This window comes from Ruegeria sp. SAZD011 (genome assembly GCF_059612545.1).
Genome location: NZ_JBXWQU010000026.1, coordinates 110137 through 219919, shown reverse-complemented (window position 1 = coordinate 219919; position 109783 = coordinate 110137). Strand labels below are relative to the sequence as shown.

Below are 109783 nucleotides of genomic sequence, written 5' to 3'. Positions count from 1 at the left end.
ATGCCTTGAAAGGGGCGATTGCCTGTTCCAAGGCCGGCTCCAACGCGAGTTCTTCGGCCATCATCGGCGCGATCCCCGAAGCCCATGCCTCGGTAAAGACCGGCTCCATCACGAAATAGGTCAGGAACAGTGCGAGGCTGACGATAAGCATGTTGGGGGGAGATTGCTGCAATCCGATCCCCTGACGGAGGATCGCAAGGACCGTGACCAGAAACGGGAAACAGGTGATCATGATGGCCAGCCCGGGTGCCAGGCTGAGCACGGTGATCAGAAGGATCAGCTGGATAGTACGGGCGGAGACCGACCCGCCCTCACCCAGAGAAAGGGAGATATCCTGCGCCGCTGCCGGCTGAGAGAGCAACAGACCCGCCAGCAGGATACAGAATGCAAGGCCAGGAGCTGTACGCCTCATCCCAGGTCGCTTGCCAAATCTGAGATTTCGGTCAGTCGGACTGCCAACTGCCCCGCTTGTTCCCCGGTCAGTTCTTCGAGTTGACCCCGCGCGACCAGCCGGTCCCCGACATAGAGATCGACCGGGTCCTCGACGCGTTTGTCGAGGGTCAACACGGCATTTTCTCCAAGTCCGACCAGGTCGCGGATCAGCGGTCTTGCGCGCCCAACCGAAACGGTGATTTCGATCGGTACCGAGTTGAAGGGGTTCTTTGCCTCGATCGGTCTTTGCGGGTCGCTCATGTCACGATACCTCTTTGGCCTGGTGCAGGAAGGAGTCCATCGCTTCGCCGATGGAGTTCAGCAGGGCCGAACAATCGATGTCCCGCTCGGCGGTGCCGATGCGCAGACAGGCTTGACCAGCCGGAAGCGATGATTCCTCGACCAGTTGGACGGGGAAGGAGAATTCTTCGGAAAGGATGGGTTTGAGGGCAGAGCTGACACCGGCGGGAACGATCAGCAGGGCCGGCTGCGAAACCTGCTCGCGTGCCATGGATTTGAGTTGTTCGACGATGTGATGCGTATAGCTCCGCTCCAACGTTTCGGGCAGAACCGTGCCGATCAGGCTCTCGAACATCGGCTCGAGGGATTGGGTCATCTGGCTTAGCGCCTCATGATAGGTAAAGGAGAGATCTTCCAGGTTGCGGGCGAGGGTGGCGTTCAATTGACCTTGTTCTTCGGAACGGGCCGAAACCGCATCGTCCCAACCGGCGGAATAGCCCTGTTCGAAAGCGGCGAGACGGACCTCTTCCAGTGTGTCCTCGTCCATCAGGCGGACACGGCTGGGGTCCATGAGGTTGATCTCGAAATCCTCTAGCAGGTGCGCGATGGTCATCAGGCTTTCTCCTCGTTTTCTTCCAACCAGCTGCGCAGGATCTCGACGGTTTCTTCCTGCTTGTCACCGATCATGGCACGCAAACGATCAACCGGTGTTGCGCCGCCATTGGCGAGTGCGGGAACCGCGCCCCGTTTCGGCGAAGCGGTACCCGGAAGTTGGGCGGTGCCGGGCGATCCGTCCTCGATCTCGCCGGTCAGTGCCGGGATGCTGGCCTGCGGGTTGCCCCCACCCGCAGGCGGTGCCACCGCCAGCAGGTTCGGGGCAGCAGCGGGCTTGGTCAGGATCGGCCGTACGACGAAAAGTCCCAGAACAAGCGTGACCAAAGCCAGGGTCGCCATCTGAATCAGCGACATCATGTCAAGAGCCAGCCCTCTCAACATCGAACCGCTGGCCAGTGTTCCCTGAGGCTCAAGGTTCGGCAGTTCCATGGACTTCAAGGTGATAACATCACCACGGGCCTGATCGAACCCAACCGCCGATTCGACCAGTTCTCGCAGCGCGTTCAGCTCTTCTTCGGGGCGCGGGGTGAACTGGCTGCTTCCGTCCTCTTCGGTTGTGGACAGGCCGTTGACCAGGACCGCGACGCTCAGCCGTTTGATGGCGCCGGGAGTGCGCAGGATTTCGGTCTCGGTTTCCGAGACCTCATAGTTCACCCGTTCGCGCGTCGCGCTTGTGCTTGAGTTCGATTCGTCTCCGACCGCGCCGTCGCCGTCTGGCAGGTTCGAGGCCACGGTGACATCAGAGGTTTGATTCTTCGAGGCGTCAGACCTTTCCTCGACATCGGTGCTGATCGCGACACGACCATTGGGATCGAACCGGCGCTCTCGGATCGATTCCGTCTCGGTCACCGTATCGAGACTGACCTCGACAATCGCGTTGCCGCGGCCAACCCGCGCCTCGACCAGGCGCAAGATCCGTTCGCGCATCAGTTGCGCCCGGTCTTCGGAGGTGCTTGATGTCGGGGCCTCGGGCGTGCCGATCACATTTCCATTGGAATCGATCACTGTGACGCCCTCGGCAGCCATGCCCGAAACCGCCGAGGCAACTAGGTAGCGAATCGCATTGGCCTGGGCAGGCGAGATCTCGGAGCCCGAGGAAACGATCGAAACCGAGGCGGTCGGTTCGATGCTGCGCTGAAACGGGTTGGACGAGCTGTTGGCGATATGCACGCGGGCTTGCGCCACATGAGGGCTGGCGACGATGGTCCGGGCCAGTTCTCCCTCTTTGGCCCGCCAGTACGCGGCATCGAACATCTGGGATGTAGTGCCGAATCCGCTCAGCGAATCGAGCAGTTCGTAACCACGTCCGCCGTTTGCAGGCAGCCCCTCGGACGCCAGCGTCAGGCGCAATTCATCACGCCGCGCAGCCGGTACATAGATTGCCCCGCCTCGCACCTCGTAAGGGACGCCCTGCTGTTCCAGCGAGCGCACCACCTCGCCCGCCGAACCGCTCTCCAACCCCGCATAGAGCAATTGCATGTTCGGTGACCCGGCCATTCTGGTCAGGCTCAGCACCCCCAGAAACACCGCGATGACAGCGCCAATGACGATGAACTGTCTCTTCTTGTCCAAACTTGCCCAGACATTTCTTATCTGCTGCACGTCTACCTCCGTCTTGCCGACCTTCTGCGCGGCGTACCTTCTGTTTCTCCGATTGGCCTTAACAATCGGTTAGTTCCTGCCGGGCTATTACGGTGGCTGAACCAAACACGAGGACGGCATGACGGACGCAACCGCCGAGGAGGTCGAACCGGAAAAGAAATCGGGCAAGAAAGGCCTGATCGTTGGGCTCGTTCTGGCTCTTGTCGGGGCAGGTGGAGGCTATTTCGCGACGGTCTCCGGCCTGATTCCCCTGGGCACAAAGCCAGCTGGTGACCATGCCGCGGCGAGTGTGGATCATGGGGTCGCCGCGCCGGATGCCCTGCCGGATGTCGCGTATGTCGACTTGCAGCCGATCATGGTTTCGTTGCTGGGAGAAGGTGAGCAGCGACACTTGAGATTTCATGCCCAACTCGAGGTGCCCGAGCAGTACCTCGCCGATGTCGAGAAAATAAGGCCGCGAATTGTCGACGTGCTGAATGGATACCTGCGCGCCATCGAGATCGGTGATCTCAATGATCCGCTTGCTCTGACTCGCCTCCGCGGACACATGCAGCGCCGCATCAATATCGTCGCGGGCGAAGGTCGGGTCAAAGACGTCCTCGTGATGGAATTCGTGCTGAACTAGGAGAGAGCCTTGGAACTGATTGCGGATATTCTTCTGGTCGCTGGCGCCTTGGGCGCCGGGCTTTACTGCTTTGTGCTTGGTCGCCGGTTGAAACGCTTCAACGATCTGGAAAAGGGCGTTGGCGGTGCGGTTGCGGTGCTGTCGTCTCAGGTTGACGAACTGAACAGAACACTGGCAGCGGCTCGCGACGCCTCGGACAGTTCGGGGGCCGCGCTGGGCGAACTGACCGGACGTGCCGAAGCGGTTGCGCAGCGGTTGGAGTTGATGATGGCGTCGATGCATGATGTCGCGCCCCCTCCCGCCGCAGCACCTCCCGAAGTTGTCAGGCACGAACCCAAGCAGCCCCGCACCGAGGAGACGAAACCAGCGCCTGCCGGTGTCATGTTCATGCGCCATGACCGGGGCAACAACGGGGCGGCGTCATGAAGGTAAAGAAATCCCGAACCACGACACGGGGTGGCGCCTTGCTGCTGATTTCGGTCCTGATGATCGGTTCCGCACTTATCCGGATCGGGCTTGAGGCCGGACCAGCGCTGGCGCGGGAGGGAGGTACAGAGTCGATGCAAGAAGCAGCGGACACGCAATCGCACGACTCTCCTGCCGAGGCGGATCTACATGCCCTTCTTGCCACGCTGCGACAACGAGAGGCGGACTTAAACCAGCGCGAATCGACCGCAATGGAACGGATGCGCGCGCTGGAAATCGCCGAGGTTGCGATCGACCGCAAGTTGGCGGACCTGACACAGGCAGAAGAGGCGCTGCGCGAAACCATGGCTGCGGCAAGTGTTGCCGCCGAGAGCGATCTAAGTCGCCTGACCGAAGTCTATGAAAAGATGAAGCCCAAGGAGTCGGCAGCATTGTTCGAAGAAATGGATGCCACATTTGCAGCCGGGTTTCTTGCTCGTATGCGGCCCGAAGCAGCGGCGGATATCATGGCCGGCCTCAGCCCAAAGGTGGCTTACACGATCAGCGTCGTTCTGGCGGGGCGAAATGCAAATGTGCCGACCGAATGACAACCGGAAATTAGGAAACTCCTGCTTGAATCATGCCTCAACCGGACAGAGCGGAGCGTGGAAATGATCGGCATTCTTGGTATCGTTGTGATCTTTGCGATGGTCTTTGGAGGCTATCTTGCTGCCGGCGGCAAAATGACGATCATTCTCAAATCGCTCCCCTTCGAGATGATGATGATCGGTGGCGCGGCGACGGGCGCCTTTCTCATTTCCAACGATATGGGCGGTGTGAAACACACGCTCAAGGACGTCGGAAAGGTATTCAAGGGACCAAAGTGGAAGCCCGAAGATTATCGTGATCTGCTCTGTCTGCTGTTTTCGCTTATCCGTATCGCGCGGCAGAATCCGGTCGAAGTCGAACAGCATGTCGAGGACCCGGCGAACTCGCCATTGTTCTCGAAATACCCGCGCATCCAGGCCGACCACGAGGCCGTTGACCTGATCTGCGACACGATGAGATCGGCGTCGATGAACTATGACGATCCGCATCAGGTTGAGGAAGTTCTGGAAAAACGGATGGAGGCCAACCTTCATCACGCGATGCATTCCAGTCACGCACTTCAGACCGTCGCGGACGGGCTGCCGGCTTTGGGCATCGTCGCGGCCGTGCTGGGTGTGATCAAGACCATGGGTTCGATCGACCAGCCCCCCGAGGTCCTGGGGCGGCTGATCGGTGGCGCGCTGGTCGGGACGTTTCTCGGGGTGTTTCTCGCCTATGGCCTCGTTGGCCCCTTCGCCGCCAAGGTCAAGGCGGTCGTTGAGGAGGACAATCACTTTTATCTGCTGATCAAGGAGGTACTTGTCGCCAACCTGCACAATCACAACGCGGCCATGTGTATCGAGGTCGGACGGCAGAACACGCCATCTCATATACGCCCGGGGTTCTCCGATCTGGAACAGGCATTGAAAGAACTCAAGCAGGACGTGGCCTGATGGCAAGGGTGTTGGCGGCTCTGCTGTTTCTTGTTGCGGTCATGCCGGTTCATGCAGCCGAGATCGATGTGCGTTCAGGAGAGCATGGAGATTTCACGCGGTTGGTTCTACGCATTCCAGAAAAGACCGGATGGAAGCTGGAAAACGATGACAGATTGGCGAAATTGACCATCGAATTGCCTGAGTTGAAATTCTCTTTCGACACAGTTTTCGATCGTGTGCCACGCGAACGTCTGAATGAACTGCGCCAATCGCAAATCGGTGCCCCGCTTGAGCTCTCGTTTGCATGTGATTGCGAAGCACGGGCTTTTGTTCAATCGGGCACATTGCTTGTCGTCGACATTCGGGATCGGCCAGTCAGTAAACAGAAGGTCGCGCTGCCATTGCGAATGGGCCGCGAGCCAAGTCAGTCGGCGAAAGAGGAAGAGCAACTCGTTAAGGATCAACCGATCGAAGATAGAAGGGAAGACGCCGCTCAGTTGCCCAAATCAAGCGGTGTTCTTCGAAGTTCGGTCGCGCAACAGCTAGCGCCGTCATTCATTCCATCGGGGTTGGGGGGGCGGACCGTTGAAAACAGGCTCTATTCCCGGATCATGCGCGGCGTCGATCAAGAGGTGCTGACGCTTAATCCGCTAGAGGTAAAGGGGGTGGACGAAGCGAGCGCGAAAGCACAGGCCGAGTTGGCGGAAACCTTGGCATCGGGCCTGGGCTTGCCGAACTTGCGTGTCACCACAGTCGTGGATCGCGATTTGCGGGTCTCGCAAGAAGTCGCCACCATGCAACCCGCAGTTCAGCGGTGCATCGCAGAGAGTCGTCTGGTGGCCGAAGATTGGGCGGATGAAACTCCTTTCGCGACACAATATGCCAGCTTGAGAGAGAGGCTCTTTGGTGAGTTCGACAAGGTCGATGCTCAAGTCGCCTTGTCGCTTGTCCGGCTCTACATTCATTTCGGATTCGGAGACGAGGCCAGGGCCGGTCTGGGCTTGCTGCCCGCCTCTTCTTCGGACCATATGCTTCTTGCGGCACTTGCCGCCGCGATTGATGGACGGGCCGCCCCGCAACCGAACCCGCTCGCCGGCCTTCAAGGATGTGACACCGCTGCGTCGCTCTGGTCGGTCTTGAGCGAACGGCGTGCGCCAGAAAACACCGATACCAATGCGGTTTTACGCAGTTATGGACGTCTTCCTGAGCATCTTAGGGCGTATCTGGGGCCTGTTCTGGGCGAATACCTTGCCGAGGCAGGTTTCGTGGACGCCGCCCAGCACCTGATACGCGCGGTCGAGCGAGGTGACGAGGCGGACAAACCCTCGGTCGCGGTTGTCGAAGCAAAGCTTGCGGGGTTGCAGAACAATCCGGCGATCGAGGAACAGAAACTGACCGAGGTGATCGAGGATGCTTCGGCCTCTACCCACGCACCACGAGCGCTGATTGCATTGATCGAGAAACGATGGTCCGAGGGAGGGTCCGTCACCCAGAAGGAGTTGCTGCTGGCGGACTCCTTTCGGCGGGAATACCGAACCTCCGAGATCGGCCCGCAATTGCAGACCGCATATGTGATCGCGCTCGGGCTTTCGGCGCAATTCGATGCGGCGATGGCGGTTTTGCTGACGCCCGGACAGGAGCGTGAGGGAGCGGTATGGCAGGACACGATGGATCGTATCCTGCAACGGATTACGACACATGCCGACGACATCACCTTCTTGCGTCACGTCGCCATGCTGGACGGCGACCCTTTTCTTGCTTTGCGAACGGGAACCGCAAATGCCGCTGCCCTGCGCCTGAACGAACTGGGCTTCTTCGAAGATGCCTTGCGTTTTGCCGATCGGCCGCAGGACAGAAAGAGTCGCAAGGCCCGAGCGGAGATCATCGCGCGAGCCACATTGGGAGCCGGGCGCCCACATCGCGCGTTGTTGGAACTCGAATCCGTCAGCGGTGTCGAAGCCGAGCGTTTGCGTGCCGAGGCGATGCGCGAGTCAGGCGCTTTGGAGCAGGCGGCAGAAGCTCTGGTGCGGGCGGGCGATCTCGATACTGCAAGCCGATACGTCTGGCTTGCGGGGGTAGAGGCACCCTTGTCTGGGGCTGAACAGACCCGTTTTGGTGAGATTCACCTGCTGGGTCAGGCCTTGCTCAGCGATCCTGACCCAGCAGAAGAAACACCGCTCGCAGCCGCGCGCAGTCTTGTCGAAGGTAGCGCCCAGATCAGGGACCAGATCGAGGCCTTGCTGGACAGCTTGCAGTGACGTGGCGAAACCACTGGGCGGATATCGAGAGACACCAGTGCGATGGGCGACGTGATCGCTGTTCTGACAGGGGGCAATGGGTTGAAAACGTAAACCGGCTTGTCGGAGACTCCGGAAAGGGTGAGGTAGAAGATTGACATAGGTAAATGTCAGGGTTGATCGTCCCGGCATCGGTTGCCCGGTGTTCCGCCAAATCTGGAAGGGCTGGATGCGGTTTCGTTGAACGATGCTGTGTTGCCCAAAGACGCTGCCCGTTGCCAAGAGCATTATCGCCAATGGGCCTACCTATTCTGGATTGTTCGGAGCAGCGGGCCGACAAGAGCCTTACTGTCGGCCCACCGGACACGATCCGCCTCCGGTTGCAGGTATCAGCCGACCGGGGCGAGCAGATGTGTCAGAACATCGGCAAACCGGCTGTCTGGTTCGATCAGCCCGAGCGTGGCATCGCGTACCGCCGCCGCGCGATCGACGCCAAGGCCGGGCGTGGCGTATTCCATGAATTTGTCGATCAACTCTGCGCGGGACAGCGGCATTTCGGGCCCACCTCGAGCGTTGATGTCACCCGATTCCAGAATACGCCCATCCGAGGTTGTGATCGTGACATCGGCCCATCGACCAGCCGGAAAGCGGCTGCTGTGGCGCGGGTCCTCGGATACGGTGATCCTTTGCATGATATCGCGTACCAGTGGGTCGGCCAGACCAGACCCCGAGACATGTTCAACGCCGATGCGCCCGTAAGCGATCTGGATGGCAACCGGGAAGGGCAGAGCATATTGCGCAATGGCAGTGGTCGGAGGGAGCCCCTGATAGAGGCAGGCCGCCTGATGAAAACTGTTCACATGGACCCTTGCGATATCGGAGTGTGACAGCCCGTGGTCCAGCATCAGCTTGCGCACCCCGTCGATGGCCGCATGCGCCCAGCGACAGATGGGGTAGGGTTTCACATATTGTTCTCGCATCTGCCAGAATTGCCCCAGATCCGTCCAATGTTGAGCGGCATCGTCGGCTTCGACAGTGATGGCCGGCGCGCCAGTGAACCCCCGCTCGGCAAGGATTGCGGCGGACAGTCCGACCATCGCACCCCAGCCGGAACCGTCATGCAGCATCGTCGGCGTTGCGATCTCGCGCATCATCTGACTGCGCGGGCCGTGGTATTCGGCGATCCCCAGGGCCTGGCGCAGCGTCTCGCGGTCTTGCCCGCGTAGCCGGGCTGCCATGGCGGCGACGCCTAAGCAGTTCCAGGCGCCCGAGGTATGATAATCGCTGACGGTGGCATGCAGCGTGATACCGGCGCGTCCCGCCACTTCGTAGCCGATCGTCACGGCGGCCAGCGCTTCTTGGCCCGAGAGGTTGGGCAGATGCTGCGCCAATGCCACCAATGTCGGGATCACCACGACACCGATATGGCCCTTGGTCGGGTTATAGCCGTCATGTGCATCGAGGTTGTCGGTCTGGGTGGCGGCGGCATAGGCCGCCCCCGCCAGACTGACCGGACGTCCGTCGAACATCATCCGGGCCCGGTGATCCGGATCGGTGGTGCCATAAAGCAGGGTTGCGGCGTCCCGCGCGATCACGCCTGCGTCCAGCGGGCTGGCAGCAGCTATGACGCCGAGTGTGTCGAGCATCATGAGTGCGGCGGCTTCGCGCACCGGGATGGGAAAATCTTCGGCCCGGCTGTCGAGCGTGAATGCGGCAATGCGCTCGAGTGTATTGGACTGGCTGCCTTGATGCTCGGTCAGGTGCGTGTTCATGGGACCTCCTCCGCCCTTACGGGCCTACGCGGGACAAGGCTAACCCGCGCCCCAGGCTGCTACTCGCGAAAAGATCGACGGCTTGCCCCCAGATTTTGACGTGCGCTGTCTGATTGCGACCCGCGACGCGTCAGGTCCCGCTTGCTCGCGGCCCCCTCTCTGGCGTTAGATCGGCGCCATGAGACACTTGCCGCATCTGACCTATCTGCGCTCGTTCGAGGCCGCCGCGCGATATCTGAGTTTTACCGCCGCCTCGGAAGAGCTGAATTGCACCCAGTCGGCGGTCAGCAATCATGTCCGCTCGCTTGAGGAATTCCTTGGCCGACCACTCTTTGTACGTTTGCCCCGGACGCTTGCGCTGACCGAGTTGGGAGAGGCCTATCTGCCCTCGGTGCGTCGCGCCCTGCAAGAGATCGACATCGCCACCGAGGCGCTGCTGTCACAGCGGCACCGGCGCGAGGTTGTGGTATCCTGCCCCACCAGCCTTGCAAGCCTTTGGCTTGCCGGAGTGTTAGGTGCGTTTCAGACGCAGTATCCCGAGGTTCAGGTCACCGTTCATGGCACCGTCTGGGCGGATGTCGAGGCCGAGGTTTCGGATATCTCGATCACCATTCATCATGTGGACGATATCCCCGACGGCGCGGTACAGCTTTGGTCCGAGGCGCTGGCGCTGGTATGCGCGCCGGGCTTCACGGTCGATTCCGTGCCGTTGCAGGACCCTGCACAGTTGGTCAACGCTCGGCGGATCGAAGTGATGGGGCGCCCGGCCTATTGGGACCTTGTCGCGCAGTACTTCGGGTTACAGGGCTTTGACACGGCAGGCGGGTCAAAAACGGATGTCTCGACCCTGGCTGCGGAACTGGCTGCACAGGGGGCCGGTTGCGCGGTGCTGCCACGCGTTCTGGTTCGCCCCTATCTGGAGCGGGGCGTGCTGGTTGAACCCTTCGCGACCGAAATCGCCAACCCTTGGGTCTATTGCGCCCGGTTCAAGGCGCGCACACCCGCGCCGTCGGTACGGCTGTTCCGATCCTGGTTGCTGGATGCGGCGGCCAAGGTCGGTGAGAGGGGCTAACCCCTCAGCCTCGCGCCCGCCGGATCGAATGGCGGTTCGGCCAGCAACACCGCCTTGTGCGGCTTGCCCAACAGGAACACTTCCAGCACGTCGCCCGGTTTCGCCACCGCCGGGTTGGCATAGCCGATGGCCAGAGACTTGCCCACCGAGTAGCCATAGGCGCCCGAGGTCACCCGCCCCACCGGCCTTCCGTCTGGGGTAAAGATCGGCTCGCCACCGCTGGCGTCCGCCCCATGCGCGGCCTCGATCTCGAAGACCGACAGCACCTCGCGAACCGGGTTGTCCTTGGTCTTCAGCCAGGCCGCCTTGTTCAGGAAGTCCTTGTCCGCCTTGATCAGCCGCTCCAGTCCCACTTCCTGCGGCCAGTATTCCGGGCTGTATTCCCGGCCCCAGGACCCATAGCCCTTCTCGATGCGCAAGGACCCGAGCGCCCGGCTGCCCACCGGCCCGCCGCCGATCTCGCGGGCCGCAGCAATCAGCGCGGTGTAGAGCCGCACCTGATCCCCCTCGGCGCAATGCAGCTCCCAGCCCAGATCGCCGGTGAAGCTGACCCGGATCGCCAGACAGGTCACGCCCGCCACCTCGATCGTGGCCGAGCGCATGAAGGGGAAAGCCTCGTTCGACAGATCGGCGTTGGTCAGGCGCTGCAACATGTCGCGCGCCTTGGGTCCGGCCACGTTATAGCCCGCGATGCGGTTGGTCGCGACCTCGCATGTGGTGCCCTCGGGCAAATCCACCATGTTGAAGAACCGCTGGTGATAGCGTTCGGCCATCCCCGAGCCCACCATCATATAGGCATCCTCGCCGGTCATGGTGATGGTGAAATCGCCCGCGATCCCGCCCCGCACGCCGATCAGCGGTGTCAGACAGGATCTGCCCACGACAGTGGGCACCCGGTTCGCCACCAGCCGGTCCAGCCAGTCGCGCGCACCCGGCCCCTTGATCTCGTAATTGGCAAAGTTCGAGATGTCGATCACGCCCACCTGTTCGCGCAGCATGCGCACCTCGTGGCCCACCGGTTCCCACCAGTTCTGCCGGGTGAAACCAATGGTCTCGGTTACACCGGGGCGGTCGGCGAACCACAGCGGATGCTCCCAGCCACAGTTCATGCCGAACACCGCGCCCATCTCCTTTTGCATCTCGTATGCCGGACGCACCCGCGCCGGGCGCCCGGCGCTGCGTTCTTCGTTGGGGAAATGGATGGCAAAGCGATGGGTATACTGGTCCTGCACCCGCGCCTTGGTGAATTTCTTGTCGGCCCAGTCGCCGAACCGCGCCAGATCCCAGGCGAACATGTCGTATTGCGGCTCGCCCTCGATCATCCATTGCGCCGCCAACAGGCCCAGACCCCCCGATTGCGAAAAGCCCGGAATGATGCCGCCGCAGACGAAATAGTTGCGCAGTTCCGGCACCGGTCCCCACAGGGCGCTCGAATCCGGCGACCAGATCATCGGCCCGTTGATCACCCGTTTGACCCCCGCCGTTGCCGCCACCGGAACCCGCTCGGTCGCGCGGATGACGTTTTCCATGATCCGGTCCAGATCGTCGGGGAACAGGTCATGGGCAAAATCCAGCGGCGTGCCGTTTTCGGCCCAGAACTTCATGTCCTTCTCATAGGCGCCGATCAGCAGCCCGTTGCCTTCTTGCCGGAAGTAGTATTCGCCGTCCCGGTCCGCGATCGAGGGCAAGCGACGGCCCAGCGCCGCCACTTCGGGGATCGCCTCGGTCACGAAATACTGATGCTCGGTCGGTTGCAGCGGCAGGGTGATCCCCGCCAGCGCCGCCACCTCGCGCCCCCACAGGCCCGCCGCATTGACCACCCATTGGGTGTGAATATCGCCCTTTTCGGTGCGCACGATCCAGCTGCCATCGGGCTGTGGCTCGGTGCCGATCACCGGACAGAATCGCTCTATGGTGGCGCCCATGGCGCGGGCTCCGGCGGCATAGGCATAGGTCACGCCCGACGGGTCCACGTTGCCGCCATCGGGCTCGTACATGATGCAGCGGATATCGTCGAACTGCGCCAGCGGGTGCAGTTCATTCGCGCGGTCCTTGTCGATCTCGTAGAAGTTCAGCCCGTAATACCGCGCCTTGGCCTCTTGCAGCCGAAGCTGATGTTCCCGCGCCTCAGTCTGCGCCAGATAGAGCGAGCCCGCCTGGAACACGCCGCAGCCCTGCCCGGTCTCCTTCTCCAGCTCCTTGTACAGGTTCATCGTGTAATGCTGGATACGGGTAATGTTGTTGTTGTCATGCAGCCCGTGGATATTCGCCGCCGCATGCCAGGTCGATCCGCTGGTCAGCTCGTCCCGCTCCAGCAAGACGACATCGCGCCATCCCAGCTTGGCCAGGTGATAAAGGATCGAGCAACCGACAAGGCCGCCGCCGATCACGACAGCCTGGGCATGGGTTTTCATGGGGCGGGTCTCCGTTCTGCCAGTGCAGAAACCCTAGCCGGAGGCGATGCGCACCACCCGCCAAATTTTTGATGTGCAGGGGCCGGTTTTCGTTTTGCTTGCTCAGACAGCGGTCGCTCAAAGCACCGGGCGCAGCTATGGTGCAGGGCGATAGGTCCTTTGCAGAACGTTGAACCAAAACGATTTTATCAGGGAAGATATGGTGCCCAGGAGAGGACTCGAACCTCCACGACCTTGCGGTCACTGGCACCTGAAGCCAGCGCGTCTACCAATTCCGCCACCTGGGCAGGTGTCGTGAGGGGGCGTTTAAGCCTAGCCGCGAGGAGCGTCAACCGGATTTTTTCGGTTTTGCAAAAGTTTTTTGAACCGCCCCCTGCAGCCCCATGCCGAAACCGGGGTGGACTCGGGTTACGCGGCACTATTGCGCCTTGTTTGGCGCGCGTTGGGACGGTAGATCGGAGCAACAGCCAAGTCAGCAGGAGCCACTCTGATGTCCAAACTGGTCACGATTTACGGCGGATCGGGATTCGTGGGCCGCTATATCGCGCGGCGCATGGCAAAGGAGGGCTGGCGCGTGCGCGTGGCGGTGCGGCGCCCGAACGAGGCGATGCATGTCAAACCCTATGGCGCAGTGGGCCAGGTGGAACCGGTCCTGTGCAACCTGCGCGACGACAATTCGGTTGCGCAGGCGATGCGCGGGGCCGATGCGGTGGTTAACTGCGTCGGCGTCCTGAACGAGCTGGGCCGGAACGGGTTTGACGCGATTCAGGCCGAGGGCCCCGAGCGCATCGCGCGGATCGCCGCCGAACAGGGCATCACCCGCATGGTGCACGTTTCGGCCATTGGCGCGGATGCGGACAGCGACAGCGACTATTCCCGTACCAAGGCGTTGGGCGAGGCGGGCGTGCTGCGCCATATGCCTGACGCGATGATCTTGCGGCCTTCGGTGATCTTCGGGGTCGAGGACCAGTTCTTCAACCGCTTTGCCGGCATGACCCGGTTCGGGCCCTTCCTGCCCGTGGTCGGTGCCGATACCCGGTTCCAGCCGGTCTATGTTGACGATGTGGCGCGTGCCGCGGTCAAGGGCGTTCTGGGCCAGGCTCCCGGCGGTGTCTACGAACTGGGCGGGCCGGATGTCGAAACCTTCCGCGCGTTGATGCAGCGGATGCTGGGTGTCATCCATCGCAAGCGGATCATTCTGGGCCTGCCCTTCTTTGCCGCACGGATCATGGCCGGGATGCTGGATGTGGCCAAGTTCGTCAGCTTCCAGCTGTTCCCGAACGGTATCCTGACCCGCGACCAGCTGAAGAACCTGCGACGCGACAATGTGGTCAGCGCGGATGCCAAAGGCTTTGCCGACCTGGGTATCATGCCCGAGCCGATGGATACGATCCTGCCGACCTATCTGTGGAAATTCCGCCCCAATGGCCAGTATGACGAGATTCAGGCTTCGGCCCGGAACCTGCGTGCCTGATCAGGTATAGGCGATCGCCAGCAACACGATCCCCAGCGCCACACGATAGATCACGTAGGGTGTAAAGCTGACGGTGCGCAGCAGGCGCATCATCAGGCTGAGCGCCAAAAGGGCTGAGACAAACGCGAACACGGCGGCGATGGCGCCGTCGCGCGCCGTCTGGGCATCGGCGGTGACCGCCACTTCGGCCCCCAAGAGCACACCCGAGGCGATGATCGTCGGGATCGACATCAGCATCGAGATTCGGGCGGCGTCGCCGCGCGCATAGCCCAGTCGCCGGGCGCCGGTGATGGTAATGCCCGAGCGTGAAGTGCCGGGGATTAGCGCCAGAACCTGCCACAGACCCATGACCAGCGCGTCGCGGATACCCCAGTCGGCCGTGTGTTTCTGTTGCGGGCCGGTGCGATCCGCCCACCACAGCACGAGTCCGAAGCCCAGCATCGTCCAGCCGATCACGGCGACCGAGCGCAAGGCATCGCTGAGCCCGGTGAAGTGCAGCAGCGCGCCCGCGATCACGGTGGGAATCGTCGCCACGATCAGCCCCATGGCCAGCCGGGCGCCCGGTGTGTCGGTCTTGCCCGTCAGGGCGCGGGGCAGGCCCGAGAGGCCGTCGCGCACATCGGCCCAGAAATAAAGGACCACGGCACAGAGCGTGCCGACGTGAACCGCGACGTCGATGGTCTGTCCCTGGTCCTGCATCCCCGAGAGTTGCGGCAGCAGAATCAGGTGACCCGAGGAGGAGACCGGCAGGAACTCGGTTATGCCCTGGATGAGAGCGACCAGAATCAAGTGAAACAGGGACATGGGTGTTCGGTGATTTCCGTGAGATCCGGTTGGCCAGAATGGGTATAACTGTGGTCTTGGAAAAGGAAAGTTTCTATTTAGGTCCGGGTCGATACCTAAAAATCCTCTTTTCTGACCGCAGCAGCGCCATCGAAAGCAAAAAAAATAAAAATAGGTCAGCAAAAGTGACTTTTATTTCGATCCACGCTAGGATACGAAAACGCCGAATAGCGAAAACGTGGAGTCCGACCCGTGGCCAAGCAACCGATGCTCAAATTTGTGCAGATCGAACGTGACATGCCGGAAAAGCGTGCAGCCACTGTACGCAAGGAGGATTTTCACGAGATCTATGCCGAGTATGCCGCCGCCAAGGCCGCCGAACAGGCCAGCCGGTGCAGCCAGTGCGGCGTGCCCTATTGCCAATCGCATTGCCCGTTGCACAACAACATCCCCGACTGGTTGCGTCTGACGGCGATGGGGCGTCTGGAAGAGGCGTACCAGACCAGCCAGGCCACCAATACCTTTCCCGAGATCTGTGGCCGCATCTGCCCGCAAGACCGCCTGTGCGAAGGCAATTGCGTGATCGAGCAGTCGGGCCACGGCACCGTGACCATCGGTGCGGTCGAGAAATACATCACCGACACCGCCTGGGACATGGGTTGGGTCAAGCCCGCCTCGCCGGTGGCCGAGCGCAGCGAAAGCGTGGGCATCATCGGGGCGGGCCCCGGTGGTCTGGCCGCCGCTGACATGCTGCGTCAGGCCGGTGTGCAGGTGACGGTTTATGACCGGTACGACCGGGCCGGGGGCCTGCTGATGTACGGCATCCCGGGCTTCAAACTGGAAAAGGACATCGTCGAGCGCCGCAACCGGTTGCTGGCCGATGGCGGGGTTCGGTTCGAGCTGAACTGCGATGTGGACGCGGCCAAGTTCACCGAGATCCGCGCCGCCCATGATGCAGTGATCATCGCAACCGGCGTCTACAAGTCGCGTGACCTGTCGCTGCCGGGCAGCGGTCTGGGCGGCATCGAAAAGGCGATCGACTATCTGGCGGCCTCGAACCGCAAGAGCTTTGGCGACGCGGTGGCCGATTTCGACAATGGCCGGTTGAATGCCGATGGCAAGCGGGTGGTGGTGATCGGCGGTGGCGATACCGCGATGGACTGTGTCCGCACCGCGATCCGTCAGGGTGCTGTCAGCGTCAAATGCCTCTATCGCCGGGACCGGGCCAACATGCCGGGCAGCCAGCGCGAGACCCAGAACGCCGAAGAGGAAGGCGTGGTCTTTGAATGGCTGTCGGCGCCCAAGGGGTTCACCGGTGATGACAAGGTCACCGGCGTCATGGTGCAGAAGATGCGTCTGGGTCAGCCCGATGCCAGCGGCCGCCAATCGCCCGAGGTGATCGAGGGTGCCGATTACGTCGAAGAGGCCGATCTGGTGATCAAGGCGCTGGGCTTCGAGCCTGAAGACCTGCCCAGCCTGTTCGGTCAGCCCGACCTGCCGGTCACCCGCTGGGGCACCGTCAAGGCCGCGTTCCGCACCGGCGCCACCGAGATGGAGGGCGTCTATGCGGTGGGCGACATCGTGCGCGGTGCCAGCCTGGTGGTCTGGGCGATCCGCGACGGGCGCGACTGTGCTGCGGCGATCCTGGAGGGCTTTGGCGCCAAGACCGCCATGGCGGCTGAGTAAGCCGCCGCGGCAGCAAACGAAGCGACCCATTCACGACACCTGGCGAGGCCCGCGATGACGGAACTTCACGGAGAATGCATGTGCGGCGCGGTGACCATCACCGCCACCCCCGCGCGCGACGCGCTGGGCGCTTGTCACTGTGACATGTGCCGCCGTTGGACCAGCAGCGCCTATGTCAGCTTTCCGGTCGAACCGGGTTATGCGGCGCTGGGTCCGGTCAAGGTCTACGGCTCGTCCGACTGGGCCGAGCGCGCGTTCTGCGGCAGATGCGGATCGGCGCTGTGGTACCGGATCACGCTGGCCGGAGAGATGCACGGCCAGACGCAGATGGCGGCCGGCCTTTTCGACAATGCGGGCGGCAACGCCCTGAAACTGGAACTTTACATCGACAAGAAGCCCGAGGGCTATGCGTTCGCGGGCGAGCGCCGGCAGATGACCCAAGCCGAGGTCGAAGCCATGTATGCCCTTCCTGATCAAGGAGACAGCCAATGACCAAATATGACGCAGATTGGGTGCGGGCCGAAGAAGCCAAGCGCAAGTGGATGGCCGAGAACGGTCTCTATTCCGAAGAAGAGGAGCATTCCTCCTGCGGGGTGGGTCTGGTCGTTTCGGTGAATGGCAAGCGCAGCCGCAAGGTGGTCGAGGCCGGGATCGACGCGCTCAAGGCGGTCTGGCACCGTGGCGCGGTTGACGCCGATGGCAAGACCGGCGACGGCGCCGGCATTCATGTGCAGATCCCGGTTCCGTTCTTTTACGACCAGATCCGGCGCACTGGCCACGAGCCGCGCATGAACGAGCTGGTGGCCGTGGGCCAGGTGTTTCTGCCGCGTACCGATTTCGGCGCGCAGGAACGCTGCCGGACCATCGTCGAGACCGAAATCCTGCGGATGGGCTATTTCATCTATGGCTGGCGCCATGTGCCCGTAGATGTGACCTGCCTGGGCGAAAAGGCCAACGCAACCCGGCCCGAGATCGAGCAGATCCTGATCTCGAACTCCAAGGGCGTGGACGAAGAGACCTTTGAACGCGAGCTTTACGTCATCCGTCGCCGCATCGAGAAGGCGGCGCAGGCTGCGGGTATTGCCGGGCTCTATCTGGCGTCGCTCAGCTGCCGGTCGATCATCTACAAGGGCATGATGCTGGCCGAGCAGGTGGCGGTGTTCTATCCCGACCTGATGGACGAGCGGTTCGAATCCGCCTTTGCCATCTATCACCAGCGCTACTCCACCAACACCTTCCCGCAGTGGTGGCTGGCACAGCCGTTCCGCATGCTGGCCCATAACGGCGAGATCAACACGCTCAAGGGCAACCTGAACTGGATGAAGAGCCACGAGATCCGCATGGCCTCGTCCTATTTCGGGGAAAAGGCCGAGGATATCAAACCCATCGTTCCGGGCGGGTCGTCGGATTCGGCGGCGCTGGACGCGGTGTTCGAGGTGCTGGTGCGCGCCGGGCGCAACGCGCCCATGGCCAAGACCATGCTGGTGCCCGAGAGTTGGTCCAAGCAGGCGGTCGAACTGCCGCAGGCCTGGGTCGACATGTATTCCTATTGCAACTCGGTAATCGAACCCTGGGACGGCCCTGCCGCGCTGGCGATGACCGATGGGCGTTGGGTCTGTGGCGGTCTCGACCGCAACGGGCTGCGCCCGATGCGCTATGTTGTGACCGGTGATGGCCTGCTGATCGCAGGGTCCGAGGCGGGCATGGTGCCCACCGACGAGGCAACCGTGGTCGAAAAGGGCGCGCTGGGTCCGGGCCAGATGATCGCCGTCGACATGGCCAAGGGCAAGCTCTACCACGACCGCGAACTCAAGGACAAACTGGCGGGCTCGCGCCCGTTTGGTGATTGGGTCGGCAAGATCAACAATCTCGAAGACCAGCTTGGCGATGTCGAGGAAACCCCGCTGTTCACCGGCGCCGAACTGCGCAAGCGGCAGATCGCGGCCGGCTACACCATCGAGGAACTGGAGCAGATCCTTGCGCCGATGGCCGAGGATGGCAAGGAGGCGCTCGCCTCGATGGGCGATGACACGCCCGCCGCGGTGCTGTCGAAACAGTATCGTCCGCTCAGCCATTTCTTCCGGCAGAACTTCAGCCAGGTGACCAACCCGCCCATCGACAGCCTGCGCGAATACCGGGTGATGAGCCTGAAGACGCGGTTTGGCAACCTCAAGAACGTGCTGGACGAGGATAGCAGCCAGACCGAGATCATCGTGGCCGAGAGCCCCTTTGTCGGCAACGCCCAGTGGGAGACGCTGAAAAAGAACTTCAACGCGCCGCTGGTCGAGATCGACTGTAGCTTTGCCCAAGGCTCGGGCGGGCTGGGCGATGCGCTGGCGCGCATCCGCTCCGAGGCCGAAGAGGCCGTCAGTTCCGGCGCCGGGCACCTGCTGCTGACCGACCAGTATTCCGGACCGGGCAAGGTGGCGATGCCGATGATCCTGGCCACCAGCGCGGTGCACAGCCACCTGACGCGCAAGGGTCTCAGGACCTTCTGCTCGCTCAACGTGCGTTCGGCGGAATGTATCGACCCGCATTATTTTGCGGTGCTGATCGGTTGCGGTGCGACCGTGGTCAACGCCTATCTGGCCGAGGATTCGATTGCCGACCGCATCAATCGCGGTTTGCTGGATGGCAGTCTGACCGAAAACATGGCCCGCTATCGCGAGGCCATCGACCAGGGTCTGCTCAAGATCATGGCCAAGATGGGGATCTCGGTCGTGTCGTCCTATCGCGGTGGTCTGAACTTCGAGGCCGTCGGCCTGAGCCGAGCCATGGTGGCCGAGTATTTCCCCGGCATGACCAGCCGTATCTCGGGCATCGGTATCAAGGGCATCCAGACCAAGGCCGAAGAAATCCATGCCCGAGGCTGGGACAGCGGCTTGGACGTGTTGCCCATCGGCGGGTTCTACAAGGCGCGCAAATCGGGCGAGACCCATGCCTGGGAAGCAACCTCGATGCACATGATGCAGATGGCCTGCAACCGCGCCTCTTACGAGCTGTGGAAACAGTATTCGGCCAAGATGCAGAGCAATCCGCCGATCCACCTGCGTGACCTGTTGGACATCAAGCCGCTGGGCAAGCCGGTGCCGATCGAAGAGGTCGAAAGCATCACCTCGATCCGCAAGCGGTTCGTGACGCCGGGCATGTCGCTGGGCGCGCTCAGCCCTGAGGCGCACAAGACGCTGAACGTGGCGATGAACCGGATCGGTGCCAAATCGGACAGCGGCGAGGGTGGCGAGGACCCGGCGCATTTCGTGCCCGAGTCCAACGGTGACAACCCGTCCGCCAAGATCAAGCAGGTGGCCTCGGGCCGCTTTGGCGTGACCGCCGAGTATCTCAACCATTGCGAAGAGTTGGAGATCAAGGTCGCCCAGGGCGCCAAGCCCGGCGAGGGTGGTCAGCTGCCTGGCATGAAGGTCACCGACCTGATCGCGCGACTGCGCCACTCGACCAAGGGCGTGACGCTGATTTCGCCGCCACCGCATCACGATATCTATTCCATCGAGGATCTGGCGCAGCTGATCTATGACCTGAAACAGATCAACCCGCGCGCCAAGGTGACGGTCAAGCTGGTGGCCTCGTCCGGGGTTGGCACCATCGCCGCGGGCGTGGCCAAGGCCAAGGCCGACATCATCCTGATCTCGGGCGGCAATGGCGGCACCGGCGCATCGCCGGCCACCTCGATCAAGTTCGCGGGCCTGCCATGGGAGATGGGCCTGACCGAGGCGCATCAGGTTCTGTCGATGAACAACCTGCGCGACCGGATCACGTTGCGTACCGATGGCGGTCTGCGCACCGGGCGCGATATTGTCATGGCCGCGATGATGGGGGCCGAGGAATACGGTATCGGCACTGCTGCGCTGATCGCGATGGGCTGTATCATGGTGCGTCAGTGCCAGTCGAACACCTGCCCGGTGGGCGTCTGCACCCAGGACGAATCCTTGCGTGCCAAGTTCACCGGCAATGCCGACAAGGTGGTGAACCTGATCACCTTCTATGCCCAGGAAGTGCGCGAAATCCTCGCTTCGATCGGGGCGCGGAGCCTTGACGAGGTGATCGGGCGGGCCGACCTGCTGGCGCAGGTCTCGCGCGGTTCGGCACATCTGGACGATCTGGACCTGAATCCGCTGCTGATCACCGTCGATGGCGCACAGAACATCGTCTATGACCGGGCAAAGCCGCGCAATGTGGTGCCCGACACGCTGGATGCCGAGATCGTGCGCGATGCCGCGCGGTTCCTGGAGGATGGCGAGAAGATGCAGCTGAGCTATTCGGTGCAGAACACGCACCGGACAGTCGGCACCCGCGTGTCGAGCCATATCGTCAAGCGGTTCGGCATGCGCAACGATCTGCAACCCGACCACCTGCATGTCAAACTGCGCGGCTCGGCGGGCCAGTCGCTGGGTGCCTTCGCCGCGCCGGGCCTCAAGATCGAGGTTTCTGGCGATGCGAACGACTATGTCGGCAAGGGCCTGTCGGGCGGCACTATCGTTGTGCGCCAGCCGCAGATCAGCCCGCTCAAGGCAGACGAGAACACCATCATCGGCAACACCGTGCTGTACGGCGCGACCGATGGGTATCTCTTTGCGGCGGGTCGTGCGGGCGAACGGTTTGCCGTGCGCAACTCGGGCGCCAAGGTGGTGATCGAGGGATGTGGAACCAATGGCTGTGAATACATGACCGGCGGTGTCGCGGTGATCCTGGGCGGCATCGGTGCTAACTTTGGCGCCGGGATGACCGGGGGCATGGCCTATCTCTATGACCCCGACGGCAAGGCCCAGCTTCTGATGAATATGGAAACGCTGGTGACATGCCCGGTGACAGTGGCCCATTGGGAGGCGCAACTGAAAGCGCTGATCGAGCGTCACGCAGAAGAAACCCGCAGCGCGAAGGCGGCTCATATTCTGCAACATTGGGATAGCGAGAAGGGCAATTTCCTTCAGGTTTGCCCCAAGGAGATGCTGAACAAGCTGCCTCATCCGCTCAGCCACGAGTCATTGGCAATGCCGGCCGAATAAACAGCATGGCACGGGCGTCCGACAGACGGCCTGCTGCACCAAAGACCTTCGACCGGGCTGTGTGCGCAGCCCGGTCGTTTTCGTCGGCGCCGGATGCCGGCGTTAACACTTTGGGCACCAGGACACATTTCCGCCTTATTTTCACCTTATTCTGATCTGCGAGGCAGACCCGCGCCTTGGCGTGTGGTGAACAGACCCGGAAAACCGGGCAGGGTGAAAATGGCGAATATCAAGTTGATCGCGCAGAACGTGAACGGTGATCCGTTCATTGACGACGGTACAATCAACATCGTGAACAACTCGACAAGCGTTTTGACCTTTGTCGACGTCGATACGCTGTTGAATGATCCGCTATCGGGGGAATACGTGTCTTTCGACGGCGGAACGACACTGTTGACCTATCAATATCTTGGGGTCGGAGACGTTCGCGGCGATCCCGGTCAGCGGGCCTCGTTCATCCGGATCGATTTGGGCGACGGCAATTTCATGACCGTGGCCATGGACATGAATGCCGATTTCGATGATCTGCCGGATCTTCAGAACGGCAATACGCAACTGACCATCGGCACGCTGGATACAACCTCGCCCAACTGGTTTCCTGGGTTTGCGTGTTTTGCGGCCGGGACGCTGATCGAGATCGAAAGTGGCCCGATTCCGGTTGAGACCCTGCGCCCCGGCGATCTGGTGAGAACGGTGGACAGCGGCTTTCAACCGCTGCTGCAATTGGCAAAGGCAACCGTTCGCGGTGACGGGGCCCTGGCACCTGTTCTGTTCAAGGCCGGTGTGCTGGGCAATTACCGTGATCTCTATGTCAGTCAGCAACACAGGATGCTGATCACCGGCTGGCGGGCAGAACTGGCCTGCGGCGACAGCGAGGTGTTCGTCCCGGCGCGTCTGCTGGTCAATGACAGCACGATCCGCATCGTCCCTCGCCACAAGGTCACATATTATCACCTGCTGCTGGCCCGACATGAAATCGTGTTCTCCGAGGGCATACCGACAGAGAGCTACTTCCCGGGCGCTTTCGAAGACTTGATGGGCTCAGCCGGTGAAACCACCGAAGCGTCCCTGTTCCCTGATCTTTCGGTCCCCGAAGGGCATGGGTGGCAGACCGCCAGACGGGTGGCCAAGTCCTCGGAGGCACATTTCTTGTCGGCGGCATGAGCATGATGGCTTTGTGCGTTCAGATCGACACGGAACTGCGCTAAAAGGCGTTCATGGCCAAGCGGACTGCGAATTCCAGAAACAAAAAGGCCCGTAAGGCCAAGAGCGAGAGAAAGCCCATGAGATGGGCGCTGCGCTGGGTTGGCCGCGTGTTTCTGGCCGGGTTTGCGCTGCTGATGGCGTTGGTGCTGCTCTTTTCGGTGATCAATCCGCCGATCACCCACACGATCTGGTCCGAGTATCGCCGCCTGGGCAAGGTGGAACGCGAATGGGTGCCGCTGGAGCGGATTGAGCCGGTGATGGCGCGGTCGGTTGTGGCGGCAGAGGACGCCAACTTTTGTCTGCATTGGGGATTCGACGTCAATGCGATCCGTGCGGCGATTGGCGAAGGGTCGGGTCGTGGCGCTTCGACCCTGTCGCAACAGGTGGTGAAGAACGTGTTTCTGTGGCAGGGACGCAGCTGGATCCGCAAGGCGCTGGAAACCGCGATCACGCCGCTGGTGGAATTGACCTGGTCCAAGCGCCGCATCGTCGAGGTTTATCTGAACGTGGCCGAGATGGACGAGGGCGTGTTCGGCGTGGCGGCGGCGGCCGAGGGCTATTTCGGCGTAACCCCTGACAAACTGTCGGCGCAGCAGGCGGCGCGGATTGCCGCCGTTCTGCCCAACCCGCGCGAGCGTTCCGCGTCGGATCCATCACCCAGGCTGCGCAAGCGCGCGGCGGCGATCATGGATGGCGCGGCAACCATCGCGGCCGACGGACGAGCGGACTGTTTCGAATAGGGCGCGTTTGCGTCACGCGGTGTCGAGGCGGAATTTCAGAAACCGGTGCCCGGCATGATCGACTTCACCCATCGGGCGCGCACCGAGGCGGCGCAGTGCGCCCAGATGGCGGCGCGAGGGCGGTAGCAGAAAGGTAACGAAGGGAATACGCGGATCGGTATGGGCAAAGTCCAGTGCCTTGCGTGCAATGGGCAGGCCCAGCCCGAAATGCTCGGGACAGAGGACCAGGCCGAAATCCCATTCCCCTTCTTCGCGCTGAAAGCCGCCCCAGCCCACATATCGGCCCTGATGCAAGAACGCCCAATGGCCTAGTCCGTCCCGGTCCCAGCAGGCCTCCTTTGCCTGGATGAACCCGGCGGTCTGCGCATCGCTCCAGCTGGCAGGCATCAGCGGCATGTGAACAGCCAGACGCGGATCGCGCATATGGGCGGTGATCAGGTCGGGGTCGACCTGTGACAGCCGTGAAAAGGTGAATGTCTCAGGGATCGTTGCGGTCATCGGTCGGGCTCGTTCAGCGGTTCGGTATCTGCCCCCGCGTAGTGGTCGGCGTCAATCCGCGCAGCGTCACGATTGCGTGTCGCCCTGCCGCTCTTCAGGGCCTGTTTCGTCCGGGGGAACTTGCACTTGCACCGCTGCCGGGGCTATTGCTGACGGGCAAGACCTCATTTGATCCGGATCCCCATGGCGCGCCTGTTTCACGTCCCCCTGTCCCCGTTCTGCCGCAAGGTCCGTCTGTTGCTGGCCGAAAAGAAGATCGAGGTTGAACTGGTCGAGGAACGCTATTGGGAAGGTGACCCGGATTTTCTGCGCCGCAACCCGGCAGGCAAGGTGCCGGTGATCAAGCTCGACGGCAAGATGTTGGCCGAAAGCGCGGCCATCTGCGAGTATATCGAAGAAACCCGCCCCGAACCGCCGCTGATGCCCAAGGATGTTGACGGACGGTACGAGGTGCGCCGCTTGGTCAGCTGGTTCGACGACAAGTTTCATAACGAGGTGACCGCGAACCTTCTCTATGAAAGGGTCAACAAGAAGGTGACCGGGCAGGGCTATCCCGACAGCCGCAATGTCAAGGCCGGGGCCAAGGCGATCAAGTATCATCTCGACTACATGGCCTGGCTGCTGGATCATCGCCGCTGGCTGGCAGGTGATCAGATGACGCTGGCCGATTTTGCCGCTGCCGCGCATCTGTCCTCGCTCGATTACATCTCGGATGTGGACTGGAACCGCAGCCAGGTGGTCAAGGACTGGTACGCCAAGATAAAGTCGCGGCCTTCGTTCCGGTCGATCCTGGCGGACCAGATCCCCGGTTTCCGTCCACCGCCGCATTATGCGGATCTCGATTTCTGACCCGGTTTGGGGGCGCTGCCCCCGTCGCGCCAAGGCGCGACTCCCCCGGAGTATTTTGGACCAGAAAGAAGCATGAGCGGGGAGTTGAAAGACAGGTTGGTCGCGCGCGCCCTGGAAGAAGGGTTCGTGGCCTGCCGCATCTGCCGCCCCTCGGATGTGCCGGACGTGCCCGAGCGGCTGCGCGCCTTTGTCGAGGCCGGATATCATGGGCAGATGGGCTGGATGGCCGAGCGGATGGAATGGCGCGGCGATCCGGCGGCACTCTGGCCCGAGGCGCGTTCGGTCATCATGCTCGCCGAAAGCTATACCCCTGAAACTGATCCGATGGAGGTGATAGGCCAGCCTGACCGTGCCGCGATCTCGGTCTATGCGCGGGGCAAGGACTACCACGATCTGGTCAAGAAGAGGTTGAAGCGGCTCGCACGCTGGCTGATCGAGGCGGGCGGCGGCGAGGTCAAGGTGTTCGTCGACACCGCCCCGGTGCCGGAAAAGGCGCTGGGGCAGGCGGCGGGGCTGGGCTGGCAGGGCAAGCATACCAACCTGGTCAGTCGGGACTGGGGTAATTGGGCCTTTTTAGGCTCTGTTTTCACCACGCTTGATCTGCCGGTGGATGAGGCCGGGCGCGACAATTGCGGCACCTGCACCGCCTGCCTGACAGCTTGCCCCACCGATGCGTTTCCGGCGCCCTACCGGCTGGATGCCCGGCGCTGCATTTCCTATCTGACCATCGAGCACAAGGGACCGGTGGACGAGGAGTTGCGCAGCAAGTTGGGCAATCGCATCTATGGCTGTGACGACTGTCTGGCGGCCTGCCCATGGAACAAGTTCGCCGTGGCCGCCAGCGACCTGCGCTATGCCGGGCGCCCCGAACTGGAGGCGCCCGCCCTGGCCGATCTGGCGCGGCTGGACGATACCGGGTTCCGGGCGATGTTTTCTGGCTCGCCCATCAAGCGGATCGGACGCGACCGCTTCGTGCGCAACGTGCTCTATGCCATCGGCAATTCCGGTCTGCCGGCTTTGCGCCCGGTTGCGCAGCGTTTGACCAGTGATCCCGACCCGGCGGTGGCGGACGCGGCGCGCTGGGCGGCGGCGCGGCTGGCCTGAGCGCCGCAAACAGGCGGGACATGTCGCTGCAAAGCGGTATTGAGGCACAAGCGAACAGGATGGAGGGGACCCGATGACGCTGTCCTTGGGTGTGGATACGGGCGGAACCTATACCGACGCGGTGCTGATCCGCGACGAACGCGACGTGATCGCGACCGCCAAGGCGCTGACCACGCGGTCGGACCTGGCGATCGGGGTCGGCAACGCCATTCGCGCGGTGCTGGATCAGGCGGGCGTGGCGCCCGGCGATATCGGGCTTGCCTCGCTGTCGACGACGCTGGCCACCAACGCGCTAGTCGAGGGGCAGGGCGGGCGCGTGGCGCTGGTCTATATCGGGTTCGGCGAGAGCGATCTGGACAAGCACGGGCTGCGGGAGGCGCTCAAGGGCGACCCGGCGCTGGTGATCTCGGGCGGACACAGTCATACCGGTGCCGAGGCGGCGCCGCTCGATCTGGGCGCATTGCAGTCGTTTCTTGTCTCTAACAAGGGAATATCGGGTTTTGCGGTGGCGGGCCTTTTTGCCACCCGCAACCCCGAACACGAACTGACGGTTGCCCGCGCGATCACCGAGGCGACCGGGGCGCCGGTGACCTGTTCGCACCAATTGTCCGCCAAGTTGAACGGGCCGAAACGGGCGGTCACGGCGGTGCTCAACGCCCGCCTGATCGGCATGATCGACCGTCTGATCGGCCGCGCGCAGGATACGCTGGTCGAGATCGGCATCGACGCCCCGATGATGGTGGTGCGCGGCGATGGCGCGCTGATGAGCGCCGAGCAGGCGCGTGAGCGGCCGATCGAAACCATCCTCAGCGGTCCGGCGGCCTCGATCGTGGGCGCGCGCTGGCTGACCGGGGTCGAGAATGCGCTGGTCTCGGACATTGGCGGCACCACTACCGATGTGGCCCTGATCCGCGATGGAAGGCCCAAGATCGACCCGGCTGGTGCCCAGGTCGGCGGGTTCCGCACCATGGTCGAGGCAGTGGCGATGCGGACATATGGGCTGGGTGGGGACAGCCAGGTGCATGTGATCACCGAAGGGTTGCAAGGCGGGGTCCATCTTGGCCCGCGCCGGGTCCTGCCCTTGTCGCTGATCGCGGCAGAGGCGGGCGAGGTTGTGCATGCGGCGCTGGACGCGCAGCTGCGCTCGGCCAGTACCGGGGAATATGACGCCCGGTTTGCCCGGCGGGTTCTGGGGGTGCCGGCAGAGGGCATCGGCCCGCGCGAGACGGTGCTGCTCGACCGGTTGGGCACTCGGGTTTTGCCCCTGTCCGATCTGCTCAGGACGCGGATGGAGCAGGGCGCGCTGACCCGGCTGGTGGACCGGGGTATCGTGCAGGTCTCGGGCCTGACCCCGTCGGATGCCAGCCATGTGCTGGGGCGCCTTGACGCGTGGGATGCGGAAGCGGCCCAAAAGGGGATGGAGCTTTTTGCGCGTAAGCGAACCGGCAATGGCGAGCGTCTGGCAAAGGATGCCGAAACACTGGCAATGATGATCATCGACCAGTTGACGGAGCAGACTGCACAGACCTTGTTAGAGACTGCATTTGCCGAAGAGGACGCTGATTTCGACCTGCCGCCAGAGCAGCTTGCCCGCCATGTTCTGACCCGCATGGGTCTGTCGGGGCATCGCGGTCTGCTGGCGCTGGATGTGGCGCTGAACCTGCCTGTTGTGGGGTTGGGGGCGTCGGCGGCCAGCTACTATCCGGCGGTGGGCGCGCGCCTGCGCTGCGACACGATCCTGCCGGAACATGGCGGTGTGGCCAACGCCATCGGGGCGGTGGTGGGCCGGGTGACCTTGCGCCGTGCAGGCAGCGTGACAGCCCCCGCCGAGGGGCGTTACCGCGTGCATCTGGTCGACGGGCCGCAGGATTTCGGCGATCCCGAGCAGGCCATGACCTTGTTAGAGACTGTTTTGCGGGGAGAAGCAGAGCAGGCCGCGCGTGCGGCCGGGGCCGAGGATATCCGTATTCTGGTCAACCGCGACATCCGCCAGGTACCGGTCGAAGGGCGCGAGGTGTTTATCGAGGCCGAGGTGACTGTCGAGGCCAGCGGCCGCCCCCGTATCGCGGCAGAGTGAACCGGGCGCGCAACAGGCGCGCCCGGACAAAATCAGGCTCTATTCCGCGGCATCCGCGCGTTTCGGCAACACCCAGTCGGCGCGGGGGAAGTGGCAGGTATAGCCGTTGGGATGCTTTTCCAGATAGTCCTGGTGGTTCTCTTCGGCCACCCAGAAGTCACCCACCGGCTCGACCTCGGTCACCACCTTGCCGGGCCACAGGCCCGAGGCATCGACATCGGCGATGGTGTCGAGCGCGACCGCCTTTTGCGCCTCGTCCACATAATAGATGGCCGAGCGATAGCTGGTGCCCAGATCGTTGCCTTGCCGGTTCACCGTGGTCGGGTCATGGATCTGGAAAAAGAATTCCAGCAATTGTCGGTACGAGATGCGCGCCGGGTCGAACCAGATCTCGATTCCCTCGGCGTGGGTGCCGTGATTGCGATAGGTGGCGTTGGGCACGTCACCGCCGGTATAGCCGACGCGGGTGCGGTCCACCCCGGGCATCTTGCGGATCAGATCCTGCATGCCCCAGAAACATCCTCCTGCCAGAACGGCGCGTTCAAGGCTCATGCGATATCCTCCACCTGATCGAGATAGTCAGCGTACCCCTCTGCCGCCATGTCATCACGATGGACAAAACGGAGCGAGGCCGAGTTGATGCAATAGCGCAGTCCGCCGCGATCGCGCGGACCGTCGGGAAAGACATGGCCCAAATGGCTGTCCCCATGTTTCGAGCGGACCTCGGTGCGGATCATGCCATGGGTACGATCCTCGAATTCCAGCACATGGGCGGTTTCGATCGGCTTGGTGAAGCTGGGCCAGCCGCAGCCCGATTCGTATTTGTCCGACGACGCAAAAAGCGGTTCGCCCGATACGATGTCGACATAGATGCCCGGTTCCTTGTTGTGCAGCAGCTTGCCAGTACCGGGACGTTCCGTGCCGCTTTGCTGGGTGACATGGTATTCTTCGGGGCTTAGCGCGGCGATGGCCTCGGGAGATTTCGTGTAACGGGTCATGGAGCCTCCGTTCAGGGGTATTCATGCGCAGTATTTGAGATCGGATTGCCGAAAGCAAAGGGTTGTTTCGCAGCCCTCGCGAAGACGTGCATTGATCCGTATCACCTTGCCGTACGTAACCTGAGGGAAAGGAGAGCCAAGATGTACCGCATCGTTTTTCTGATCTTTCTACTGCTTGTCGGCCGTTCGGTGCAGGCAGGACCTGTATCCGGCGTGTTCCCTTCGATCGACGGTGGTTCGTTGTCGATGGAGGATTGGCGCGGACGACCGGTGCTGGTCGTCAACACCGCGTCGCAATGCGGGTTCACTGGCCAATATGCCGGTTTGCAAAACCTTTGGGAAACCTATCAGGATGCCGGGCTGGTTGTTCTCGCCATTCCGTCGGATGACTTTAATCAGGAATTGGCAACTGCGGCCGAGGTCAAGGAGTTCTGCGCTCTAAACTATGATCTGACGCTGCCGATGACCGACATACTGCATGTGAAGGGGACACAGGCGCATCCGTTCTACAAAGCGGTCAAGGCCGAAACCGGGTTCGAACCGGCCTGGAACTTCAACAAGGTCCTGGTGGCGCCGGACGGATCTGTTGCGGCGACCTTCGGGTCGGCTGTCAAACCCGACTCCGCGCGGATGCAGCGTGAGATCGAGGCATTGCTGAACTAGGGTTTGCGCGCGCTTGCCTGACGCGACAGCTGGACTGCAAGGATACCAGCGGTAGTGATCGCCACGCCGATAGCGTCGAGCGCGCCCAACCGCTCGCCCAATAGGGCGGCGGCGATGGCCACGCCAAACACCGGGTTGAGAAAGTGGAAGGTGGCCGCCCGGATCGCACCGATCCTGTTGAGCAGCAGGACCCAGACAAAGGTGGCGGTTAGGCCGGGCACCAGCGTGGTATAGGCAAAGGCCAGGGCCAGCGGCAGCGTCGGCGTGACATGCACGGTCTCAAAGATCGGGGTGGCGAGAAACAGGACAGCGGAGCCCACCAGCATCTGCAAGCCCACCACCATCATGAAATTCCCGCCCGAGGTCGCCCCGCGCAGGGCGAGCGTGGCGGTGGCCAGCGCCAGCGCGCCCAGACCGCAGAGCAGCACTCCGAACAGATCGACACCCGCGCCGATGCGCGCGCCCATGATCAGGGCAACACCGACAAAGCCCGCCATCAGTCCGACGATTCCCAGCGCCGGAAGCCGCTCGCCGAACAGCAGCCAGCTGGCCAGCGCCACGAGGAGAGGCATGGTCGAAGCGATGATCGCGGCGACCGAGGCCTCGACCGTTTGCATCGCATAGAAGTTGAGGCCCAGATAGAGCGCGTTCTGGCAGATGCCAAAGACGATGGTCGCCTTCCACTGGCCACGGGTCAGGTTCCAGCTTTGCCCCATGGCGCGGGCGATGGCCACGCCCAGAAGGCCAGAAATCAGGAAGCGGCAGGCGAGAGAAAACAGCGGCGAGGCATCTGCCACGATGATCCGTGCCGAGGTGAAGGCCGAGGACCACATGAAGGCAAAGGCCAGCCCCATGGCAATGGCGCGCAGATCCACGGTGTTCTCTCCCTCTCGATCAACGCGGCGACAGTTTCGGAAATCACGGTCCGGTGCAAGGGGGCACCCTCTTGTCACCACGGAAGGCGAGACCGCGCGTTACTCAGGGCAAGAGGTAAAAGGGGCGCAAACGCAAGGACCGCCCCGAAGGGCGGCCCGAAAAGCATGAGATCCGGTTGGGATCAGCCGTTCACGCTGTCCTTCAGCGCCTTGGCGATGGTCATCTTGACCACCTTGTCGGCTTCCTTGGTAAAGGTCTCGCCGGTGGCAGGGTTGCGAACCTGACGCTCGGGGCGCTCGCGGCAATAGATCTTGCCGACGCCCGGCAGGGTCACGGCACCACCGCCCGACACTTCGCGGGTGATCAGCGCGCAGACCGCGTCCAGAGCGGCGCTGGCGGTTTTCTTGTCACTGCCCATATCCTCGGCCAGTGCGGCAACGAGCTGAGTTTTGGTCATAGGCTTTGCCATTTCTTGGTCTCCTTTTTCGTGCCCGATCCATAGGGCCTCATTGCGGCAATCTAACTTTATCTTGTGAGCGAACACAACGAATAGTAGCGCCGAAAATCCCGAAAATAGGGGATTTTCGGCGTTTTTCCGCAGTCAGAGGAAGGCTGTTTCGTCAAATGACCGCAATTTGCGGCTGTGCAGCCGTTCCAGAGGCATGCCACGCAGGGCTTCCATGGCCCTGATCCCGATGCGCAAATGGCGGCTGACCTGCGTGGTATAGAAGGTCGAGGCCATGCCGGGAAGCTTCAATTCGCCATGCAGCGGCTTGTCGCTGACACAAAGAAGCGTGCCATATGGGACCCTGAATCGATAGCCGTTTGCGGCGATGGTCGCGCTCTCCATGTCGAGTGCGATGGCGCGAGATTGGCTGAGGCGTTGCACCGGGCCCGACTGGTCGCGCAGTTCCCAGTTGCGGTTGTCGATGGTGGCGACGGTGCCGGTGCGCATGATCCGTTTCAGGTCATAACCGCTGAGTTCTGTCACCTCGGCCACCGCTTGTTCCAGTGCGATCTGGATCTCGGCCAGCGCCGGGATCGGAACCCAGACCGGCAGATCGTCGTCCAGCACGTGATCCTCGCGCAGATAGGCATGGGCCAGCACGAAATCCCCCAGCGCCTGGGTGTTCCTGAGGCCGGCGCAATGACCCACCATCAACCAGGCATGCGGGCGCAAAACGGCGATATGGTCGGTCGCGGTCTTGGCGTTCGAAGGGCCGACGCCGATATTGACCAGGGTGATGCCCGAACCGTCGGCACGTTTCAGGTGGTAGGACGGCATTTGCGGCAGTTTGGCGGGCGTATCCAGCGTGGCGTCGGCCGTGGTGATCTCGACATTGCCAGTGCTGACAAAGCTGGTGTAGCCGCTGTCGGGATCAGCCAGCTGGGCGCGGGCATAGGCCTCGAACTCGGAGACATAGAACTGGTAGTTGGTGAACAGGACGTGGTTCTGGAAATGCGCCGGGTCGGTGGCGGTGTAATGCGCCAGCCGGGCCAGCGAGTAATCCACCCGCTGCGCGGTGAACAGTGACAGCGGGCCCGAGCCGTCCTCGGACACATGGGTGCCGTTGACGATATCGTCATTTGTGGTGGCCAGATCCGGCACGTCGAACACGTCGCGCAGGGTAAATCCGGCGGCGCCTTCGTGTGGGACAACCAGATCGGGGGCATTTGCCACCGCGAAATGCAGCGGGATCGGCGTGGTCGACGCGCCGATCTGCACCGGTTGGCCATGGTTGCGGATCAACAGGCCGATCTGCTGGGTCAGGTAGGACCGGAACAGGTCGGGCCGCGTGACGGTGGTCGCATGGGTGCCGGGATGCGAAACATGGCCAAAGCTGAGCCGGCTGTCCACCTGCGCATAAGACGAGGTTGAGAAGCGGATCTCGGGGTAATAGGCGCGAAATCGGGTGCCTGGGTCCAGACCCTGCATTGCGCTGCTGAACCTGTCACAAAGGAAACCGGTCGACTGATTGTAGAGCGCTTCGAGCCGCGCGACAGCCTGGGCCGCGTCGGTGAAAAAAGCTGGTTCGGGGGTTTCGGGGGTGATCAGCTGCGTCATGCAAGTGGCTCCAGCAGGTCGATCCGCTGAAAGCTGCGCACATCGATCAGGCCAAGATCGGAAATACGCAGTTCGGGGATCACCACCAGCGCCAGCAGCGAATGCTGCATGTAGGCGTTGTTGAGCGTGCAGCCGCAGGCGGCCATCGTTTCGACCATCTTCTGCGCCTTGGCGGCGACCTCGGCGGCGGGGCTGTCGGACATCAGCCCGGCGATGGGCAGTTCCACCAGCGCCAGTTCCTGGCCCTCGCGCCAGATGGTGATGCCGCCGCCGACCTCGGCCAGCCGGTTTGCGGCCAGCGCCATCTGGTCGCGGTCGGTGCCCACCACGATCATGTGGTGGCTGTCATGCGCCACGGTCGAGGCCATGGCCATGCGACCCTGATAGCTAAAGCCCGAGACAAAGGCATTGGTAACGCCGCCGGTGGCGCGGTGGCGTTCGACCAGCGCGATCTGGCAGACATCGCCCTCGCCTTCGACCAGCCCGCCGATGATCGGCAGTTCCGCTTTCAGCGCCTTGGTCGGCGCCTGGTTTTCCACCACGCCTATCACATTGGCGCGGACCCGGTTGGCGCCGGTTGGCGCCTTGATCTCGAAATCGGACGCGCTGAGCGTGTGGCCCAGATGCACGGTATTGCGGGCAGTATCGGGCCAGTCGTAATGCGGGCATTCGACGGTGATCTTGCCGTTCTCGGCCACCACCTGCCCGCGCGCGATCACCATCTCGATGGGCAGGTCGCGCAGGTCCGAGGTCAGGATCACGTCGGCCCGGCGGCCGGGTGCGGTCGAGCCCAACTCGCGCTCCAGCCCGAAATGGGTGGCGGTGTTGATCGTCGCCATTTGCAGCGCGATCATCGGGTCGCAGCCACAGGCGATGGCATGGCGCACCACCCGGTTCATATGCCCTTCATGCACCAGCGTGCCCGAGTGGCAATCGTCGGTACACAGGATGAAGTTGCGCGGATCGAGCCCCTTTTCGGTCACCGCGGTTATCTGGGATTCGACGTCATACCAGGCGCTGCCCAGCCGCATCATGCTGCGCATGCCCTGCCGGACGCGCGCGATGGCATCGGCCTCGCAGGTGCCCTCGTGATCGTCGGCCGGGCCACCCGCCACATAGGCGGCAAAGGCGGGACCCAGATCGGGCGAGGCATAGTGCCCGCCCACCGTCTTGCCCGCGCGCTGGGTGGCGGCGATCTCGGCCAGCATCTTGGGGTCGGCATTGGTGACACCGGGAAAGTTCATCATCTCGCCCAGACCGATGATGCCGGGCCATGTCATCGCCTCGGCCACATCCTCGGGCGTGATCTCATATCCGGTGGTTTCCAACCCCGGCGCCGAGGGGGCGCAGGACGGCATCTGGGTAAAGATGTTGACGGGCTGCATCAGCGCCTCGTCATGCATCATCCGCACACCGGCGAGGCCAAGGACATTGGCGATCTCGTGCGGGTCGGTGAACATGGTGGTGGTGCCATGCGGGATCACGGCGGCGGCAAACTCCGCCGGGGTCAGCATGCCGCTTTCGATATGCATATGCCCGTCACAAAGACCGGGGATCATATAGCGGCCGTTCGCCTCGATGATCTGGGTGTCGGGTCCGGTGCAATGGCTGGCATCGGGGCCGACAAAGGCGATGCGCCCTTCGGCAATGGCGATGGAGTGGCCGGGCAGTGCCTCGCGCGTGTGCACGTTGATCCAGATGCCGTTACGGATGATCATGTCTGCCGGTTCGCGGCCTGCGGCGACAGCGACCAGACGGGGGGCCACATCGGCCCAATCGGGGAAAGTCTTGTGTTCCATGGCGCAGCTTTTCCGAAACCGCGACCGGGTGCAAGCCCCGCCGAAAGGGTTTCATCAAAGCTTCGTCATTGCCCGCTTGACAGCGGCAGGCGGTCGGCGTGACCCTGACGGAATGGATTATGATACGATAGATGCAGATGGGTTCGGGCGGTCGCTCAGGGGGATCGGGCTGAACCTGTTGGTGCGGGATGTTGCGGCGGAATGTGCTTTTCTAGAGGCTGTTTTCGCGATGAGGTCGCATCAGGTGACAGCGGATTTCGCCATTGTCACCTATGGTGCGCAGGTGTTCCAGCTGCACAGCGACGGCACCTATCATGCGAACCCGCTGTTGGGGCTTTTGCCAGAGAACCCGCCGCGCGGCGGGGGCCTCGAAATCAGGCTTTATGACAGCGATCCCGATGCGTCGGTGGCGCGGGCCGAGGGGTTTGGCGCGACCATCCTTCAAGCGCCGACCGACAAGCCTCATGGCCTGCGCGAGGCCTATATCCTGTGCGACAACGGCTATGCCTGGGTGCCGAGCCGGCCCAAGGACAGCGCGTGACTGCAGCGCGCCAAGGGCGCGCTGCCCGGCCCAACGGGAGGAGGGGCTGCGCCAGCGGCATCGACGACGGGCGGGAGCGCCCCTTTCCCGGATCACCCGGCCTCGCGGGCGATCTCGGTCCGGATCCAGTTGGCAAAGGCGACCGCGCCGGGGGTCTCCTCGGCCTGTGGTGACAAAAGCAGGTAATAGGCTTCGGGCATTTGCACGCTGTGATCGAAAGGGGTGATCAGGCGACCCTCGGCCAACAGGCGCGACACGATCACCTTGTGCCCCATGCATAACCCGCCGCCTGCCATCGCCACGGAAAGCCCGACCATATAGGTGGTGGCATAGGTGATCGGTGGATTGGGCCAGGGCAGGCCCACGTCTTCGGCCCAGCTTGCCCAGTTCGACAGCAGGTTCGAGCAGTCGTAGAGCGGCTGTTCATGCAGGTTTTCAAGCGTGACCGGATAGCCCGGAACACAGACCGGGAAATAGCGATCGGTTGTCAGCAATTCGGTCCGCACCGTATCCGCCGGTCGCAAGGAATAGCGGATCTCGACCGCCGCGCCTTCGGCCATTTCGCGCGGCTCCCAAAGCTCGGTGAAGATGTTCAGATGCACATCCGGGTGCAGCGCGCGGAACCGGGGCAGGCGCGGGCCCAGCCAGTTGACCGCGAAGGTGATGTTGCATTGCACCTGCACCGTGTTCTGGTGATCGCCGGTCACCGCGCGCGTGCCCCGGATCAGGGTGCGGAACGCCTCGCGCACCACCGGCAGATAGGTGATCCCGGCCTCGGTCAGTTCCAGCGCCCGGGGCCGCCGGTGAAACAGCGGCTGCCCAAGGTGCGATTCCAGCGCCTTGATCTGCTGGCTGACCGCGCTTTGCGTCATGTTCAGATCACGCGCGGCGCCGGTAAAGGACAGGTGGCGGGCGGCGGCCTCGAAGGTGCGCAACCAGCCCAGCGGGGGAAGGGGGTTCTGCATCCCATAACCTTGCCATAAGTGTTTCTAATGCGAAATGGGTGAATTTTTCGTTGGTCAAACCTAATGTCAAAAGGCAGGTTTTGGGCAGTCACACCGCCAGCCCGAGATCAGGAGCAAACCCATGTCCGTCACCAGCCTGCGCCCCAATATCGACCACTGGCAGGACCGCGTCGATCTGGCCGCGTCCTTTCGCTGGATCGAGCGGCTGAACATGCATGAAGGGGTCGCCAACCATTTCAGCCTGGCGGTGAACCCCGAGGGGACGCAGTTCCTGATGAACCCCAACCAGATGCATTTCGCGCGCATCCGCGCCTCGGACCTGCTGCTGCTGGACGCAAACGACCCCAAGACGATGGAGATGCCGGGTGCCCCCGATCCCACCGCCTGGGGCCTGCATGGCTCGATCCACCGCCGCTGTCCGCATGCGCGTTGCGTGATGCATGTGCATTCGATCTTTGCCACCGTGCTGGCGAGCCTTGCCGACAGCACCCTGCCGCCGATCGACCAGAACACAGCGACCTTTTACAACCGCTATGTCATTGACGATGAATTCGGCGGGCTGGCGTTCGAAAGCGAGGGCGAGCGCTGTGCCTCGATGCTGAGCGACCCGAAGAAGCGGGTGATGATCATGGGCAACCATGGCGTGCTGGTGATCGGCAGCGACGTGGGCGATACGCTGAACCGGCTCTACTATTTCGAGCGCGCCGCCGAGACCTATATCCGCGCCTTGCAGACGGGCCGCCCGCTCAGGATGCTGAGCGACGAGATTGCCGAGAAGACGGCGCAGGAGCTTGACGACTATCCAGGCCAGGCCGAGGCGCATCTGCGCGAGGTCAAGGCGGTGCTGGATAGTGAAGGCTCGACCTACGCCAGTTGACACTTTGAAAACCGCAACCTGCCTGCACCGGCCCGTGGACGCCGGAGGATGGCGCTTGTCCAAAGACGAGGAAAGACGATGACCGATTTCAGTCAGGATGCCGAAGCGGCACGCTGGAATTATCGCCCCGAAAATCCCGTGGGGCTGAATCCGCTGTTCAGCTGGCCGCCACGTCCGGCGGCGGTTCTGCGCTGGTATCGCGGGGCGTGGCTGCAACTGACCTCGCTGACACTCTGTATGGCGTTGGCCGTTGCGGCCTATGCCTGGTTCCTGCCGCCGCTTGAGGCGATGCAGAGCTTTGCGCCCGGCTGGATGTTCCGGGTGTGGCTCTTGAACATGGTGCCGCAGATCCTGGTCGCGGGCGGTCTGCACTGGTGGCTTTACATGCGCAAGGGCCAGGGCATGTACAAGAAGTTCGACCGCCGCGACCTGACCCGCGATAACGGTACCTTTACCTTTCGCAACCAGGTCTGGGACAATATCTGGTGGACGCTGGGCAGCGCGATGACCGTCTGCACGGTCTATCAGTGGCTGATCTACTGGGTCATGGCCAATGGCTGGGTGCCCACCGTCTCCTGGGCACAGGCGCCGGTTTGGTTCGTGGTCTGGATGTTTTTCATCCCGATGTGGTCGGGGCTGCATTTCTACTGGGTGCACCGGCTGGAGCATCACCCGAAGCTCTACAAGCATGTGCACGCGGTGCATCACCGCAACGTCAATATCGGCCCGTGGTCGGGCATTTCGAACCACTGGTACGAGAACATCCTCTACTTCACGACCTATTTCATTCACCTCGTGGTGCCCTCGCACCCGCTGCACCTGCTGTTTCATATCTATTTCCAGCAGGTCAGCCCGATCCTGTCGCATTCGGGGTTCGAGAAGATCAAGGCGGGCGAGACCGAGGCCGCCAAGACCGGGGATTTCTTTCACCAGCTGCATCACCGTTATTTCGAGTGCAATTACGGCACCTCCGAGATCCCGTTCGACAAGTGGTTTGGCACCTTCCACGACGGCAGCGCCGAGGCGACCACCCGCACCCGCGCTTATAAGAAACAGATGTATACCTGAACCGGTCGACAGGTTTGGCAGGGCCGCCCGCTTGGGCGGCCTTTCACGTTTTAGAATGCGCGCGTGCGGGGTCTTTACCTTTGCCCCGCGCCTCTGCTACAGGCGCCCGGTCCGGATCATCCGGGCGCCGGTCGCAGCCTACCCGGCTTATGAAAACAAGGGACCCAAACGTGAAGACACTTGTCATCTGCTCCGGCGGATTGGATTCGGTATCGCTGGCCCACAAGGTGGCCGCAGAGCACGATCTGATCGGCCTTATCTCTTTCGACTACGGTCAGCGCCACCGCAAGGAACTGGATTTTGCCGCCCGTGCCGCGGCGCGGCTGGGCGTGCCGCATGACCTGATCGACATGCGCCAGATCGGCGCGCATCTGTCGGGCAGCGCGCTGACCGATGATGTGGACGTGCCCGACGGGCATTATGCCGAGGACACCATGAAGATCACCGTGGTGCCCAACCGCAATGCCATCATGCTGGCCATCGCATTCGGCATCGCCGCGGCCAAACAGGCCGATGCGGTGGCGACCGCCGTGCATGGCGGCGATCACTTCATCTATCCCGATTGCCGCCCCGGGTTTACCGAGGCCTTCGAGGCGATGCAGGCGCAGGCGCTGGACGATTATGCCAATGTCCGGCTCTACACCCCCTTCGTGCACGAACCGAAATCGGCCATCGTGAGCGAGGGCGCGCGCCACAACACGCCCTTTGCCGATACCTGGTCCTGCTACAAGGGGGGCGAGGTGCATTGCGGCCGCTGCGGCACCTGTGTCGAGCGGCGTGAGGCCTTCCATCTGGCCGGCGTCGAGGACCCGACCGTCTATGCCGACCCCGAGTTCTGGCGCGCGGCGGTGGAGGGGCGCTGATGTACCGGATCACCAAGGAGTTCCATTTCTCGGCCTCGCACCAGCTATGTCATCTGCCCGACGACCACCCCTGTGCCCGGCTGCACGGGCATAACTATATCGTCGAGGTCGAACTGGCCGCCGCCGATCTGGATGCCAACGGGTTTGTCCGCGATTACCGCGAGTTGAAGCCGCTCAAGACCTGGATCGACGACGCGCTGGACCATCGTCACCTGAACGAGGTGTTCGGCCATGACATGGTCACGTCCGAGCGGCTGGCGAAAGAGGTCTATGACTTCTGCAAGGCGCGCTGGGCGGAAACCAGCGCCGTGCGGGTCAGCGAAACGCCCAAGACCTGGGCCGAGTACCGGCCATGACCACGCTGCGCATCGCCGAAATCTTTGGCCCCACGATACAGGGTGAGGGCGCGGTGATCGGCGCGCCCACCGTGTTCGTGCGGGCGGGCGGTTGCGATTACCGTTGTTCCTGGTGCGACAGTCTGCATGCGGTGGACAGCGCCTATCGTGATACATGGGCGCCTATGACCACGGAACAGGTCTGGGCTGAGGTTGAACGCCTGTCCGGTGGGGTTCCTCTGACGGTCTCGCTGTCAGGCGGCAACCCGGCAATTCAGGATTTCGGGTCGCTGATCGAGATGGGCAAGGCGCAGGGCTATCGCTTTGCGCTGGAAACCCAAGGATCGGTCGCGCGCGGCTGGTTCCGCGAATTGTCGCCCCTGATCCTCAGCCCCAAGCCGCCTTCGTCCGGTGAAACGGTCGATTGGGACCGGTTCGCCGACTGTATCGCGCGGGCGCGCGATGCCGTGACGGTGATCAAGATCGTGGTGTTCGACGAGACCGATTACCTCTGGGCGCGCGAGATGGCGGCGCGTTATCCGAACCTGCCGATCTATCTGCAACCGGGCAACCACACCCCTCCGCCACCCGATGCCGAGGATGCTGCCATCGACATGGACGGTATCATGACACGCTATGAATGGCTGATCGGTCGAGCTCTGGCCGACCGATGGTTCACCCCCACAATCCTGCCGCAGCTGCATGTGCTGGTCTGGGGCAACAAGCGCGGCGTCTGAGACGCCGAGAGGAGCAAGACAATGGCCAATCAGGACATCTATGCAAACCTGACCCAACTGGGTGGCAAGACCGAGCTGCCGAACTCGCCCGACGAGGCGGTGCTGGAAAAGGTGCCCAACCCGCAGGCGGGCACCGAATACGCGGTGCGCTTCACCGCGCCCGAGTTCACCTCGCTCTGCCCGCTGACGGCGCAGCCCGATTTCGCCCATATCGTGATCGACTATGTGCCGGGCGACTGGCTGGTGGAAAGCAAGTCGCTGAAGCTTTATCTCGGCTCGTTCCGCAATCACGGCGCGTTTCACGAGGATTGCAGCGTCTCCATCGGCAAGCGGCTGGTCGAGCTGCTGGCGCCCAAATGGCTGCGGGTCGGGGCCTATTGGTATCCGCGCGGCGGCATTCCGATCGACGTGTTCTATCAGACCGGGCCGGAATTGCCGGGTGTCTGGATCCCCGATCAGGGCGTGCCGACCTATCGCGGGCGGGGCTAGGTTCAGGTCCCTAGGACTTCTCGAACAGCGCGATGAACGCCATGTCGTCCTTGTGCGGACCGGCGGCCAGATCGCCATAGATCCGGACCTGGGGCAGTTTGAGGTTCTCGATCTGCCCCCGCTCCATCTCGCGCAGCGCGGTGGCAAAGCCTTTCTCGTCGAAATGCGCGGCGTTGATCGACAGCGCGAATTGCGCGCCGGGCCGGGCGACGCGCAAGAGCGCAGGCAGAACCTCGGGGCCGAGATGGCCATGGGTGAAGGTGCCCGAGGACACGATGCCGGAGTAACTCTCGCGCGGGGCGGGGATGCCATGGTTCAGGTCGGTCTCGATGGCGTCGCGATAGATGTCCTTGCGCATGGCGCGGTCCAGCATCTCGGCGCTGATATCGGCGGCGTCGATCGGGCCTACACCAAGCCCCGCCAGAATGGCGCCGCACAGACCGGTTCCGGCCCCCACATCCAGCACCGGCCCTTGCCCCCCCGCAGCCACAAAGGCACGCGCGGTGTGCATCGGCAGCTGGTAGTCTTCACGCGCGGCAAAACCGTCGTCATAATCGCCCGCCCATTCGGCATAGAGCTGCCGGTTGTCCTCGGGCGATTGCAGGCGATAGGCCGCGTCCAGATCGGGTGTTTTGATGCTCATCCCCAATTGAAGGCCCAAGAGCGGATTCGAATCAAGTGCGTCGATCAAGCGCTTGCACATCGCGCATGGGCGCCGCATCTAGGATCCCATGACTGGAACACTGCTTTCTTTTGGACATGGCTATACCGCCCGGGTGCTGTCGCGGGCGCTGGCGCCGCAAGGCTGGCGCATCATCGGGACCAGCCGCAACCCCGACCAGATCGAGGCGATCCGCGCCTCGGGTGCCGAGCCGTTGCTGTGGCCGGGCGAGGAGCCTTTGCTTGACGGTGTCACGCATCTGCTGATCTCGACCGCGCCCGATGCCGCGGGCGATCCGGTGCTGGCGGCGCTGGGGGAGCAGATCGCGGCGCGAGCGGCGCAGTTCCGCTGGGTCGGTTACCTGTCGACCACCGCCGTCTATGGCGACCATGGAGGCGCCTGGGTTGACGAGACGACGCCGCTCAGCCCCTTGGCCGCACGTGGGCGCTGGCGGGTGATGGCGGAACAGCAATGGCAGGCGATTCCGGGTCTGCCGATTCACATCTTTCGGTTGGCCGGTATCTACGGCCCGGGGCGCGGGCCATTCTCGAAACTGGGCAAGGGCGGCATTCGCCGGATCATCAAGCCGGGACAGGTCTTCTCGCGCATCCATGTCGAGGATATCGCCCAGGTCCTGGCGGCCTCGATGGCGCGACCCAACCCCGGATCGGTCTATAATGTCTGCGATGACGAACCGGTGCCGCCACAGGACGTGATCGCCTATGCGGCCGAGTTGCAGGGCCTGCCCTTGCCCCCAGCGGTGGATTTCGACAAGGCCGATCTGACCCCGATGGCGCGCAGTTTCTACAGCGAGAACAAGCGGGTGCGAAACGACCGAATCAAGGGTGAACTGGGTGTGCAGTTGAAATACCCCAACTACCGGGTGGGGCTGGAGGCCTTGCAGGCCGAAAGCGGGGATTGACCGGGAAAGGGCTTGTTAGGGCCGCGTCCGTTGTCACGACCGCTCTGGCCCGTCAGCCTCTTCAGGTCCATGCAGCACGATATTGAACCCTTCGTCTGCCGTGGGTTCTGCGAAATACTTGGAAAACAGCTGAAACTGGGCTTCGGTCGCGGCAAAGGGGTGATCCCCCTTTGCATTGCGGGCATGCAGCCGTTCCAGACAGATTTCATCCGGGGTCGCCATGACGTGCAATTGGTGTGACGCATTCGATGCGGCAAGGATGCTGCGCATCCAGGCGCGGTTCTCGGTCGTGTTGGCCGGGAAATCAAGGACGACCGAAACCCCGGCGTTCAAAAGCGAAACGACATGTGGCCCCATGATCGCCCGCAGCTTGGCCGCGCAGCGCATGTAGTCCTTTGGCGACGACATCTCATCAGAAAACAAAGCGCTCAGCCAATCGTCTTCGGCAATCAGCACCGTTCCTTCGACGCGTCCCAAACGGGCAGCAAGGGTCGATTTCCCGGATCCGATCTTGCCGCAGAGCATATGCAGGGTTGGTGCAGAAGGTGGCATTCGGGTATCCATTCTTTCTAGCCGACGGATTGATCCTCCGGGTCTGACGGCGGGCAGCCAACGTCGCAGCGAGACTCAGAGAGAGACCGCATTTGACAGCCAGATGGCTAAGCCCGCTTCTCCCCGATCTTCGCCACGCCCAGCACTTCGAGCACCTTGGCCTCGATCTGGGGTGCATTCATGCCTGCGATGGCATACATGTCCTCGGGGCTGGATTGGTCGATGAACGTGTCGGGCAGGACCATCGAGCGGAACTTGAGCCCGTGGTCGAAGACGCCCTCGTCCGAGAGCAGTTGCGCGACGTGGCTGCCGAAGCCGCCGACGGCGCCTTCTTCGATGGTGATCAGCGCTTCGTGATCGGCGGCCAGTTGCAGGATCAGGTCGCGGTCGAGCGGTTTGGCAAAGCGGGCGTCGGCGATGGTGGGGGTGATCCCCCGGGCCGCCAGCGTCTCGGCGGCCTTTTGCACCTCGGCCAGCCTTGTGCCGAAGGAGAGGAGCGCGACGCGGGCGCCTTTCTGGATCATCCGGCCCTTGCCGATCTCCAGCACCTTGCCCTGTTCGGGCATCTCGACGCCCACGCCCTCGCCGCGCGGATAGCGGAAGGCGATCGGACCGTCATCATGCGCGGCGGCGGTGGCGACCATGTGCACCAGTTCGGCCTCGTCCGCGGCGGCCATGACCACCATGCCGGGCAGATTGGCCAGATAGGCGATGTCGAAACTGCCCGCATGGGTGGCGCCGTCGGCGCCGACCAGCCCGGCGCGGTCGATGGCGAAGCGCACCGGCAGGCGCTGGATTGCCACATCATGTACGACCTGATCGTAGCCGCGTTGCAGGAAGGTCGAGTACATCGCGCAGAAGGGTTTCAGCCCACCCGCCGCGAGGGCGGCGGAGAAGGTCACGCCATGCTGTTCGGCGATGCCCACGTCGAAACAGCGCGAGGGGTAGCGTTCGGCAAAGAGGTTCAGCCCGGTGCCGTCGGGCATGGCGGCGGTGACGGCGACGATCTTGTCGTCGCGGGCGGCCTGATCGACCAGCGCCTTGCCAAAGACCGAGGTATAGGAGGGCGCATTCGACGGTGCCTTTTTCTGCTCGCCCGTCACCACGTCGAATTTCGCGGTGGCATGGCCGCGGTCGCGGGCACGTTCGGCGGGGGCATAACCCTTGCCCTTTTTCGTCAGCACATGCAGCAGGATCGGGCCGGTGGCGCGGGCCTTGATGGTGCGCAGGACCGGCAAAAGCTGGTGCATGTCGTGCCCGTCGATGGGGCCGATATAGGAAAACCCCAGCTCCTCGAACAAGGTGCCGCCGACGGCCATGCCCTTGAGCATCTCCTTGGCGCGCTTGGCGCCTTCGCGGAAAGGTTCGGGCAGGAGCGAGACCGCGCCCTTGGCGGCGGCTTTCAGCTCCTGGAACGGGGCCTCGGCATAGAGGCGGGAGAGGTAGTTCGACAGCGCGCCGACCGGCGGGGCGATCGACATTTCGTTGTCGTTGAGGATGACGATCAGGCGCTTTTTCAGGTGGCCCGCGTTGTTCATCGCCTCAAACGCCATGCCGGCGGACATGGAACCGTCGCCGATCACGGCGATGGCGTCGCCCAGCCCCTCGGGCGTCACGCCGCCCAGGTCGCGCGCCACGGCAAACCCGAGGGCTGCGCTGATCGAGGTGGAGCTATGGGCGGCGCCGAACGGATCATAGGGCGACTCGGAGCGCTTGGTGAAGCCCGAAAGCCCGTCCTTCATCCGCAGGGTGCGGATGCGGTCGCGGCGTTCGGTCAGGATCTTGTGCGGGTAACACTGGTGGCCGACATCCCAGATCACCTTGTCGCGCGGGGTGTCGAACACCGCATGCAGCGCCACCGTCAGTTCCACTACGCCCAGACCCGCGCCCAGGTGGCCGCCGGTGACTGAGACGGCCGAGACGGTCTCGGCCCGAAGCTCGCCCGCGAGCTGGGTGAGCTGCGCGTCGGAAAACCGTTTCAGGTCCGCCGGACGGGTCACCTGGTCGAGAAGCGGGGTATGCGGGCGGTCAGACATGGCGTCCTTCGTGGTTCAGTTCTCGCGCGCAATAACGAAGCGGGCGGCTTCCTTCAAGGTTTCGGCGCGGGCGCCATAGGGGGCGAGGGCATCGCAGGCCTGCTCGACAAGGTCACACGCCTGCGCCTTGGCGGCGTCGAGACCCAAGAGCGAGACAAAGGTGGCCTTGCCCGCGCTGGCGTCCTTTTGCAGCCGTTTGCCCGCCTTTTCAGCATCGCCTTCGACATCCAAGATGTCGTCGGCGATCTGAAAGGCAAGCCCCAGCGCGCGGGCATATTGGCGCAAGGGGGCCGGGTCGGCCCCGGCCAGCACGGCCCCGGCGGCGGCGGACCATTCGATCAGCGCGCCGGTCTTGCCCGCTTGCAGTTGGGTGATCTGGTCAAGTGTCAGCGGTTCGGGCGCGGTTTCGGCGGCGATGTCCAGCGCCTGACCCAGTACCATGCCGCGCGCGCCCGCCGCCTGTGCCAGCGTGAGCGCCAGGGTAGCGCGGGTCTCGGCGCTGCCTGTCTCGGGGCGGGTACACAGCTCAAACGCCAGCGAATGCAGCGCGTCGCCCGCCAGCACGGCGGTGCCCTCGTCCCATTTCACATGGGCGGTGGGGCGGCCCCGGCGCAGGTCGTCGTCGTCCATGCAGGGCAGGTCGTCATGCACCAGGCTGTAGGCATGCAGCGCCTCGATGGCGGTGGCGGGCCAGATCGCGCGCGCCTCGTCCACATCATGCAGCCGGGCGCTTTCCAGCACCAGAAAGCCGCGCAGGCGCTTGCCGCCCTCGGTGGTCCAGGCCATGGCGCGGGTGATGTCGAGCGGCTCCAGCGCGCCCAGCACAGTGTCGAAACTGCGCTGGATCAGCGCGGCGTCCTGCGCCAGCCTTTCGCCGAACATGGTCAGAGACCTTCGACCGGCTTGGTGCCCGTCGGTTGACCATTGGAGTCGAGCGTGATGGCGGCAACCTTTTCCTCGGCGCGCTTCAGCTCGTCCTCGCAGCGCTTTTTCAGCGCCGCGCCGCGTTCGTAAAGCGCGATGGACTGATCCAGCGCCACATCGCCGCGTTCAAGCTGACCGACCACGGTTTCCAGCTCTTTCATCGCCTGTTCAAAGCTCATCTGGTCGACGGGGGTCTCGGTCATGTCGCGGCCTTTATCAATTCCTGTACATGCGCGCGCGTTGCGGCGGCGAGCGCGTTCAGATCATAACCGCCTTCGAGAGTCGAGACGATACGGCCCTGACACAGCTCTTGCGCCAGGGTGCACAGCTCGGCGGTGAGCCAGGCGAAATCTGCGGTGGACCAGTTCAGGTTGGCCAGCGGATCATCCTGATGGGCGTCGAACCCGGCCGAGATGATGATGAGTTCAGGCATGAAGGCGCGCAGGCGCGGGAAGGCCTGGGCCGTGTAGGCCGCGCGCATCTCGGCGCCGCCGGTGCCGGGGGCGAGCGGGATGTTGAGGATCTGGCCATGCGCGCCATCCTCGTCCGGGCGACCCGAGCCGGGCCAGAGCGGCATCTGCTGGCTGGTGATCACCAGCGCGCGCGCCTCGTCCCACAGAAGGTCCTGGGTGCCATTGCCGTGGTGCACGTCGAAATCCACCACCGCCACACGGCGCAATCCGTGATGGTCGAGCGCGTGTTTCGCGGCCAGCGCGGCATTGCCGAAGAGGCAGAACCCCATCGCGGTTTCGCGCTCGGCATGGTGGCCCGGCGGGCGGATGGCGCAAAAGGCGTTCTGCACCTCGCCGCCCAGCACCATGTCGACGGCGCGCACAACCGCGCCCGCGGCACGAAAGGCTGCATCGACCGAGCCGGACGACAGGAAGGTGTCGCCGTCGATTTGGGTGAACCCCTCGTCAGGGCGGGCATCGCGGATATCGGCGATGTAGCCCGCGGGATGGATGCGCAGCAGGTCGTCTTCGGCGGCCAGCGGCGCGGTGACGCGGCGCAGGTCGAGCGGTTCGAGGGCGTGCAGCACATGTTCCAGCCGCGCCACCCGTTCGGGATGGCCGGTCGGCGTGACATGGGTCAGGCAGTCGGCATGGGTGATCAGGGCGGTGGTCATCGGCATTCCTTTGGGCGGGCCGGGATCAGTCCGGTGCCAGCATGTAGCCCGCGCCGCGCACCGTTTGCAGATAGCGCGGCTGTTTCGGGTTGGGCTCGATCTTGCGGCGCAGACGGGTGATCTGCACATCGACCGCGCGTTCCTGGGCCTGGCCCCGGTCGCGGCCCAGATCCTCGACCAACTTGGTGCGGGTGATCGCCTCGCCCGGACGGGCGGCAAAGATCTTCATCAACTGGTTTTCGGTGGCGGTCAGACGGACCAGCTGGTCGCCCTGCCACATCTCGCCGCGTTCGATGTCATATCGGATCGGCCCCAGTTGCAGGAACTTGGGTGCCGCGTCCTGGGCGCTGGTATCGGGCACCCGGCGCAGGATTGCATTGATCCTGAGCAACAGTTCGCGCGGCTCGAAGGGTTTGGCGAGATAGTCGTCGGCGCCAGCCTCCAGCCCGGCGATCCGGTGCTCTGTCTCGCCACGGGCGGTCAGCAGCAGGATTGGCGTGCTCAAGCTCTTGCGGAGGGCGCGGGTCAGGCTGACACCATCCTCGCCCGGCATCATCACGTCCATGACGATCAGGTCGAAATCCAGCCCCGAAAGGATGCGCCGGGCATGTTCGGCGTCACGCGCGGCGGTCACAAGGAACCCGTGCCGCATCAGGAATTTCTTGAGCAGGTCGCGAATGCGTTCGTCATCGTCGACGATCAGCAGATGGGCGTCAAAAGCACTCATGAGCCGCTGTCCCGCAGTTTGACATAGGCCCGTTGCATCTCGCGATCCATCATCGCCTCCAATACCTGGCGGAACCCGGCGACCGCCTCGGGCCCGGCCTCCTTGTATGCGGCGCGCATCCGGGCGCGCTGCGCATCCGACAGTTTCGCCTCCAGCGCCGCGCCTGCCTCGGTCAGGAACAGGTGTCGTTCGCGCTTGTCCTGGGTGCCGACCCGGCTTTCGACCAGGCCGTCGGCGATGAGGGTGCGCAGAACGCGGTTCAGCGACTGTTTGGTGACCCCCAGAATGGCCAGCAGGTTGTTCACCGTGGTGCCCGGCGCGCGGTTGATGAAGTGGATCGCGCGGTGATGGGCGCGGCCATAGGCCATCTCGGCCAGGATCCGGTCGGGGTCGGCGGTAAAGCCGCGATAGGCGAAGAACATCGCCTCGATCCCCTGCCGCAGCTGCTCGTCGGTCAGAAACAGCAGGCTTTCACCGCCAAAGACCGGTGATGGTCGCGCGTCGGACATGTGGTGCACCTTTGTCGTTCCTCGTCACTTTATGTCAGTCTTGTTGACATTCCAATACTGAACAGGTAGTGAGTCGCAGTTTTTGCGCAATATAGTGTCCGGTGTGGAACTTGCTGGCGCAATAATTGGAAATACGACCTGGTTTGGAGGGAACACAATGGCGGGTTATGACGATCGCGACGGCGTGATCTGGATGGATGGGGAACTGGTCGATTGGCGCGATGCCAAGGTCCATATCCTGACCCATGCCATGCACTATGCCTCGTCCGTGTTCGAGGGCGAGCGCGCCTATAACGGCAAGATCTTCAAGAGCCGGGAACATTCCGAACGTCTGGTCGCCAGTGCGCAGGCGCTGGACATGCCGATGCCCTATTCGGTCGATCAGATCGAGGCCGCCAAGGGAGAGACGCTGAAGGCCAGCGGTCTGACCGATGCCTATGTGCGCGCGCTGGTCTGGCGCGGGTCGGGCGAGGATATGGGCGTGGCCTCGGCCCGCAACCCGGTGCGGATGGCGATTGCGGTCTGGCCCTGGGGCGCCTATTACGGCGATGCCAAGATGCAGGGCGCCAAGCTGGACATTGCCGAGTGGAAGCGGCCCAGCCCCGAGACGATCCCGGTGCATGCCAAGGCGGCGGGTCTTTACATGATCTGCACCATCTCCAAGCACAAGGCCGAGGCCAAGGGCTGTTCGGATGCGCTGTTCATGGACTGGCGCGGCTATGTGGCCGAGGCGACCGGCGCCAACGTGTTCTTTGTCAAGGATGGCGAGGTGCATACGCCGCTGGCCGACTGCTTCCTGAACGGGATCACCCGGCAGACGGTGATCGGGATGCTCAAGGACAAGGGCATCACCGTACACGAGCGCCGCATCAAGCCGGAAGAGATGGAAGGGTTCGAGCAGTGCTGGCTGACTGGCACCGCCGCCGAGGTGACGCCGGTGGGCCAGATCGGGCCTTATACGTTCGAAGTGGGCCAGATGACCCGCGATATCGCGGCGGAGTACGAGGCGCTGGTTCGGGCCTAGGTTCTGACTCCTTTTTGGAGAGAGGGCGCCGGTCACCCGGCGCCCTTTTTCGTTCAGACGATTTCGGTCGTGACGACGATGTTGCCACGCGTGGCGTTGGAATAGGGGCAGATGGCGTGACCTGCATCAGCGATACGCTGCGCCTCGGCCTTGTCGACGCCGGGCATCGAGACCTTGAGCGTCACGGCCAGGCCGAACCCGCCCTCGGCGCGGGGGCCGATGCCGACCTCGGCGTCGACCGAGACATCGGCAGGCACCTTGGACAGCGTCTTGTCCTGGGTCGTGGCGAATTGCATCGCACCGATATAGCAGGCGGCATAACCGGCGGCGAAAAGCTGTTCGGGGTTATGGCCCTTGCCGTTGCCGCCCATCGCGGGCGGGGTCGCGAGCACCAGGTCGAGGCCGGATTCGGCGACCTTGGCCTGGCCATTGCGGCCACCGGTGGCGCGGGCATGTGCGGTATAGACGGGGGAAACGGTCATGTTGGGCTCCATTTTATCGAGTGCGATTAAATCGTGTACGATTTAAATAGGGATGCAAGCCGGGAAATGCAAGACATTGCGAAATAATCGCGTGCGATTTATATCGTGGGCATGCTGGATCGTGCCCTTACTCTCGACGAGTTGCTCTGCTTTTCGCTCTATTCCGCCAATCACGCGATGGGGCGGCTCTATCGCCCGCTGCTGGCGCGGTTCGATCTGACCTATCCGCAATACCTGGTGCTGGTGGCGCTGTGGCAGCAGGACGGCCGCAAGGTGAGCGATCTGGGTACGGTATTGCAGCTTGAATCGAACACCCTGACGCCGCTCTTGAAGCGGATGGAGGCGGCGGGGCTGATCAGGCGCGCGCGCAACCCGCAGGATGAGCGCAGCGTGATCGTGACCCTGACCGACAAGGGCCAGTCGCTGGAGGGCGAGGCGGCAGAGATCTCGAACTGCATCCTGGCGGCGGCGGATGCGGATCTGGCCGAACTGGCCGAGCTGCGCGACCGGCTGCACCGGTTGACCGAACGGTTGCGCGAGGCCGGATAGCGGCCCCGCGCGTCAGGTGGTTACGACCACCGATCCCCTCATATGCGGGTGGTAGGCACAGAAATAGGGATAGGTGCCTGGGGTGTCGAAGCGGATCGTGGCCTGCCCGCCCTTTTCCAATTCTTCGGTATCCCAGTTTACCTCGTCATCGGTGGCGGTATGCGGGGCAAAATCGTGGTTGATCCAGCGCACGCTTTCCCCGGCCCGAATGGTGACCTCGGCCGGCTCAAAGACAAAGGCGCGGATATCGACCACCACCGGGCTAGAGCCCGATGCGGGGAGCGCGGAACCCACGATCGCCCCCCCCGCACCGAAGCAGACCTGCCTGCGGGTCAGCCGCATTGCAGGCCGTTCACCATCTGCTCGGCATGGCCTTCGTGCACCTTGAAGGTGACGAGCGCTTCGGACAGCAGATCCTTGAGCGGTTCGACGGTCGCGGTCGGGATGAAGACGCCTTCGACCGTCTGGTTGACCACCTGATGGTAACCGAGTTCGTTCTGGGCATAGGCGCAGTCAAAGGCCTTGCCGCTCAGCGACATCAGTTCGGCGCGCTTGTCGGCAGCACCCTTGACCAGCGTGCGGCTCAGGTCGTTGTCCTGGGGCGTGACGTTCAGCTTGGTGATCAGATCGCCGGCAGCCACGTTTACCGCAGTGTGGTCACGGATCATGGTTTCGGCAAAGGCGCGGACCTCGGCATTCTCGGACACGGCCAGCGCCAGATGCGCATAGCGGATGTCGATCTGGCCGGCGGTATAGGCGGTATGTGCGATTTCCAGGTCGTTCATCTTGTCAGCTGCCTGGACGGTTTGGGCGGCAAATCCGAGGGCAAGGGCGGCGGCGAGGGTAATGGTCTTCATGTCTTGTCTCCTTAAAAGGTTTCGGTAATCCCTCAGATAATTGGTTTCCCGGTATGTTGAATGCGCGTGAAGACAAAGAACATTGCAGATCGTTCAGCTATCTGGACGGAATGAAAAAAATAGGTATGTTGGCGGCATGTTGGACCTGCTCAGCGATATCCTCACCCGTCTGTCCCTGAAGGGGACGCTGTATTTCCGCACCTCGTTCACGCCGCCCTTCGGCGTGCACGTGCCCTCGTATCAGAACGTGGCCCGGTTTCACTTCGCCTATCGCGGCGAATGCATGGTGCATGTGCCGGCGGCAAACGAGACGCTGCGACTGACCCAAGGTGATCTGGTGCTGATCCCGCACGGTGCCGAACACATGCTGTTGTGCCAGCATTCGCGCCCCGATTCCGCGCTGCCGCTGGATACGGTGCTGAGCCGGTCGGGCTATCGCGGTGAGGGGGTGCTGGTCTATGGCGGCGACGAGGACGATCAGGACACGCAGCTGATCTGCGGGCATCTGACCTACGGCATGCATGGCCGGTCCTGCCCGGGTCATACCCTGTTGGAGCGGCTACCGCCCTATATCCTTATCCGGGATTACGGCGAGGAGCGCGGCGCGTGGCTGGAGGCAACTTTGCGCGTGATCGCGGCCGAGGCCGGGCGCGACAGGATGGGCAGCGACCTGATCGCGCTCAAGATGACCGAGGCGCTGTTTGCCCAGGCGATCCGGGCGCATCTGGAAACCGTGAGCCCGGACGATTCCGCGCTGGCGGGGTTTGCTGATCCCAACCTGTCGCGCGCGCTCAGCGCCTTTCACCGGGAACCGGCCAAGGACTGGACTGTCGAAATGCTGGCTCGGATTGCGGGGCAGTCACGCACTGGTTTCGCGCAGCATTTCGCAGCGAAGATGGAGATGACCCCGATGCAATACCTGACCTCGTGGCGGATGCAGATCGCCTGTCAGGGTCTGGTTGATAGCCGGTTGAGCGTGGCCGATGCCGCTGAATTGGCCGGCTATGCCTCGGAAGCGGCGTTCAGCCGGGTGTTCCGCAAGCAGCTCGGGGTGTCCCCAGCCGCCTATCGGCAGCAGTTCGATGATGCAAAAAGGCAGGCGTTGGCAGCTTCCTGAACGATCTGACCTAATTCTCGAACTTTGGATCATTCAGCGTTCGAGTATCTGGCGCCATATCAGGGTTATTCCGCCGTTGGGCGGTTCAACCAACCTGATAAGGACCCCAATCATGTCTATCCGTTTCGTAACGCGCACCGTGCATGCCTATCTCGATTATCCCGTGGCGCTGGCCCTGATGGGCATGCCCGTCGTTCTTGGCCTGGGCGCCGAGAACCCCATGGCGCTGTGGCTGTCGGTCATCACCGGATTCGCCGCCTTTGTGCTGACCCTGCTGACCGACCACCATCTGGGGGTTTGGCGGGTGCTGCCCTACAAGTTTCATCTGGCCGTTGACCTGACCGTGGGCATCGTGTTCCTGCTGGCGCCCAGCCTGTTCGGGTTCACGGGGCTGGATGCGCTGTTCTACTGGGTCAACGGCGCGGCGGTCGTCACCGTGATCTCTTTGAGCACGCCCGAGGCGAAACCGGCGATGTAAGCCGGTGACGGCAGCGATCCGTCACAATAACATCGTGAGAAGTTCAAGAATCTGAGCCGCGGGTTTTACAAACCCGCGGCTCTCATGCGCCTACCAATCGCGCGGACCGGAGACTCCGGCCGCCAGACAGGAGAGCATTCGCATGACACGACTTCTTCGCCCTTCGCGCCGGGCCTTTCTGGCAGGTGGCACCGCTTTTACCGCGACGCTGGCCATGCCCGCGATCAGCCGCGCCGCCTCGCGCCCGGTCTTTACCCATGGGGTGCAGTCCGGTGATGTCGATACCGCATCGGGCATGATCTGGACCCGCACCGACCGTCCGGCAAAGGTGATGATGGAGGTGTCGAGCACCGAGAGCTTTGCCGACGCGCGCCGCCTGTCGCCGATGTTTGCCACACCCGAGAGCGATTTTGCCGTCAAGCGGCTGGTCGACAACCTGCCCGCCGATCAGGAAGTATTCTATCGCTTTGTCGCCGCCGATCTGGACGATATCAGCGCCGTGTCCGAGCCCATCGTTGGCCGGTTCCGTACAGCACCGACCGCGCGGCGCGATATCCGCTTCGCCTGGTCGGGCGATACCGCCGGTCAGGGTTGGGGCATCGACGACGAGGGCATGCGCACCTATGCCACCATGGCGCAGCACCGGCCCGATTTCTTCATCCATTCCGGCGACACGATCTATGCCGATGGCCCGATGAAGGACGAGGTCGAAAAGGACGGCGCGGTGATCTGGAAGAACACCACCCTGATCGAGGAAAAGCGCAAGGTAGCCGAGACGCTGGCCGAGTTCCGGGGCCAGTGGAAATACAACCTGATGGACGAACATGTGCAGGCGATGAACGCGCTTTGCCCGACGTTTTTCCAGTGGGACGACCATGAGGTGGTCAACAACTGGTCGGACGCCAAGGACCTGAGCGCCGACGACCGCTATACCGAGAAATCGGTGCATGTGCTGCAAAGCCGCGCCGCGCGGGCGTTTCACGAGATGACGCCGCTCAGGATCACGCCCGCCGAGCCGGGCCGGGTCTATCGCAAGATCTCTTACGGGCCGATGCTGGATGTGTTTTTCCTCGACCTGCGCAGCTATCGCGGCCCGAACGGTGCCTCGATGGAGGACGAGATCACCGATCAGAGCCGCATCCTGGGGGCCGAGCAACTGGCCTGGATCAAGCGCGAGCTGGTGGCCTCGACCGCGACCTGGAAGGTGATCGCCTCGGACATGCCGCTGGGTCTGATCGTGTGGGACAACTGGAAGGAAAAGGCAGGCGCCGAAGCGGTTGCAAATGGTGACCACGGCCCGGCCCGAGGGCGTGAGCTGGAGATTGCCGATCTCCTGCGCTTCATCAAGAGCGCGGGCGTGCGCAACACGGTCTGGTTCACGGCGGATGTGCATTACACCGCCGCGCATCACTACAGCCCGGACCGGGCGCAGGTCCTGGATTTCGAGCCGTTCTGGGAGTTCGTCTCGGGCCCGCTGCATGCCGGGACCTTCGGCCCCAACGAGCTGGACCGGACCTTTGGCCCCGAGGTGAAGTTCGTCAAGGCGCCGACACCGGAGCAGGGCGCGAACCTGCCGCCCAGCATGGGGCTCCAGTTCTTTGGTCTCGTGGATATCGACGGTGCCAGCCAGCAGATGAAGGTCCGCCTGATGGATCGCGGTAATACCGAGCTGTGGTCGGTCACGCTCGACCCGGTTCTGTCGGCGCTCTGACGTTTGCCACGGGCCAGAAAATTGGAAATTTTCTGTTAACAGAATTTCTGCGAAATTCTGCGGCTGGCCCCGGTGGGGCCAGTCAGCGTCTGGAGCGGCCTTCGCGCAGGATGGTGTAGATGCCGCCCGCCACGATTATGGCGCTGCCGATCCAGGTGGCGGTATCCGGAGTTTCGCCAAACACGATAATCCCGAGGATCATGGCAAAGACCAGTCGCGCATAGCGGAACGGCGCGATGACCGAGATCTCGCCGCGCCGCATCGCGCGGGTCAGGCATTCGTATGCCAGTACACCGAACAGGATCGCGGCACCCAGGTGCCGCGCTGTGCCCCAATCTGGCAGGGTGGCGCCGCTGGTCCAGCCGAGCGCCAGCACGCCCGAGACCACCAGCGCACCAAAGCCGTAGACGCCCAGTTGCGCGTTGCTCAGCCGGGGCCGCGCAGCGCGGGTGGCCAGGTCGCGCCCGGCAAAGCCGATCATGCCAAGGACGGCAAAAATCGAGGCGGGTACGAAGCCCTGCATGCCGGGGCGCAGGATCAGCAGCACGCCCGCAAGCCCGATCAGGATCGCGACCCAGCGCCGCCAGCCCACCGTCTCGCCCAGAAACAGCGCCGCCCCCATCGCCACCACCAGCGGTGTCGCCTGAAGGATGGCGGATGTGCTGGTGAGTGGGGTCAGCGCCAGCGCCAGCGTATAGCAGATGCGCCCCATCACCTCGAAGCCTGAGCGGATCGCGAGCGTCCGGTCGGGCCGGACAAAGGCGGCCTCACCCCGCGAGCGGGCCAGCAGGGCAAAGATGCCCATGCCGCCCAGTCCGAAGAGGATCAGCACCTGCCCGACGGGCAGGACAGCGGTGGCGGATTTGACGAACATATCCTCGAGCGCAAAGGCGCCCATGGCGGCCACCATATAGAGGCTGCCGCTGAGGTTCTCGGCCTGCCGGCCCATGGGCGTCAGAAATCCACGCCGCGCTGCGCCTTGATCCCTGCTTCGAACGGGTGTTTCTCGACCGTCATCTCGGTCACCAGATCGGCATAGTCGCGCAGCGCCTGCGGCGCATCGCGCCCCGTCAGGAACACGCTGGTGCGGTCCGAGCGGGCCTTGAGCCCGTCCAGCACCGCATCGACCGACAGGTATTCATAGCGCAGCGCGATGTTGATCTCGTCCAGCACCACGAGGTCGTAGTCGCCGCTTTCCATCAGTTCGCGCGCCTTGCCAAAGGCGGTCGTGGCGGCGGCGATGTCGCGGTCGCGATCCTGGGTGTCCCACGTGAAGCCCTCGCCCATCGTGTGCCAGGTCACCAGGTTATGTTCCTCGAAGAAACGCCGCTCGCCGGTCTTCCACTTGCCCTTGATGAACTGGACTACGGCGACCTTTTGCCCCCAACCCAGCGCCCGGATCACCACGCCAAAGGCGGCCGAGGATTTGCCCTTGCCCTTGCCGGTGTTGATCAGCACCAGCCCGCGCCCGGGGTCGACCGCCTCGGAGACTTTCTTGCGGTGCTCGGCCTGCACGGCCTTCATCTTTTCCTTGTGGTCCTGCGCGTCGGTCATCTGTGTTCCTTTCCCGGTTGCGCGCTACCCTAGGGCGTGGCGCGGAAAGGTAAAGGTCACGCCTTGGGATTGAGCGGGCGGGTCTTCACATTGTCGAGGCCCAGCTGCCGTTCGCGCCAGATCACCACCACGTTGCCCGCGATCACCAGCAGGGCGCCGGCCAGCATCACCAGGGTTGGCAATTCGTCGAACCAGACATAGCCGATGATGATGGCGAACAGCATCGAGGCATAGTCATAGGGCGCCAGCATCGAGGCCTGGCCAAAGCGGTAGGAGGAGGTGACGAGGATCTGCGCCACCCCGCCGATCAACCCGGTCAGGATCAGGATCGCGGCCTGTTCCGGGGTCGGCATGGTCCAGCCGAAAAACGCCGTCAGCGCCGACAGGAGCGTCGCGGTGAGCGAGAAGTAAAACACGATAGCGGCGGCGTGATCAACCTGCACCAGTTGCCGGATATGGATCTGCACAAAGGCGCGCGCCACGGTGGCGCCCAGCACGCAGAGCGCGCCGATGGTGGCCGCCTGATCGAGCGAGGCACCGGTGCCCAGACGCGGCCAGAGCATGACGATCACGCCAAGAAGGCCCAAGGCCACCGCGCCGATGCGCACCAGGCGGATTGTCTCTCCCAGCATCAGCGCCGCCAGGATCAGGGTAAAGATCGGAGTGGCATAGCCGATGGCCGTCACCTCGGGCAGGGGAAGCAGGCCAAGGCCGGTAAAGGTCAGCCCCATGGCGCTGGTCCCCAGCACCCCGCGCCAGAAATGGCCCATGGGTTTCTTGACGATCAGACCCTGCCGCAACTGGCCTCGTGCGATCAGGTAGACAAGGATGACGGGGATCGCGAAGAGCGAGCGAAAGAACACCATTTCGCCCGGCGGGAAATCGGCCGAGAGGGCCTTGATCATGGCCGACATCACGGTGAACAGCACCAGCGCGCTGAGTTTCAGCGTGATGGCCAGGACCGGTCGATGCGATGTTAAGGGGTTTGCCATGGCGCGACCCTGCGCCTTTGGCGGGCAAAGATCAATCGCTTGATTTCTGCTATCGGTAACAGCCATTGTGCAGGTGCAGAAAGTAAGTGGGAGTACAGGGTATGGATCAGCTAGCAGCCGCATTCGGGCCACAGGCGTATGATGTTCAGGGCGTGGGCGCGTGGCCGTCCCGGTTCGCGGTGACCGATCTGGCAACCCGATGCTTTGGCGCGGTGGGTTCGGCGCTGGGCGAGGTGATCGAGGCCACGGGTCTTGGGCCGCGTCCGGCGGTGACGGTGGACCGGCGGCTGGCCTCGCTGTGGTATTCCTGGTCGATCCATCCGCAGGGTTGGCAGATGCCCGGCGCCTGGGACCCGATCGCGGGGGATTATGCGGCGGCGGATGGCTGGATCAGGCTGCACACCAATGCGCCGCATCACCGGGATGCGGCTTTGTCAGTGCTGGGCTGTGCGGCGGAACGGTCGGAAGTGGCCGAGGCGCTGCGCGGCTGGCAGATCGACGCGCTGGAGGCGGCGGTCGTGGGCGCGGGCGGGGCGGCGGCGGCGATGCGCAGCCGCGCGGCTTGGCTGGCGCATCCGCAGGGGGCGGCGGTGGCGGCGGAGCCGCTGGTGCATTGGGCCACGCGCACCGGCACTTTGCGTGACTTCGGCGGCACGCGGGCGCGGCCGCTGGCGGGGCTGAGGGTGCTCGACCTGACACGGGTGCTGGCGGGGCCGATGGCGACGCGAACGCTGGCCGGGTTCGGGGCCGAGGTGCTGCGCATCGACCCGCCAAGCTGGTCGGAACCGGGGGTGGTGCCGGATGTGACGCTGGGCAAGACCTGCGCCCATCTGGACCTGAAACAGGCCGCCGACCGGGCCCGGTTCGAGGCGCTGCTGGCGGGGGCGGATGTGCTGGTGCATGGCTATCGTCCCGGCGCGCTGGATGCCTTGGTTTCGCCCGAGCGGCGTTTGGAACTGGCGCCGAACCTGATCGAGGTGAGCCTGTGTGCCTATGGCTGGACCGGGCCATGGGCCGGGCGGCGCGGGTTCGATTCGCTGGTGCAGATGAGTTGCGGCATCGCCGAGGCGGGCATGGGCTGGGCCGGGGCGGATAAACCGCATCCGCTGCCGGTGCAGGCGCTGGACCATGCGACGGGGTACCTGATGGCGGCTTCGGTCCTGTCGGCGCTGGCACGGGCGGCGCGGGGAGAGGGCGTCTCCTCGGCCCGGTTGTCCTTGGCGCGGACGGCGGAACTGCTGTGTTCCTTGGAAAAGGCAGAGGATGGCCCGGCGATTACCGGCTCTACCCCCGATGACCTGTCGGATTGGGAAGAGCGGACCCCTTGGGGACCGGCGCGGCGGTTGAAACCGGCGCTGAGTGTCGAGGGGGCGCCGATGCGCTGGGATAGTGCGGCTTGTGATCTGGGATCGTCGCCTGCGGCGTGGCGCTGATCAGGTCAGCCAGTAGAGAAGGCCCGAGAGCGTGAAGAAGGCCAGCGTTGTTGCCGTGAGCAGGGCGATCGAGGCCATGCCCTCGTGTCCCAGTTCCTGCGCCAGAACGGCGTAGATGCCGAACATCGGCATCGCCGCCGACAGGATCAGCGCGGTGCGCATGTCGGCATCCATCGGCAGACCGATAGCGGCGACCAGCATCACCGCCAGCAGGGCCAGCGCCGGGTGCAGCAGCAGTTTCAGCGCCGAGATCTGGACCGCGTGCCAGCGGCTGCCTTTCCAACTGAGACCAGCAAGCGAACCGCCGATAACCACCAGCGCCAGCGCCGAGGCGGAGGCGGCCAGCATCTGCATCAGCCTTGTCACGGTTTGCGGCATGGACAGACCTGACAGGCTGACCGCGAGGCCCAGCAGCAGGCCGATCACCATCGGGCGCTTCAGCACGCCCCAAAGGATGCCCGCGATCCGCTGGCCGATGCCGCCCTGCGCGCGCCCGCGCGCCATGTCCATCAGGATCAGGCAGGCGGGGATGATCAGCACATTCTCGACCAGCATGTTGAGCGCCAGGATCACGCCCGCCAGATCGGGAAAGGTGAGCAGCATCACCGGATAGCCGACAAAGCCGGAATTGGGGCAGGAACTGCCCATCACTGCCACCGCACGGCGGGTGGCCTCGGTGCCCGTGAGCGTGAACCACAGATAGCTGAGCGCGACCGTGCCAAGCCCGGCGGCTGCAAAGGCGAGCATGTAGCCGGGGTGAAACACCTCGGCCACGTCGCGGCTGGCCACCGCGTTGAAGAGGAGCGCAGGCAGGGCGATATCCATCACGTAGCGGCCCAGCACCCGCATGTCTGTGGTGCTGAACCAGTCCTGTCGCACCACCAGAAACCCGATGGCAAGTGCTGCGTAGATCGGAAAGGTGATGGTTAGGATCTGGCTCATCCCTGTGTCCATTCGGCAGGCAGCGGTGTGCCGATCTCGGCCGCGAAATCGTCGAGGAAGCGCAGCATCAGCGCGATGCGGGCCTGGGCGAGGGCGCGGCCCTTTTCGGTGAGCATGCCTTGCGGCAGGGACAGCAGCTTCACCCGCCAGTGGTCCAGCGAATAGAGCGCATCGTCAGGCGTTCGGTGTTCGCAGAAGGGATCGGCGGGATCGTAAAGCGCCCGGCCCAGCGAGCCGGAGACCGAGAAGTTGCGGGCGATACCGATGGCACCCAGCGCATCGAGCCGGTCGGCATCGCGCAGGATGCGCGCCTCTTCGCTCTCGGGCGGGATCCCGGCAGAGAAACTGTGCGCGGCGATGGCGTGGCCGGTGGCCGCGATCTGCGTGTCGTCGAAGCCCAGGTCGCGCAGGATCGGCGCGGCCTCGTCGGCCGAGCGACGCGAGGCGGTGTGCCGGTCGGGGGCGTTCTTGGGCAGGTTGACCAGATCGTGCAGGTAGCTGGCGGCCAGCAGCACGTCCCGGTCTGCGCCGGGTCCGGCGATGGCCTGCACATTGACCCAGACCCGGTCCAGATGGGCGAGATCATGCGCCGGATCGGTCGCCATGCGCTGGGCGACGATGCCGCGTAGCGCTTGATGCAGCTCAGCCGATATGGCCACGATTGGCCCCGATCTGGCCCCGGTGCAGCAGCAGGTGATCGAGGATCACGCAGGCCATCATCGCCTCGCCCACCGGCACGGCGCGGATGCCGACGCAGGGGTCATGGCGGCCCTTGGTGATGATTTCGGTCTCTTCGCCGGACTTGGTGATGGTCTTGCGGGTGGTCAGGATCGACGATGTGGGTTTCACCGCAAAACGCACCACGATGTCCTGCCCGGTCGAGATGCCGCCCAGAATGCCGCCCGCGTGGTTCGAGCTGTATTGCGGGCCGTTCTGGCCCATGAAGATCTCGTCGGCATTGGCCTCGCCGGTCAGTTCAGCAGCAGCCATGCCCTCGCCGATCTCGACGCCCTTGACGGCGTTGATCGACATCATCGCGGCGGCCAGATCGGTGTCGAGCTTGCCATAGACCGGCGCGCCGAGGCCCGCGGGCACGCCGCGCGCGACGACCTCGATCACCGCGCCGACCGAGTTGCCGGACTTGCGCAGCCCGTCGAGATAATCGGCCCAGTCAGCGGCGGCCTGTGCATCGGGCACCCAGAACGGGTTCTGTTCGATCTGCGCCCAGTCGAAGCGGGCGCGGTCGATGCGGTGCGGACCCATCTGCACCATGTAACCGGTGATCTGGACATTGGGGGCCAGGGCGCGGATCGCCTCGCGCGCGAGGCCACCGGCGGCCACCCGGGCGGCGGTTTCACGGGCCGAGCTGCGGCCGCCGCCGCGATAGTCGCGGATGCCGTATTTCTGAAAATAGGTGATGTCGGCATGGCCGGGGCGGAACTTGTCCTTGATATCCCCATAATCCTTGGACCGCTGGTCGGTATTCTCGATCATCAGCTGCACCGGGGTGCCGGTGGTCTGGCCCTCGAACACGCCCGAGAGGATCTTGACCTCGTCGGCCTCGCGGCGCTGGGTGGTGTATTTGTTCTGACCGGGTTTGCGGCGGTCGAGCCAGTGTTGAATCATCGCCTCGTCGATCGGCACGCCGGGCGGGCAGCCATCGACGGTGGCGCCAAGCGCTGGACCGTGGCTTTCACCCCAGGTGGTGACGCGGAAGAGATGGCCAAAACTGTTCATCGACATGGGGGCGCTCCTTTGCGGGATGTGCTTAGCGGCGCGCGCTCCGGGCCTCAAGGGGTTTGCGAGGTCGAGAGGGGGAGGGGGCGCCGCCCCCACCTACAAAATTCGACGAATTTTGTAGGCTCCCCCGGAGTATTTGAGGCGAAATGAAGGATCAGGCCGCTTGCGCCAGTTTCGAGCGGGTCGCGGTGATCTGGAGCGCGGCGCGGGCGGCCTCGCGTCCCTTGTCCACGAAATGGGCGCGGTAAATGGCGTTGTGGTGATCGGTTTCCTGGTATTGATGCGGGGTCAGCGAGACCGACAGGACCGGAACGCCGGTGTTGAGCCCCGCGCGCATCAGCCCGTCGACCACCGCCTGGGCCACGAAATCGTGCCTGTAGATGCCGCCATCGACGACAAAGGCGGCACAGGCCACGGCGGCGTAGCGTCCGGTCTGAGCAAGGTCGCGGGCGAGGAGCGGCATCTCGAACGCGCCGGGCACGTCGTAGATGTCGACCTGTTCCGCCGGGATGAGCCCGAGGAAACCGTCGAGTGCGCGGTCGACGATATCGGCATGCCAGTTGGCCTTGATGAAGGCATAGCGGGTGTGTGTCATCGTAATCTCCATTGGTTAGACACGTCACCCAAGGCGATCACGAACGGACGGGCGCACGCGGTTGCGTGGCCTGGCCGTGCGTTCTCTTTCATCCGGACTATGACCGTCGGCTCTGGTGTCTCACCAGATCTGCTGACACCCCGAACAAAGCGTCGAGGCCGCTCGCGGGCTCGCGGGTCTGGCCCGCATACCGCCGGTGGGGAATTCCGCCCCGCCCTGAGAACGAGGGAGAACTTGCCAAGACGCGGTGGGCGCTGCAAGACGGAATCGACAAGAGAGGAGAAACGCAATGCATCCCAACCCGGCGTTTCGTGGCGAAAGCACCGCGCGCAATCTGGAGTTTGCCCGGGCGCGCGGGTTTGGCGTGTTGGCGGTGGCCGCCGAGGGGGCGCCGCTGATCAGTCATGTGCCGTTTTTGCTGAACCCCGACGGAGACGTGGCGGAACTGCATCTAGTGCGGTCGAACCCGATCGTCCGGCTCTTGTCCGAGCCGGTGGCGGTGCGGTTGGCGGTCAGCGGGCCGGACAGCTATGTTTCGCCCGACTGGTATGGAGTCGCGGATCAGGTGCCGACCTGGAACTATGTTGCCGTGCACCTGACCGGAGAGCTGGAGTTGTGTCCGCAGGAAGAGTTGCCGGGCTTGCTGGACCGTCTTTCGGCCTATTTCGAGGCTCGGCTTTTGCCCAAGCCTGCCTGGACCAGCGCCAAGATGACGCCCGGCGCGCTGGAGCGGATGTTGCGCATGATCGTGCCTTGCCGGATGCGCGTGTCAGATGTGCAGGGTACGTGGAAGCTTGGTCAGAACAAGCCCGAGTTGGCACGGTATGGCGCGGCCGAAGGCATCGCGACCGCAGGTATCGGTGCGGAGCTGGACGCATTGGCGGCTCTGATGCGGGGGGCTTGATCCCGGTGCTGCGCGGCATACCACTAGAGATTGACGCGGATTGGTCCGCGCTGACAGGCAAAAAGGGAGACCATCGTGATGAAGCTCTATTACAGCCCGACCTCGCCCTATGTGCGCAAGGTCATGGTGCTGCTGCATGAAACCGGCAAGCTGGGCGATGTCGAGCTGGTGACCGCCAGCGGCACGCCACTGGCCCCGGCCGAGGCGCTCTTGGCCAAGAACCCGCTTACCAAGGTGCCGGCGCTGGAGCGGCCCGAGGGGCCGACCCTGTTCGACAGCCGGGTGATCACCGCCTATCTGGATGCGCGCTACAAGGGCGGGCTGTATCCCGAGGGTGACGGGCGCTGGAACACGATGACGCTGGAGGCACTGGGCGACGGTATCACCGACGCGGCACTGTTGATGACCTATGAGGGACGGCTGCGGCCCGAGGACAAGCGCTGGGACGCGTGGGCCGAAGGACAGTGGAACAAGATCGCCCGCGCCTGCGCCGCGCTGGAGAGCCGCTGGATGGCGCATCTGGCCGGGCCGGTGGACATGGGCCAGATCGCGGTGGCCTGTGCGCTGGCCTATGTCGATTTCCGGCATGACGTGCGCGGTTGGCGCAACGGCAACCCGGCGTTGGCCGCGTGGTTCGCCGATTTCGAATCGCGCGCCTCGATGGTCGAGACGCGCCCGCCTGCGGCCTGAGGGGGGTAAAATATCCGGGTCGAGCTTGAAATTGTGTGGCTCTGCCGCGACATGAAAGGCAAACTGCGGCGTCCTGCGCGCCTATGACCGCTGGACGAACCGATTTCTCCCGGATAGATACCCGCGTTGAGTCACCGCATTTTATTGCGGTGCACATGCATGTTTGCCCGGACCCGGGCGCTGGAATCGGAGAAAACCTCGTGTCCCACGCAGAAGATCACGAAGGCACCCGCAGAGATTTCCTCTACTACGCCACGGCTGGCGCAGGTGTCGTAACCACCGGGGCCGCTGTCTGGCCGCTGGTCAACCAGATGAACCCGTCGGCGGATGTTCAGGCGCTGTCGTCGATTCGCGTTGACATCAGCGGTGTCGAGGTCGGCACCCAGATCAGCGTCAAGTTCCTGGGCAAGCCGGTGTTCATCCGCCGCCGCACCGAGGAAGAGATCAGCGAGGCGCGCGCCGTCGAGCTGGGCGACCTGATCGACCAGAGCGCCGAGAACCCCAACAAGCCGGGTGCCGATGCCAAGGACGAAAACCGTTCGCTGGACGAAAACGGCGAATGGCTGGTGATGATGGGTGTGTGTACCCACCTGGGCTGTGTGCCGCTGGGCGACGGCGCCGGCGATTTCCACGGCTGGTTCTGCCCTTGCCACGGCTCGCACTACGATACCTCCGGCCGGATCCGCAAAGGTCCCGCGCCCGAGAACCTGCACATTCCGGTTGCAGAGTTCGTCGACGAAAACACCATCAAGCTGGGATAAGGAAGCGCGCTCATGGCCGGTATTCCGCACGACCATTACGAACCGAAGACGGGCGCCGAGAAGTGGCTGAACAGCCGCTTGCCCATCGTCGGCCTGATTTATGACACCATCATGATCCCCACCCCCAAGAACCTGAACTGGTGGTGGATCTGGGGCATCGTCCTGGCCTTCTGCCTGGCGCTGCAAATCGTCACCGGCATCGTGCTGGTGATGCATTACACGCCGCATGTCGACATGGCCTTTGCCAGCGTCGAGCACATCATGCGCAACGTGAACGGCGGCTATATGCTGCGGTATTTGCATGCAAACGGCGCCTCGCTGTTCTTTGTCGCCGTCTATATCCACATCTTCCGCGGCCTGTTCTACGGCTCGTACAAGGCCCCGCGCGAGATCACCTGGATCGTCGGCATGCTGATCTATCTCTGCATGATGGGCACCGCCTTCATGGGCTATGTGCTGCCATGGGGACAGATGTCGTTCTGGGGCGCAACCGTGATCACCGGCCTGTTCGGCGCCATCCCCTTTGTGGGCGAGGCGATCCAGACCTGGCTCTTGGGCGGGCCCGCCGTGGACAACGCCACGCTGAACCGCTTCTTCTCGCTGCACTATCTGTTGCCCTTCGTCATCGCGGCACTGGTCATCGTGCATATCTGGGCCTTCCACACCACCGGCAACAACAACCCCACGGGTGTTGAAGTTCGCCGCGGGTCGAAAGCCGAGGCCGAGAAGGACACGCTGCCGTTCTGGCCCTATTTCGTGATCAAGGACCTGGTGGGCCTGGCCATCGTGCTGGTGATCTTCTGGGCGATTGTCGGCTTCATGCCGAACTATCTAGGCCACCCCGACAACTATATTGAGGCCAACGCGCTGGTGACGCCCGCGCATATCGTGCCTGAATGGTACTTCCTGCCGTTCTACGCCATCCTGCGCGCCTTCACTTCGGAAGTCTGGGTGGTGCAGATCGCCAGCTTTGTGACCGGCGGCATCATCGACGCCAAGTTCTTTGGCGTGCTGGCAATGTTCGGCGCGATCCTGGCCATGGCGCTGGCGCCCTGGCTCGACACCTCGTCGGTGCGTTCGGGCAAGTATCGTCCGATGTTCAAATGGTGGTTCTACCTGCTGATCATCGACTTCTTTGCCCTGATGTGGCTGGGCGCGATGCCCGCGGAAGAGCCCTATGCATCCTTCTCGCTGATCGCTTCGGCCTATTGGTTCGGCTACTTCTTCGTGATCCTGCCCATCCTGGGTGTGATCGAGAAGCCGCTGCCGCAGCCGGCCACGATCGAGGAAGACTTCAACGCGCACTACGGCACGGCGTCTGACGCCACTCCGGCCGAGTAAGAAGAGGGACCGGAACTCATGTTCAAGAAACTTGCAATCGGTGCCGCTTTTGCCCTGGCGCTTGCTCCTGTCGCATCCCATGCGGCAGGCGGTGGCGAGCAGCATATCGAGGATTTCCAGTTCTCGTTCGAAGGCCCCTTTGGCACCTATGACCAGAACCAGCTGCAACGCGGCCTTCAGGTCTATACCGAGGTCTGCGCCGCCTGCCACGGCCTGAAATACGTGCCGCTGCGCACGCTGGGCGACGAGGGTGGTATCGGCTGGACCGACGATCAGGTCCGCGCCTATGCGTCCGAAACCTTCTCGGTCTATGACCCGGAACTGGAAGACGATCGCCCGGCGATCCCGACCGATCACTTCCCGGCCAACACCGCCGCTGGCGCCCCGGACCTCAGCATGATGGCCAAGGCGCGCGCGGGCTTCCACGGCCCCTACGGTCTGGGCATCAACCAGCTGTTCAAGGGTATCGGCGGTGCGGAATACATCGCCTCGCTGCTGACCGGTTACACCGGCCACGAGAAGGAAGAAGCGGGTTCGATCCTGTATGAGAACACCGCCTTTCCGGGTGGCTGGATCTCGATGGCGCCGCCGTTGAGCGACGAGCAGGTGGAATTTGCCGATGGTCATGCCAACGACCTGCACCACATGGCGGCTGATGTGTCGGCCTTCCTGATGTGGGCCGCCGAACCCAAGATGATGGCGCGCAAGCAGGCCGGTCTGGTGGGCGTGATCTTTCTGACCATCCTGGCCAGCATGCTGTACCTGACCAACAAGCGCCTGTGGGCGCCGCACAAGGGCAAGAAGCACTAAGCCTCTTTTTGCATTTTGGTTTCGAGAGCCCCCGTACCCTGGTGCGGGGGTTTTCTTTTGGTTTTCGGGCAGGGTCGCCATCACGGCGTTAGTTTGCGCCCATCAGCAGGCGCTTATTTCAGCAAAATAAGCCCTTGTTCGATAGCGATAGGGCCGGAGCATCGCCAGTTTCGGGACAGACGGCGGATGGTCCGCCTGTTGCAATCTCAGGAGATGTTCCATGAAATCCTTTGCCCTGATCGCCGCGCTCGCCCTAGCCGCCAGTCCGGTGTTGGCTCTTGACCTGACCACCGACACACAGCTGGGCACCTCGTCGGAAGAGATCCGTACCAGCTTGAAAGATCTGGGCTATGACGTTCGCAAGATCGAGGACGAGGACGGCAAGATCGAGGCCTATGTGGTCAAGGACGGCAAGATGGCCGAGGTCTATGTCGAGCCCAAGACCGGCAAGATCAGCAAGATCGAGATGGAGTAAGGCTGGATGGCCGGGACACCGGGCGGGCGCGAAGGCGCCCGCGAGATCCGCGTCTGGGACCCGCTGGTGCGGCTGACGCATTGGGGGGTGGCGCTGGGGGTGCTGATCAACAGCGCGTTGACCGATCCCGATGGCGCGTTGCACGAGCAGGTCGGCTATGCCGTACTGGCGCTGGTTGTACTGCGGCTCTTGTGGTGTATCGTTGGGCCGAAACCGGCGCGCTTCACCGCCTTTCCGCCCAACCCGGCTGCCGCTCTGGGGCACCTATGGGCGATGCTGCGGAGAGAGCGCACGGTTCACCTGTCGCATAATCCCCTGGGGGCGCTGATGGTCTATAACCTGTGGCTGACATTGCTGGCGCTGAGCGCCACCGGCATCATGATGGGCACTGTCACGTTCTTTGGCGTCGACTGGGTCGAGGAATTGCACGAGGCGGCCTTTGGCTGGCTGATGCTCTCGGTCGTCCTGCATGTGGGCGGTGTGCTGTTCGATCAATGGCGCACCGGGGTACCGCTGGCGCGCGCCATGGTGACAGGACGCAAGCGCATACCCGTGATCCGCTCGGATAGATGACCACTTGGCTGCGCCCCCTGATGCGGCCCGGCGACGCGGATGAGCGCCGGGCTGCAATCCTCGCCTGGATGATCGTATTGCAGGCTCTCTGTGCCCTGTTCTTCATTGGCGACGTTCTTGCCGACCTGAGGGCGGGGGACAACGACGGCCCCACGCATCTGTGGCTGGAAGGCGGTGTGGCGCTGGTTCTGTGCACCGGGCTGGGTGTGCTGATATACGAGCTGCGCCAATTGCTCTTGCGGATGGAGCGGGTCACCACGGGCCTGCGTGCGGCACGCGGTGAGATGGCCGAGGTGATCGAGGGTTTCTTTGCCGATTGGGGGCTGACACCCGCCGAGCGCGATGTGGCACTCATGATCCTCAAGGGGCTGGATAATGACAGCATCGCTACGGTTCGGGGCCGAGCGGCGGGCACGGTCCGCGCGCAATCGGCTGCGATCTATGCCAAAGCGGGAGTCGATGGGCGAACCCAGTTCCTGAGCCTCTTCATGGAAGAGCTGCTGGTTGATCCGGAATAAGAGAGGGGCGCTGCCCCTCTTGCCCTTCGGGCAATTCACCCCGGAGTATTGCCGACCAGAAAGAAGCCCGAGGGCGTCGTCAGGCGGTCAGCACGTTGCCAGAAGTGCCGGTTATCGTGGTTGTGACGATCTGGCCTTCGGGCTGGGGCGTGTCGAAATGCACTTCGGTGAATTGCTCGGTGCGGCCCATCTGCGGGCTTTCCATCAGGATGCGGTGGCTGCGCCCGACCTGTTGGGCCAAGTGCTGCGCCACGCGCCTGTCGCCTGCGGCGCGCAAGCGGGCGGCGCGGTCCTTGATGGTCTTGCCGTTAACCTGGCTGGGGATTTTGGCGGCGGGCGTGCCCTCGCGCCGGGAATAGGGGAAGACATGCAACCAGGTCAGGTGGCAGTCATCGACCAGTTTCAGCGAGTTCTCGAAATGCGCCTCGGTCTCGGTCGGGAAGCCGGCGATGATATCGGCGCCGAAGGTCATCTCGGGGCGCAGGCGGCGGGCCTCTTCGGCAAAGCGGATGGCGTCATCGCGCAGATGGCGGCGTTTCATCCGTTTCAGGATCAGGTCGTCGCCATGTTGCAGGCTGAGATGCAGATGTGGCATCAGGCGCGGTTCGGTGGCGATGGCCTGCATCAGGTTCTCGTCCACCTCGATCGAGTCGATGGAGCTGATCCTGAGGCGTGGCAGGTCGGGCACCAGCCGCAGGATACGCATCACCAGATCGCCCAGTTTGGGTTCTGCGGGCAGGTCGGCGCCCCAGGAGGTGAGGTCGACCCCGGTCAGCACCACCTCGTTATAGCCACGATCTACCAGACGCTTGATCTGGTCCACCACCACGCCCGCCGGAACGCTGCGCGAGTTGCCGCGGCCATAGGGGATGATGCAGAAGGTGCAGCGGTGATCGCAGCCGTTCTGCACCTGCACATAGGCGCGGCTGCGGGTGCCGAATCCGTCGATCAGGTGACCGGCGGTTTCGGTCACGCTCATGATGTCGTCGACCTGTACTGTCTCGGTCTCGCCGATGAAATCGGCGGCCATGCTCTTCCAGGTCTCGGGCCGCATCTTTTCGGTATTGCCGATCACCGCGTCGACCTCGGCCATGGCGGTGAAGGTCTCGGGTTCGGTCTGGGCGGCGCAGCCGGTGACGATCAGGCGTGCGGTGGGGTTCTCGCGGCGCAGGCGGCGGATCTCCTGACGCGCCTTGCGCACGGCCTCGGCCGTGACGGCGCAGGTGTTGACGATGACGGCATTGTCGAGCCCTGCCTGCGCCGACAGTTCCTTCATCGCTTCCGTCTCATAAGCGTTGAGACGACAGCCGAGCGTGGTGAACTTGGGCGCGCTCATCCCAGGCTGGCCAGGAATTCGGGCGTCAGCGTGGCGCTGAACACATGCATGGTGGGACCGGTCATCCAGACGCCATCGTCGCGCCAGTCGATCCAGAGCGTGCCGCCGTCGAGGTCGATCTGTACCTTGCGGCCCGTGAGGCCCCGACGCGCGGCGGCCACGGCGGTGGCACAGGAGGAGGAACCGGAGGCCAGGGTGATGCCGACGCCGCGTTCCCAGACCCGCATGCGGATATGGTCGGGGCCGATTACCTGTGCGACCTGCACATTGGTGCGCTGCGGGTAGAGCGGGTGATGCTCGTAGCGCGCGCCGAACTCGGCCAAGGGGATCGCTTCGGCATCGGCGACGAAGAACGTACAGTGCGGATTGCCCATGCCGGTAGCGGTCGGGCCGCCCTCGATGGGCAGTTCCAGCGTATCCATCTCTTCGGCCAGCGGGATCTCGTGCCACAAAAGTTGCGGCGCCCCCATATTGACCGAGGTCAGCCCGTTGCCCGCGTCGCGCGCATAAAGGTCGCCGCGATCGGTGGTCAGATGCAGCTCGGTCTTGCCGGTCTCGTCCATCAGATGCCGTGCGATACAGCGGGTGGCATTGCCGCAGGCGGCCGAGGTTGAACCGTCGGCGTTCAGAAATACGAGATGCGCGTCGCCCTTGCCCTGTTCGATCAGCGCCAACTGGTCGAATCCCACGCCGAAATGGCGATGCGCGATACCCCGAGCCAATGCAGCTGTCACGTCGACCGGATGCGCCCGCGCATCGACAACGACGAAATCGTTGCCCAGCCCGTGCATCTTCATGAAGGTCATACCGGTGGTCTGCTGTGCCATGGCGGGCATATAACGCTGCCAGGGAACTTATTCCAGCCTGCTGCGCGGATTAGGCAAAAAAGGGGGTTGACCCCCCTCTGCCACCTGCCTAATTAGGCCGCCTATCGGGTCGCCGGACACGCCGGAAACGAAAGCGACACGAGGTGCAAATAAGCTCTTGAACCTGATCGGTGAATTAGCTTAGAGAGCGCCACGGGTCGAAAGACCGGACAGAGAGTGGGCCGTTAGCTCAGTTGGTAGAGCAACTGACTTTTAATCAGTGGGTCGCAGGTTCGAATCCTGCACGGCTCACCACTTCAACCGATTGATCGGAAACGAAAAACCGCCAAGTCTTCGCTTGGCGGTTTTCGCGTTTTTCAAACATTTTTCCAACATGCGGTTCGGTAGGGCCTTGGGATCGTTTGAAACCGTCAGAACATCGGGATTGCGCTTTCCGGTTTCCTGATCGCCTTGTGGTTGCTACCTTTTGTGTCAGGAGGCCACCATGCACCTATATATGTCCGGCACACCAAAGAACGACGCCTTTCAGGCGCTGGAAAACCAGATGTGCTCGCACAGGCTGTTCTCCATGCACGGCGACTATGCCCGTGAGGTCATGAAATGGCTCTCGATGGCAAAGGCAGGTGTTCGGACGTTTGATGAACAATGCGAGTACGAACCGGCGTTGCTCGCCAAACTTGAACGCCGGGACCGGGAGCAATCTCGGCTACTCGCGCAACGTGGGATCGCGGAGCGTTGGGTGCCTTATGCGGTCGCTTTGCGGGAGGCCAGCAACAATCGTTCCGCGACTCTCCCGTCGCACATAATGCTCGACTCGGGTGCTTTCACCGCTTGGAACGCGGGGGCAAGGGTAACGCTCGACGAAGTCCTCGCTGCCTACACAAGATTTCTCACGGAAGCGGACGGTCTGTTTGATGAAGTGTGGCTGATCAACCTTGATTCCATCCCCGGTGAACGGGGGCGCGATCCGACGCAAGCGGAACTGCAATATTCGTTCGAGGAGTCGGATAGAAACCTTTCGGCCCTCCGCTCGGAATTTGGCGACCGCGTGCTGCCCGTCTTTCACCAAGGCGAGGGCAGGGAGCGATTGCTTAGCATCGTCGATCAAGCGAAGGGCTACTTGTGTCTCTCACCCAACAACGCAAAGCCCGAGGCCGAAAGAACCCAATGGGCACAACTCGCGAGGCTCGCGTTGCGCGATCTGGCCTGCAACGTAGAAACCCACGGCCTCGCGACCACAGGCAATGAGATGATCCGGGAGGCGGGCCTGACATCCGGCGACTCAGCCGCTTGGAATCAGCACGGCTTTCAGGGGCAAGTGGACCTCCTTGAAACCCAAACAACACGTCAAAACAACTTTACTCTCAAAGAAGCCCAAAACGGTGATCTTGAGCGAGAAAACCAGCGCATCGCGGAAAAGCAGCAACCGAGGTATCGCGGCTACCATATTGGCGTTGAAATGGATGACTTTGACCTCAATGCCAATGAGAAGATGATCGGCAACGACCGCAACATCAGTTTTCTGCCGAAGCGCAAGCGAGAGTGGATCCGAGGAAAGGTCGAGAGCTATTTCCCCTGGCCCATGGCGCTAGTCGATCAGCGGGCACGAGGCTTGATCTGCATGGGGGAGTTGAGGGCCTATTCAGAGGCGTTTAAGTGGCAACCACCCGGCGTCAAATCATACCAAGACGGCGAAGCGCTGCCCTATCCGTTCAGTGAGGAGTTGCGCGCCTATCCAATGAAGGAAGATCGAGACCGCTTTCTGGCTGATCGAATGTTTGAGGGCCGTTTATGATCGAGCCGGAATGCAAACAGTCAGTCCCCAGCGGGTTTCTTGATGCGCTCACAAAGGCCAACAAGTTTCGTGGGCGAGGAACGAAGTTATTCCCATGGCTCGGATTCGTCGAACTGGCCGGGAGCAAACTATATGCATCCGACAATCGTTCGATTGTGGAAATCGACGTAGGTGCAGACCTTGGTTCGGCTGTCTTCACCGCCCGTGATGTTGCTGTCTTGAAAGCCATGTGCGGTGAACCTGTCACCTGCGATTTCCACGATGGCTTGGCCTTGACTTGGGCGGATGGGCGTTGGTTCACATCGGAGACGCAAGCCAACACTCGTCTTTCCGAAAGCTGCCGACCTTTGATCGAGAAATACTGGCGCAAGGGGCGGCCCGTGCCTCCCATCGTCACCGCCAAAGCAAAACAGGCAAGGCTGAGTGAAGTCGTGAAATTTGCAGCGCAAACCACTGGCGAAAAGCATCACCAGTATTGGCATGGGGCAACTATCGCCAAGGTAATGTCGCTCGCAACATTTTATGATCCCGAAGCGTCACCAGCCTCATTTTCGTTCCCAAACGGAAAGGGCTTGATCGTGAAGCCCTCGAAGGGCAGAATCAACCTATGATCGAGACATACACAGACGGGTTCTTTTACCATCCCGACGCTGCCGTTGCACAGCGTGTGGTAGGCGGCGACTTGAACCCGCGTCTCGACGATATTTTTGTGACTGCGCTTGAGGAAACGGTTGCAGCTAGGACCGCTGCCGAGAAACGCGTCAGCCGCCTCAAGAACCGCATGAGCGAGATCGAGGCCCAAATTGCTGAGGCCGAGGAGGAAGTCGCTCGCATCGAAGCGCACCACCAGCGCCAGTACGATGCCATGGCCAAGTATGAACGTGGCGACGACCTTAATGCGGACGAGCAAGAACTGCTGACGCCGGAATTCTCCAATCTCGTCAAGGAGCAGCGCAGAGCCGATCTTGAGGATCAATTCGACGCCCACCGTGAGGTGTTCGGAAAGTTATCAGACGACGGCTGGGAAACCGAGAACAAGCGCATTGAAGACGGCTTCCTATATGTGACTGTAAAGCGGGCGGTTGAAGTGGCAGAAGCTCCCGAAGCCAAAGTCGCAACGAAAGTCGCTAAGGCTTTGGCCAAATTCTTCGCTCCAAGTTTTGATCGCGGCGAACGGGTCCACATGTGGGACCGGCTCGCCTCTTTGCAGCCCGTGAATCCGGGTGCGGGATGATCGAGTCCGAGCAGGAGTTGTTTCGGCTCTTTGGCGGCGATGACCCTTCACAGCCCGGACCCCAAGAACGAACCTTCAAGACAATCGAACTCGAACTGCAAGATCGCACAGGATTTGACCGCTATCGCGGCGATCCGAGCAAAACGCCGCAGCAGAACACCGCCGCTGCGCGCAAACTGATCAAGGCAGTCGAACTCACGGACCCGCATCGGCACTACTTGCTGGTTAGCGGCAAGAGAGAAGTGCGCGTTGATCAATCCCGACTGTTGAAGGTTGGGAGGGCGATGCGTGATCCTGAAATGGTGGTTCGGTATCTGGGCCAGCGGGAAGCTGCCAGAAGCGTCGATTAAGACAAGCTGCTTACCTGCACGTATTTGGTGTGAAGTGTTGCGCCACTTCCCCCACATCTGGTATGTTTGGTCCGGAAATTCCCAGTATTAGTATCAATTTGCAGAGCTGCAAAGTTGCTCACCGCAAGTTGGCACAACTCCCGAGGTGCATACCTAGATTGTTAATCAGACCAAGACTCACCGACTATCATGGTATTCACGCGGCCCAAGTCGATCTCGATTTTGCCATTCCATTTCTTGATGAAGACATTCCGCTCTACCTCGATCCGTTTATGCTGTGGCGATCACCTTCGCAGCAGGATCAATCGTTACATACGGGCCTAGTAAACGCCTTCAACCACCTTGGGCTGTTGGCCTCTCAGGCGCGCGGGTCCGAAGCAATTGAGACGCTGATAATAGCCTCTGAGTGCGATGAAGTCGGTCTTGGCACATCGCTGACCAGAAAGGGCAAGCGGATTGGACCGGACAAAGCAAAAGAGGTCATAGACCTCTTCAAGAGCATTCCGCACTACCAGCAGAATGGCTTCCGGCACTTCGAGGAAATCCAGTTCTTTGTGGAAGGCATTTCGAAAGACAGAATTTCAGACATTAGCTGCAACTTTTTGAAGTCCTTTCTCATAGATTTCACGATTGACCAGTGCGAAAAACTCGGGGTTCCCACACAGCCGTGCACTGTCAATCATGTGTATGATTATCGAACCAACAAGTTTGTTCGGGAAGAAGGGGTCGCCTTGCCTGTAAATCCCGAAAATGGATCGCCGATCATCCTTGTTCCCAAACGCTGGATGCGCTTTGCCCCATGGATTAACTACGACGACTACTATGAGAAGCACTGCCCTCAAGACGAGATTTCACACAAGCCGGAAGAACTAACGCGGGTCAAAGTCCTCAGCTACAATCGCCATAACTACGGTGTGGTAGAGAAGTACATCCAAGCAAAGGAGCGGAGTTTCGAGGATTGTGAGAATGACCCATTGTTCTCGCAAATTCCTGTGACCTCAGCGAAGCGCATATTCGCCCAGATTAAGAAACTCCCTACAGGCAAGACGGGTGGAGCGGACACTAAGTATGAGAACTTGGTGGGGCGATTGCTTCCATCGCTCCTGTATCCGAGTCTTGATTTTGCCCAGGTGCAAGCGAGGACTGATGACGGTGTTTCTATCCGTGATCTAATTTTTTACAACACTCGCTCGGTCCCATTGCTGCAAGAGCTTATGGACGACTACGGGTCACGCCAAATTACTTTTGAAATGAAGAATGTAGCTGAAGTTGGGCGCATTCATTTCGATCAGATCAATCGCTACTTAACCGATGAGCTTGGCAAGTTTGGCGTTTTCGTCACTCGAAACCCTTTGAAGAAAGCTGAAGTTAAGCGCGCCGTGAACCTTTGGGCAGGGCAACGAAAAGCTGTTATCACTTTGACAGATGCGGACTTGGAGCAAATGGTCGAGGTGTTCGATAGTAGGGAGCGAGAACCGATTGACATTTTGAACAAAAAGTACGTCGAGTTTCGGCGTGAGTGCCCATAGGAGATAAAAGTGGAAACCAACGAAGATGTTGAAAAGCTCGAGAAGCTAATCGGGCAGTTGCAGGGAATGTATGCTGAGATCGGCGCTTTAGCAAAGAAAAGCCCGAGCGATTCCGTAAACGGGTTCAAGCTCAAGATGATAAACAAGGTACTTGAGGCGGGGAACTCTGTTTTGGGCTCCGACTACAAACCTTTCGAAGAGTTTGATGTTTTCGATAGTGACGATGCGCCGACTAATAGCGACGTAACTATGATTCTTTCACAGTACATGGAGGAAGCTGAACGATTTCGTTCTGACAATGTCAGGCGAAACAGCACTGGTAGGTATTACTATGTTGTATCGGGGGAAATAGGAACCATTGAATCAGGCCCTCCAACCAAGATTGGGCGCAAGAGATGAGGTTCGAAGACGAGTATGATCTTGAGTTTGTAACTACTGATGCAATCGTTGAGGAGTACGAGGCAAGCAACGATGTTTTCAATGCGTTGCTTTTGGAAGTTAAAGAGCTTTCGAAGAAAAAGCCTGATGCAACCATGAGCGCAAGCAAAGTCAAGATCGTCAATAGAGTTCTCCAAAACTTGATGACTGTTTTGAGTGGACAGCCTGAAACGAAGTACCTCGAGCTTTTGGATGATGAGGTGCTGCCGCAGGTGAGTGACGCGGTCCTCGTGATGGTCCAATTTAAAACAGCACTACGATCATTCAAAGAACGTCATCATCAGTACATCTGGAGGGAGAGCCGTTGGATGACTGCCGAATTTGTCGCAATTCTGAGAGCAGACTTCGAATCCAATGAGCAAGACTTGGACGACGACGAAGGGGCATAGGGGAAGGGCAATGCAGCAGATTGCCCTATAGCTCTGTCTTCGTCAGAGAACGCGGTTGGCGGCGCTGTCCCACGCTGACACCGCACCACACCGAGTTGCCGCAGAGAGCCGCAAGAATCCCCGGTCTCTCGTCGATTTCAAGGCACATCGACCCAAGCGGGTTTGGCGAGCGCGAAGAGAGACGCATTCACCACCACCCGCGAAGGGTCTGCTGCACGGCGAGGCCTGCTTGCAGGTATTGCGAGGCGAACCCACCGAGGATCAGCGCGATGCCCAAGTCGCCGTGTCCGCCCGCGCTACGGCTTTGGCTGATGATCTGATTGCCTGCCGCCGTTGTCGTCGTCGCGAAGGAAGCCAGGTCGGCCTCGATCTCGTCGCGCAAGGGCAAGTCGGGCGCGAATTTGAGATCGCCCGAGGCGAATAGCACGGCGAGATTTTCGATCATGAAGGTTTTGCCTGCGTTGACATACCGCGACCCCTTCTTCGACCAATCCTGCCCGCCCGTCATCTGCACCGCTTTGTGATCGACGCCTTGATCCCAGAGCATGTCCGAGACGACGCGCCCGATGGACGTGCCGTCGATGGCAAGTTCTGACTTCCCTCCGAACGGCGGCGCGTTGCGTAGGCGCACGAGATGGTCCACCACATCGACGTAAGACACGCCACGGAAGCGGTCGGCGTAGACAACGGTGCGCTCGCGCGGGCCGACGATGATCTTGCCGTCGTCCAAAATGGGCAACGCTTGGTCCTTGATCACGATGACCGCCGAGAAGTCGTTCGCCTGACCGAGGTCAGCAGCGACCCAGTAGCGTTGATACCCTGAGATACGCGGGATTGCGGGGTCTTGGTTGGTCTCGTTCACCACCTCGCCATCGGGCAGGTAGACGAGGTTCAATTCGGGTTCATAGTTCACATCTTGGGGCATATCGCGACCTCTGTTTTGCTTGTGGCTTGTTCGATGATTGCGAGGTCGAAATAGGCGTGGCCATCGCTTAACATTTCCACCTCGATTTCTTGTCGGAATTTGGTCGCAGACAGCGTGCGGCGCATCCGTTCGACCTTTTCGGCCAGCCTCGGAATGTCCGTGCCGCGCACGACAATGCGGTGGATGCCGTCGCCGGGTTTGGCGTCGAGGAACAACCGCGCGAAGTAGTTGTTCTTGCCTGCGGGCGTGCTGCTGAAAAACACCTGCCCGTCTTTCGTCAGCATCGGCAGGACGCCTGAGATCAGGTCTTCGCCGCCGTTTTCACCTTGGAGGAAGGCGCACTCGTCGATGATCAGCAACGACACCGACGGATAGCCTCGGATCGTGTCCGACGTGGACGGCAGCGCGACCACGCGGGCACCGTTCGACATTTCGAGTTCGGTCAAGGTCGAACGCGTGATGACCAAATCCGTGCGGCGAAGTTGCTGCCCGATCTCGCGGGCGATGATCTTGGCTTGCCGTTCGGCGGGCGCAACGCAGATGGTCAAGCTGTCGGGAACGTGTAATTCCTCAACGGCACGCGCGGCCAACACCGAGGTTTTGCCCGCCTGACGGCCTACGCGCAGGGCGATCTCTGACGCCTGCGTGGTGAACGCCTCGACCTGCCAAGGATCAGGCGCATGACCGATCCAGTGGCTCAGGCGCGCGACGGGATCGAGATCACGTTCGAGGCCCACGCACCAGTCATGGAGGGCGTCAAACGGCATTCTTCTGCCGCTCGTAATAGGCGCGCATATTGGCGACGCTGCATTGGGTGCAGTTCCGATTGCCATCTCTCGGCGAGACATGCCCGTTCTTGCAGGGGATGCCCGTGAAGTAGAGCTTGCCGCCTTCTTCAAGCATCACATCGCGGCTTTGCGGCAGGCGCGCCCAATCGGGCGATCCGGCCTCCTTGGCGGCGGCACGGCGGCGGCTGTATTCCTCCCAGCCCTCGAAATCTCGATGGGTCATAGCACCTGCTCCTCTTTCGTGACCGACAAGACGTGGTGGCGCATGTGGCGAAGCAGCGGCTCGCGGGCGGCGGGCACCTCGTCACAGACGGCTTGCAGGATGGATTTGAGCGTCACCCATTCAGGCGATTCCGCGAGCGTGACCGAGACCGAAAGGTTGGTTGCGAGTTTGCCCTGCATGGTAGCAATGTCGCGCAGCACCTTCCGCAGACCTTCCATAGAAGCGAGGGCGAAACCATCGTCGCCCGCTTCCTCGGCCTTGGTGATCAGCTTTTCGACACGCCGCGCGAGGCTTTCATAGGTCCGCGCAACGTCCATCCGCTCGTCGTTGAGAACGCGCGTCGCCCCGTCCAAGGGTTCGATACGCGCCTCGGCCAAGATCGCGCGTTCCATTTCCTCGGTGATGTGTTCCTTGCGGTAGCGCGAGACGGAATCCGGGTGCATCCCGACACGTTTCGCGACCTGCGCCTTCGACATGCCACCGGGCAGACCGTGTTCCCCAAGGACGATCTGCTTGATGATCGTCTTCTTCTCGGGGTGCGTGTTGATCGTGCTTGGGCGTCCGCTGCCTTTGTTCCCTGCCATTTTCAGGATACTCCCGCTGCTTTGGTTGAGGCGGGAATGGGCAAGCATGTATCGTCGCGATACCAATTGATCCGCTCTTTCAGGCGGGTCCACTCGCCAACGGAGATGTCCACCAGATGATCATGAACGCGATTTGCCGCCTCTTCCCTCATGCCCGCCGCGACGAGATCGCAGCGCAGCTTGCCAGCCTGAACGCCAGTCAGACGGAGCTTCATCACCTGTGCCAAGGCGACGATCAACGCGTCCTGCGCGCTTTCTGACGGGTCGAGTTGGGCATGGTCGTGCTGTGTGACCACAGTCAGGTCGCGCAGCACGAACACCTCGTCTTCGGCGGAGAAGCCAAGCACGACGCGATAGGCCCATTCCAAGGTTGCACGATCCTCAGGCGTCATGGGATTTCTCCATCAGCGCGAGTTTCGTCTGCATGTGCTGTGGCAGGTCGTCGCGCTGGTCCCAGGATTTGACCGTCATGCCCTCGGCGCGCAGGCGCTGATACTGACGCGGGTCTGACCCCATCACATCGCGGCGCATGTAGGCGACCCGCTGATCCTCGTCCTTGATGACCGTGGTCGTTGTCGTCGCGACATTGCCGCGACCGCGACGGTGGGTGTCGTCGGGTTTGTCGGGATCGACGATCTCCAACGTCGCACCGATCTTCGCTGCCGCTTCCTTGGCCGCACGATACTTCGCGGGGTCGCGCGCCTCCGCGCGTGTCAGGGTGTGGGCGGGCTTGGTCCCTTTGGGGTAGTAGTTGCCGTCAGCGGCGCGCTCATAGCCCATATCGGCCAGTTGCTTGTCCGTCTCGGTCTGCTGTTCGAGGCGGCGTTGCATATCCTTCTTCTCGTCCAAGATACGCGTATTGAAGTCGCGCAACCCGTCGAGTTTCTTTTGCTGCTGCCCCACAGTCTCGGTGAGCGCGGAAACCTGCTGAATGAGAGCTTTGAGGGCGGCGGATGTATCGTCGGCCATTTTGAGATCCTTTCGTTCCTAAACAAAACGGACACAGGCGGAAGCCCATGTCCGTTTCGCTGATTAGGACATGAAAGGACCGCCGATCCGTCATGCGAACAACTTATCAAGCAGCCCTGGATGCCCCGACCGGAGAAGCAGGTGGAGCGCGTTTTGAAGGGGTGTTTTTTAGGTGGAGCCAACGCGCCCGAATGTCTTCGACGGCTTCCGCATGGCGCTGTTGGGCCGCGGGCGTTCGATCCGTCGGCATCGGGAAGTCGGCACCCTCCATCATGCGGCGAACACGCTCACCTAGTACGTTCCCGTCCCATCCGATCAGGCTGCACAGGAAGGCACGGTGGCGGGCGTGTGGGCCAGTTCGATCCGTCAGGACGGCGATTGCCCGATCCTGCTCCGCCTGCGTCGTAAAGGCCGCTTGGCCGTCGGATTTTGCGGTCACGAACAGGTCACGGTAGGCCTGCATGATGATTGCCGTGACCAATGCCGCCTCAGGCGATTGGGGGCTATCCCCAAACATCAGGCTCGCAGTTGATCGACCACGGAGGCGATGTGCTGCCACGGGATCGGGAACGAATGGGGATGCACCTCGACTGTCACGCCTTCGGGCTGCACAAGCACGTTATAGCCGTCGCGGTAGATGTTGCCCTGTTCGGGTTCGAGCGTCGATTTGAGGTCGTCCGCGAACTTGGCGGCGTCGGGCACGCCGAGGTTCGACGTGGTGTTCATGCGGGTGTAGGTGAGTGTGACGGCTTCATGCTCGTCGATGGTCGCGGTGATGGTCATTGTCATATCCTTTTTGCAGTGGCGCGCACCGGGTTCATCGCGGCAGCTAGGAGAGCCGATGCTAGGCCATTCCCGATGCGCGCAGACCCAGCATGACATGCGTATCACCCGCCGTTGGGGCGTTGTTCCGGGGAATGAGGTGGAGGTGGGGCAAAAGCAGGTGGCGCAATTCGCGGGGATGCCGAACATATGTCAGCCTTGGTGACGGGTTTTGAGGTCTTTTCCGCAGGCCGTTTGATAGCGCGTTTGAAACTGCGGCGAACTTCCTCGCATCCGTCTTGTTTTATTAGGCAAACTCGCACCGCCCCTACTGATATGTGTTCAGTCGGCGGCGTTCGAAGCGGGTAGATGCGACCATCTCGCGTCAAGCAGGTAGAGATAGCGGGAGGAGGTAGGCACGGACTTTTCGTGGCACCGCCCGCAACCGTGCAGGCAATGACGCTATTTCACCCCCCTACAGGCGTAAGGAAAATTAGTTGGTTGGTCGGTGAAGACGTCACCAACTAACCAACTAATAGTTTCGCTATAATGCGCCCCACTGCATTTCCTGCATACCCTGCACGAAAACGGGCGATGCCCGAAGACACCGCCCATCGTTTGTTGGTCTGCTCACCGAAATCAGTGATCAGCCATCATTCGCTCCAACTCCTCGGCTGAAACGTCCTTGGGCGGAACGATCAGCCACTTGCGAGATTTCTTCTCAATCTCCCAGCCACGACGACGCAGCACGCCCTTCAATGAACCAAGCTCGCGCGACAGCGTGGATGCAGTCATTGGCAGGCCCGACACGCGGATACCTGAGTTGCCGTCCGCTGCTAACTGCATTTGCGTCAGCAATTCCTGAGGCGACCCCCAAAACCGCCCGCGCGCGATGCCTTGGCAGACCTCTGAAAGCGCCTGCATGGTGGCAGAGTCGTCCGCTGCCTCATCCTGCGCTTCCTCCTGCATGTCCATCATGCGGTCAACGAACCAACCGGGTTCCTTGCCCATCAGGCGCGCGACGCCCTCTCCAACGGTTGCAAACTCGGCCATGCGCAGGTCGTCAGGCACATTGTCAATCTCGGGCAGCGTGCGCAGCACATCCCGCACGAGGTTGAACATCGCGCCAACCATGCGCGGAGCCTTATCGACCAAATCCCGTTCGAACTGTGTCTCGCGGATTCGCTTCTCTGGCCGCTGTAACTCAATTTCGATCATGCGCGAGATCAGGTCAGACGCGTATTTGGTCGGGTCGATGCCATTGACGATCACCGGGCGACGCACCCAGAGGGTGCTAAGGTCACGGTTGGTGAACAACTGCCGCACTTCAAACCCCATGCCCGTGCAGACACCGCACAGCAAGTCGGAGATTTTGGTTAAGTTCGACATGTTCTCAAGGGTCAGCACGCCATTGTGCCAACAGCGGATGAGCAGGTCTTCGGGCTTGCTCGTCTCGCCATAGGCGACCATCGCGGGGACAGGATCAATCAAGGTGCGCATGACGATGGTGGCCGACGTTTTGCCCGAGCCATACTCACCAATCAGGTTGACGATGGGCGATGGGCTGTCGGGGAAATACATCTTCACAGCGCACGCCATGAACAGAACGAACTGATCATCGTCGAGGTTGATCATGGACCGCACGTCGTCGATTGTGCCCGCCAGATCGGCGGAGAGGGGCATCTGCTTCGATCTGCGGAACGTCGGGCACCATTCATCGTCACCGACAAGGGATGCCCCTTCGCTCGTGATCTTTGCCACGTTGTCCTCCACATCGCAGAGATCGACATAGACAGTCTCGTCGATGCGGGCGACGCGCAGATGCACCTCGCGCACGTCTGAGCAATGGGCACGGGCGAGCGATTGAACGGACGTGACAGTCTCGGCAGACACCACCTGGCCTGCCTCATACGCCTTGCGTCGCAGCCAGTCGGCAAACACCTGAGAGTCGATGGGCACGGCGCGACGAGGCGAGATACCCCCGTAGGCGGTGCCGTCCTTGTCGCGGAACAGATCGACGTTTTCGATCACGTCGGTCAAAATCTCGCGCCCCACGTCCGAGCCGTTGAGCTTCACGTCGTCGGGCAATCCGCCTTGGTAGCCGCCTGCACAGGCATAGGCCCAGAACGTCGCCGCCTTGCAGTTGGGCTTGCGCTTCGAGAGGTCGTTCCACTTCTCGCGGGCATCATTGTCGCTTTCAAAACCGTCCGTCGCCTGCGAATAGGCGATGAACTGCGCGACACCTTCCTGCCCAAACGCGGCGAGGATATTGAACCCCGCAGACACCCACTGGTGATAGTCGCCACCGGGACGTGCTTTGGCGAAGGCCGCAACCGCTGCGTCAACGTCGATCTCCTTCTTGGTCTGACCTGCCTTCGGGCCGGTGCGTGACGGCTTGGCCTTCTGCACGACGAGATCGCCACCTTCCTCGAACTCGATGTATCCCGCGTCCGACCATCCCGTCGGTGTCATGGCGACGCTCTCAAGGGCAAGCGGCAGGGCGATAACGGGCCATTCGCCATGTTTGGGCAGCAGCTCCACATAGTGTTCGACTTTGTAGCTGTCGGGCTGATCTGGGCGCGGCGAGCGGGCATGGATCGTGTCCGTCGAATGAAACATGCCTTTGCCCTTGCCATCGTCGGGCACAAATTTCTCGTGGTCCCAAGGCGACTGCGCAAGCGCGGTGTTCGCCTCGTTCAGAATTTCGCGCATCCGCTTTCTGACATAGTCGGCGCGGGAGGCGCGTTCGAAGACGATCCAAATGTGGTAGCCGCGACCACCGCCCGACCGCACGACGAAGTGAGGAGTGCCGTGGCGATGCAGGACTCCCGCGACGAACCCAACGCGGGTGCGCATCACCTGTGGGGCAACGCTGCCGTCGTGATCGTCGAAGTCGAAGACAGCGAAGTGTGACTTGCCGTCTCCGGTGTTCATGTTGATCCCGATGGGCTGCGAGCCGTCGAGGTGCGCACGGATCACGTCGTCGGTGATCGGGCGAGGGGTGCCTTCATCGCGTGCCGGGTAATAGGCTTTCTTCCCATCGACCCATTTGAGTTTCGAGTAACCGCCACTCATTTCGGCGATCTGTTTTAGCTGCTGAATATTGTCCATGCCATTATCAGGATGGACCCGCTTCACCGGTTCAGCGTCGCCAAGTCAGCATGTATAACCGACTTATTCCAAATTTCGTGTTGACGCTGATCCAGTGGGGCGGGCCTTATGCCTGCCCCACTTCTTTTTGCTTCGCCCATGCCATCACGGCGTCGAGATCGTAGCGAACGGTGCGCTCGCTCCAATAGATCGCGGGCGGGCTGTCGCCTGCGGCCTTCCACTCATAGAACAAGCGTTCCGAGATTTGGAGGAAGTCGCACACCTGACGGGGCGTCATAAGTCTTGGGGTAGTGATCTGCATTTCCAGATCTTCGATGCGGCGCTCAAGCGCACGGATTTGGTCTGTGGACATTGCAACAGAGTCCTTTCGTCATGTCCTAATCAGACAGACGGGTTTCCGTTGCTACCGGCGGCGCTTTTCCCCTCACCTCTGGACGTAGGCCGCAAACGTTGCCCTGAGGATATGCTGCACGCCCACCATCACAGTGCGCGGCGTCTCACGACGCGGCATTGGCGCAATTCGAAAATGGTGCACTCAATCGGTTTCCGCAACTTCGAAAGCAGGTGTTACCTTTATTCGGTCGATGATGACTTTTTCGATGTCCATGACCAAGTCGTGCAAATCGAGGTCTTCCTGATACTCCATCACCATGTCGTCGTCCCGATTGTCGGAGGTAATGTCACCACGCAGGAATGCAGCCGCGTAGGACGGCACACGAGCAGGGCCGCAGGCTGAGGTGAAATGGTGGCGAGTGTCGTGCTGACGCAGCACGGGAATGGGCTTGAGGATCGGGTTCGCCTTATAGTCCAACTTGCCTGTGTCTTCTTTCAGCGTCGGATGCATGAGCGTGTCGAGGTGGTCGATATAGATCGTCTCGCCGGTCTTCGTCGAGGTCGTGGGAAACACGAACGCGTAGTTCGAACGGATGGCTGACAGCGCGGCAACCACAGTATCGCAGATGGGAAGCGTGCGGGTTTCGCCGTTCTTCATGTCGTCCAGCCGGATCGTCTTGCGGGCGAGGTCGATTTGATCCCAACGCAGCGAACGCACGTCGTCCGAACGGATGCCGGTGAAGAACATCACGATCCAAGCGGTCCGCCGCAGAGGGTTTTTCACAGCCATGATCGCCTGCCACATTGGCGACCAGTCGCGGCGGTCAATCTCTGGGTTGGCGTCGCAAAGCTCTTTCCAAAACGTCGGACGCTTGCGCACCTTGCCGAGTTGTTTTGCCTTCAACTTGCCGCGCGGGATGGGCGACGGAATGTCGAGGATTGAGTACGCGTTGTTCAAGGCTGCCTTGACGTGGTGGCGCGTGGATACGGACGGGATCGCAAGAAGGCAGCGCCGCACATCGAGCAACGTTACCGAGGTGGGAGACTTGTTGAGGATCGCCTCGGCATATCGCTTAAGTTTGCTTTCTTGGTCGTCTAGTGTGCTCTGCTTTGCTGTTGCACCCGCCCGATACTCTTTCCACGCATCGCGCACCTTCTTGATCTCGGAGGTCGTTTCGCTGCCGTGATGGACGGCCAGCGCGTCGATCTTTGCGAATGCCTGCGCAGCGGTCGTGTCCGGGAATGTAGCCTCAAGCGATTTCTGCCGCGACTTCCCGTTTAAACGTCCTTTGAAATACCAAGTGGCGGCGCGCTTGCCGACGCCGAGATAGAGACAGGGGTATTTGTCGCCATCGTGCGAATACCAGACGGTGCCTGACTTCGGTTTGTCTTTCGCAGCGTTTCGCACCTGCGTCACGCTGTCGAGGTTCAGTGTTGCGGTCATGGTGCTCTCCGTGGTCCACTTTCAAACGTTTTTTCAAACACGCCACAACACTAAGTTGCGCCAACCCGCACTGTCAACCGACTGATATTCGTTTGAAAATGTAAATAAGACGTTGTTTTTGCTAAATTATCGCGCCAACCCGCAGTCTACCTATAAATGTCAGTGGGTGACTTTTAATCAGTGGGTCGCAGGTTCGAATCCTGCACGGCTCACCACTTCTCATCGATTATCCTTTCCCTGTTTGGGTTTGGTGTCGGATTTGACGAACCGTTTGGGAAGGTTCGCCAAATTGCGCTCGCCATTCGGGCGGGCGATCAGTTTCTCAATCGCGGAATCGGCCATGCCTTCGCGGCCTGCGGCCTCGGTGTAGCGCTGCACCAGGGCCAGAGTTTTGTGTCCTGTGACCGCGCCGATCTCGTGCGCGGTTGCCCCGGCCTCGGCTAGACGTCGCGCGCAAGCCTTGCGCAGTCCGTGGGCGGAACACTGGGGCAGTTTGGCGTCTTCGGTCCAACGCTGCATGAGATTGCCCAGCCCACCGGCAGAGCGCATGGTGCCTTTCTGGGTGGCCAGGAAGGGGCGGTCCTTCGGCAACTTGTCCAGAACCTCGGCCAGGTCCGGGTGGATCGGCACGAACACCAGCATGCCGCCTGAGCGTTGCGTCTTCGTACCGCTGAACGAAAGCCTCCGACCCGTAGTCGCTCCCCAACTCCGCCGAGAAACCCCAGATTTCTTGATCGAGATACTGAGACTTCTTGCAAATGAGAGGCATTTGGTCATCGACGAGGAACTGCACGATCAACATGTCGCTGCTGGCGTAGAAGCTGCTAAGTCCGGCGACGTGGATTGGTTGGGGCGACTGCGCACGAGATCGGCGCGGTAGCCGGGCACAAAACGCTAGCCCTGGTCCAGCGTTACACCGAGGCCGCAGGCCGCGAAGGCATGGCCGATTCCGCGATTGAGAAACTGATCGCCCGCCCGAATGGCGAGCACAATTTAGCGAACCTTCCCAAACGGTTCGCCAAATCCGACACCAAACCCAAACAGGGAAAGGATAATTGATGAGAAGTGGTGAGCCGTGCAGGATTCGAACCTGCGACCCACTGATTCACAGCAGATACCTCGCCCGCTTGGGTTGAAAAAGTAATGTTTTTTATCAACGCCTTATCGTCTCTTCACTTTTTGACCTCCTGCCGTCCGTAGCTTACTGTCAGCACGCGGTTTGCCAATTTGTCCAACGTTCCAAAGCGGTGCAGGCATGGCTGCGGCTTCACACAATTTCGAACTCAGACGCCGTCAGCGCTAGCCCTGTGTCTAGGGTCGCGAACTGGATTTGCGCTGCGCCGCCGATGCCGTCTTCATCGTAGTAAAGTGCGCCGGTTGTCTGGTTGTAGATGATGTAGTCGTCTGCATCCTGCGCCGATGATCCGATGTGAAACTCGCTGGAGGACAGGCTGGAACCGATGGCACCAAACACACTGTCATCAAGGCTGATCCAATCATCCGTGATCGAATAGTTTTCAATAGTGTCTACATTGGTGCTCGCGTTCAGCGCCGTATCAAAGCGGAATTCATCCGCACCTGAGCCGCCATTCAGGATATCATCGCCCAAGCCCCCGCGCAGCAGATCATCACCAGCAGACCCACGCAGCGTGTCGTTTCCGCGCCCGCCATCTATCAGATTGTTGCCTGATGAACCCGTCAGAAGATCCGCGTGATCCGAGCCAAGAAGGTTCTCAATCGAAAAATAGGTGTCCCCGGTGGCATTGCCGCGCGTGCCTACCCCGGTCGTCAGGTTCGCGGTCACGCCCGATCCGGCGGTGGAAAATGATGCCGTGTCAATGCCGGAACCACCATGCACCTCATCCCCACTGATGCCACCCTCAAGTGTATCATCACCAGCAGACCCACGCAGCGAGTCGCTGCCACGCCCGCCTTCGATCAGATTGTTGCCCGATGAACCCGTCAGAAGATCCGCGTGATCCGAGCCAAGCAGGTTCTCAATCGAATCATAGGTGTCCCCATTGGCATTGCCGCGCGTGCCTACCCCGGTCGTCAGGTTTGCGGTCACGCCCGATCCGGCGGTGGAAAATGATGCCGTGTCAATGCCCGAGCCGCCCCGAATGTCGTCGCGGCCAGCACCTCCTTCCAGTGTGTCGTTCCCGCCATCGCCCCGCAAACGGTCATGGCCACGGCCGCCAAAGATAAAGTTATCCGCACTGTCGCCATACACGTAGTCATCATAATCTGATCCCAAGACACCTTCGATAGAAGCGAACGTGTCGCCAGCTGCATCCCCAGACGTGCCCTGTGAACGAAGATCGAGGTTCACATGCGCATCAGCATCTGCGTAGCTCGCCATGTCAAAGCCAGAACCTCCGTTCAACTCATCAGCCCCGCCTGCGCCGATCAGTATGTCGTTCCCATCGCCGCCATCCAGCGTGTCGTTCCCATCGCGGCCATCCAGCGTGTCGTTGCCGCCTTGCCCCACGATCAACTCGGGATCACTGTCGCCTGTCAGGCTGTCATTGCCCGCGCCACCGACCTGATGGACGTCAAATGTGCGCGCGAAGATGTCTCCATCCTGTTTCCAAGCGATGAGCAGCGTGCCGTCGTTTAGAAGGGACATGTAGGACAGCTTGTTCGAAGCCGTTGCCGTGTTGACCACGATTTCGTTCCCGACCTTCGCACCGTCGACGTCGAACCGCTGCAAAATGATATCGAACGTATAGCTGATGCCAACCCAGCCCCGCGTCCAGGCCGCCGCGTACCCGCCGTCCGGCAGCTCTACGATCTCGATATGGGTTTCATCGGATGTCGTGGTCGTGTTGAGCCGAACCTCGCCCCCGACGGCGTTCCCGCTCGCGTCATAGCGTTGCGCGTAAATGTTGTAGCCGCTCGGCTCCTGGCCTCCCGACCCCCAGGCAACGAGATAACCACCGTCCTGCATCGGTATGACGTCGGGCAGTCGCTGGTCGTTCGCGGTAGTCGTGTTGACCATCTGGGCCGCGGTCACCGCCGTCCCGGCGACGTCGTATTGCCGGACGAAGACATCCTTGCCGCTGCCATTGTCTTCGGTCCATGTCACCACGAAACCGCCACCGGTCAGGGGCTTTACCTGTGGCGATTCATAATCGTGGATAAAATATGTATCAGTGGCCGCCGCGATCGTGAATGTTGCCCCCGAAGTGCCCCCGGTGGGCGTCAGGATCTTCCCTTTCAGAGTATCACTCGACCCCTCCTGCCAGATCAGCACGAGATTGCCGTTAGATAACTTGGTGATATCCGGGTTGCCGCTGGCAACGCCCGGTGTCGTCTGAATGGTGTATTCGGCGCCGACCGGGGCGCCGCTGGCATCGAAGCGTTGCGCGACGATGTCGGCATAGGGGAAGTTCCCTGCCGAATCGGCGTACGACGCGTAGACGACCAGAAACCCGCCATCGGACAAATGCGTCAGGCCTGGGCGCTCCTGTGTATATTGGCGGTCCGTGTTGACCCGGAACTCGGTTCCCAACGCGGTTCCATCCGAGGCGAAAAAATTCCCATAGATACTTGTGACATCGCGGTCCCAAGATCCGGGGATGTAGCGTCCGTCGGAAACTTCCCACACGGCAAAGAAGCCACCCGCTGTCGTCGGTGCGGTTTCGACCCGATACTGGTTGGAGAAGGTCGACGAGTTCAACTGAAACGGAACGCTGGTCGCGACCGGATCGAGAACTGTGCTGGACAAGGTGGCAATTGGAACAATCGACATGGCTTCCTCCCTAGCGAACCTGTCTACATGGCTCCGAGCAACTTGAGTTTCGGTTCGAGCCTCAAATATGACTCATAAAAGATTCTATATTTCGAATATTTGATCTAAATCAGATCCGCGCCATTCACATTCCAATGTGGCCCAAAGACTTGATGGGAAGAGACAACCAATCAAGGCGGGCAAGCTGACCCATCATCCTCACATCCACATGATCGTCCCGGGTGGCGGCCTGCGCGACGTTGCTCATACGCTCGCAGATCGCGTCAATGCAGGCGTTGCGTGGCTTGCTGAGCGAAGAGGCAACCTACGACGCGCTGGACGCGAAGCTGAACGAGAGCTTGAGCCTAGCGATGGGCGCCGAAGAAAAGCTGAGACAGGGCTAGGTGTTCAGTCCCGGCATCTGGTGGATCGGATCGACAATGAATCTATCTGACTCTGAAATCCAGATCTTGCAGATGTATTCATTGGGCGTGAGGCTGCTGAGCGTTTCAAAGCGGCGTGCGAAGTTGTAAGCGGCCATGAAGTCGGCGAGGTGGCCAGGAAACTGATCGTGGCTGTCGTAGTGGAAGCGTTTGACGGTCGCGTCCTTGATTGTCCGGTTCATGCGCTCGACCTGGCCGTCCCTCGGGAAAACAGTCCATTGGACTGTTTTCTGATCCTCGGAACTCCACGGATGGTTGGGCTTTGTCAGGCGATGCTCGATCCCGTTGGCTTCGCAGATCATGTCGAAGCGCATCTGCCGAGAATAGGCGGTGTTTCGGTTCCTGGGCTGGTCGGCGAACTGGATGCCAATATCGGTGAGAATCGTGTGGATCCGATACGGAACGGTTTCCAGGAGATGCTCCAGGAACTCCCAAGCCGTCCGCCTGTCGGCTTTCTCGACCAGTTGGGCGATCGCGAATTTGCTGGTCCGGTCGATGGCAACGAAAAGATAGAGCTTGCCTTCTGCTGTCTGCGCCCCGGCGATGTCCACATGGAGAAAGCCGATGGGGTAGTGCTTGAAGCGCTGTCGCTTTGGTTTGTCGCCTTCGACATCTGGCAGTCGCGAGATGCCGTGCCGATGAAGGCAGCGGTGTAGCGCCGACCGGGTCAGGTGCGGGATCGAGGTCTGCAAGGCTACAGACAATCATCCAGCGGCAGGAGCGTGTACCTACGGAAGGCCACCACCATTGCGTCCTCTGCTTCGCTGAGAATGGTAAAACGTGGTTCTGTTGGACCGGTCTTGCGATCCTCGACCGTCTCGCGCTTGCGCCATTTTGCTACCGTCTTCGGGTTGACGCCGAGCTCCCGGCTCAGCGCCGCGGTCGAAGCTTGCGATTGCTATATTGTAGCTCGGATGGCGTGCGTGGTCGTGGCGCTGCCGTGACGAATTTGTCCCGTAGTGCTTACTTCCATTCCGACCAATGGATTGCACCATCAAATCGTGGGACCAAACAGTGACGCTGGGGCCAAAGAACGTCCGCAACAGAAAGATCGGGTACCTTGTCCATTGGTCTCGCAGAATCACAGCGTAGCTGGCTTCCTGACACTCTGGATGCCATGGCTGCTTCAGCAGTGGTTACACCGGATTTCAATGCTTGGGCATCTTTCGACAGCTCGCGGGTGAGAGCGGTCGAGGCTGTGTGAAACCTCTTGGTTTTTGCCAATATCAGCCCCGAACGGGATCTGTTTTTGCTCGCTCGTGCACTTCCGCGTCGTTCATGCAGTCTCGCGGCCCCGAGCATGACGACAGAGTTCTTGGCAGTTGTCACACGGTCTCGGTACGAAGCGGATATCCAGTCGCCTGCCCAAAGCCAGGCTGCGAAGGGATCGGGCGGTAAGGTTCAAGTGCAAAAATCCCGCGAAAACAGTCGCTTTCCGTTCCAAGGTCGCGTGGCTACACTGTCGGAATTCGAATCCGGGCTGGACGGATGGCCAACTTAGTCGGCAGAGGTGCGACACTCCGTGAATATCCTGTTTATCATGTTCGACCAGCTGCGCTGGGATTACCTGAGCTGCTATGGACACAAGACGCTGAAGACACCCCATATCGACCGGCTGGCGACACAAGGGGTGCGCTTCGACCGTGCCTATATCCAGTCGCCGATTTGCGGTTCGTCCCGGATGAGCACCTATACCGGGCGCTATGTGCATTCGCACGGGGCCAGCTGGAACGGCATACCGCTCAAGGTGGGCGAGATGACCATGGGCGACCACCTGCGCGCCGCCGGGATGGGTTGCTGGCTGGTGGGCAAGACTCACATGCGCGCGGACGAGGAAGGCATGGCACGGCTGGGGCTTGAGCCGGATTCGCTGATCGGGGCGCGGGTGGCGGAATGCGGGTTCGACGTGTTCGAGCGCGACGATGGCATGCTGCCCGAGGGGCCGGATGGCTATTACGACCCCGACGGCGCCAAGGAATACAACAAGTATCTGCGCGCCAAGGGCTATGAGAGCGACAACCCCTGGCACGACTTTGCCAATTCCGGGCTGGATGCCGACGGCAATGTGCAATCGGGCTGGTTCCTCAAGAACGCGACCCGCCCCGCCAATATCGCCGAAGAGGACAGCGAGACCCCCTATCTGACCACCCGCGCGATGGAGTTCATCGAACAGCAGACCGGTCCGTGGTGCTGTCACCTGAGCTATATCAAGCCGCACTGGCCCTATATCGTGCCCGAACCCTATGCCAGCATGTTTGGCCCCGAACATGTGCAGGACGTGGTGCGCAGCGACAGCGAACGGCAAAACGCCCATCCCCTGTTCAAGGCCTTCATGGAGACAAAGGTGGGTGAGGCGTTTTCCCGGCAAGAGGTGCGCGATGCGGTGATCCCCGCCTATATGGGGCTGATCAAACAGGCCGACGACCAGATGGGGCGGCTCTTCACATGGCTCGAGGAGACCGGGCGCATGCAGGACACGATGATTGTCCTGACCTCGGATCATGGCGATTTCCTGGGCGATCACTGGATGGGAGAGAAGACCTTCTTTCACGATCCCGCGACGCGGGTTCCGCTGATCGTCTACGATCCGCGCCCCGAGGCCGACGCGACACGGGGCAGCGTCTGTGACGCATTGGTCGAAAGCATCGACCTGGCGCCGACATTCGTCGAGGCGGCGGGCGGCAAACCGGCGATGCATATCCTCGAAGGGGAAAGCCTGATTCCGATCCTGCACGGCGCGCGCGACCACACGCTCCGCGATCACGTGATCTGCGAATACGATTTCTCGGCCTCGCCGATTGCGCATCTGAACGACATCTCGGTGCGGCAGGCAGTGATGTTCATGGTGGCGGACAAGGACTGGAAACTGATCCATTTCGAGGCCGACCCGCGCCCGATGCTGTTCGACCTGAAGAACGATCCGCAGGAACTGGTCGATCTGGGCGGCGACCCGGCCCATGCCGATGTGATTGCCGGGATGTATGACAAGCTGTTCCGCTGGACCCGCCGCCAGTCGCAGCGCACCACCCGCAGCGAGGAACAGCTGATCGCCATGCGCACCAAATCCCGCAAACGCGGGATCGTGTTGGGCATCTATGACGAGAACGAAACGCCGCTGGAGCTGACCGTGAAATATCGCGGCCGCAAGGCGCGGCCGTACAAGGACTATCTGAAGGGGTGAGAGCGGCGCAAGCGCCAGACCGCGGGATGGCGATCCTTGGGTTGTGTGGGGCAGTTAATGCCAGCCAAGTCCGTATACCCGTCGAAGGGCGTGCTGGCGGTCCAATATCGCCAGCCCGTGCGGGCGGTCTGGCGATTGCGCGGCGGCCTTAGGCCTTGATTCCGCGCTGGCGCAGGATGACCCCTTTACCTACTCAAACCCCCATGCAGGTTCGGCATGTCCAGCGCCGCAAACCCGTAGTGGCGCAGCCAGCGCAGGTCTGAATCGAAGAAGGCGCGCAGGTCGGGGATGCCGTATTTCAGCATCGCCAGGCGGTCGATGCCGATGCCAAAGGCAAAGCCCTGGTACACATCCGGGTCGATGCCGCCGGCGGCGATCACCTTGGGGTGCACCATGCCGGACCCCAGGATCTCCAGCCAGTCGTCGCCTTCGCCGATCTTCAACTGGCCGCCTTCCCAGGAACAGCGGATATCGACCTCGGCCGAGGGTTCGGTGAAGGGGAAATGCGAGGCGCGGAACCGCAGTTCGACATCATCCACCTCGAAGAACGCCTTGACGAATTCCTCGAGCGTCCATTTCAGGTTCGCCATCGAGATATCGCGGTCCAGCGCCAGGCCTTCGACCTGGTGGAACATCGGCGTGTGGGTCTGGTCATAATCGGCGCGATAGACACCGCCCGGACAGATCACGCGCAGGGGCGCGCCCATTTTCTCCATCGAGCGGATCTGCACCGGCGAGGTATGGGTACGCAGCACATGCGGCGGGCGATTGTCGCCCTCGGCGCGGTGCATGTAGAACGTGTCCATCTCGGCCCGTGCGGGGTGGTGGCCGGGGATGTTGAGCGCGTCGAAATTGTACCAGTCGGTGTCGATGCGCGGCCCTTCGGCAACAGAGAAGCCCATTTCGGCAAAGATCGCGGTCAGTTCGTCGCGGGCCTGGCTGATCGGGTGCAGCGTGCCCTGGCGGCGGTTGCGCGCGGGCAGGGTCACGTCCAGCCATTCGCTGCGCAGACGCTCGTCAAGCGCGGCATCGGCAAGCGCCGCCTTCTTGGCTGCCAGCGCAGAGTTGATCTCGTCTTTCAGCGCGTTCAGTGCCGGGCCGGCGGTCTGGCGTTCCTCGGGCGTCATCTTGCCCAGTTCACGCATTTTCAGCGCCACCTCGCCCTTCTTGCCCACGGCGGCAAGGCGGATTGCTTCGATCGCGGCCTCGTCGGCGGCCTCTGCGATCTGGCCCAGATACTTGGCTTTAAGATCGTCCATGACGGTCCCCTGAATTTGGTCCAGAACCTGCTATCGGCCAATGGGCGCGATTGCAAGACGGGCTGGGTGGATTGACCCGGCTGTTTCCCGGATGCCGCGCCTGTCTCAGGTCATGCGCCGCATCATCGCCGCCATGGTATAGGCATTGGCATAGCCCAGATCGCTGGCGACCCGGGCGGCGGGCCTGCCCTGGGCCAGCCCTCGCAGCGCCGCCTGACAGCGCAGCCGTTGCGCCCACTTGCCGAAACTCACGCCGGTTTCCATCTGGAAATGTCGGCTGAAGGTGCGGCGGCTCATCCCCGCCTCGGCGGCCCAGCCGTCCAGGTCGCGCGGGCTGGCGGGTGTGGCGATCAGCGCGTCGCAGACCCGGCGCAAACGCGGATCGACGGGGTATGGCAGTGCCAGGGGCGAGACCGGGGCGGCCAGCAGTTCGATCAGGATAAGCTGGCTCAGATGCAGGGCGCGGGGCGGCATCGGCCAGGGATTGTCCATCTCGCAGAGTGCCGCGATCAGCTGCGCCATCAGCGGCGACACCGTGACCAACCGGCATCGGGCCAGCGCATCCGCGCCGGGCAGGCCTGCGCGGACATAGAGCGATTGCAGGCGCACAGCGCCGATCATGCGGATCTCGTGCGGCTGCTCTGCCGGGACGATCAACCCATATCCGGGCGGGATGGCATAGGACATGGCCTCCGTCTCGGCCATCATCAGGCCCGAGACAGCATAGATCAGCTGATGCCGGGGATGCCGATGCCGGACCGAGACATAGCCGTCGCGATAGTCGCGCGCATAGCCGACCACATCATGTGGCAGGGACTGCACACGATCCGCCGAGGAGCGCGGCAATTGGAACTGATCGTCAATTTGGCCCATTTGAGAAATCTTTGGCCACATTTCTCTAAAAGGACAAGCTAGGACAGGGGTAATCTGGAAAGGACCTGCCGATGCGCCCCATCACCGACATGACCGAGCTTGAAACCCTTTACGACGCGGCGGTGCCCGCTTCGCTGACCAAGGTGCGTACAAGGCTGAGCCCGCTCTACCGTCAATGGATCGATACAGCACGGTTCTGCGTGCTGTCGACGGTGGGGCCTGAGGGCACCGATGCCAGCCCGCGCGGCGATGACGGCCCGGTGGTACGCATCGTCGATGACAGCACCCTTTGGTTGCCCGACTGGCGCGGCAACAACCGGATCGACAGCCTGCGCAACATCCTGCGCGACAACCGGGTGAGCCTGATGTTCATGGTGCCCGGCTGCCAGAACGTGGTGCGGGTGAACGGCACCGCCTTTCTGACCCCTGACGCTCAGGCCCGCGCCAGTTTCGAGCGCAAGGGGCGCCAGCCCGCAACGGTCATCGTGATCCAGGTGGGCGAGATGTATTTCCAATGCGCCAAGGCGCTGATGCGCTCGGGCCTCTGGACGCGGGGCGACGAAAGCGGGCTGGTCCCCACGGCGGGACAGTTCCTGCGTGAACAGGACGCCGGGTTCGCCGCCGAGGACTATGACGCGGGCTATGCCGAATACGCCAAGTCGCGGATGTGGTGAGCGACTGCGCAGACCAAGAGTTGGAGGGGAGCAAAGACACGCGTCCCAAATGATGCTAGCATCGACCGAGGGCCGGATCTGCCCGTGCCTGTGAATTTGACAAATAGGCAGCCTCTCCATGACGACCGCATCGACCAGACGTCAGGTTCTCGCAGCCATCGGAGGATTGGGGGCGCTCGGCCTTGGGGCACGGGGTGTGCTTGGTCAACCGCAGGGTCGCATTCTGGTTGTCGGCGCCGGGCTGGCGGGCTTGTCGGCGGCCCGCGTCCTGCGCGATGCCGGGCGGAACGTCACTGTTGTCGAGGCGCGATCGCGCATCGGCGGTCGCATTCACACCTCTCGCGTCTGGCCGGATTTGCCGATGGACCTTGGGGCAAGCTGGATTCACGGCCAACGCGGCAATCCTCTGACCGCCCTGGCGCGCGAGGCGGGGGCACGGGTCGTGGCCACCCGCTACGATGCCGCCATCCTGAAGGATGCAAGCGGGCGCGATATCGATCCGGACTTGCGTGGTGCCGAACGCATTCTGGGCGGGGCGCTGGCAGAGGCCGATCGGAAGTCGCGTGACATGTCTGTCATGGACGCGCTGGAGGCTTCCACGGGCTGGCGAGGCGCGGATGCGGGGTTGCGCAGGCTTGTACTCTACCTCGTCAACAGCACGCTTGAGCAGGAATATGGCGCCCCCGCCAGGCAGCTTTCAGCCTGGTATGGCCAAGAGGATGCCGAATTCGGGGGACAGGATGCGCTGTTTCCGGGCGGGTTCGACCAGATCGCTGCTTATCTGGCGCGGGGTCTCGATATTCGACTTTCCGCCGAGGTGACCGGGATCGCTCCGGGACACGTGCGCCTTGCGGATGGCGGCCGGATCGATGCCGATGTGATCGTTTGCACGCTGCCGCTGGGCGTGCTGCAATCCGGGCGCATCCGGTTTGCCGAACCACTGGCGCAGGATCGCGTTGCTGCGTCCCGCAGCCTGCGGATGGGTCTTTTGAACAAATGCTGGCTGCGCTTCGATGGCATCCATTGGCCAGACGATGTCGACTGGATCGGCTGGCTTGGCCCCAGGCCCGGCCTATGGGGCGAATGGGTATCGCTTGCCCGGACACTAAGAGCACCTGTCCTGGTGGGTTTCAATGCTGCCGATGCGGCGGCCGAAGTGGAAAGCCTGAGCGACCGCGATACCGTCGCGGCCGCTCTGGAGGCGCTCCGCTCGATGTTCGGGTCGGGTTTTCCAGCACCGCGCGCGGCCCAGGCCACAAGGTGGGGGCAGGACAGGCACACGTTCGGCAGCTACAGCTATAATGCCGTAGGTACGCGCCCCTCCACGCGCGCGGAACTGGCGGGACCGGATTGGGACGGAAAAATCTGGTTCGCGGGCGAGGCGACTTCAGCCCGCTATTTCGGCACGGCACATGGCGCCGTTTTGTCAGGCAGGGCGGTGGCCCGAGATATCCTGGCGACAGATTGATTGTGTCGGAACGACGAGGCTTGTGATCCAGTGTCCAAATCAGGGCGCCCGACCAATGGGGAAGATGCCGAAGGCCTATGCTGGTCTTTGCCGTAGAACGAAAAGACCGCCCCGGGGGGCGGTCTTTCCTTCACTGTCTCTCGTCTGATGCGAGGTATCAGGCGGCCAGCGCGGCCTGGGCCTTGGCGACGATGGCGCCAAAGGCTTCGGGCTCGTGCACGGCCAGGTCGGCCAGGACCTTGCGGTCGACTTCGATGCCGGCCAGGTTCAGGCCGTTGATGAAGCGCGAATAGGTCAGCGCCTCGTCGTGGCTGCGCACGGCGGCGTTGATCCGCTGGATCCACAGCGCGCGGAAGTTCCGCTTGCGGGCCTTGCGGTCACGGGTTGCATACTGGTTGGCCTTGTCGACGGCCTGGGTTGCCACCTTGAACGAGCTCTTGCGGCGGCCATAGTACCCTTTGGCGGCCTTGAGGACTTTCTTGTGACGGGCGTGGGTTACGGTTCCACCTTTAACGCGGGACATCTCTCAAATCTCCTCTTAGCGGTCGTAGGGCATGTAGCCCTTGACGATCTTGGCGTCGGGGGCGGACAGGGTGGTGGTGCCACGGGCGTCGCGGATGAACTTGGTCGTGCGCTTGATCATGCCGTGGCGTTTGCCGGCCTGACCTGCCTTGACCTTACCCGTTGCGGTCACCTTGAAGCGCTTCTTGGCGCTCGATTTGGTCTTCATCTTGGGCATTTCCGTCTCCTTTTTGGGTTCGGTTTGCGCGCGACTCGGCATGCCACACCGGCCGGTCGCGCGAATAGAGGCGCCGTTTACGCAGAAAGCGCGCCCGAGGCAAGCGGTTTTTCCCGGGTTTCAGGAGATGAAACGGGCCAGAACCGAAAAGAACACCTCTGGGATCTCGGCCAGGGAATAGCCGCCCGGTTTGGTCCGAACGGCATGGACCGCCATGCCCCCGGCAATGATCAGGGTGACAAAGGCGGCGATCGGGCGGCGGGCCTCGCTATAGGCCGAAACCATGGCCGGAATCGACAATGCGGCAACGACCATGCTTATCACCAGGATCAGATCGGCATCCATGTCGGGCCCTCCTCCTTGCGGTGCAAGCTTAGCCCGGGTCGGTGTTATAGATCAAACGTTCGTCACAGGGGGCAACCCGAAGGATGTTGGTGGTACCCGGTACGTTGAAGGGCACGCCGGCGGTCACCACGATCTGATCGGTCTCCATGGCGAAACCACCTGCGCGCGCGGCGCGTGCGGCATTCACCACGGCGCCCTTGAACCGCTCCAGTTCCGGGGTAATCACGCAGTGGCATCCCCAGCTGAGGCAAAGCCGCCGGGCGGTTGCCAGCAGCGAAGTCATGGCGATGATCGGTACTCCCGGGCGTTCGCGCGCGGTCAGCAGCGCGGTGGTGCCCGATTGGGTAAAGCAGCAGATCGCCTTGATATCGGTCTTCTCCGCGATCTCGCGGGCGGCGGCGACGATCCCGTCGGCGATTGTGCTGCCCTTGGCTGTGCGTGAAGCGGCGATGATCTGGCTATAGGTGGGGTCTGCCTCGACCTCGATGGCGACCTTGTCCATGGTCCGCACTGCCTCGATCGGATACTGACCGGCCGCGGACTCGGCGCTGAGCATGATGGCGTCGGTGCCCTCGTAAATGGCGGTGGCCACGTCCGAGACCTCGGCCCGGGTGGGCATCGGGCTTTCGATCATGCTTTCCAGCATCTGGGTGGCCACGATCACCGGCTTGGCGGCGGCGCGGCAGCGGCGCACCAGCCGTTTCTGGATGGGCGGCACCGCCGCGACCGGCAGTTCCACCCCCAGATCCCCGCGCGCGACCATGATCCCGTCCGAGGCATCCAGGATGGCATCGAAGTCCTCGACCGCGGCGGGTTTTTCGATCTTCGACAGGATCGCGGCGCGTCCATCGGCCAGGCTGCGCGCCTCGAACACATCGCGTGCGCGTTGGACAAAGCTGAGCGCCAGCCAGTCAACACCCAGCTGGCACGCAAATTCAAGGTCGCCGCGATCCTTCTCCGACAGTGCCGCCAGGGGCAGCACGACGTCGGGCACGTTGACCCCCTTGCGGTTCGAGATGGTGCCGCCGGTGATCACGGTGCAATCGGCGAAGTCGGGGCCGCAATCGGTCACTTTCAGCCGGATCTTGCCATCGTTGACCAGCAGATGCGCGCCGGGTTCCAGCGCCTGGAAAATCTCGGGATGCGGCAGGCAGACACGCTTGGCATCGCCCTGCGCCGGGTCCAGATCAAGTCGGAACGCCGCGCCCTCAGGCAGGTCCTCGGCGTCGTTGGCAAAGGTGCCAACCCGCAACTTGGGGCCCTGAAGATCGGCAAGAATGGCGATTGGACTGTCCAGATCCTTCTCCACCTGCCGGATGATCTGGTGCTTGGCGCGGATCTCGTCATGGGTGCCGTGGCTCATGTTCAGGCGGAACACGTCGGCCCCGGCTTCGTGTAGCGCACGGATCGTCTCATAGGTTTCCGACGCCGGTCCCAGCGTTGCCACGATTTTCACTTTTCTCAGGCGACGCATGACCGACCGCTCCCTTGTTCAAGCATTGTTACCGCAAACATCCATCGCGCTCGTTATGGCGCAATTCCCTTTTGTCGGCAACTGTCCTACACCTGCGGCAAACTAGATGACAGGCCCATGACATACACCCCGTTTTTTATCCACGGCGAGGATCGGCGTTCACGCTGGCTCATCACCTGCGACCATGCGACCAACACGGTACCGCCTGATATCTGCGGCGGCGACCTGGGTTTGGCGCGCGAGGACATGGAGCGCCATATCGCCTATGACGTGGGTGCCTACGAAGTGTCGCGCCTGCTGGGCGAGATGCTCGAGGCACCTGTGATCGCCGCGAATTTCTCGCGGCTGGTGATCGACCCGAACCGGGGCGAGGACGATCCGACGCTGCTTATGAAGCTCTATGACGGCTCGATCATTCCGGGCAACCGTCACGCGGATGCCGCCGAGCGCGAACGCCGGCTGAACATGTGCTATCGGCCCTATCACAACGCGCTGGCACAGTTGGCATCACGGCCCGGTATGGTGCTGGTGTCGATGCATTCGTTTACCCGTCAACTGCGCGGCCGGGAGCCGCGGCCCTGGCATGTTGGCGTGCTGCATACAGCGGATCGGCGTTTCTCCGATCCCCTGATTGCGCGCCTGCAAGCGGAACGGGACCTCTGCATCGGTGTGAACCAGCCCTATACAGGTGTGCTGCCGGGTGATGCCATCGACACCCACTGTACCGCTTTTGATCGACCCAACGCACTGATCGAATTGCGTAACGACCTGATCGGGGATCATGCCGGGCAACATGCCTGGGCCGAACGACTGGTGCCGATCTTGCAGGGCGCGCTTATCGATAGTGGTCTCTGATCTTGTGCGGGGGCCGGAAAACGATACGTTTTCCGGGCCGTTTTCCGAGACGGAAAACGGCGCTACCCTCAGATTTGTCGAGACATTGAAACGCGCGCCGTCGCCATCAACCTCTGGAGCCACGACATGGACAAGCAAACCGAAATCGAAATCCAGGCTGCCGCCTTTCGCCGTCTGCAAAAACACCTGATGCAGGACCGTACCGACGTGCAGAATATCGACCTGATGAACATGGCCGGGTTCTGCCGCAACTGTCTGGCGCGCTGGTACCAGGAGGCGGCCGACGAAAAGGGTATCGAGATCGGCAAGGACGAGGCCCGCGAGATCTATTACGGCATGACGATGGCCGAATGGAAAGCCAAGTTTCAGACCGAGGCGAGCGCCGAGAAACAGACCGCTTTCGAGGTGGCGTTCAAGGAAAACGTGACCGATCGGGACTGAACCCCGCGCGTCATCCGTCGACGCCGCTTCGCCCGACCATGGCCATCAGGGTTGCGGTCATGGTGGCAATCGCCCGCTCCTGACCATCCTGCTTCGCATAGGCAGTGGCCGTGGCCACGGTCAGAGTGCGGCCGGGTTTTACCACCTCGGCCCGGAACGCAAACCTTTGGCCTTGGGCCGGATTCAGAAAGTTGGCCTTGAACTCCACCGTCAGAACGGCCGCTTCTTTCTCCATCAGGGAAAATGCCGCATAGCCGCAGGCGCTGTCCAGCACCGTCGACACGATACCCGCGTGCAGAAATCCGTGCTGTTGGGCAAAAGCCGGATCATAGGGCATGCTCAACTCGATCCGGCCCGCAGACAGAGCGTCGATGCGGGCGCCCAGTGTCGCCATCACCGGTTGACGCGCAAAGCTGTCGCGCACCTTTTGTTCAAATCCGCCAAAACGTGGTTGGAACTCGCTCATCTCGGCCCTTTCCCGATTGCCTCCGTCTCCGCGACGGATGGCTGTCCGATCAGCCTTGCCCAGCGTTCGCAGGTCCGCAAGTCGTGACGCGGTGTTCCGGCTGGGTCACCACTGAACACGAAAAAGCCACCCGGCAGGGTGGCTTTGGCAGGTTTCAGGCCGGAACCCTTTCAGATCGCGGTCTTTCGTGCTTCATCAATGTAGATCTCGCGCAGGCGGCGGGCGATCGGTCCGGGCGTTCCGTCCCCCAATGTGGCGCCGTCAATCTCGACCACCGGCATCACAAAGGCGCTGGCCGAGGTGGTAAAGGCTTCGTCCGCGGTCTTTGCTTCGTCGATGGTAAAAAGCCGTTCCTCAATCTCCATCTGCGCCTCTTGCGCCAGTCGCAGCACCGCCTTGCGGGTGATGCCGTGTAGAATGTCGTTGGACAGAGGCCGGGTCACGATCTTGCCGTTCTTGATGAAGTAGGCATTGTTCGAAGTACCCTCGGTCACATACCCGTCCTCGACCATCCAGGCATCGTCGCAGCCGGCCTTCTTGGCCATCATCTTCCCCATCGAGGGATAGAGCAGTTGCACCGTCTTGATATCGCGGCGGCCCCAGCGGATATCCTCGATCGAGATGATCTTGGCGCCGCGTTTCGATTCGGGGCTGTCAGCCAGACCGGGCTTGGACTGGGTAAACAGAACCAGCGAGGGCGGCGTGTCAGGCGAGGGGAAGATGAAATCGCGGTCACCGTCCGATCCGCGTGTGACCTGCAGATAGACCAGCCCCTCTTCGATCCCGTTCATCTCGATCAGCTTGCGGTGGATTTCCAGCAAGTCATCGATGGAGCAGGGTTCGGCCATGTCCAGCTCGTCCAGCGACCGCTTGAGGCGCACGGAGTGGCCCTCGAAATCGATCAGCTTGCCATTCAGAACGCTCGTCACCTCGTAAACCGCATCCGCCATCAGAAAGCCGCGGTCGAAGATGGAAACCTTGGCCTCGGTCTCGGGTAGATATTCGCCATTAACGTAAACGGTACGGGTCATGGGGTGCTCCTCTGGCTCATGCCGCGTCTTGCGGCGATTAGGGGTCTGCGTCAAGCCTGGTCCAACTGCGGAAAGCGCAGGTCGGTGACATCGGCGACGAAAAACGGAAAATAGGATTCGGTTCCGAAATGGTTGCCCGCCTCAACATGGGTCGGCACGCGGAACCCAGAGAACACACGGCCATCGGATAACACGGCGCCGAACGGCTGCAACCGCCATGCCTTTTCGGGGTTGGCATTACTCCAGCGGGAAAAGGCGATCTGGACCGGCGCGCCCGAATGATCCACCGTCAATTCGACCGCCTGTTCCAGGCCGTCCCGCGCGATTGTCACCCGCGCTGTCTGCGCGTCGACAGAGTCCCAGGTAACGCCTGGACGCGGCAGGACCGCCGCCGGAGTCCACATAACCGCCTCGGCGACGTAGCGGCCATAGGCCGAGCGGCGATGATCGGATGTTCCCCCATAGCGGGCGACCGGCACCAGCCCGGACAGCCAGAACCGGGTCCAACTGCCGGAATCCGACCCTGACAGCTTACGCAGTCCCCGCCCGGCCCGCATTGACCAGACAAAGCCATGGGGGCTGGCAAGGGTCTGCCGGGCCCTCATCGGCATGTAGCCCGGGTGTTCCTTGTCGCCCATACCGAACTTGCCCTGCATCTCCAATGCGGCGACAGTGAACAGCTTGGTGCCCGGCGTGATGGCCCAGAGGAAAAATCGGCGTGCAGGGTCGGGAAGATCAGCCACCATCCGAGGGTCGAAACGATCCGGTTCGACAGGCTGAAATCTGGCAAGGCGCCGTGCCTCTGTCAGGTCGGCGCGCAGGTCGCGCCAGCGCCAGAGCATCAGGGCAGCCAGACAGACAAGGCACGCGCCCGTCAAGAAGACCCACGCAGTCATCGCCCGCGGCCTCCGACGCTCAGCCCCAGAGGGAGGCGCTGGGTGAATGTACGCCGGCGGCATCGAACACGAGGGGTGTCTCGCGATCCTCGGCCAGCAGAAGGGGACCGTCGAGGTCAGTGACCAGCGCGCCCTGCGCCACCAGCGTCGCCGGCGCCATTGCCAGCGACGAGCCAACCATGCAGCCCACCATGATGTCATAGCCTTCGGCGAGGGCTGCACGGCGCAGCTCCAGCGCCTCGGTCAGCCCGCCGGACTTGTCGAGCTTGATGTTGACCACGTCATACTTGCCCTTCAGCTTGGGAAGGCTGCTCCGGTCATGACAGCTTTCGTCGGCACAGACAGGTACTGGGCGCTCCATGCCGATCAGGGCGTCGTCCTGACCTGCGGGCAGGGGCTGCTCGACCAATGCCACCCCCAGACGCACCAGGTGCGGTGCCAGGTCGGCATAGACCTCAGCAGACCAACCCTCGTTTGCGTCGATGATAATCTTGGCACCCGGCGCACCCGCTCGCACCGCCTCGAGGCGCTGCATGTCATCGGGGGTGCCCAGCTTTATCTTTAGCAAGGGGCGATGCGCGTTCTTCGCGGCCTGCGCCTGCATCGCCTCGGGAGTGTCGAGCGACAGGGTATAGGCCGTGATCTCGGGCCTTGGTTCGGGCAGCCCAGCCAGTTCCCACACCCGCTTGCCGGCGCGCTTGGCCTCGAGATCCCAGAGGGCGCAATCGACCGCGTTGCGCGCGGCTCCCGCGGGCAGCAGGTCCATCAGGGCAGTGCGGGTGATCTCGCCCGGCAAGCCGGCGATCTGCGCTTCGACCGACTCGAGCGTTTCATCGTAACGGGCATAGGGAACGCATTCGCCCCAGCCCTGATGCACACCGTCGGACACTCGCACCGTAAGAACCTTGGCTTCCGTCCGCGAGCCGCGTGAGATCGTGAACACCTGCGCCAAACGGAAAACGTCGCGCGTTACCTCGATCTTCATGCTGCCCGTTCCTTTCACTTTGCCTCAAATACTCCCGCCGGAGGCGAGATTTTTCGTCGAAAAATCTCTCGTGCCTCCGCCGGGGCGTTAGATCACATCGCAGCCAGGGCATCCACAAGTTTACCCGGGCCAAAGCGGAACGGATCGGTGGCGGGCAGGCCCATCTCGGCCTCGACGCTGGCCAGATAGGCGCGGGCGTCCTCTTCGCTCATGTGCTGGGTGTTGATCGAAACGCCGAGCACCTGGCATGCGGGATTGGCGACCTTGGCCAGCGACAGCGCCATATCGCGCACCGCCTCCAGCGTCGGCAACTGGTACCCCGGCAGTCCGCGCATATGCTCGCGGGTCGGTTCGTGACACAGGATCAGCGCATCGGGCTGGCCGCCATGGATCAGCGCCATCGTCACCCCGGAATAGGAGACATGGAACAGGCTGCCTTGACCCTCGATCAGGTCCCAGTGGTCCTCGTCATTGTCAGGTGTCAGCCACTCCACCGAGCCGGCCATGAAATCGGCGATCACCGCGTCCAGCGGCACACCGTCGCCGGTGATCAGGATGCCTGTCTGGCCGGTGGCGCGGAAGGTCGACTTCATGCCCCGCTCGCGCATCTCGGCATCCATGGCCAGCGCGGTGTACATCTTACCCACCGAACAGTCGGTGCCCACGGCCAGACAACGCTTGCCCTTGCGCTTGACGCCATTGGCGATCGGGTATTTCACCGAGGGGATACGCACATCATGCAGCTTGCGCCCGCAAGCTTCGGCCACCGCGACCAGGTCGGGTTCGTCGCGCAGCAGGTTGTGCAGGCCCGAAGCCAGATCGAACCCCTCTTCCAGTGCCATCACCAGAACCTTCTTCCAGTCCTGGCTGATCACGCCGCCGCGGTTGGCGACACCAATCACCAGCGTCTTGGCGCCGGCCTCGCGGGCCTGGGCCAGATCCATGTCGGTCAGCCCCAGATCGGCCTTGCACCCTTCCATCCGATACTGGCCCACGGCGTTCTCCGGGCGCCAGTCCTTGATGCCCACGGCGACCTTGGCCGCGAGTTGGTCGGGGGCATCGCCCAAAAACAGCAGATACGGTGTCTCGATCATCCCGGTGCACTCCTTTGATTCCGGTCAAGACTAAAGGTCTTGAAAAACGAGCGTTTCGCGTTGTGTTTACCGTTGAATCCTCAGGCTGGGCAAATTTTGCATGAATTTGGACTCTGGCGCAAAAATCTTCGAAGTTTTCAAAACGATTACTCTTTAATCACCTTTCTTTGCTGCGAGCGCGAAGGTCGTCGCGACGAGATGCTGCGTCTGCATAAAGATGCTTGCGTAGGGACGCGCAATTTAATACCTCGGTGCGAAGAAAAATCGCAATTTCCTTACCTGGCGAAAGGTCTGCCCATGAGTTTCCGCATTCAGCCCGCCGCGCCTGCGCGCCCCAATCGTTGCCAACTGTTCGGGCCCGGGTCGAACACCAAGCTGTTTGTGAAAATGGCGGCCTCGGCAGCGGATGTCATCAACCTCGACCTCGAGGATTCGGTGGCGCCCAGCGACAAGGACAGCGCGCGGGCCAATGTGATCGAGGCGCTGAACACGATCGACTGGGGCAACAAGTATATGTCCGTGCGGATCAACGGTCTGGACACGCCCTATTGGTATCGCGACGTGGTGGATGTGCTGGAGCAGGCCGGTGACCGGCTCGACCAGATCATGATCCCCAAGGTCGGCTGTGCGGCGGATGTCTACGCTGTCGATGCGCTCGTGACCGCCATCGAACGTGCCAAGGGCCGGACCAAGCCGATCAGCTTCGAGGTGATCATCGAATCCGCCGCCGGCATCGCCCATGTCGAAGAGATCGCGTCCAGCAGCCCCCGCTTGCAGGCGATGAGCCTGGGTGCGGCGGATTTCGCTGCCTCGATGGGCATGCAGACCACCGGTATCGGCGGCACCCAAGAGAACTATTACATGCTGCGCGAAGGGACCAAGCATTGGTCCGACCCCTGGCACTGGGCCCAGGCCGCCATTGTCGCCGCCTGCCGTACCCATGGCGTACTGCCGGTGGACGGGCCGTTCGGCGACTTCAGCGATGACGAGGGCTATATCGCGCAGGCCAAGCGGTCGGCGACGCTGGGCATGGTCGGCAAATGGGCCATCCATCCCAAGCAGATCGCGCTGGCCAACCAGGTCTTTACCCCTTCGGACGAGGCAGTGACCGAGGCGCGTGAAATCCTTGCCGCGATGGAGCAGGCCAAGGCCAAGGGCGAAGGTGCCACCGTCTACAAGGGCCGTCTGGTCGATATTGCCTCGATCAAGCAGGCCGAGGTCATCGTGGCCCAGGCGGAACTGATCGCCGCAAACGGCTGACGCTCGACGATACATGTTGCAAAGGGCGTCCATCTGGCGCCCTTTGTCATTCGGAGAGGACCATATGGCTGACCTGACCCTGTTTCATACCGCCGAGGTGCATCGCGCCACCTTCGATGCGCTGGCCGCGCGGATCGCGCCGGGGGTGCGACTGACCCATGTGGTGCGCCCCGACTGGCTGGCGCGCGCGCAAAACGGGATCGACGCCGATCTTGCGGCCGAGATCACCGCCGCTCTGGCCGAGGCGCCGGTGGCGCTCTGCACCTGTACAACCATCGGCAGTGTGGCAGAGCGAGCTGGGGCCCTGCGCATCGACGCGCCGATGATGCAGGTGGCCGCACAAAGCGGTGGGCCGGTCCTGCTGGTCTGCTGCCTTGAGAGTACCAGGGCGCCTTCGATCGCGCTGCTGGAGGCGGCCTTTGCCGCCGAAGGCACTCCGGCGCGGATCGCTCATCTGGATCTGTCCGACCTCTGGCCTTTGTTCAACGAAGGTCACGGCGACACCTTTGCTGACGCAATCGCGCGGCGCGTGGAACATGCAGTGGCTTCTCATACGGACCTGAGCGCCGTGGTGCTGGCCCAGGCCTCGATGGCCGGGGCACAGGCGCGGGTGCGGGCGGATGTGCGGGTGCTGGCCTCGCCGGAACTGGCGCTGCGCGCCGCGCTCAAGCGGGCCGGAACATGAAAACGGGGCCGCTCGGCCCCGTTGTTCAGATCGTTCTGAAGAACAGGCTCAATACCCGAACACGTCGTTCGGGACCCATTTCATGCCTTTGCCCTTTTGCCCCCAGCGCATCATCAGGCACGAGGTATTGAGGCGGTTGAAATAAGTGATATCGACCTTGTACCAGCCGGCCTGCGGCACCTCGACTTCGGAGACGATGGTGCTGTCGCATGTCTGGCGTCCGTCGAAATGGCCAACCCTCTGGCCGCCGATACGTGCGTCGATCCCGTCATTGGTGAAGAAGTCGATCTCGTAAACACCCGGAGAATCGAAACGAATATAACCCCGTATCGCGGCGGCCACGTTTTCCGCCCGCTTCGAGGTCAACGTGTTCTCGCCCTTGGCGGTGTCACGATAATCTAGCCCGCGCAGTGCCTTGCCGCGCTGCGCGCCCGCCTTGAGCACGCTGCGCGCCTCGGCCAGTTGACGGATGTGCTCGCCCTCCCTGGCATATCCATAGCTGACAGACAGGCCACGCTTCAGCCCGCCGGGCTGCGGATTGGCCGGTTGCAGTTTGGCCGGTCCTGCCGACAACGCTCCTGCACAGATCATGGCAAGCCCTGCAAGCGCGCCGATCCAGATCGCTTTCATATGTTACACTCCCGGTTTTCTGCGCCGCGACCGGTCTTGGCGCCGGAGTTGGGCAACGCATTCGTGATCAGCCTAGGCATCAAATTTTCGTGCGGCAAGGGCCGATACGATCACTTTTTCCCCGCACCTCAGGCGCGCAGGTCCTTGGGAGAACCCATGACGACATAGGTCGTGATCGAATTCACATGCGGCAGGGTGCCCAGAACATCGGTGTGAAAGGTCTTGTAGCTGGGCAGATCGGCGCATTCGACCCGCAGCAGGTATTCGATGGTGCCGGTGATGTTATGGCATTCCACAACTTCGGGTGCGCGGGCGACGGCGCGCTCGAACCGCTCTTGCGCTGCCTTGGTATGCTCACCGAGGCCGACACCCATATAGGCGACAAATCCGATGCCCAGCGCCGCCGGGTTCAATACCGCGCGGTAGCCGCTGATGACGCCCGCCCGTTCCAGCTCTTGCACCCGACGCAAGCAGGCCGAGGGCGACAACCCCACTCTCGCCGCAAGGTCGAGATTGCTGATCCGACCGTCGCGGGATAATTCCTGCAATATCTTGCGGTTGATTTCGTCGATCTTCGTCATTGATTGCGAATTTGCAGCGAACGGTCGCAAGAACGCAATTTCATTTGCCCTGAGCCGCGCAAGAGTTTGCGCATGACATACGATCTGCTCATCGCCCTTTTGCTCTTTGCCTTTGTCTCGTCGATCACGCCGGGGCCGAACAACCTGATGCTGATGGCTTCGGGCGCCAATTTCGGTTTTCGCCGCTCGGTCCCGCATATGCTGGGGATCGGGCTGGGCTTTACCTTCATGGTGGTGATGGTTGGCGTCGGGCTGGTGCAGGTCTTTGACGCCTGGCCGCCCAGCTATACGCTGCTGAAATACGCTTCGGTCGTCTATCTGCTCTATCTTGCCTGGAAGATCGCCAATGCCGCCCCGGCCAAGCGGGGGGCCGAGGCTGGGCGCCCGATGACCTTTCTTCAGGCTGCGGCCTTTCAATGGGTCAACCCCAAGGCCTGGGCGATGGCGCTGACCGCGATCTCGGCCTATGCGCCGGGACAGACGCTGATGGCGGTGCTGGTGGTTGCCGCGATTTTCGGGGCGGTCAACCTGCCTTCGGTCAGTACCTGGACCGTGCTGGGTCAGCAGATGGCGCGGTTGCTGACCAATCCACGCCGCCTGACGGTATTCAACTGGACCATGGCCGGGTTGCTTGTTTTGTCGCTCTACCCGGTGCTCTGGCCCGGCTAGGGTCGCAGGGGAATGCACAGATCGGTGCGCAGCGCCTCGGGCGCCGTGTGTTCAGGATCGTCGTGATAGATCTCGAAAGGCGGCGCAAGATCGGGCCAGACCCGCAGGCGCCGCAACTCGCGCTCGTAGAGGCTGCGGAACTTGTCTGGTATCTGGTCATAGGGTCCCACATGGCGATGTATGGCACAATGACAGGGCCTCTGGCGCCACGGTTCCAGACCCGCAAGCTCGCCTGTGTCCCGCGGTACCGCGCATCCGGCAAGATAGATCTGTTGCGATGGCGGGGTTCGGGCCGGGTCGGACAGGTAGAGCCCGGCCACCGGCCCCCAGCCGCGTGTCCGCCAATCGGGCGGCAGGCAGGAGAGGAGTTGCGCAAATCCCGCGGCCTTCTGCGCATAGGGTCCGATATGGCGAAAGGCGCGCAGATCGAAGCCCGCGAGATGGTCGAGTGAGACATCCAGGTTTTCATTGGTCACGACCAAGGCCTCACTTCAGGGGCAGGCAGATTTCGGTCAGCAGTTCTTCGGGTTGAACCGCGCGCGGATCGTTGAGGTAAATCTCGAAACAAGGGCTGTCCGCCGGCTCCTCGCCCGAACCGGGCAACCATGTGCCGAACAGAGAATGATAGGCGGCGGCAAGCCCGGAATAGGGACCCTTGTAGGTCATGACCGCCGTCCTGCCGCCGGGGAGGTGGTGTTCTTCCATCCCTTGCGGGATATCCTCGCCGCGCCATGTTCCGCCTGCAAAGGACCGCAGTTCCGCCTCGGGCACGCAGTCGGGGCTGTCGAGATAGACCGCAACCGAGTCCGCGATCTGCCGCCACAGGTTGCGGGACTGGCACAGGGCCGAAAAACTCTCGAAGCTGCGGCCAATGGTGGCATAGGCCCCTTTGTGGGCGATCCCAGCCAGACGCCGGGCAGGTTCATCGCGGATTTCCACGGGAAGCATCGGATAGTCTCTTGTCTTGAAGGGGGGCAGAGGCGGCAACAGCCGATTGGCCCGGCGAAAGGCCGACGGGCTTTGCCCATAGGCCTCGGCAAAGGCGCGCGCGAAGGAGACCGGGTTGGGATAACCGACCGAGGCGGCGATCTCGTCCACACGCGACCGGGTCTGTACCAGTGCGGTGGCGGCGCGGTGCAACCGCATCCGCCGCACCGTCTGGGCACAGGTCTCGCCCGTCAGCGCCCGGAACACCCGGTGCCAGTGAAACCGCGACATCGCCGCCACATCCGCCAACTGGTCCAGCGACAGGTCGCCGCCCGGATTGTCGTGGATGTAGTTCAGCACCCGCAGGATGCGCCCTTCGTAATCTG

The 109783-nt window shown here is 62.3% G+C and carries 116 protein-coding genes, 2 tRNA genes, 2 pseudogenes and 1 riboswitch (2 of these 121 running past the window's edge); of the genes and pseudogenes, 56 read left to right on the top strand and 64 right to left on the bottom strand.

The genetic code is table 11. The features are described 5' to 3' along the window. The 4 genes in view from fliP to fliF are tightly spaced (at most 1 nt apart) and all read right to left on the bottom strand, a layout consistent with a single transcriptional unit that may run on beyond the window. Nucleotides 1-412: the 5' portion of a flagellar type III secretion system pore protein FliP gene (fliP, locus tag AC2FLM_RS14365; RefSeq protein WP_496858803.1), read on the bottom strand. It extends 332 nt beyond the left edge of the window; 412 of the gene's 744 nt are visible here — the first part of the coding sequence; it begins with the start codon at nucleotides 410-412; its stop codon lies beyond the left edge, outside the window. Continuing rightward, nucleotides 409-693, bottom strand: a complete 285-nt coding sequence (locus tag AC2FLM_RS14360) for a FliM/FliN family flagellar motor switch protein (protein ID WP_496858801.1) — start codon at nucleotides 691-693, stop codon at nucleotides 409-411. The genes fliP and AC2FLM_RS14360 overlap by 4 nt, the downstream gene beginning before the upstream one ends. A gap of 1 nt (nucleotide 694) precedes the next feature. After that, nucleotides 695-1285 (bottom strand): FliH/SctL family protein, encoded by a 591-nt coding sequence (locus tag AC2FLM_RS14355; protein ID WP_496858800.1) that lies wholly within the window; start codon nucleotides 1283-1285, stop codon nucleotides 695-697. Next, entirely contained in the window at nucleotides 1285-2889 is a 1605-nt protein-coding gene (gene fliF, locus AC2FLM_RS14350) for a flagellar basal-body MS-ring/collar protein FliF (RefSeq protein ID WP_496858798.1), read from the bottom strand. Before fliF ends, AC2FLM_RS14355 begins: the two co-directional genes overlap by 1 nt. Nucleotides 2890-3007: 118 nt before the next feature. Between fliF and AC2FLM_RS14345 the strand changes: the two genes are divergently transcribed. The 5 genes from AC2FLM_RS14345 (at nucleotide 3008) to AC2FLM_RS14325 (ending at nucleotide 7700) form a co-directional block, all read left to right on the top strand. Then, nucleotides 3008-3514, top strand: coding sequence for a flagellar basal body-associated FliL family protein (locus tag AC2FLM_RS14345; protein ID WP_496858796.1), 507 nt, complete (start codon nucleotides 3008-3010; stop codon nucleotides 3512-3514). 9 nt (nucleotides 3515-3523) lie between these two features. Continuing rightward, entirely contained in the window at nucleotides 3524-3940 is a 417-nt protein-coding gene (locus AC2FLM_RS14340) for a DUF6468 domain-containing protein (RefSeq protein ID WP_234221807.1), read from the top strand. Beyond that, complete coding sequence (locus tag AC2FLM_RS14335) at nucleotides 3937-4527, top strand: MotE family protein (protein WP_496858793.1); 591 nt, start codon at nucleotides 3937-3939, stop codon at nucleotides 4525-4527. The genes AC2FLM_RS14340 and AC2FLM_RS14335 overlap by 4 nt, the downstream gene beginning before the upstream one ends. Nucleotides 4528-4590: 63 nt before the next feature. Further along, nucleotides 4591-5460, top strand: a complete 870-nt coding sequence (motA, locus tag AC2FLM_RS14330) for a flagellar motor stator protein MotA (protein ID WP_234144624.1) — start codon at nucleotides 4591-4593, stop codon at nucleotides 5458-5460. Further along, the gene (locus AC2FLM_RS14325) at nucleotides 5460-7700 is read left to right on the top strand and encodes a hypothetical protein (protein ID WP_496858791.1); all 2241 of its coding nucleotides are present in this window, start codon (nucleotides 5460-5462) and stop codon (nucleotides 7698-7700) included. The genes motA and AC2FLM_RS14325 overlap by 1 nt, the downstream gene beginning before the upstream one ends. A gap of 368 nt (nucleotides 7701-8068) precedes the next feature. Here AC2FLM_RS14325 and AC2FLM_RS14320 read toward each other — a convergent pair whose 3' ends face one another. Then, nucleotides 8069-9451, bottom strand: a complete 1383-nt coding sequence (locus AC2FLM_RS14320) for an MmgE/PrpD family protein (RefSeq protein WP_496858789.1) — start codon at nucleotides 9449-9451, stop codon at nucleotides 8069-8071. 178 nt (nucleotides 9452-9629) lie between these two features. On the opposite strand from AC2FLM_RS14320, the gene AC2FLM_RS14315 reads away from it, so the two are divergent. After that, the gene (locus tag AC2FLM_RS14315; RefSeq protein ID WP_496858787.1) at nucleotides 9630-10523 is read left to right on the top strand and encodes a LysR substrate-binding domain-containing protein; all 894 of its coding nucleotides are present in this window, start codon (nucleotides 9630-9632) and stop codon (nucleotides 10521-10523) included. Here the strand turns inward: AC2FLM_RS14315 and AC2FLM_RS14310 are convergent. Together AC2FLM_RS14310 and AC2FLM_RS14305 are read right to left on the bottom strand one after the other, a co-directional pair. Then, nucleotides 10520-12937, bottom strand: a complete 2418-nt coding sequence (locus tag AC2FLM_RS14310) for a GcvT family protein (RefSeq protein WP_496858785.1) — start codon at nucleotides 12935-12937, stop codon at nucleotides 10520-10522. The two genes, AC2FLM_RS14315 and AC2FLM_RS14310, sit on opposite strands and share 4 nt — an antisense overlap. A gap of 200 nt (nucleotides 12938-13137) precedes the next feature. Continuing rightward, nucleotides 13138-13224: transfer RNA gene (locus AC2FLM_RS14305), tRNA-Leu, on the bottom strand. A 203-nt stretch (nucleotides 13225-13427) separates the two neighbouring features. Here AC2FLM_RS14305 and AC2FLM_RS14300 point away from each other — a divergent pair. After that, complete coding sequence (locus AC2FLM_RS14300; protein WP_496858783.1) at nucleotides 13428-14411, top strand: complex I NDUFA9 subunit family protein; 984 nt, start codon at nucleotides 13428-13430, stop codon at nucleotides 14409-14411. On the opposite strand, the gene AC2FLM_RS14295 is transcribed toward AC2FLM_RS14300, so the two are convergent. Further along, a complete protein-coding gene (locus AC2FLM_RS14295; RefSeq protein WP_234139959.1) occupies nucleotides 14412-15215 on the bottom strand; it encodes an undecaprenyl-diphosphate phosphatase in 804 nt (267 codons plus the stop codon). A gap of 231 nt (nucleotides 15216-15446) precedes the next feature. Here AC2FLM_RS14295 and AC2FLM_RS14290 point away from each other — a divergent pair, with 231 nt between their 5' ends. The 5 genes from AC2FLM_RS14290 (at nucleotide 15447) to mtgA (ending at nucleotide 23847) form a co-directional block, all read left to right on the top strand. Next, the gene (locus AC2FLM_RS14290) at nucleotides 15447-16880 is read left to right on the top strand and encodes an NAD(P)-dependent oxidoreductase (protein ID WP_496858780.1); all 1434 of its coding nucleotides are present in this window, start codon (nucleotides 15447-15449) and stop codon (nucleotides 16878-16880) included. A 54-nt stretch (nucleotides 16881-16934) separates the two neighbouring features. Further along, a complete protein-coding gene (locus AC2FLM_RS14285) occupies nucleotides 16935-17372 on the top strand; it encodes a GFA family protein (protein ID WP_234139957.1) in 438 nt (145 codons plus the stop codon). Further along, the gene (gene gltB / locus AC2FLM_RS14280; RefSeq protein ID WP_496858778.1) at nucleotides 17369-21901 is read left to right on the top strand and encodes a glutamate synthase large subunit; all 4533 of its coding nucleotides are present in this window, start codon (nucleotides 17369-17371) and stop codon (nucleotides 21899-21901) included. Before AC2FLM_RS14285 ends, gltB begins: the two co-directional genes overlap by 4 nt. A gap of 93 nt (nucleotides 21902-21994) precedes the next feature. Continuing rightward, entirely contained in the window at nucleotides 21995-23065 is a 1071-nt protein-coding gene (locus tag AC2FLM_RS14275) for a Hint domain-containing protein (protein ID WP_496858776.1), read from the top strand. Between the two features lie 119 nt (nucleotides 23066-23184). After that, the gene (gene mtgA, locus AC2FLM_RS14270; RefSeq protein ID WP_496858774.1) at nucleotides 23185-23847 is read left to right on the top strand and encodes a monofunctional biosynthetic peptidoglycan transglycosylase; all 663 of its coding nucleotides are present in this window, start codon (nucleotides 23185-23187) and stop codon (nucleotides 23845-23847) included. Between the two features lie 12 nt (nucleotides 23848-23859). Here the strand turns inward: mtgA and AC2FLM_RS14265 are convergent, their stop codons facing one another. After that, on the bottom strand, nucleotides 23860-24345 hold the full coding sequence (locus AC2FLM_RS14265; protein WP_234221831.1) for a GNAT family N-acetyltransferase: 486 nt from the start codon (nucleotides 24343-24345) through the stop codon (nucleotides 23860-23862). A gap of 183 nt (nucleotides 24346-24528) precedes the next feature. On the opposite strand from AC2FLM_RS14265, the gene fzlA reads away from it, so the two are divergent. The 3 genes from fzlA to AC2FLM_RS14250 all read left to right on the top strand — a co-directional run bounded on the left by fzlA (nucleotide 24529) and on the right by AC2FLM_RS14250 (nucleotide 28375). Then, nucleotides 24529-25194: an FtsZ-binding protein FzlA gene (fzlA, locus tag AC2FLM_RS14260; protein WP_234221833.1), complete on the top strand. Its 666-nt coding sequence runs from the start codon at nucleotides 24529-24531 to the stop codon at nucleotides 25192-25194. 72 nt (nucleotides 25195-25266) lie between these two features. Next, nucleotides 25267-26298 (top strand): tRNA epoxyqueuosine(34) reductase QueG, encoded by a 1032-nt coding sequence (gene queG / locus AC2FLM_RS14255; protein WP_496858772.1) that lies wholly within the window; start codon nucleotides 25267-25269, stop codon nucleotides 26296-26298. Nucleotides 26299-26371: 73 nt separating this feature from the next. Continuing rightward, complete coding sequence (locus tag AC2FLM_RS14250) at nucleotides 26372-28375, top strand: hydantoinase/oxoprolinase N-terminal domain-containing protein (protein ID WP_496858770.1); 2004 nt, start codon at nucleotides 26372-26374, stop codon at nucleotides 28373-28375. Nucleotides 28376-28414: 39 nt separating this feature from the next. Here AC2FLM_RS14250 and msrA read toward each other — a convergent pair whose 3' ends face one another. Next, nucleotides 28415-28927, bottom strand: a complete 513-nt coding sequence (gene msrA, locus AC2FLM_RS14245) for a peptide-methionine (S)-S-oxide reductase MsrA (RefSeq protein ID WP_496858768.1) — start codon at nucleotides 28925-28927, stop codon at nucleotides 28415-28417. Continuing rightward, on the bottom strand, nucleotides 28924-29373 hold the full coding sequence (gene msrB / locus AC2FLM_RS14240) for a peptide-methionine (R)-S-oxide reductase MsrB (protein WP_234139948.1): 450 nt from the start codon (nucleotides 29371-29373) through the stop codon (nucleotides 28924-28926). The genes msrA and msrB overlap by 4 nt, the downstream gene beginning before the upstream one ends. A 141-nt stretch (nucleotides 29374-29514) precedes the next feature. Between msrB and AC2FLM_RS14235 the strand changes: the two genes are divergently transcribed. Then, a complete protein-coding gene (locus AC2FLM_RS14235; RefSeq protein ID WP_275671673.1) occupies nucleotides 29515-30036 on the top strand; it encodes a glutathione peroxidase in 522 nt (173 codons plus the stop codon). Here the strand turns inward: AC2FLM_RS14235 and AC2FLM_RS14230 are convergent. The 4 genes from AC2FLM_RS14230 to ade all read right to left on the bottom strand — a co-directional run bounded on the left by AC2FLM_RS14230 (nucleotide 30033) and on the right by ade (nucleotide 34776). Further along, nucleotides 30033-30911: a DMT family transporter gene (locus tag AC2FLM_RS14230; protein WP_234221839.1), complete on the bottom strand. Its 879-nt coding sequence runs from the start codon at nucleotides 30909-30911 to the stop codon at nucleotides 30033-30035. The two genes, AC2FLM_RS14235 and AC2FLM_RS14230, sit on opposite strands and share 4 nt — an antisense overlap. Before the next feature lie 182 nt (nucleotides 30912-31093). Next, entirely contained in the window at nucleotides 31094-31381 is a 288-nt protein-coding gene (locus AC2FLM_RS14225; protein ID WP_234144607.1) for an HU family DNA-binding protein, read from the bottom strand. A 132-nt stretch (nucleotides 31382-31513) separates the two neighbouring features. After that, nucleotides 31514-32977, bottom strand: coding sequence for an AMP nucleosidase (locus AC2FLM_RS14220; RefSeq protein WP_234221841.1), 1464 nt, complete (start codon nucleotides 32975-32977; stop codon nucleotides 31514-31516). Continuing rightward, entirely contained in the window at nucleotides 32974-34776 is a 1803-nt protein-coding gene (ade, locus tag AC2FLM_RS14215) for an adenine deaminase (RefSeq protein WP_496858765.1), read from the bottom strand. The genes AC2FLM_RS14220 and ade overlap by 4 nt, the downstream gene beginning before the upstream one ends. Nucleotides 34777-34888: 112 nt before the next feature. Between ade and AC2FLM_RS14210 the strand changes: the two genes are divergently transcribed. Then, nucleotides 34889-35317 carry a VOC family protein gene (locus tag AC2FLM_RS14210; protein WP_496858763.1) on the top strand — a complete coding sequence of 143 codons (429 nt, stop codon included), beginning with the start codon at nucleotides 34889-34891 and terminating at the stop codon, nucleotides 35315-35317. Between the two features lie 92 nt (nucleotides 35318-35409). Here the strand turns inward: AC2FLM_RS14210 and AC2FLM_RS14205 are convergent, their stop codons facing one another. Beyond that, a complete protein-coding gene (locus AC2FLM_RS14205; protein WP_234165373.1) occupies nucleotides 35410-36282 on the bottom strand; it encodes a LysR family transcriptional regulator in 873 nt (290 codons plus the stop codon). 121 nt (nucleotides 36283-36403) lie between these two features. Between AC2FLM_RS14205 and AC2FLM_RS14200 the strand changes: the two genes are divergently transcribed. The 6 genes from AC2FLM_RS14200 (at nucleotide 36404) to queF (ending at nucleotide 40651) form a co-directional block, all read left to right on the top strand. After that, entirely contained in the window at nucleotides 36404-37159 is a 756-nt protein-coding gene (locus AC2FLM_RS14200; protein ID WP_496858761.1) for a class II aldolase and adducin N-terminal domain-containing protein, read from the top strand. Between the two features lie 78 nt (nucleotides 37160-37237). Beyond that, nucleotides 37238-38227 carry a sterol desaturase family protein gene (locus AC2FLM_RS14195; protein WP_496858759.1) on the top strand — a complete coding sequence of 330 codons (990 nt, stop codon included), beginning with the start codon at nucleotides 37238-37240 and terminating at the stop codon, nucleotides 38225-38227. A 170-nt stretch (nucleotides 38228-38397) separates the two neighbouring features. Further along, nucleotides 38398-39090, top strand: a complete 693-nt coding sequence (gene queC, locus AC2FLM_RS14190) for a 7-cyano-7-deazaguanine synthase QueC (RefSeq protein WP_496858757.1) — start codon at nucleotides 38398-38400, stop codon at nucleotides 39088-39090. Beyond that, the gene (gene queD, locus AC2FLM_RS14185) at nucleotides 39090-39446 is read left to right on the top strand and encodes a 6-carboxytetrahydropterin synthase QueD (protein WP_234144599.1); all 357 of its coding nucleotides are present in this window, start codon (nucleotides 39090-39092) and stop codon (nucleotides 39444-39446) included. The genes queC and queD overlap by 1 nt, the downstream gene beginning before the upstream one ends. After that, nucleotides 39443-40162, top strand: coding sequence for a 7-carboxy-7-deazaguanine synthase QueE (queE, locus tag AC2FLM_RS14180; RefSeq protein WP_496858754.1), 720 nt, complete (start codon nucleotides 39443-39445; stop codon nucleotides 40160-40162). Before queD ends, queE begins: the two co-directional genes overlap by 4 nt. 21 nt (nucleotides 40163-40183) lie before the next feature. Then, nucleotides 40184-40651, top strand: a complete 468-nt coding sequence (queF, locus tag AC2FLM_RS14175) for a preQ(1) synthase (protein WP_234144597.1) — start codon at nucleotides 40184-40186, stop codon at nucleotides 40649-40651. A 10-nt stretch (nucleotides 40652-40661) separates the two neighbouring features. Here the strand turns inward: queF and AC2FLM_RS14170 are convergent, their stop codons facing one another. After that, a complete protein-coding gene (locus tag AC2FLM_RS14170; protein ID WP_496858752.1) occupies nucleotides 40662-41294 on the bottom strand; it encodes a class I SAM-dependent DNA methyltransferase in 633 nt (210 codons plus the stop codon). A gap of 88 nt (nucleotides 41295-41382) precedes the next feature. Here AC2FLM_RS14170 and AC2FLM_RS14165 point away from each other — a divergent pair, with 88 nt between their 5' ends. After that, nucleotides 41383-42234, top strand: a complete 852-nt coding sequence (locus AC2FLM_RS14165; protein ID WP_496858750.1) for an SDR family oxidoreductase — start codon at nucleotides 41383-41385, stop codon at nucleotides 42232-42234. Nucleotides 42235-42267: 33 nt separating this feature from the next. Here AC2FLM_RS14165 and AC2FLM_RS14160 read toward each other — a convergent pair whose 3' ends face one another. The 7 genes from AC2FLM_RS14160 to AC2FLM_RS14130 form a co-directional block, all read right to left on the bottom strand. After that, a complete protein-coding gene (locus AC2FLM_RS14160; RefSeq protein WP_496858748.1) occupies nucleotides 42268-42786 on the bottom strand; it encodes a P-loop nucleotide/nucleoside kinase family protein in 519 nt (172 codons plus the stop codon). Nucleotides 42787-42893: 107 nt separating this feature from the next. Further along, nucleotides 42894-44822: a 1-deoxy-D-xylulose-5-phosphate synthase gene (gene dxs, locus AC2FLM_RS14155; RefSeq protein WP_496858746.1), complete on the bottom strand. Its 1929-nt coding sequence runs from the start codon at nucleotides 44820-44822 to the stop codon at nucleotides 42894-42896. 15 nt (nucleotides 44823-44837) lie between these two features. Continuing rightward, nucleotides 44838-45704: a polyprenyl synthetase family protein gene (locus AC2FLM_RS14150; protein WP_496858744.1), complete on the bottom strand. Its 867-nt coding sequence runs from the start codon at nucleotides 45702-45704 to the stop codon at nucleotides 44838-44840. Nucleotides 45705-45706: 2 nt separating this feature from the next. Next, a complete protein-coding gene (locus AC2FLM_RS14145; protein WP_044027791.1) occupies nucleotides 45707-45949 on the bottom strand; it encodes an exodeoxyribonuclease VII small subunit in 243 nt (80 codons plus the stop codon). Further along, nucleotides 45946-46872, bottom strand: coding sequence for a histone deacetylase family protein (locus AC2FLM_RS14140; RefSeq protein WP_496858742.1), 927 nt, complete (start codon nucleotides 46870-46872; stop codon nucleotides 45946-45948). Before AC2FLM_RS14140 ends, AC2FLM_RS14145 begins: the two co-directional genes overlap by 4 nt. Before the next feature lie 25 nt (nucleotides 46873-46897). Beyond that, a complete protein-coding gene (locus AC2FLM_RS14135; protein ID WP_234139928.1) occupies nucleotides 46898-47599 on the bottom strand; it encodes a response regulator in 702 nt (233 codons plus the stop codon). After that, a complete protein-coding gene (locus tag AC2FLM_RS14130) occupies nucleotides 47596-48108 on the bottom strand; it encodes a MarR family winged helix-turn-helix transcriptional regulator (RefSeq protein ID WP_234170773.1) in 513 nt (170 codons plus the stop codon). Before AC2FLM_RS14130 ends, AC2FLM_RS14135 begins: the two co-directional genes overlap by 4 nt. A gap of 157 nt (nucleotides 48109-48265) precedes the next feature. On the opposite strand from AC2FLM_RS14130, the gene AC2FLM_RS14125 reads away from it, so the two are divergent. Beyond that, on the top strand, nucleotides 48266-49132 hold the full coding sequence (locus AC2FLM_RS14125) for a branched-chain amino acid aminotransferase (RefSeq protein WP_496858740.1): 867 nt from the start codon (nucleotides 48266-48268) through the stop codon (nucleotides 49130-49132). A gap of 53 nt (nucleotides 49133-49185) precedes the next feature. Here AC2FLM_RS14125 and AC2FLM_RS14120 read toward each other — a convergent pair whose 3' ends face one another. After that, the gene (locus tag AC2FLM_RS14120; RefSeq protein ID WP_496858738.1) at nucleotides 49186-49614 is read right to left on the bottom strand and encodes an organic hydroperoxide resistance protein; all 429 of its coding nucleotides are present in this window, start codon (nucleotides 49612-49614) and stop codon (nucleotides 49186-49188) included. A gap of 111 nt (nucleotides 49615-49725) precedes the next feature. On the opposite strand from AC2FLM_RS14120, the gene AC2FLM_RS14115 reads away from it, so the two are divergent. Continuing rightward, entirely contained in the window at nucleotides 49726-50163 is a 438-nt protein-coding gene (locus AC2FLM_RS14115; RefSeq protein WP_234139924.1) for a MarR family winged helix-turn-helix transcriptional regulator, read from the top strand. A gap of 12 nt (nucleotides 50164-50175) precedes the next feature. Here AC2FLM_RS14115 and AC2FLM_RS14110 read toward each other — a convergent pair whose 3' ends face one another. Continuing rightward, nucleotides 50176-50457, bottom strand: a complete 282-nt coding sequence (locus AC2FLM_RS14110) for a cupredoxin domain-containing protein (RefSeq protein ID WP_234144587.1) — start codon at nucleotides 50455-50457, stop codon at nucleotides 50176-50178. 38 nt (nucleotides 50458-50495) lie between these two features. After that, the gene (locus tag AC2FLM_RS14105; RefSeq protein WP_234144586.1) at nucleotides 50496-51020 is read right to left on the bottom strand and encodes a DUF4142 domain-containing protein; all 525 of its coding nucleotides are present in this window, start codon (nucleotides 51018-51020) and stop codon (nucleotides 50496-50498) included. 136 nt (nucleotides 51021-51156) lie between these two features. Between AC2FLM_RS14105 and AC2FLM_RS14100 the strand changes: the two genes are divergently transcribed. From AC2FLM_RS14100 to AC2FLM_RS14090, 3 genes are all read left to right on the top strand, one after another. Further along, entirely contained in the window at nucleotides 51157-52137 is a 981-nt protein-coding gene (locus AC2FLM_RS14100) for an AraC family transcriptional regulator (protein WP_496858735.1), read from the top strand. A gap of 112 nt (nucleotides 52138-52249) precedes the next feature. Continuing rightward, nucleotides 52250-52615: a hypothetical protein gene (locus AC2FLM_RS14095; protein WP_234144584.1), complete on the top strand. Its 366-nt coding sequence runs from the start codon at nucleotides 52250-52252 to the stop codon at nucleotides 52613-52615. Nucleotides 52616-52757: 142 nt separating this feature from the next. Beyond that, nucleotides 52758-54326, top strand: coding sequence for an alkaline phosphatase D family protein (locus tag AC2FLM_RS14090; protein WP_496858733.1), 1569 nt, complete (start codon nucleotides 52758-52760; stop codon nucleotides 54324-54326). Between the two features lie 82 nt (nucleotides 54327-54408). Here the strand turns inward: AC2FLM_RS14090 and AC2FLM_RS14085 are convergent, their stop codons facing one another. Genes AC2FLM_RS14085 through AC2FLM_RS14075 form a run of 3 tightly spaced genes read right to left on the bottom strand, consistent with a single transcriptional unit; the run spans nucleotide 54409 to nucleotide 56872 of the window. Next, nucleotides 54409-55275 (bottom strand): DMT family transporter, encoded by an 867-nt coding sequence (locus AC2FLM_RS14085; RefSeq protein WP_496858731.1) that lies wholly within the window; start codon nucleotides 55273-55275, stop codon nucleotides 54409-54411. Nucleotides 55276-55280: 5 nt separating this feature from the next. Then, nucleotides 55281-55880 carry a cob(I)yrinic acid a,c-diamide adenosyltransferase gene (gene cobO, locus AC2FLM_RS14080; protein WP_496858729.1) on the bottom strand — a complete coding sequence of 200 codons (600 nt, stop codon included), beginning with the start codon at nucleotides 55878-55880 and terminating at the stop codon, nucleotides 55281-55283. Nucleotides 55881-55936: 56 nt separating this feature from the next. After that, nucleotides 55937-56872 carry a DMT family transporter gene (locus AC2FLM_RS14075; RefSeq protein ID WP_234221877.1) on the bottom strand — a complete coding sequence of 312 codons (936 nt, stop codon included), beginning with the start codon at nucleotides 56870-56872 and terminating at the stop codon, nucleotides 55937-55939. A gap of 101 nt (nucleotides 56873-56973) precedes the next feature. On the opposite strand from AC2FLM_RS14075, the gene AC2FLM_RS14070 reads away from it, so the two are divergent. After that, nucleotides 56974-58305, top strand: a complete 1332-nt coding sequence (locus AC2FLM_RS14070) for a CoA transferase (protein WP_496858727.1) — start codon at nucleotides 56974-56976, stop codon at nucleotides 58303-58305. On the opposite strand, the gene AC2FLM_RS14065 is transcribed toward AC2FLM_RS14070, so the two are convergent. The 4 genes from AC2FLM_RS14065 to AC2FLM_RS14050 all read right to left on the bottom strand — a co-directional run bounded on the left by AC2FLM_RS14065 (nucleotide 58306) and on the right by AC2FLM_RS14050 (nucleotide 61582). Continuing rightward, nucleotides 58306-59247, bottom strand: coding sequence for an AEC family transporter (locus AC2FLM_RS14065; protein WP_496858726.1), 942 nt, complete (start codon nucleotides 59245-59247; stop codon nucleotides 58306-58308). It abuts the gene before it with no gap. Further along, complete coding sequence (locus tag AC2FLM_RS14060; RefSeq protein WP_496858724.1) at nucleotides 59244-59906, bottom strand: HD domain-containing protein; 663 nt, start codon at nucleotides 59904-59906, stop codon at nucleotides 59244-59246. Before AC2FLM_RS14060 ends, AC2FLM_RS14065 begins: the two co-directional genes overlap by 4 nt. After that, the gene (gene aroC, locus AC2FLM_RS14055; RefSeq protein ID WP_496858722.1) at nucleotides 59890-60990 is read right to left on the bottom strand and encodes a chorismate synthase; all 1101 of its coding nucleotides are present in this window, start codon (nucleotides 60988-60990) and stop codon (nucleotides 59890-59892) included. The genes AC2FLM_RS14060 and aroC overlap by 17 nt, the downstream gene beginning before the upstream one ends. Before the next feature lie 151 nt (nucleotides 60991-61141). Next, nucleotides 61142-61582, bottom strand: coding sequence for a 6,7-dimethyl-8-ribityllumazine synthase (locus AC2FLM_RS14050; RefSeq protein WP_496858720.1), 441 nt, complete (start codon nucleotides 61580-61582; stop codon nucleotides 61142-61144). A 76-nt stretch (nucleotides 61583-61658) separates the two neighbouring features. Then, nucleotides 61659-61810, bottom strand: a riboswitch (FMN riboswitch). A gap of 61 nt (nucleotides 61811-61871) precedes the next feature. Between AC2FLM_RS14050 and AC2FLM_RS14045 the strand changes: the two genes are divergently transcribed. The 8 genes from AC2FLM_RS14045 (at nucleotide 61872) to AC2FLM_RS14010 (ending at nucleotide 67654) form a co-directional block, all read left to right on the top strand. Continuing rightward, nucleotides 61872-62486, top strand: a complete 615-nt coding sequence (locus tag AC2FLM_RS14045; protein ID WP_234139910.1) for an FMN-binding negative transcriptional regulator — start codon at nucleotides 61872-61874, stop codon at nucleotides 62484-62486. A gap of 78 nt (nucleotides 62487-62564) precedes the next feature. Further along, on the top strand, nucleotides 62565-63176 hold the full coding sequence (locus tag AC2FLM_RS14040) for a glutathione S-transferase (RefSeq protein ID WP_496858718.1): 612 nt from the start codon (nucleotides 62565-62567) through the stop codon (nucleotides 63174-63176). A gap of 200 nt (nucleotides 63177-63376) precedes the next feature. Further along, the gene (gene petA / locus AC2FLM_RS14035; RefSeq protein ID WP_234139908.1) at nucleotides 63377-63937 is read left to right on the top strand and encodes a ubiquinol-cytochrome c reductase iron-sulfur subunit; all 561 of its coding nucleotides are present in this window, start codon (nucleotides 63377-63379) and stop codon (nucleotides 63935-63937) included. Nucleotides 63938-63949: 12 nt separating this feature from the next. Beyond that, nucleotides 63950-65278: a cytochrome b gene (gene petB, locus AC2FLM_RS14030; protein WP_011046034.1), complete on the top strand. Its 1329-nt coding sequence runs from the start codon at nucleotides 63950-63952 to the stop codon at nucleotides 65276-65278. 18 nt (nucleotides 65279-65296) lie between these two features. Beyond that, on the top strand, nucleotides 65297-66088 hold the full coding sequence (locus AC2FLM_RS14025; RefSeq protein ID WP_234221884.1) for a cytochrome c1: 792 nt from the start codon (nucleotides 65297-65299) through the stop codon (nucleotides 66086-66088). Between the two features lie 220 nt (nucleotides 66089-66308). Beyond that, complete coding sequence (locus AC2FLM_RS14020) at nucleotides 66309-66563, top strand: PepSY domain-containing protein (RefSeq protein WP_496858715.1); 255 nt, start codon at nucleotides 66309-66311, stop codon at nucleotides 66561-66563. A gap of 6 nt (nucleotides 66564-66569) precedes the next feature. Further along, complete coding sequence (locus AC2FLM_RS14015) at nucleotides 66570-67136, top strand: cytochrome b/b6 domain-containing protein (RefSeq protein WP_234182455.1); 567 nt, start codon at nucleotides 66570-66572, stop codon at nucleotides 67134-67136. Continuing rightward, complete coding sequence (locus AC2FLM_RS14010) at nucleotides 67133-67654, top strand: helix-turn-helix transcriptional regulator (protein ID WP_234144572.1); 522 nt, start codon at nucleotides 67133-67135, stop codon at nucleotides 67652-67654. Before AC2FLM_RS14015 ends, AC2FLM_RS14010 begins: the two co-directional genes overlap by 4 nt. Nucleotides 67655-67733: 79 nt before the next feature. Here the strand turns inward: AC2FLM_RS14010 and mtaB are convergent, their stop codons facing one another. After that, nucleotides 67734-68990 carry a tRNA (N(6)-L-threonylcarbamoyladenosine(37)-C(2))-methylthiotransferase MtaB gene (mtaB, locus tag AC2FLM_RS14005; protein WP_496858712.1) on the bottom strand — a complete coding sequence of 419 codons (1257 nt, stop codon included), beginning with the start codon at nucleotides 68988-68990 and terminating at the stop codon, nucleotides 67734-67736. Next, nucleotides 68987-69826, bottom strand: a complete 840-nt coding sequence (dapF, locus tag AC2FLM_RS14000; protein WP_234177831.1) for a diaminopimelate epimerase — start codon at nucleotides 69824-69826, stop codon at nucleotides 68987-68989. The genes mtaB and dapF overlap by 4 nt, the downstream gene beginning before the upstream one ends. A gap of 209 nt (nucleotides 69827-70035) precedes the next feature. On the opposite strand from dapF, the gene AC2FLM_RS13995 reads away from it, so the two are divergent. The 8 genes from AC2FLM_RS13995 (at nucleotide 70036) to AC2FLM_RS13960 (ending at nucleotide 75552) form a co-directional block, all read left to right on the top strand. Continuing rightward, nucleotides 70036-70111: transfer RNA gene (locus tag AC2FLM_RS13995), tRNA-Lys, on the top strand. Nucleotides 70112-70301: 190 nt separating this feature from the next. Then, the gene (locus AC2FLM_RS13990) at nucleotides 70302-71612 is read left to right on the top strand and encodes a hypothetical protein (protein WP_496858711.1); all 1311 of its coding nucleotides are present in this window, start codon (nucleotides 70302-70304) and stop codon (nucleotides 71610-71612) included. Further along, entirely contained in the window at nucleotides 71609-72223 is a 615-nt protein-coding gene (locus AC2FLM_RS13985) for a hypothetical protein (RefSeq protein ID WP_496858710.1), read from the top strand. Before AC2FLM_RS13990 ends, AC2FLM_RS13985 begins: the two co-directional genes overlap by 4 nt. Next, the gene (locus AC2FLM_RS13980; RefSeq protein ID WP_496858708.1) at nucleotides 72220-72846 is read left to right on the top strand and encodes a hypothetical protein; all 627 of its coding nucleotides are present in this window, start codon (nucleotides 72220-72222) and stop codon (nucleotides 72844-72846) included. Before AC2FLM_RS13985 ends, AC2FLM_RS13980 begins: the two co-directional genes overlap by 4 nt. After that, the gene (locus tag AC2FLM_RS13975) at nucleotides 72843-73196 is read left to right on the top strand and encodes a hypothetical protein (protein WP_496858706.1); all 354 of its coding nucleotides are present in this window, start codon (nucleotides 72843-72845) and stop codon (nucleotides 73194-73196) included. Before AC2FLM_RS13980 ends, AC2FLM_RS13975 begins: the two co-directional genes overlap by 4 nt. Nucleotides 73197-73354: 158 nt before the next feature. Continuing rightward, nucleotides 73355-74725 carry a DUF8370 family protein gene (locus AC2FLM_RS13970; protein WP_496858704.1) on the top strand — a complete coding sequence of 457 codons (1371 nt, stop codon included), beginning with the start codon at nucleotides 73355-73357 and terminating at the stop codon, nucleotides 74723-74725. 9 nt (nucleotides 74726-74734) lie between these two features. Further along, nucleotides 74735-75124, top strand: a complete 390-nt coding sequence (locus tag AC2FLM_RS13965) for a hypothetical protein (protein WP_496858702.1) — start codon at nucleotides 74735-74737, stop codon at nucleotides 75122-75124. Beyond that, nucleotides 75121-75552 carry a hypothetical protein gene (locus AC2FLM_RS13960; protein WP_496858700.1) on the top strand — a complete coding sequence of 144 codons (432 nt, stop codon included), beginning with the start codon at nucleotides 75121-75123 and terminating at the stop codon, nucleotides 75550-75552. The genes AC2FLM_RS13965 and AC2FLM_RS13960 overlap by 4 nt, the downstream gene beginning before the upstream one ends. A 187-nt stretch (nucleotides 75553-75739) precedes the next feature. Here AC2FLM_RS13960 and AC2FLM_RS13955 read toward each other — a convergent pair whose 3' ends face one another. From AC2FLM_RS13955 to AC2FLM_RS13905, 11 genes are all read right to left on the bottom strand, one after another. Next, nucleotides 75740-76477: a hypothetical protein gene (locus tag AC2FLM_RS13955; protein ID WP_496858698.1), complete on the bottom strand. Its 738-nt coding sequence runs from the start codon at nucleotides 76475-76477 to the stop codon at nucleotides 75740-75742. After that, complete coding sequence (locus AC2FLM_RS13950) at nucleotides 76462-77244, bottom strand: terminase large subunit domain-containing protein (protein ID WP_496858697.1); 783 nt, start codon at nucleotides 77242-77244, stop codon at nucleotides 76462-76464. Before AC2FLM_RS13950 ends, AC2FLM_RS13955 begins: the two co-directional genes overlap by 16 nt. Then, entirely contained in the window at nucleotides 77234-77488 is a 255-nt protein-coding gene (locus AC2FLM_RS13945) for a hypothetical protein (RefSeq protein WP_496858695.1), read from the bottom strand. The genes AC2FLM_RS13950 and AC2FLM_RS13945 overlap by 11 nt, the downstream gene beginning before the upstream one ends. Further along, the gene (locus tag AC2FLM_RS13940) at nucleotides 77485-78072 is read right to left on the bottom strand and encodes a hypothetical protein (RefSeq protein ID WP_496858693.1); all 588 of its coding nucleotides are present in this window, start codon (nucleotides 78070-78072) and stop codon (nucleotides 77485-77487) included. The genes AC2FLM_RS13945 and AC2FLM_RS13940 overlap by 4 nt, the downstream gene beginning before the upstream one ends. A 2-nt stretch (nucleotides 78073-78074) precedes the next feature. After that, entirely contained in the window at nucleotides 78075-78464 is a 390-nt protein-coding gene (locus tag AC2FLM_RS13935; RefSeq protein ID WP_496858691.1) for a hypothetical protein, read from the bottom strand. Continuing rightward, complete coding sequence (locus AC2FLM_RS13930) at nucleotides 78454-79041, bottom strand: hypothetical protein (protein ID WP_496858689.1); 588 nt, start codon at nucleotides 79039-79041, stop codon at nucleotides 78454-78456. Before AC2FLM_RS13930 ends, AC2FLM_RS13935 begins: the two co-directional genes overlap by 11 nt. Before the next feature lie 516 nt (nucleotides 79042-79557). Continuing rightward, the gene (locus AC2FLM_RS13925) at nucleotides 79558-79824 is read right to left on the bottom strand and encodes a hypothetical protein (RefSeq protein WP_496858687.1); all 267 of its coding nucleotides are present in this window, start codon (nucleotides 79822-79824) and stop codon (nucleotides 79558-79560) included. Nucleotides 79825-80442: 618 nt separating this feature from the next. Next, the gene (locus AC2FLM_RS13920; RefSeq protein WP_496858685.1) at nucleotides 80443-82914 is read right to left on the bottom strand and encodes an AICE element replication initiation protein; all 2472 of its coding nucleotides are present in this window, start codon (nucleotides 82912-82914) and stop codon (nucleotides 80443-80445) included. 106 nt (nucleotides 82915-83020) lie between these two features. Beyond that, nucleotides 83021-83266, bottom strand: coding sequence for a helix-turn-helix transcriptional regulator (locus tag AC2FLM_RS13915; protein ID WP_496858683.1), 246 nt, complete (start codon nucleotides 83264-83266; stop codon nucleotides 83021-83023). A 183-nt stretch (nucleotides 83267-83449) separates the two neighbouring features. Continuing rightward, entirely contained in the window at nucleotides 83450-84691 is a 1242-nt protein-coding gene (locus AC2FLM_RS13910) for a tyrosine-type recombinase/integrase (RefSeq protein ID WP_496858681.1), read from the bottom strand. 219 nt (nucleotides 84692-84910) lie between these two features. Next, nucleotides 84911-85333 carry a tyrosine-type recombinase/integrase gene (locus tag AC2FLM_RS13905; protein ID WP_496858679.1) on the bottom strand — a complete coding sequence of 141 codons (423 nt, stop codon included), beginning with the start codon at nucleotides 85331-85333 and terminating at the stop codon, nucleotides 84911-84913. A 201-nt stretch (nucleotides 85334-85534) separates the two neighbouring features. Here AC2FLM_RS13905 and AC2FLM_RS13900 point away from each other — a divergent pair, with 201 nt between their 5' ends. Then, the gene (locus AC2FLM_RS13900; protein ID WP_496858677.1) at nucleotides 85535-85750 is read left to right on the top strand and encodes a hypothetical protein; all 216 of its coding nucleotides are present in this window, start codon (nucleotides 85535-85537) and stop codon (nucleotides 85748-85750) included. Between the two features lie 208 nt (nucleotides 85751-85958). Here the strand turns inward: AC2FLM_RS13900 and AC2FLM_RS13895 are convergent, their stop codons facing one another. Then, nucleotides 85959-88442, bottom strand: coding sequence for a calcium-binding protein (locus AC2FLM_RS13895; protein WP_496858675.1), 2484 nt, complete (start codon nucleotides 88440-88442; stop codon nucleotides 85959-85961). Between the two features lie 184 nt (nucleotides 88443-88626). Between AC2FLM_RS13895 and AC2FLM_RS13890 the strand changes: the two are divergent. Continuing rightward, nucleotides 88627-88743, top strand: a pseudogene (locus AC2FLM_RS13890) (transposase); the annotation flags it as partial. A 78-nt stretch (nucleotides 88744-88821) separates the two neighbouring features. On the opposite strand, the pseudogene AC2FLM_RS13885 reads toward AC2FLM_RS13890, so the two are convergent. After that, nucleotides 88822-89837 (bottom strand): annotated as a pseudogene (locus AC2FLM_RS13885) (IS481 family transposase). Nucleotides 89838-90404: 567 nt separating this feature from the next. Here AC2FLM_RS13885 and AC2FLM_RS13880 point away from each other — a divergent pair. Further along, complete coding sequence (locus AC2FLM_RS13880) at nucleotides 90405-92045, top strand: sulfatase-like hydrolase/transferase (RefSeq protein ID WP_496858859.1); 1641 nt, start codon at nucleotides 90405-90407, stop codon at nucleotides 92043-92045. A gap of 185 nt (nucleotides 92046-92230) precedes the next feature. On the opposite strand, the gene pheS is transcribed toward AC2FLM_RS13880, so the two are convergent. Continuing rightward, nucleotides 92231-93304 (bottom strand): phenylalanine--tRNA ligase subunit alpha, encoded by a 1074-nt coding sequence (gene pheS / locus AC2FLM_RS13875; RefSeq protein WP_496858673.1) that lies wholly within the window; start codon nucleotides 93302-93304, stop codon nucleotides 92231-92233. Between the two features lie 105 nt (nucleotides 93305-93409). Then, nucleotides 93410-94177, bottom strand: coding sequence for an AraC family transcriptional regulator (locus AC2FLM_RS13870; protein WP_496858671.1), 768 nt, complete (start codon nucleotides 94175-94177; stop codon nucleotides 93410-93412). 71 nt (nucleotides 94178-94248) lie between these two features. Between AC2FLM_RS13870 and AC2FLM_RS13865 the strand changes: the two genes are divergently transcribed. Together AC2FLM_RS13865 and AC2FLM_RS13860 are read left to right on the top strand one after the other, a co-directional pair. Beyond that, on the top strand, nucleotides 94249-94851 hold the full coding sequence (locus AC2FLM_RS13865; protein WP_496858669.1) for a pyridoxamine 5'-phosphate oxidase family protein: 603 nt from the start codon (nucleotides 94249-94251) through the stop codon (nucleotides 94849-94851). Between the two features lie 118 nt (nucleotides 94852-94969). Beyond that, nucleotides 94970-96319, top strand: a complete 1350-nt coding sequence (locus AC2FLM_RS13860; protein ID WP_496858667.1) for a flavin monoamine oxidase family protein — start codon at nucleotides 94970-94972, stop codon at nucleotides 96317-96319. A gap of 157 nt (nucleotides 96320-96476) precedes the next feature. On the opposite strand, the gene rplT is transcribed toward AC2FLM_RS13860, so the two are convergent. The 4 genes from rplT to pyk form a co-directional block, all read right to left on the bottom strand. Continuing rightward, complete coding sequence (gene rplT, locus AC2FLM_RS13855) at nucleotides 96477-96842, bottom strand: 50S ribosomal protein L20 (protein ID WP_093034506.1); 366 nt, start codon at nucleotides 96840-96842, stop codon at nucleotides 96477-96479. Nucleotides 96843-96857: 15 nt separating this feature from the next. Continuing rightward, entirely contained in the window at nucleotides 96858-97058 is a 201-nt protein-coding gene (gene rpmI, locus AC2FLM_RS13850; RefSeq protein WP_234138760.1) for a 50S ribosomal protein L35, read from the bottom strand. 120 nt (nucleotides 97059-97178) lie between these two features. After that, nucleotides 97179-97403 (bottom strand): hypothetical protein, encoded by a 225-nt coding sequence (locus tag AC2FLM_RS13845; protein WP_234170744.1) that lies wholly within the window; start codon nucleotides 97401-97403, stop codon nucleotides 97179-97181. A 28-nt stretch (nucleotides 97404-97431) separates the two neighbouring features. Further along, on the bottom strand, nucleotides 97432-98877 hold the full coding sequence (pyk, locus tag AC2FLM_RS13840; protein ID WP_496858665.1) for a pyruvate kinase: 1446 nt from the start codon (nucleotides 98875-98877) through the stop codon (nucleotides 97432-97434). A 117-nt stretch (nucleotides 98878-98994) separates the two neighbouring features. Here pyk and AC2FLM_RS13835 point away from each other — a divergent pair, with 117 nt between their 5' ends. Together AC2FLM_RS13835 and AC2FLM_RS13830 are read left to right on the top strand one after the other, a co-directional pair. Then, nucleotides 98995-99732 (top strand): N-formylglutamate amidohydrolase, encoded by a 738-nt coding sequence (locus AC2FLM_RS13835; protein WP_496858663.1) that lies wholly within the window; start codon nucleotides 98995-98997, stop codon nucleotides 99730-99732. A 126-nt stretch (nucleotides 99733-99858) separates the two neighbouring features. Further along, a complete protein-coding gene (locus AC2FLM_RS13830; protein ID WP_496858662.1) occupies nucleotides 99859-100173 on the top strand; it encodes a DUF1244 domain-containing protein in 315 nt (104 codons plus the stop codon). 10 nt (nucleotides 100174-100183) lie between these two features. On the opposite strand, the gene AC2FLM_RS13825 is transcribed toward AC2FLM_RS13830, so the two are convergent. From AC2FLM_RS13825 to dgcN, 5 genes are all read right to left on the bottom strand, one after another. Beyond that, nucleotides 100184-100639, bottom strand: a complete 456-nt coding sequence (locus AC2FLM_RS13825; protein ID WP_496858660.1) for a PaaI family thioesterase — start codon at nucleotides 100637-100639, stop codon at nucleotides 100184-100186. A gap of 170 nt (nucleotides 100640-100809) precedes the next feature. Continuing rightward, nucleotides 100810-101670: a D-amino-acid transaminase gene (locus tag AC2FLM_RS13820; RefSeq protein ID WP_496858658.1), complete on the bottom strand. Its 861-nt coding sequence runs from the start codon at nucleotides 101668-101670 to the stop codon at nucleotides 100810-100812. A 50-nt stretch (nucleotides 101671-101720) separates the two neighbouring features. Continuing rightward, nucleotides 101721-102566 (bottom strand): DUF6544 family protein, encoded by an 846-nt coding sequence (locus AC2FLM_RS13815; RefSeq protein ID WP_496858656.1) that lies wholly within the window; start codon nucleotides 102564-102566, stop codon nucleotides 101721-101723. Between the two features lie 19 nt (nucleotides 102567-102585). After that, the gene (dgcA, locus tag AC2FLM_RS13810) at nucleotides 102586-103551 is read right to left on the bottom strand and encodes an N-acetyl-D-Glu racemase DgcA (RefSeq protein WP_496858654.1); all 966 of its coding nucleotides are present in this window, start codon (nucleotides 103549-103551) and stop codon (nucleotides 102586-102588) included. 92 nt (nucleotides 103552-103643) lie between these two features. Continuing rightward, nucleotides 103644-104645 carry an N-acetyltransferase DgcN gene (dgcN, locus tag AC2FLM_RS13805; protein ID WP_496858652.1) on the bottom strand — a complete coding sequence of 334 codons (1002 nt, stop codon included), beginning with the start codon at nucleotides 104643-104645 and terminating at the stop codon, nucleotides 103644-103646. Nucleotides 104646-104942: 297 nt separating this feature from the next. Here dgcN and AC2FLM_RS13800 point away from each other — a divergent pair, with 297 nt between their 5' ends. Together AC2FLM_RS13800 and AC2FLM_RS13795 are read left to right on the top strand one after the other, a co-directional pair. Further along, entirely contained in the window at nucleotides 104943-105905 is a 963-nt protein-coding gene (locus AC2FLM_RS13800; protein ID WP_496858650.1) for an L-malyl-CoA/beta-methylmalyl-CoA lyase, read from the top strand. Nucleotides 105906-105969: 64 nt separating this feature from the next. Beyond that, on the top strand, nucleotides 105970-106590 hold the full coding sequence (locus tag AC2FLM_RS13795) for a hypothetical protein (RefSeq protein ID WP_496858648.1): 621 nt from the start codon (nucleotides 105970-105972) through the stop codon (nucleotides 106588-106590). 48 nt (nucleotides 106591-106638) lie between these two features. On the opposite strand, the gene AC2FLM_RS13790 is transcribed toward AC2FLM_RS13795, so the two are convergent. Both AC2FLM_RS13790 and AC2FLM_RS13785 read right to left on the bottom strand, forming a co-directional pair. Next, complete coding sequence (locus AC2FLM_RS13790) at nucleotides 106639-107220, bottom strand: PA14 domain-containing protein (protein ID WP_234138747.1); 582 nt, start codon at nucleotides 107218-107220, stop codon at nucleotides 106639-106641. Nucleotides 107221-107348: 128 nt separating this feature from the next. Next, nucleotides 107349-107801, bottom strand: a complete 453-nt coding sequence (locus tag AC2FLM_RS13785; RefSeq protein WP_496858646.1) for an Lrp/AsnC family transcriptional regulator — start codon at nucleotides 107799-107801, stop codon at nucleotides 107349-107351. A gap of 72 nt (nucleotides 107802-107873) precedes the next feature. Between AC2FLM_RS13785 and AC2FLM_RS13780 the strand changes: the two genes are divergently transcribed. Next, nucleotides 107874-108470, top strand: coding sequence for a LysE family translocator (locus AC2FLM_RS13780; protein WP_234144556.1), 597 nt, complete (start codon nucleotides 107874-107876; stop codon nucleotides 108468-108470). Here AC2FLM_RS13780 and AC2FLM_RS13775 read toward each other — a convergent pair. Continuing rightward, nucleotides 108467-108946 (bottom strand): AraC family transcriptional regulator, encoded by a 480-nt coding sequence (locus AC2FLM_RS13775; protein WP_496858644.1) that lies wholly within the window; start codon nucleotides 108944-108946, stop codon nucleotides 108467-108469. The genes AC2FLM_RS13780 and AC2FLM_RS13775 overlap by 4 nt on opposite strands. Nucleotides 108947-108956: 10 nt before the next feature. Beyond that, nucleotides 108957-109783: the 3' portion of an AraC family transcriptional regulator gene (locus AC2FLM_RS13770; RefSeq protein ID WP_496858642.1), read on the bottom strand. Its footprint extends 4 nt past the window's final position; the window shows 827 of its 831 coding nt (coding positions 5-831); its start codon lies off the right edge, out of view; it ends in the stop codon at nucleotides 108957-108959.

Excerpts from the sequence above, each read along its gene's own strand:
- AC2FLM_RS14360 (WP_496858801.1), bottom strand. The coding sequence starts at position 693 with ATGAGCGACCCGCAAAGACCGATCGAGGCAAAGAACCCCTTCAACTCG.
- AC2FLM_RS14355 (WP_496858800.1), bottom strand. The coding sequence starts at position 1,285 with ATGACCATCGCGCACCTGCTAGAGGATTTCGAGATCAACCTCATGGAC.
- AC2FLM_RS14345 (WP_496858796.1), top strand. The coding sequence starts at position 3,008 with ATGACGGACGCAACCGCCGAGGAGGTCGAACCGGAAAAGAAATCGGGC.
- AC2FLM_RS14335 (WP_496858793.1), top strand. The coding sequence starts at position 3,937 with ATGAAGGTAAAGAAATCCCGAACCACGACACGGGGTGGCGCCTTGCTG.
- motA (WP_234144624.1), top strand. The coding sequence starts at position 4,591 with ATGATCGGCATTCTTGGTATCGTTGTGATCTTTGCGATGGTCTTTGGA.
- AC2FLM_RS14325 (WP_496858791.1), top strand. The coding sequence starts at position 5,460 with ATGGCAAGGGTGTTGGCGGCTCTGCTGTTTCTTGTTGCGGTCATGCCG.
- AC2FLM_RS14320 (WP_496858789.1), bottom strand. The coding sequence starts at position 9,451 with ATGAACACGCACCTGACCGAGCATCAAGGCAGCCAGTCCAATACACTC.
- AC2FLM_RS14315 (WP_496858787.1), top strand. The coding sequence starts at position 9,630 with ATGAGACACTTGCCGCATCTGACCTATCTGCGCTCGTTCGAGGCCGCC.
- AC2FLM_RS14310 (WP_496858785.1), bottom strand. The coding sequence starts at position 12,937 with ATGAAAACCCATGCCCAGGCTGTCGTGATCGGCGGCGGCCTTGTCGGT.
- AC2FLM_RS14300 (WP_496858783.1), top strand. The coding sequence starts at position 13,428 with ATGTCCAAACTGGTCACGATTTACGGCGGATCGGGATTCGTGGGCCGC.
- AC2FLM_RS14295 (WP_234139959.1), bottom strand. The coding sequence starts at position 15,215 with ATGTCCCTGTTTCACTTGATTCTGGTCGCTCTCATCCAGGGCATAACC.
- AC2FLM_RS14285 (WP_234139957.1), top strand. The coding sequence starts at position 16,935 with ATGACGGAACTTCACGGAGAATGCATGTGCGGCGCGGTGACCATCACC.
- gltB (WP_496858778.1), top strand. The coding sequence starts at position 17,369 with ATGACCAAATATGACGCAGATTGGGTGCGGGCCGAAGAAGCCAAGCGC.
- AC2FLM_RS14275 (WP_496858776.1), top strand. The coding sequence starts at position 21,995 with ATGCCGGCGTTAACACTTTGGGCACCAGGACACATTTCCGCCTTATTT.
- mtgA (WP_496858774.1), top strand. The coding sequence starts at position 23,185 with ATGAGATGGGCGCTGCGCTGGGTTGGCCGCGTGTTTCTGGCCGGGTTT.
- AC2FLM_RS14265 (WP_234221831.1), bottom strand. The coding sequence starts at position 24,345 with ATGACCGCAACGATCCCTGAGACATTCACCTTTTCACGGCTGTCACAG.
- fzlA (WP_234221833.1), top strand. The coding sequence starts at position 24,529 with ATGGCGCGCCTGTTTCACGTCCCCCTGTCCCCGTTCTGCCGCAAGGTC.
- queG (WP_496858772.1), top strand. The coding sequence starts at position 25,267 with ATGAGCGGGGAGTTGAAAGACAGGTTGGTCGCGCGCGCCCTGGAAGAA.
- AC2FLM_RS14250 (WP_496858770.1), top strand. The coding sequence starts at position 26,372 with ATGACGCTGTCCTTGGGTGTGGATACGGGCGGAACCTATACCGACGCG.
- msrA (WP_496858768.1), bottom strand. The coding sequence starts at position 28,927 with ATGAGCCTTGAACGCGCCGTTCTGGCAGGAGGATGTTTCTGGGGCATG.
- msrB (WP_234139948.1), bottom strand. The coding sequence starts at position 29,373 with ATGACCCGTTACACGAAATCTCCCGAGGCCATCGCCGCGCTAAGCCCC.
- AC2FLM_RS14235 (WP_275671673.1), top strand. The coding sequence starts at position 29,515 with ATGTACCGCATCGTTTTTCTGATCTTTCTACTGCTTGTCGGCCGTTCG.
- AC2FLM_RS14225 (WP_234144607.1), bottom strand. The coding sequence starts at position 31,381 with ATGGCAAAGCCTATGACCAAAACTCAGCTCGTTGCCGCACTGGCCGAG.
- AC2FLM_RS14220 (WP_234221841.1), bottom strand. The coding sequence starts at position 32,977 with ATGACGCAGCTGATCACCCCCGAAACCCCCGAACCAGCTTTTTTCACC.
- ade (WP_496858765.1), bottom strand. The coding sequence starts at position 34,776 with ATGGAACACAAGACTTTCCCCGATTGGGCCGATGTGGCCCCCCGTCTG.
- AC2FLM_RS14210 (WP_496858763.1), top strand. The coding sequence starts at position 34,889 with ATGGATTATGATACGATAGATGCAGATGGGTTCGGGCGGTCGCTCAGG.
- AC2FLM_RS14205 (WP_234165373.1), bottom strand. The coding sequence starts at position 36,282 with ATGCAGAACCCCCTTCCCCCGCTGGGCTGGTTGCGCACCTTCGAGGCC.
- AC2FLM_RS14200 (WP_496858761.1), top strand. The coding sequence starts at position 36,404 with ATGTCCGTCACCAGCCTGCGCCCCAATATCGACCACTGGCAGGACCGC.
- AC2FLM_RS14195 (WP_496858759.1), top strand. The coding sequence starts at position 37,238 with ATGACCGATTTCAGTCAGGATGCCGAAGCGGCACGCTGGAATTATCGC.
- queD (WP_234144599.1), top strand. The coding sequence starts at position 39,090 with ATGTACCGGATCACCAAGGAGTTCCATTTCTCGGCCTCGCACCAGCTA.
- queE (WP_496858754.1), top strand. The coding sequence starts at position 39,443 with ATGACCACGCTGCGCATCGCCGAAATCTTTGGCCCCACGATACAGGGT.
- queF (WP_234144597.1), top strand. The coding sequence starts at position 40,184 with ATGGCCAATCAGGACATCTATGCAAACCTGACCCAACTGGGTGGCAAG.
- AC2FLM_RS14170 (WP_496858752.1), bottom strand. The coding sequence starts at position 41,294 with ATGAGCATCAAAACACCCGATCTGGACGCGGCCTATCGCCTGCAATCG.
- AC2FLM_RS14165 (WP_496858750.1), top strand. The coding sequence starts at position 41,383 with ATGACTGGAACACTGCTTTCTTTTGGACATGGCTATACCGCCCGGGTG.
- AC2FLM_RS14160 (WP_496858748.1), bottom strand. The coding sequence starts at position 42,786 with ATGCCACCTTCTGCACCAACCCTGCATATGCTCTGCGGCAAGATCGGA.
- dxs (WP_496858746.1), bottom strand. The coding sequence starts at position 44,822 with ATGTCTGACCGCCCGCATACCCCGCTTCTCGACCAGGTGACCCGTCCG.
- AC2FLM_RS14150 (WP_496858744.1), bottom strand. The coding sequence starts at position 45,704 with ATGTTCGGCGAAAGGCTGGCGCAGGACGCCGCGCTGATCCAGCGCAGT.
- AC2FLM_RS14145 (WP_044027791.1), bottom strand. The coding sequence starts at position 45,949 with ATGACCGAGACCCCCGTCGACCAGATGAGCTTTGAACAGGCGATGAAA.
- AC2FLM_RS14140 (WP_496858742.1), bottom strand. The coding sequence starts at position 46,872 with ATGACCACCGCCCTGATCACCCATGCCGACTGCCTGACCCATGTCACG.
- AC2FLM_RS14135 (WP_234139928.1), bottom strand. The coding sequence starts at position 47,599 with ATGAGTGCTTTTGACGCCCATCTGCTGATCGTCGACGATGACGAACGC.
- AC2FLM_RS14130 (WP_234170773.1), bottom strand. The coding sequence starts at position 48,108 with ATGTCCGACGCGCGACCATCACCGGTCTTTGGCGGTGAAAGCCTGCTG.
- AC2FLM_RS14125 (WP_496858740.1), top strand. The coding sequence starts at position 48,266 with ATGGCGGGTTATGACGATCGCGACGGCGTGATCTGGATGGATGGGGAA.
- AC2FLM_RS14120 (WP_496858738.1), bottom strand. The coding sequence starts at position 49,614 with ATGACCGTTTCCCCCGTCTATACCGCACATGCCCGCGCCACCGGTGGC.
- AC2FLM_RS14115 (WP_234139924.1), top strand. The coding sequence starts at position 49,726 with ATGCTGGATCGTGCCCTTACTCTCGACGAGTTGCTCTGCTTTTCGCTC.
- AC2FLM_RS14105 (WP_234144586.1), bottom strand. The coding sequence starts at position 51,020 with ATGAAGACCATTACCCTCGCCGCCGCCCTTGCCCTCGGATTTGCCGCC.
- AC2FLM_RS14100 (WP_496858735.1), top strand. The coding sequence starts at position 51,157 with ATGTTGGACCTGCTCAGCGATATCCTCACCCGTCTGTCCCTGAAGGGG.
- AC2FLM_RS14095 (WP_234144584.1), top strand. The coding sequence starts at position 52,250 with ATGTCTATCCGTTTCGTAACGCGCACCGTGCATGCCTATCTCGATTAT.
- AC2FLM_RS14090 (WP_496858733.1), top strand. The coding sequence starts at position 52,758 with ATGACACGACTTCTTCGCCCTTCGCGCCGGGCCTTTCTGGCAGGTGGC.
- AC2FLM_RS14085 (WP_496858731.1), bottom strand. The coding sequence starts at position 55,275 with ATGGGCCGGCAGGCCGAGAACCTCAGCGGCAGCCTCTATATGGTGGCC.
- cobO (WP_496858729.1), bottom strand. The coding sequence starts at position 55,880 with ATGACCGACGCGCAGGACCACAAGGAAAAGATGAAGGCCGTGCAGGCC.
- AC2FLM_RS14075 (WP_234221877.1), bottom strand. The coding sequence starts at position 56,872 with ATGGCAAACCCCTTAACATCGCATCGACCGGTCCTGGCCATCACGCTG.
- AC2FLM_RS14070 (WP_496858727.1), top strand. The coding sequence starts at position 56,974 with ATGGATCAGCTAGCAGCCGCATTCGGGCCACAGGCGTATGATGTTCAG.
- AC2FLM_RS14065 (WP_496858726.1), bottom strand. The coding sequence starts at position 59,247 with ATGAGCCAGATCCTAACCATCACCTTTCCGATCTACGCAGCACTTGCC.
- aroC (WP_496858722.1), bottom strand. The coding sequence starts at position 60,990 with ATGTCGATGAACAGTTTTGGCCATCTCTTCCGCGTCACCACCTGGGGT.
- AC2FLM_RS14050 (WP_496858720.1), bottom strand. The coding sequence starts at position 61,582 with ATGACACACACCCGCTATGCCTTCATCAAGGCCAACTGGCATGCCGAT.
- AC2FLM_RS14045 (WP_234139910.1), top strand. The coding sequence starts at position 61,872 with ATGCATCCCAACCCGGCGTTTCGTGGCGAAAGCACCGCGCGCAATCTG.
- AC2FLM_RS14040 (WP_496858718.1), top strand. The coding sequence starts at position 62,565 with ATGAAGCTCTATTACAGCCCGACCTCGCCCTATGTGCGCAAGGTCATG.
- petB (WP_011046034.1), top strand. The coding sequence starts at position 63,950 with ATGGCCGGTATTCCGCACGACCATTACGAACCGAAGACGGGCGCCGAG.
- AC2FLM_RS14025 (WP_234221884.1), top strand. The coding sequence starts at position 65,297 with ATGTTCAAGAAACTTGCAATCGGTGCCGCTTTTGCCCTGGCGCTTGCT.
- AC2FLM_RS14020 (WP_496858715.1), top strand. The coding sequence starts at position 66,309 with ATGAAATCCTTTGCCCTGATCGCCGCGCTCGCCCTAGCCGCCAGTCCG.
- AC2FLM_RS14015 (WP_234182455.1), top strand. The coding sequence starts at position 66,570 with ATGGCCGGGACACCGGGCGGGCGCGAAGGCGCCCGCGAGATCCGCGTC.
- AC2FLM_RS14010 (WP_234144572.1), top strand. The coding sequence starts at position 67,133 with ATGACCACTTGGCTGCGCCCCCTGATGCGGCCCGGCGACGCGGATGAG.
- mtaB (WP_496858712.1), bottom strand. The coding sequence starts at position 68,990 with ATGAGCGCGCCCAAGTTCACCACGCTCGGCTGTCGTCTCAACGCTTAT.
- dapF (WP_234177831.1), bottom strand. The coding sequence starts at position 69,826 with ATGCCCGCCATGGCACAGCAGACCACCGGTATGACCTTCATGAAGATG.
- AC2FLM_RS13990 (WP_496858711.1), top strand. The coding sequence starts at position 70,302 with ATGCACCTATATATGTCCGGCACACCAAAGAACGACGCCTTTCAGGCG.
- AC2FLM_RS13985 (WP_496858710.1), top strand. The coding sequence starts at position 71,609 with ATGATCGAGCCGGAATGCAAACAGTCAGTCCCCAGCGGGTTTCTTGAT.
- AC2FLM_RS13980 (WP_496858708.1), top strand. The coding sequence starts at position 72,220 with ATGATCGAGACATACACAGACGGGTTCTTTTACCATCCCGACGCTGCC.
- AC2FLM_RS13975 (WP_496858706.1), top strand. The coding sequence starts at position 72,843 with ATGATCGAGTCCGAGCAGGAGTTGTTTCGGCTCTTTGGCGGCGATGAC.
- AC2FLM_RS13960 (WP_496858700.1), top strand. The coding sequence starts at position 75,121 with ATGAGGTTCGAAGACGAGTATGATCTTGAGTTTGTAACTACTGATGCA.
- AC2FLM_RS13955 (WP_496858698.1), bottom strand. The coding sequence starts at position 76,477 with ATGCCCCAAGATGTGAACTATGAACCCGAATTGAACCTCGTCTACCTG.
- AC2FLM_RS13950 (WP_496858697.1), bottom strand. The coding sequence starts at position 77,244 with ATGCCGTTTGACGCCCTCCATGACTGGTGCGTGGGCCTCGAACGTGAT.
- AC2FLM_RS13945 (WP_496858695.1), bottom strand. The coding sequence starts at position 77,488 with ATGACCCATCGAGATTTCGAGGGCTGGGAGGAATACAGCCGCCGCCGT.
- AC2FLM_RS13940 (WP_496858693.1), bottom strand. The coding sequence starts at position 78,072 with ATGGCAGGGAACAAAGGCAGCGGACGCCCAAGCACGATCAACACGCAC.
- AC2FLM_RS13935 (WP_496858691.1), bottom strand. The coding sequence starts at position 78,464 with ATGACGCCTGAGGATCGTGCAACCTTGGAATGGGCCTATCGCGTCGTG.
- AC2FLM_RS13930 (WP_496858689.1), bottom strand. The coding sequence starts at position 79,041 with ATGGCCGACGATACATCCGCCGCCCTCAAAGCTCTCATTCAGCAGGTT.
- AC2FLM_RS13925 (WP_496858687.1), bottom strand. The coding sequence starts at position 79,824 with ATGACCATCACCGCGACCATCGACGAGCATGAAGCCGTCACACTCACC.
- AC2FLM_RS13920 (WP_496858685.1), bottom strand. The coding sequence starts at position 82,914 with ATGGACAATATTCAGCAGCTAAAACAGATCGCCGAAATGAGTGGCGGT.
- AC2FLM_RS13915 (WP_496858683.1), bottom strand. The coding sequence starts at position 83,266 with ATGTCCACAGACCAAATCCGTGCGCTTGAGCGCCGCATCGAAGATCTG.
- AC2FLM_RS13910 (WP_496858681.1), bottom strand. The coding sequence starts at position 84,691 with ATGACCGCAACACTGAACCTCGACAGCGTGACGCAGGTGCGAAACGCT.
- AC2FLM_RS13905 (WP_496858679.1), bottom strand. The coding sequence starts at position 85,333 with ATGCTGGTGTTCGTGCCGATCCACCCGGACCTGGCCGAGGTTCTGGAC.
- AC2FLM_RS13895 (WP_496858675.1), bottom strand. The coding sequence starts at position 88,442 with ATGTCGATTGTTCCAATTGCCACCTTGTCCAGCACAGTTCTCGATCCG.
- AC2FLM_RS13880 (WP_496858859.1), top strand. The coding sequence starts at position 90,405 with ATGTTCGACCAGCTGCGCTGGGATTACCTGAGCTGCTATGGACACAAG.
- pheS (WP_496858673.1), bottom strand. The coding sequence starts at position 93,304 with ATGGACGATCTTAAAGCCAAGTATCTGGGCCAGATCGCAGAGGCCGCC.
- AC2FLM_RS13870 (WP_496858671.1), bottom strand. The coding sequence starts at position 94,177 with ATGGGCCAAATTGACGATCAGTTCCAATTGCCGCGCTCCTCGGCGGAT.
- AC2FLM_RS13865 (WP_496858669.1), top strand. The coding sequence starts at position 94,249 with ATGCGCCCCATCACCGACATGACCGAGCTTGAAACCCTTTACGACGCG.
- AC2FLM_RS13860 (WP_496858667.1), top strand. The coding sequence starts at position 94,970 with ATGACGACCGCATCGACCAGACGTCAGGTTCTCGCAGCCATCGGAGGA.
- rplT (WP_093034506.1), bottom strand. The coding sequence starts at position 96,842 with ATGTCCCGCGTTAAAGGTGGAACCGTAACCCACGCCCGTCACAAGAAA.
- rpmI (WP_234138760.1), bottom strand. The coding sequence starts at position 97,058 with ATGCCCAAGATGAAGACCAAATCGAGCGCCAAGAAGCGCTTCAAGGTG.
- AC2FLM_RS13845 (WP_234170744.1), bottom strand. The coding sequence starts at position 97,403 with ATGGATGCCGATCTGATCCTGGTGATAAGCATGGTCGTTGCCGCATTG.
- pyk (WP_496858665.1), bottom strand. The coding sequence starts at position 98,877 with ATGCGTCGCCTGAGAAAAGTGAAAATCGTGGCAACGCTGGGACCGGCG.
- AC2FLM_RS13835 (WP_496858663.1), top strand. The coding sequence starts at position 98,995 with ATGACATACACCCCGTTTTTTATCCACGGCGAGGATCGGCGTTCACGC.
- AC2FLM_RS13830 (WP_496858662.1), top strand. The coding sequence starts at position 99,859 with ATGGACAAGCAAACCGAAATCGAAATCCAGGCTGCCGCCTTTCGCCGT.
- AC2FLM_RS13825 (WP_496858660.1), bottom strand. The coding sequence starts at position 100,639 with ATGAGCGAGTTCCAACCACGTTTTGGCGGATTTGAACAAAAGGTGCGC.
- AC2FLM_RS13820 (WP_496858658.1), bottom strand. The coding sequence starts at position 101,670 with ATGACCCGTACCGTTTACGTTAATGGCGAATATCTACCCGAGACCGAG.
- AC2FLM_RS13815 (WP_496858656.1), bottom strand. The coding sequence starts at position 102,566 with ATGACTGCGTGGGTCTTCTTGACGGGCGCGTGCCTTGTCTGTCTGGCT.
- dgcA (WP_496858654.1), bottom strand. The coding sequence starts at position 103,551 with ATGAAGATCGAGGTAACGCGCGACGTTTTCCGTTTGGCGCAGGTGTTC.
- dgcN (WP_496858652.1), bottom strand. The coding sequence starts at position 104,645 with ATGATCGAGACACCGTATCTGCTGTTTTTGGGCGATGCCCCCGACCAA.
- AC2FLM_RS13800 (WP_496858650.1), top strand. The coding sequence starts at position 104,943 with ATGAGTTTCCGCATTCAGCCCGCCGCGCCTGCGCGCCCCAATCGTTGC.
- AC2FLM_RS13795 (WP_496858648.1), top strand. The coding sequence starts at position 105,970 with ATGGCTGACCTGACCCTGTTTCATACCGCCGAGGTGCATCGCGCCACC.
- AC2FLM_RS13790 (WP_234138747.1), bottom strand. The coding sequence starts at position 107,220 with ATGAAAGCGATCTGGATCGGCGCGCTTGCAGGGCTTGCCATGATCTGT.
- AC2FLM_RS13785 (WP_496858646.1), bottom strand. The coding sequence starts at position 107,801 with ATGACGAAGATCGACGAAATCAACCGCAAGATATTGCAGGAATTATCC.
- AC2FLM_RS13780 (WP_234144556.1), top strand. The coding sequence starts at position 107,874 with ATGACATACGATCTGCTCATCGCCCTTTTGCTCTTTGCCTTTGTCTCG.